General features: G+C 68.6%; 76 protein-coding genes and 1 pseudogene (2 of these 77 only partly in view). 36 read left to right on the top strand and 41 right to left on the bottom strand.

Translation table 11 applies throughout. The features are described from left to right. The 4 genes from QHF89_RS11270 to QHF89_RS11285 all read right to left on the bottom strand — a co-directional run. Positions 1–1,769 carry the 5' portion of a hsp70 family protein gene (locus QHF89_RS11270; RefSeq protein ID WP_136966947.1) on the bottom strand. 991 nt of this gene lie to the left of the window's left edge, so the window shows 1,769 of its 2,760 coding nt (coding positions 1–1,769); it begins with the start codon at positions 1,767–1,769; its stop codon lies off the left edge, out of view. A gap of 10 nt (positions 1,770–1,779) precedes the next feature. Next, positions 1,780–3,627 carry an Hsp70 family protein gene (locus tag QHF89_RS11275; RefSeq protein ID WP_136966946.1) on the bottom strand — a complete coding sequence of 616 codons (1,848 nt, stop codon included), beginning with the start codon at positions 3,625–3,627 and terminating at the stop codon, positions 1,780–1,782. Then, on the bottom strand, positions 3,624–4,199 hold the full coding sequence (locus tag QHF89_RS11280; protein ID WP_136966945.1) for a DUF2760 domain-containing protein: 576 nt from the start codon (positions 4,197–4,199) through the stop codon (positions 3,624–3,626). The genes QHF89_RS11275 and QHF89_RS11280 overlap by 4 nt, the downstream gene beginning before the upstream one ends. Before the next feature lie 89 nt (positions 4,200–4,288). Further along, entirely contained in the window at positions 4,289–4,735 is a 447-nt protein-coding gene (locus tag QHF89_RS11285; RefSeq protein ID WP_136931206.1) for a Fur family transcriptional regulator, read from the bottom strand. A 235-nt stretch (positions 4,736–4,970) separates the two neighbouring features. Here QHF89_RS11285 and QHF89_RS11290 point away from each other — a divergent pair, with 235 nt between their 5' ends. From QHF89_RS11290 to QHF89_RS11355, 14 genes are all read left to right on the top strand, one after another. Beyond that, positions 4,971–7,241 carry a DUF4139 domain-containing protein gene (locus tag QHF89_RS11290; protein WP_284720359.1) on the top strand — a complete coding sequence of 757 codons (2,271 nt, stop codon included), beginning with the start codon at positions 4,971–4,973 and terminating at the stop codon, positions 7,239–7,241. Positions 7,242–7,326: 85 nt separating this feature from the next. Further along, the gene (locus QHF89_RS11295; RefSeq protein ID WP_284720360.1) at positions 7,327–8,352 is read left to right on the top strand and encodes a DUF898 family protein; all 1,026 of its coding nucleotides are present in this window, start codon (positions 7,327–7,329) and stop codon (positions 8,350–8,352) included. Between the two features lie 13 nt (positions 8,353–8,365). Next, the gene (locus QHF89_RS11300; protein WP_136966942.1) at positions 8,366–8,731 is read left to right on the top strand and encodes a DUF2752 domain-containing protein; all 366 of its coding nucleotides are present in this window, start codon (positions 8,366–8,368) and stop codon (positions 8,729–8,731) included. Positions 8,732–8,852: 121 nt separating this feature from the next. After that, the gene (locus QHF89_RS11305; RefSeq protein ID WP_136931210.1) at positions 8,853–11,075 is read left to right on the top strand and encodes a type VI secretion system Vgr family protein; all 2,223 of its coding nucleotides are present in this window, start codon (positions 8,853–8,855) and stop codon (positions 11,073–11,075) included. Positions 11,076–11,090: 15 nt separating this feature from the next. Further along, positions 11,091–11,477 carry a PAAR domain-containing protein gene (locus QHF89_RS11310; protein ID WP_136966941.1) on the top strand — a complete coding sequence of 129 codons (387 nt, stop codon included), beginning with the start codon at positions 11,091–11,093 and terminating at the stop codon, positions 11,475–11,477. 3 nt (positions 11,478–11,480) lie between these two features. After that, complete coding sequence (locus QHF89_RS11315; RefSeq protein WP_136966940.1) at positions 11,481–12,398, top strand: DUF4123 domain-containing protein; 918 nt, start codon at positions 11,481–11,483, stop codon at positions 12,396–12,398. Then, positions 12,398–12,802 carry a hypothetical protein gene (locus QHF89_RS11320; RefSeq protein ID WP_136966939.1) on the top strand — a complete coding sequence of 135 codons (405 nt, stop codon included), beginning with the start codon at positions 12,398–12,400 and terminating at the stop codon, positions 12,800–12,802. The genes QHF89_RS11315 and QHF89_RS11320 overlap by 1 nt, the downstream gene beginning before the upstream one ends. A 3-nt stretch (positions 12,803–12,805) precedes the next feature. Continuing rightward, the gene (locus QHF89_RS11325) at positions 12,806–14,431 is read left to right on the top strand and encodes a T6SS phospholipase effector Tle1-like catalytic domain-containing protein (protein WP_136966938.1); all 1,626 of its coding nucleotides are present in this window, start codon (positions 12,806–12,808) and stop codon (positions 14,429–14,431) included. 3 nt (positions 14,432–14,434) lie between these two features. After that, complete coding sequence (locus QHF89_RS11330) at positions 14,435–17,206, top strand: type VI secretion system Vgr family protein (RefSeq protein WP_136966937.1); 2,772 nt, start codon at positions 14,435–14,437, stop codon at positions 17,204–17,206. After that, positions 17,203–17,829 (top strand): HEAT repeat domain-containing protein, encoded by a 627-nt coding sequence (locus QHF89_RS11335; protein WP_136966936.1) that lies wholly within the window; start codon positions 17,203–17,205, stop codon positions 17,827–17,829. Before QHF89_RS11330 ends, QHF89_RS11335 begins: the two co-directional genes overlap by 4 nt. Positions 17,830–17,850: 21 nt before the next feature. Next, positions 17,851–18,537: a penicillin-insensitive murein endopeptidase gene (locus QHF89_RS11340; RefSeq protein ID WP_136931217.1), complete on the top strand. Its 687-nt coding sequence runs from the start codon at positions 17,851–17,853 to the stop codon at positions 18,535–18,537. Between the two features lie 87 nt (positions 18,538–18,624). Continuing rightward, positions 18,625–19,938 carry a magnesium transporter gene (mgtE, locus tag QHF89_RS11345; RefSeq protein WP_136966935.1) on the top strand — a complete coding sequence of 438 codons (1,314 nt, stop codon included), beginning with the start codon at positions 18,625–18,627 and terminating at the stop codon, positions 19,936–19,938. Between the two features lie 296 nt (positions 19,939–20,234). Further along, complete coding sequence (locus tag QHF89_RS11350) at positions 20,235–21,740, top strand: DUF2127 domain-containing protein (protein WP_284720361.1); 1,506 nt, start codon at positions 20,235–20,237, stop codon at positions 21,738–21,740. After that, on the top strand, positions 21,715–22,089 hold the full coding sequence (locus QHF89_RS11355) for an META domain-containing protein (protein WP_284720362.1): 375 nt from the start codon (positions 21,715–21,717) through the stop codon (positions 22,087–22,089). Before QHF89_RS11350 ends, QHF89_RS11355 begins: the two co-directional genes overlap by 26 nt. A gap of 18 nt (positions 22,090–22,107) precedes the next feature. Here QHF89_RS11355 and QHF89_RS11360 read toward each other — a convergent pair whose 3' ends face one another. Continuing rightward, on the bottom strand, positions 22,108–23,217 hold the full coding sequence (locus QHF89_RS11360) for a hypothetical protein (protein ID WP_284720363.1): 1,110 nt from the start codon (positions 23,215–23,217) through the stop codon (positions 22,108–22,110). On the opposite strand from QHF89_RS11360, the gene QHF89_RS50155 reads away from it, so the two are divergent. From QHF89_RS50155 to QHF89_RS11370, 3 genes are all read left to right on the top strand, one after another. Then, positions 23,099–23,518 (top strand): MYXO-CTERM sorting domain-containing protein, encoded by a 420-nt coding sequence (locus tag QHF89_RS50155; protein WP_425440839.1) that lies wholly within the window; start codon positions 23,099–23,101, stop codon positions 23,516–23,518. The two genes, QHF89_RS11360 and QHF89_RS50155, sit on opposite strands and share 119 nt — an antisense overlap. A gap of 275 nt (positions 23,519–23,793) precedes the next feature. Then, positions 23,794–24,426: a hypothetical protein gene (locus tag QHF89_RS11365; RefSeq protein WP_136969359.1), complete on the top strand. Its 633-nt coding sequence runs from the start codon at positions 23,794–23,796 to the stop codon at positions 24,424–24,426. Between the two features lie 56 nt (positions 24,427–24,482). Further along, complete coding sequence (locus QHF89_RS11370; protein WP_136969360.1) at positions 24,483–25,127, top strand: TetR/AcrR family transcriptional regulator; 645 nt, start codon at positions 24,483–24,485, stop codon at positions 25,125–25,127. 203 nt (positions 25,128–25,330) lie between these two features. Here QHF89_RS11370 and QHF89_RS11375 read toward each other — a convergent pair whose 3' ends face one another. The 6 genes and pseudogenes from QHF89_RS11375 to QHF89_RS11395 form a co-directional block, all read right to left on the bottom strand. Continuing rightward, on the bottom strand, positions 25,331–28,057 hold the full coding sequence (locus tag QHF89_RS11375) for an ATP-binding protein (protein WP_136969361.1): 2,727 nt from the start codon (positions 28,055–28,057) through the stop codon (positions 25,331–25,333). A gap of 118 nt (positions 28,058–28,175) precedes the next feature. Further along, positions 28,176–28,991, bottom strand: coding sequence for a hypothetical protein (locus QHF89_RS11380; protein ID WP_136969362.1), 816 nt, complete (start codon positions 28,989–28,991; stop codon positions 28,176–28,178). A gap of 174 nt (positions 28,992–29,165) precedes the next feature. Further along, the gene (locus QHF89_RS11385; protein WP_284720364.1) at positions 29,166–31,427 is read right to left on the bottom strand and encodes an RCC1 domain-containing protein; all 2,262 of its coding nucleotides are present in this window, start codon (positions 31,425–31,427) and stop codon (positions 29,166–29,168) included. Between the two features lie 14 nt (positions 31,428–31,441). Then, entirely contained in the window at positions 31,442–33,091 is a 1,650-nt protein-coding gene (locus tag QHF89_RS11390) for a fimbrial protein (protein ID WP_284720365.1), read from the bottom strand. Between the two features lie 210 nt (positions 33,092–33,301). Next, positions 33,302–34,147: pseudogene (locus tag QHF89_RS49950) on the bottom strand (eCIS core domain-containing protein); the annotation flags it as partial. A gap of 236 nt (positions 34,148–34,383) precedes the next feature. Then, the gene (locus QHF89_RS11395) at positions 34,384–35,283 is read right to left on the bottom strand and encodes a sigma-70 family RNA polymerase sigma factor (RefSeq protein WP_284720366.1); all 900 of its coding nucleotides are present in this window, start codon (positions 35,281–35,283) and stop codon (positions 34,384–34,386) included. Between the two features lie 104 nt (positions 35,284–35,387). Here QHF89_RS11395 and QHF89_RS11400 point away from each other — a divergent pair, with 104 nt between their 5' ends. The 4 genes from QHF89_RS11400 (at position 35,388) to QHF89_RS11415 (ending at position 46,741) form a co-directional block, all read left to right on the top strand. Beyond that, on the top strand, positions 35,388–38,534 hold the full coding sequence (locus tag QHF89_RS11400) for a serine/threonine-protein kinase (protein WP_136969364.1): 3,147 nt from the start codon (positions 35,388–35,390) through the stop codon (positions 38,532–38,534). 951 nt (positions 38,535–39,485) lie between these two features. Further along, positions 39,486–44,516, top strand: a complete 5,031-nt coding sequence (locus QHF89_RS11405; RefSeq protein WP_284720367.1) for an AAA family ATPase — start codon at positions 39,486–39,488, stop codon at positions 44,514–44,516. Between the two features lie 88 nt (positions 44,517–44,604). After that, the gene (locus tag QHF89_RS11410; RefSeq protein WP_136969366.1) at positions 44,605–45,300 is read left to right on the top strand and encodes a glycoside hydrolase family 75 protein; all 696 of its coding nucleotides are present in this window, start codon (positions 44,605–44,607) and stop codon (positions 45,298–45,300) included. Positions 45,301–45,337: 37 nt separating this feature from the next. After that, a complete protein-coding gene (locus QHF89_RS11415; protein ID WP_136969367.1) occupies positions 45,338–46,741 on the top strand; it encodes an FAD-binding oxidoreductase in 1,404 nt (467 codons plus the stop codon). 41 nt (positions 46,742–46,782) lie between these two features. On the opposite strand, the gene QHF89_RS11420 is transcribed toward QHF89_RS11415, so the two are convergent. The 6 genes from QHF89_RS11420 to QHF89_RS11445 all read right to left on the bottom strand — a co-directional run bounded on the left by QHF89_RS11420 (position 46,783) and on the right by QHF89_RS11445 (position 52,695). After that, positions 46,783–47,037 (bottom strand): hypothetical protein, encoded by a 255-nt coding sequence (locus QHF89_RS11420; RefSeq protein ID WP_136969368.1) that lies wholly within the window; start codon positions 47,035–47,037, stop codon positions 46,783–46,785. Between the two features lie 69 nt (positions 47,038–47,106). After that, entirely contained in the window at positions 47,107–47,493 is a 387-nt protein-coding gene (locus QHF89_RS11425; protein WP_284720368.1) for a VOC family protein, read from the bottom strand. 34 nt (positions 47,494–47,527) lie between these two features. Next, the gene (locus tag QHF89_RS11430; RefSeq protein ID WP_136969369.1) at positions 47,528–48,223 is read right to left on the bottom strand and encodes a helix-turn-helix transcriptional regulator; all 696 of its coding nucleotides are present in this window, start codon (positions 48,221–48,223) and stop codon (positions 47,528–47,530) included. A 54-nt stretch (positions 48,224–48,277) separates the two neighbouring features. Further along, complete coding sequence (locus QHF89_RS11435) at positions 48,278–48,790, bottom strand: DUF1993 domain-containing protein (protein WP_136969370.1); 513 nt, start codon at positions 48,788–48,790, stop codon at positions 48,278–48,280. 85 nt (positions 48,791–48,875) lie between these two features. Beyond that, entirely contained in the window at positions 48,876–50,252 is a 1,377-nt protein-coding gene (locus QHF89_RS11440) for an MFS transporter (protein ID WP_136969371.1), read from the bottom strand. Next, positions 50,245–52,695, bottom strand: a complete 2,451-nt coding sequence (locus QHF89_RS11445; RefSeq protein ID WP_136969372.1) for a PEP/pyruvate-binding domain-containing protein — start codon at positions 52,693–52,695, stop codon at positions 50,245–50,247. The genes QHF89_RS11440 and QHF89_RS11445 overlap by 8 nt, the downstream gene beginning before the upstream one ends. A 99-nt stretch (positions 52,696–52,794) precedes the next feature. Here QHF89_RS11445 and QHF89_RS11450 point away from each other — a divergent pair, with 99 nt between their 5' ends. After that, positions 52,795–53,397 (top strand): TetR/AcrR family transcriptional regulator, encoded by a 603-nt coding sequence (locus tag QHF89_RS11450; RefSeq protein WP_136969373.1) that lies wholly within the window; start codon positions 52,795–52,797, stop codon positions 53,395–53,397. 3 nt (positions 53,398–53,400) lie between these two features. Here the strand turns inward: QHF89_RS11450 and QHF89_RS11455 are convergent, their stop codons facing one another. Both QHF89_RS11455 and QHF89_RS11460 read right to left on the bottom strand, forming a co-directional pair. Then, positions 53,401–53,967 (bottom strand): hypothetical protein, encoded by a 567-nt coding sequence (locus tag QHF89_RS11455; protein ID WP_136969374.1) that lies wholly within the window; start codon positions 53,965–53,967, stop codon positions 53,401–53,403. A gap of 56 nt (positions 53,968–54,023) precedes the next feature. Beyond that, entirely contained in the window at positions 54,024–59,663 is a 5,640-nt protein-coding gene (locus QHF89_RS11460) for a sensor histidine kinase (protein WP_136969375.1), read from the bottom strand. 1,204 nt (positions 59,664–60,867) lie between these two features. On the opposite strand from QHF89_RS11460, the gene QHF89_RS11465 reads away from it, so the two are divergent. Next, complete coding sequence (locus QHF89_RS11465; protein WP_136935372.1) at positions 60,868–61,608, top strand: sterol desaturase family protein; 741 nt, start codon at positions 60,868–60,870, stop codon at positions 61,606–61,608. A gap of 530 nt (positions 61,609–62,138) precedes the next feature. After that, the gene (locus QHF89_RS11470) at positions 62,139–62,612 is read left to right on the top strand and encodes a hypothetical protein (RefSeq protein WP_136969376.1); all 474 of its coding nucleotides are present in this window, start codon (positions 62,139–62,141) and stop codon (positions 62,610–62,612) included. A 31-nt stretch (positions 62,613–62,643) separates the two neighbouring features. Here the strand turns inward: QHF89_RS11470 and QHF89_RS11475 are convergent, their stop codons facing one another. Next, positions 62,644–63,432: an ATP-grasp domain-containing protein gene (locus QHF89_RS11475; RefSeq protein ID WP_284720369.1), complete on the bottom strand. Its 789-nt coding sequence runs from the start codon at positions 63,430–63,432 to the stop codon at positions 62,644–62,646. An 81-nt stretch (positions 63,433–63,513) separates the two neighbouring features. Here QHF89_RS11475 and QHF89_RS11480 point away from each other — a divergent pair, with 81 nt between their 5' ends. Next, positions 63,514–64,020: a hypothetical protein gene (locus QHF89_RS11480; RefSeq protein ID WP_284720370.1), complete on the top strand. Its 507-nt coding sequence runs from the start codon at positions 63,514–63,516 to the stop codon at positions 64,018–64,020. 32 nt (positions 64,021–64,052) lie between these two features. Here QHF89_RS11480 and QHF89_RS11485 read toward each other — a convergent pair whose 3' ends face one another. Further along, a complete protein-coding gene (locus QHF89_RS11485; protein WP_136969379.1) occupies positions 64,053–64,508 on the bottom strand; it encodes a carboxymuconolactone decarboxylase family protein in 456 nt (151 codons plus the stop codon). 145 nt (positions 64,509–64,653) lie between these two features. On the opposite strand from QHF89_RS11485, the gene QHF89_RS11490 reads away from it, so the two are divergent. Beyond that, positions 64,654–65,712 carry a hypothetical protein gene (locus QHF89_RS11490; RefSeq protein ID WP_136969380.1) on the top strand — a complete coding sequence of 353 codons (1,059 nt, stop codon included), beginning with the start codon at positions 64,654–64,656 and terminating at the stop codon, positions 65,710–65,712. Between the two features lie 4 nt (positions 65,713–65,716). On the opposite strand, the gene QHF89_RS11495 is transcribed toward QHF89_RS11490, so the two are convergent. From QHF89_RS11495 to QHF89_RS11510, 4 genes are all read right to left on the bottom strand, one after another. Then, positions 65,717–66,931 carry a hypothetical protein gene (locus QHF89_RS11495; protein ID WP_136969381.1) on the bottom strand — a complete coding sequence of 405 codons (1,215 nt, stop codon included), beginning with the start codon at positions 66,929–66,931 and terminating at the stop codon, positions 65,717–65,719. Between the two features lie 196 nt (positions 66,932–67,127). Continuing rightward, positions 67,128–67,871, bottom strand: a complete 744-nt coding sequence (locus tag QHF89_RS11500; protein ID WP_136969382.1) for a hypothetical protein — start codon at positions 67,869–67,871, stop codon at positions 67,128–67,130. A 4-nt stretch (positions 67,872–67,875) separates the two neighbouring features. Next, the gene (locus QHF89_RS11505; protein WP_136969383.1) at positions 67,876–68,607 is read right to left on the bottom strand and encodes a LysM peptidoglycan-binding domain-containing protein; all 732 of its coding nucleotides are present in this window, start codon (positions 68,605–68,607) and stop codon (positions 67,876–67,878) included. Positions 68,608–68,641: 34 nt separating this feature from the next. Further along, the gene (locus QHF89_RS11510; protein WP_284720371.1) at positions 68,642–71,137 is read right to left on the bottom strand and encodes a protein kinase domain-containing protein; all 2,496 of its coding nucleotides are present in this window, start codon (positions 71,135–71,137) and stop codon (positions 68,642–68,644) included. Between the two features lie 373 nt (positions 71,138–71,510). Between QHF89_RS11510 and QHF89_RS11515 the strand changes: the two genes are divergently transcribed. From QHF89_RS11515 to QHF89_RS11525, 3 genes are read left to right on the top strand one after another with little or no spacing between them, the layout of a single operon-like run. Continuing rightward, complete coding sequence (locus QHF89_RS11515) at positions 71,511–74,039, top strand: serine/threonine-protein kinase (protein WP_136969385.1); 2,529 nt, start codon at positions 71,511–71,513, stop codon at positions 74,037–74,039. A 22-nt stretch (positions 74,040–74,061) separates the two neighbouring features. Next, entirely contained in the window at positions 74,062–75,168 is a 1,107-nt protein-coding gene (locus QHF89_RS11520; protein WP_284720372.1) for a helix-turn-helix transcriptional regulator, read from the top strand. Continuing rightward, complete coding sequence (locus QHF89_RS11525) at positions 75,165–76,511, top strand: sigma 54-interacting transcriptional regulator (protein WP_136969387.1); 1,347 nt, start codon at positions 75,165–75,167, stop codon at positions 76,509–76,511. The genes QHF89_RS11520 and QHF89_RS11525 overlap by 4 nt, the downstream gene beginning before the upstream one ends. Positions 76,512–76,522: 11 nt before the next feature. Here the strand turns inward: QHF89_RS11525 and QHF89_RS11530 are convergent, their stop codons facing one another. Further along, positions 76,523–82,534 carry an AAA family ATPase gene (locus QHF89_RS11530; protein WP_284720373.1) on the bottom strand — a complete coding sequence of 2,004 codons (6,012 nt, stop codon included), beginning with the start codon at positions 82,532–82,534 and terminating at the stop codon, positions 76,523–76,525. A gap of 256 nt (positions 82,535–82,790) precedes the next feature. Between QHF89_RS11530 and QHF89_RS11535 the strand changes: the two genes are divergently transcribed. Further along, the gene (locus QHF89_RS11535; RefSeq protein ID WP_136935359.1) at positions 82,791–83,780 is read left to right on the top strand and encodes a response regulator; all 990 of its coding nucleotides are present in this window, start codon (positions 82,791–82,793) and stop codon (positions 83,778–83,780) included. 27 nt (positions 83,781–83,807) lie between these two features. Here the strand turns inward: QHF89_RS11535 and QHF89_RS11540 are convergent, their stop codons facing one another. The 4 genes from QHF89_RS11540 to QHF89_RS11555 form a co-directional block, all read right to left on the bottom strand. After that, complete coding sequence (locus tag QHF89_RS11540; protein WP_136969388.1) at positions 83,808–84,995, bottom strand: cytochrome P450; 1,188 nt, start codon at positions 84,993–84,995, stop codon at positions 83,808–83,810. A gap of 35 nt (positions 84,996–85,030) precedes the next feature. Next, positions 85,031–85,723, bottom strand: coding sequence for a TetR/AcrR family transcriptional regulator (locus tag QHF89_RS11545; RefSeq protein ID WP_136969389.1), 693 nt, complete (start codon positions 85,721–85,723; stop codon positions 85,031–85,033). A 138-nt stretch (positions 85,724–85,861) separates the two neighbouring features. Then, the gene (locus QHF89_RS11550; RefSeq protein WP_136969390.1) at positions 85,862–87,283 is read right to left on the bottom strand and encodes a hypothetical protein; all 1,422 of its coding nucleotides are present in this window, start codon (positions 87,281–87,283) and stop codon (positions 85,862–85,864) included. A 169-nt stretch (positions 87,284–87,452) separates the two neighbouring features. Next, entirely contained in the window at positions 87,453–88,355 is a 903-nt protein-coding gene (locus QHF89_RS11555; RefSeq protein ID WP_136969391.1) for a sigma-70 family RNA polymerase sigma factor, read from the bottom strand. Between the two features lie 98 nt (positions 88,356–88,453). On the opposite strand from QHF89_RS11555, the gene QHF89_RS11560 reads away from it, so the two are divergent. The 4 genes from QHF89_RS11560 to QHF89_RS11575 all read left to right on the top strand — a co-directional run bounded on the left by QHF89_RS11560 (position 88,454) and on the right by QHF89_RS11575 (position 96,727). After that, entirely contained in the window at positions 88,454–91,513 is a 3,060-nt protein-coding gene (locus QHF89_RS11560; RefSeq protein WP_284720374.1) for a tetratricopeptide repeat protein, read from the top strand. 94 nt (positions 91,514–91,607) lie between these two features. Next, positions 91,608–93,224 (top strand): protein kinase domain-containing protein, encoded by a 1,617-nt coding sequence (locus QHF89_RS11565; RefSeq protein ID WP_136969393.1) that lies wholly within the window; start codon positions 91,608–91,610, stop codon positions 93,222–93,224. Positions 93,225–93,421: 197 nt separating this feature from the next. Next, positions 93,422–95,614, top strand: a complete 2,193-nt coding sequence (locus QHF89_RS11570) for a TOMM precursor leader peptide-binding protein (RefSeq protein WP_284720375.1) — start codon at positions 93,422–93,424, stop codon at positions 95,612–95,614. Positions 95,615–95,623: 9 nt separating this feature from the next. Continuing rightward, positions 95,624–96,727 (top strand): amidohydrolase family protein, encoded by a 1,104-nt coding sequence (locus QHF89_RS11575; RefSeq protein WP_136969395.1) that lies wholly within the window; start codon positions 95,624–95,626, stop codon positions 96,725–96,727. On the opposite strand, the gene QHF89_RS11580 is transcribed toward QHF89_RS11575, so the two are convergent. The 4 genes from QHF89_RS11580 to QHF89_RS11595 form a co-directional block, all read right to left on the bottom strand. Then, positions 96,724–97,095 carry a BMA_0021/BMA_0022 family TOMM bacteriocin gene (locus tag QHF89_RS11580; RefSeq protein WP_136969396.1) on the bottom strand — a complete coding sequence of 124 codons (372 nt, stop codon included), beginning with the start codon at positions 97,093–97,095 and terminating at the stop codon, positions 96,724–96,726. The genes QHF89_RS11575 and QHF89_RS11580 overlap by 4 nt on opposite strands. A gap of 310 nt (positions 97,096–97,405) precedes the next feature. Next, the gene (locus tag QHF89_RS11585; protein ID WP_136969397.1) at positions 97,406–101,482 is read right to left on the bottom strand and encodes a TOMM system kinase/cyclase fusion protein; all 4,077 of its coding nucleotides are present in this window, start codon (positions 101,480–101,482) and stop codon (positions 97,406–97,408) included. 214 nt (positions 101,483–101,696) lie between these two features. Next, a complete protein-coding gene (locus QHF89_RS11590) occupies positions 101,697–103,409 on the bottom strand; it encodes an MYXO-CTERM sorting domain-containing protein (RefSeq protein WP_136969398.1) in 1,713 nt (570 codons plus the stop codon). A gap of 530 nt (positions 103,410–103,939) precedes the next feature. Then, on the bottom strand, positions 103,940–105,493 hold the full coding sequence (locus QHF89_RS11595) for a D-arabinono-1,4-lactone oxidase (protein ID WP_136969399.1): 1,554 nt from the start codon (positions 105,491–105,493) through the stop codon (positions 103,940–103,942). 238 nt (positions 105,494–105,731) lie between these two features. On the opposite strand from QHF89_RS11595, the gene QHF89_RS11600 reads away from it, so the two are divergent. Continuing rightward, positions 105,732–106,097 (top strand): hypothetical protein, encoded by a 366-nt coding sequence (locus QHF89_RS11600; RefSeq protein WP_136969400.1) that lies wholly within the window; start codon positions 105,732–105,734, stop codon positions 106,095–106,097. Between the two features lie 57 nt (positions 106,098–106,154). Here the strand turns inward: QHF89_RS11600 and guaD are convergent, their stop codons facing one another. Together guaD and QHF89_RS11610 are read right to left on the bottom strand one after the other, a co-directional pair. Further along, a complete protein-coding gene (gene guaD, locus QHF89_RS11605) occupies positions 106,155–107,522 on the bottom strand; it encodes a guanine deaminase (protein ID WP_136969401.1) in 1,368 nt (455 codons plus the stop codon). Between the two features lie 234 nt (positions 107,523–107,756). Further along, positions 107,757–109,376, bottom strand: a complete 1,620-nt coding sequence (locus QHF89_RS11610) for a DEAD/DEAH box helicase (RefSeq protein WP_136969402.1) — start codon at positions 109,374–109,376, stop codon at positions 107,757–107,759. Between the two features lie 536 nt (positions 109,377–109,912). Here QHF89_RS11610 and QHF89_RS11615 point away from each other — a divergent pair. After that, on the top strand, positions 109,913–112,270 hold the full coding sequence (locus QHF89_RS11615; protein ID WP_136969403.1) for a DUF2169 family type VI secretion system accessory protein: 2,358 nt from the start codon (positions 109,913–109,915) through the stop codon (positions 112,268–112,270). A gap of 25 nt (positions 112,271–112,295) precedes the next feature. On the opposite strand, the gene QHF89_RS11620 is transcribed toward QHF89_RS11615, so the two are convergent. From QHF89_RS11620 to QHF89_RS11640, 5 genes are all read right to left on the bottom strand, one after another. Continuing rightward, positions 112,296–112,934, bottom strand: coding sequence for an N-acetylmuramoyl-L-alanine amidase (locus QHF89_RS11620; protein WP_136969404.1), 639 nt, complete (start codon positions 112,932–112,934; stop codon positions 112,296–112,298). 16 nt (positions 112,935–112,950) lie between these two features. Beyond that, on the bottom strand, positions 112,951–113,091 hold the full coding sequence (locus tag QHF89_RS11625; protein ID WP_284720376.1) for a hypothetical protein: 141 nt from the start codon (positions 113,089–113,091) through the stop codon (positions 112,951–112,953). Positions 113,092–113,162: 71 nt separating this feature from the next. After that, positions 113,163–113,483: a hypothetical protein gene (locus QHF89_RS11630; protein WP_136969405.1), complete on the bottom strand. Its 321-nt coding sequence runs from the start codon at positions 113,481–113,483 to the stop codon at positions 113,163–113,165. 9 nt (positions 113,484–113,492) lie between these two features. After that, positions 113,493–114,782 (bottom strand): DUF4150 domain-containing protein, encoded by a 1,290-nt coding sequence (locus tag QHF89_RS11635; RefSeq protein ID WP_136969406.1) that lies wholly within the window; start codon positions 114,780–114,782, stop codon positions 113,493–113,495. Then, positions 114,775–115,343 carry the 3' portion of a DUF2169 family type VI secretion system accessory protein gene (locus tag QHF89_RS11640; RefSeq protein ID WP_136969407.1) on the bottom strand. The gene runs 454 nt beyond the window's last position, so 569 of the gene's 1,023 nt are visible here — the last part of the coding sequence; the start codon falls outside the window, past its right edge — the gene reads right to left on this strand; it ends in the stop codon at positions 114,775–114,777. The genes QHF89_RS11635 and QHF89_RS11640 overlap by 8 nt, the downstream gene beginning before the upstream one ends.

Raw genomic sequence — 115,343 nt, forward strand, 5'->3', positions numbered from 1 at the left:
TCGGTCTCGACCGCGGTGTCGGGGCTCGTCTCGCGCAGATCCCAGGTCAATCGAAAGCGACGGCCGACCTCGGCGGCGACCTCGACACACGCGAGTTCCAGCGTGCCGATCGCGCTGAGCTCGCCCACGAGCGAGACGGTCACCTCGCCGGGACGCGCGCCCGGCTCGAAGGCCGAGGAGACAGGTGGCAACGCGGAAAACCGCTCGATGTCCGGCGTGACCACCGTGCCCGGCAGGTCGAGCGCCTCGTCCGAGGCGTACAGGGGAAATCGGACCGGACGGCCCACGGTGAGCGAAAAAGTTCGTCCGGGCACATCGTATCGGATCCCCTCGCGCGCGCCGCGCGGCACCACGCAGACGGCCTGCCGCTGGCCGGAGGCCCCCGCCGACAATCCCAGGTAATACCCGCGTGCCGAGCCGCCTCCGATTCGCACGCCCCGGCCGATGAGGGACAAACCATACACGACGGCGCCGCGCGCCACCGCGAGATCGGGATCCGGGTGCGGCAGGATCTCCGGCCGAACGGCGCTCCACGCCCCGATCGCTTCGGCGAGCCGATCGACGATCCGTTTGGCGCGAAACACGCCGCCGTTCAGGAGCAACGCGTGGGGCGCGGGCGCGCCGGGCGCGTGGCGGGCGAAGAAATGGGCGACGTGCCGTGTGATGGCGACGTCGCGCTCGTAGGGCAAACCAAACGCGACGAGCGCGCTGCCGCCGCGGCGCGGGCGATCGGCGAGGGTAGCGGGCGGCAAGAAGCCGTCGAGCACGACACGCTCGGCCTCCTCGCGGGAGAGGCGCGTGGAGAGCGCGGAGCCGATGAGGCGCGCGCCCTTGCCGAGCACCGTGACCGCGACGTCATTCGGCGGATCGTCGCCGAGGAGCCGCTCCTTGGCGGCGCGGCAGGCGAGCACGAGCTGGCCAAAGCGCGCCGGGGGCAATCGATCCGGCGCTTCGATGAGGCGGCTCTCGCAGAGGTGCGCGAGCGCGAGATCCATGTTGTCGCCGCCGAGCAGGAGGTGTCTTCCCACGGCGACACGCTCGACCTCCGTGGATCCGCGTTGTTCGCCGGGACGAACCCTTATCAAGGACAGATCCGTCGTCCCGCCGCCGACATCACAAACGAGGACGAGCGCCTCGCCGCCGCTCCGCCGGCAGAGCGCCGCGAGCTCGCCCTCCCCCGCACGGGCCATGTAATCGTAAAAGGCCGCTTGTGGCTCTTCGAGCAGCCGCACGTCGAATCCGGCGCGCCGCGCGGCCTCGACCGTGAGCTCGCGCGCGTCCTCGTCGAACGACGCGGGCACGGTCAAAACAACGTCTTGCTCTTCGAGCGGATACGCGAGGAACGTTTCATTCCACGCGCGCTTGATGTGCAAGAGCAATCGCGCGGCCGCGTCGACGGGCGAGAGGCGCGGCAGATCCTCGGCGTCCTCGCCCGCGCCCCACGGCAAAATGGGCGCGGTTCGATCAACGGCCGCGTGCGCGAGCCAGCTCTTCGACGAGGCGACGAGCCTGCCCGCGACCTCACCCCCGCGCCGCCGCGCATGCACGCCGAGCACCCAGGGCGCATCACCGAACGGATCGGGCAGCGCCTCGCCCGCAAGGGGCGCATAAAGAAACGACGGCAAGAGCGGCTGGGGCTCGATCTCGCCGGCGCTCACGAGCTGGGGAATCGGAAACACCTCGGGCGGCCGGCGGCTCGCCGGGTCGGCCCAGGCGACCACGGTATGCGTCGTGCCGAGATCAATCCCGACAATGCGGCGCGCGCTCATGAAAAAACTCCTAGCCTTCCACGGCGACCTCGCCGCCGTGCGCGCGTACGCCGAGCTCCACCTTCCACTTTTCGCCTGGCTTTTGCGGCTCGATCGGCACGGCCTCGACGAGCAAGGTCCCGACCTCGGTGATGCTCGATCGCAGCCGCACGGGCACGACGTCGCCCTCGCGCCGCCCGTCCGCCGGCAAGGTCACTTCCATCGGCGCGAGCTCGTCGAGCTCGCCCTCGCCCCACGATTCGAGCTCGACCCCGGCCGGGTCGTCTCGACGAACCGACGAACCGAAGAACCGGAATCGCACGGGCTCGCCGACCACGACGCCGAGCTCCTGCGGCGGCAAGGCGGCCTCCGTGCCCTCCTCCATCCCGAACGGCGCCACGCAGAGCGCGCTGATCGGCGGTTCGACGCCGGGCACGGCCGGCACCGCGCTCTCGATGCCCACGTAATACGCCCGCGCCGTGCCGCCACGAATGCGCAGGCCCCGGCCCTTGCGCACGAGCCCGTACGTCGCCGCGCCCCGCGCGACCGCGAGGTCGAGATCGGCCGCGGGCAAGACACGCACCGGCGCGCCGCCGTCCGCCTGGAGCCATGCATCGAGGGTCGAGACGATACGATCGGCGAGCACCTTGCCCTTCATGACGCCGCCATTGAAGAGCAGGACCGTCGGGTGCAGGAGCGTGCGGCCCTCGCGCTTCGGAAATCCTTCGATCCGATCGAGCGCACGCGCATGACGGCCAAGGAACGCCGCGAGGTGGCGCGTGACGCCCGCGTCCTGCGCATACGGCAAGCCGAGCTGCGTGAGGCCACCGCGCGCGCGCTGCGCAGGGCGGGCGTTTGCCCCGACGACCGGGAAAAACCCGTCGACGAGGATTTTTCCGACTTCGGATTGCAAAAGCTCGGTTCGCAACGACGATCCGAGGAGCTTCGCCCCGCGGCTCGGGACGACGATCGGCATGCTCTCGATCGAGGCGTCCGAGAGCAGCCGCTCCTTGGCCACGCGCGCCGCATGCGTAAGCGCGATCATTTGCCATCGATCGAGCTCTTTGCCCTCCGCGACGAACTTCTGCCGCGCCACGTGCGCGAGCGCGAGATCCATGTTGTCGCCGCCGAGCAGGATGTGATCCCCCACGGCCACGCGCTCGAGCACGAGCGAGCCATTCACCTCGGTCGCGGCGATGGCCGAAAAATCGGTCGTGCCGCCGCCGACGTCGACCACGAGGATCACGTCGCCCGGGTGAATGTATTTGCGCCAATCTTCACCCGCGGCGTCGATCCAGGCATACAGCGCGGCCTGCGGCTCTTCGAGCAACGTGAGATCCTCGAACCCGGCGAGCCCCGCCGCCTCGACCGTGAGGTCCCGCGCCGCCGCGTCGAACGAGGCCGGCACCGTGAGCACGATCTCCTGCGCCGAGAGCGATTGCTCCTTTCCTTGCCGATGCACCCACGCCTCGGCGAGGTGCTCCAGGTATCGCCACGAAGCCTCGACGGGCGAGATTTTCTCCACGTCCTCGGGCGCGCCGAGCGGCAACAGCGCCGAGCGCCGATCCACGCCCGCATGCGAGAGCCAGCTCTTCGCGCTCGACACGAGCCGGATCGGCGCGTCGATGCCGCGCGTCCTGGCATATTCACCCACGACGAACGTGCGCTCGGCGTCCCAGGGCAAACCCTGCGCGCCCTCGCTCTCGTGCGCGGCGTAATAGAAGGACGGCAAGAGGGTCCGCTCCTCCAGCGTGCCGCGCGCGACGAGCTGAAGAATGGGCAGGACCTCGGTGCGAGGCTTTTCCGCGGCGCTCTCGGCGAATGCGAGGGCCGAATGGGTGGTGCCGAGATCGATACCAACGACGAAACGAGCGGTCACAGCTCCACCTCCGCGGGCGCGAGGATCTTCGGATCGTGTCCGGCCGTGGGTGTGGGCAAGCGCAGCTCCGTCACCCTCCAGCCCCGATGCTGGATCGTCCCTCGATAAGGAGGTTTGCCCTGCACGTTGCCCGTGAGCTTCACCTCGGCCGGAGAGAAGCCGGCTTCCAGCGTCACCTTGTGCCCCTCCTCCTCGCTCCTCACAGGGACGATCGTCAGGTGATCGTGCAACGCCTTGCGGCATCCCTCGTGGACGACGCGCACGGCGGCGCCGATCTCGGCGTCCGGGAAGGTGGCGATGTCCTGCTCCAAGAAGTCGACGAGCCTGCCCTCCCGCTGGAGGAGCGCGAGGAGCGACAGGGCCGGGGAGAGGTCTGGCTCCGCGGGCTTTTCGGGCGCAGGTTTCTTGGCCTTTTCAGGCAGCTTGGCAGGCTCGGGCTCGGGGGGCGGGAGGGCCGGGACGGCGGCCTTGAACACGCGAGCAGCGAATTGGCCGTCGAACAGGATCCGCACCAGGCAGGCCCAGGCAAACCAGAGCCGTGTGGCGAGAGGGAGCGGGGTTTCTTCGGACACGCGGGAAGGGTAACGCGTGCCGCGCGAAGGTGGGAGTTTCCGGCGACCGGATTATTGCGGGTATGAACGACCCGAGGGCCGAGCCGCCGTCACGCGCACCGATCACACGTGCCGCGGAACTGGATCTCCAGCCCCTTCTTGCGCAGCGCCCGCGGGATGCCGCGCGCGGGCTTCACCTCGACGATCTCGTCGGGCAGGCACGCCACCTCGCCGCAACTGTTGCAGACGAAGTGCGGGTGCGTCCCGCTGTCATGCTCGCCCCCTTCCCGCACCAGCTCGAAACGCCAGACGTGATCCCCCACGTCGGTGCGTCGCACGAGCCCGACCTCCGTGAGGTCGATCAGGTTGCGGTAGATCGTCGCGCGGTCCCAGCCCTCGGGCGCGAGCTCGGCGCACAGGTCGCCGTGGCTCACCGGCGTCTTCTGCGCGAGCAGCCGGCGGAGCACGGCCAGGCGGGGCGCCGTCGCGCGCAGGCCCTTGTTCCGGACGAGCGACCGTAGCTCGTCGATGCTGGGAGGGTCCGTCGAGCGCGCCATGCCTGTTCCCTACCCCGACCACGGGCAGGTCGCAATGGGGACCAAGGAGGAGCCGCAACGCGGATGCTGTTGCAGATGTCCACCCTGTGTAAGGAGATGGCCCCGCCCCCCGTTCTTTCTGTCTCGAAGCAGAGGGACAAGGTTTACCATCTTCAGATCGTTGGGGCGGGTCGTTCGTCGAAGGGGCCTTCGGCGCACCGCGCCTTCTGCTGGTTCGCACGTAGAGGTCTTCCCGATGAGAAAGATTCTGGCTCCGATCGCGCTCCTCTGGCTCGCTGGGTGTGCCAAGACGACGACCTTCGTCAAGAGCGACACCACGCTCGGCCGCGTCGTCGTCTACCGCAACGGCATCGCCTACTTCGAGCGCTACGCCGAGATCGACGGTGACTCGCTCCGGCTCAGCGTGCCGGGGGACAAGATCGACGACTTCTTGAAGTCGCTCACGGTCATCGACGCGACCACGGGCAAACCCGCGCCCGTCGCGTACCCGACGTCCGGCTCGGCGTTCGTCGGCCAGGAGAACAACCAGCAGAACAACCAGAACCAGCAGTACAACGGCTCGCCCCTCGTCAACATGGAGATCCAGCTCCAGGGGCCGAAGCCGCACAAGCTCCTGCTCTCGTACGTGACCGAGGCCCCGTCGTGGAAGCCGAGCTACCGCGTCTCCGTCGGCAAGGACGGCAAGATGAAGGTCGAGGCGTGGGCCATCGTGGACAACACCTCGGGCGAGGACTGGAACAAGGTGAAGCTCGGCGTCGGGTCGAGCTCGGCGCTCTCGTTCCGCTTCGATCTGCGCTCGGTCCGCATGGTCCAGCGAGAAACTTTGCAGTCGAACGATCTCTTCGCGCAGGCGCCGCCCATGGGCGGATCGACGTACGAAGGGGTGCCCGTGCTCCCGGGCCAAAAGCCGGGCGGGGGCAAACGTGTGGTCGCGGAGCTCGACGACACGCGGCTCGCGAACGCAACGACCTTTGCGCGTGAAGAGCAGGAGCGCCCGCCCGTGGGCAAGGCCTCCGCGGCCGACAAGAAGGGCAACGCCGGCCCGACGACAGGCGCGCTCGGGGGCTTCGGTGGTGGAGGCGGCGGCGGCATGCGCGCGCAGAGCGTCCCGAAGCAAGAGCCGGCGCGCCGACCGGCCGAGCCGTGGCCCGACGCCAACAACAAACCGAGGGACGACTCCGGCCTCGATCGGCTGGCCTCGCAGTACAAGAACTCGCGGCGGCAGGTGGTCGTCGAGGGCTATGCCGACGGGCGCGACGGCGACAAGTACGGCGCTTCGCTCGAACGGGCGAACCGCGCCCGCGAGCAGCTCATCCGCTCCGGGCTCGATCCCTCGCAGGTCGTCGCCGTGGGCAACGGCATGCAAGCCGGCCGCGCGGGCGGCGTCCGGATCGTCGAGGCGCCGGAGGAGGCGCAACAAGGGCAGATGCAGAACACCGCGACGCTCGATCCGAACGCGCCGGCGCCCGCGAGCGCCGAGCCGATCGGGACGTCGCATTTCGAGTCGCCCACACCGATGACCGTGCCGCGCCTGACGAGCGCGATGGTGTCGATCCTGAGCACGGAGACCGAGGGCGGCTTCGTGTATTTCTACGATCCGGAGAGCGCGCGCGGGAACACGTCGTTCCCGTTCCGCGCGGTGCGCCTCAAGAACCCCACCGAATCGGTGCTGGAGAGCGGACCCGTGACCGTGTTCGGCGAGGGTCGGTTCATCGGCGAGGGCATGAGTGATCCGATCCCGGCGCGCTCGTTCGCGTTCGTGCCGTTCGCGCTCGATCGGCAGATCGTGGTGGAGCGCAAGGACGATACACGCGACGCGATCGCCCGCATCCTCAGCGTGCAGCGCGGCGTGTTCTCCACGGAGGTCCGCCACACGAAGAAGAAGACGCTCGTCATGACGAACCGCCTCCAGGACAAGGCGACGGTGTACGTGCGGCACACGGTCTCGCCCGGGTTCAAGCTGGCGAAGGCGCCGCCTTCGCAGGAGCGCTTCGGTGAGTCGTACCTCTTCAAGATCGAGATCCCGGCGGGCGCGAAGGTCGAGGTCGACATCGAAGAGGAGACGCCGCTCTTCAAGAGCACCGACATCCGCAGCACGGTGGGGATGGAGATGGTGCGCGTGCACCTCTCCAGCGCGGCGGCGTCGGGCCCGCTGAAGGAGTCGGTCACGAAGCTGCTCGATCTCCAGAAGGAGATGGCGAACCTCGAACAGCGGATCACCACGTCACGCGAACAGATGGCCGAATACCGGCAGCGCCTCGATGAGCTGCACGCGCAGATCGTGACGCTGAAAGTCGTCAAGAGCGGCGGGCCGCTGATGCAGAGCCTCGAAAAGAAGATGCAGGAGGTGAGCGATCGGATCTCGAAGGCCACGATCGATCTCGTCGCGCTTCAGGAGAAGCTGATGCTCGCGCGCATCCGCTTCCAGGACGGCGTCTCCGAGCTCTCGCTGGAGAAGGAGACGACGGGTACGGACACGAAAGACGGTTCGACCACCAAGATCTAGCGCCGGCAGGCGCGAAGCCATCTTTACACCCTCTCCCGGAGGGCTGTACGCTCCGCCCTGACTTGCAACCAGGGACGGTGCACGGATGAACCCAGGCGGTTACGGTGGCGGCGGCGGGGGATACCCGCCCGGCGGTGGTTATCCTCCCGGCGGTGGTTATCCTCCCGGCGGTGGTTATCCTCCCGGCGGTGGTGGGATGCCGCCCGCTGGTGGTGGAGGGGGCTGGGGGCCGCCTCCGGGCGGCGCGCCGCCTCCGGGCGGTGGCGGTGGCTGGGGACAACCTCCGGCCGGCGCCCCGGGCATGGGGGCGTACGCGCCGCCGCAGGCTGGGTATGGACCGCCGCCCGGCCCGCCGATGGGCATGATGGGCGCGGGCGTGCCCGGCATCGGGCAGCGCGTCGTGTTCAATGGCGACGGCGGCAAGCTCTTCGGCACGTACCTGCTCTTCGCGGTGGTGCCGATGATCGTCGCTTACTTCATCATGGGCATCTTCTACGGCATCGGAATGGCCATCGAGAGCGCGGCGCGCACCGGTGGCGTCATCATGTTGCTGTTCTCGCTCGTCGGCGGGCTCATCATGTTCGCGGGCATCCTCGCGGCGTCCGTGATGTTCGCGAACAAGTTCTACGGCTTCTATTTCGAGGCCCTCCAGCTCGACGGTCAGCCCTGCCAGTACACGGGCACGCCGCAGGAGCTGGCGAAAGTGATGGTCATCAACGCGCTCCTCACGACGGTGACCTGCGGCATCTACACGCCGTGGGCGATCGTGAAGACGAAGGAGTTCGTCGACAGCAAGGTCCTCGTCGCCGGGCAGCCGGGGCGGCTCACGTTCCACGGCGACCCGGCGTCGCTGCTCGGCACGTACATCCTCGGCATGATCCTCGTGTATTGCACGCTCGGGATCTACGGCCCCTGGTTCGCGAACAACATCTTCGCGTTCATGTGGGAGAACACGAAGCTCGACGGCCGGGCCTACCAGTTCCGCAAGGATCCGGGCGGGTTCTTCGGGACGTACCTGCTCACGCTCATCCTGTCGGCGGTCACCTGCAACATCTATTACCCCTGGGGCATCTGCACCATCCTCAAGTGGGAAGCGGAGCGCGTCGCCTGACGCGTCCGAGCGCATGCGTGAGAGCGCCGCAAAGCGGCTCCGCTTCGCCCTGCCGGCGCTCTCGATAGCCTCCCTCCTCGCCCTCCTCCCGCAATCCACCTGCATCCTCCACCTCACGCTCGGGCTCCCCTGCCCCGCGTGTGGCCTCACGCGCGCGGCGCTCGCGCTCCTGCGCCTCGATCTCGCGGCCGCGACCACCTTCCATCCGCTCGCGCTGCCGCTCGCGCTCGTCGCGATCGCCACGGTCTTCGCCGCGCTTTTCCTCGACGACGCGCGATGGGAAAGGTTTGGCAGGGACGTCGCCGGCGGCAGCGGGGTCGCGCTCGTCGTCGTCTGGGCGCTTCGGTTCCTCGGCCTGTTCGGGGGGCCCGTGCCCTGAGATCACGCGGCGCGGCAACGGATTCCACAGAAAAATCCGCTCGGGCGCCTCACGCGTAGATGCAGGAACCAGGGAAAAGCCCCTTGTTTTTGGCTCTGGCACGCGTGGTAGAATTACATTTATGCCCATCCTCGAGCTCAAGGTAGCTTCAGGCGCGGATCTCTCCGTTCGACGCTTCACGGTGGAGGAGAGCGTCTCGACCCTCTCCACGATCGCCGTGTGGGCCCGCTGCGAAGATCCGGACGTCGATCTCGAGGGCATCATCGGCAAAGACGCCTCGCTCAAGATCGTGCACGGCGTGCGCTTCGTCGCCGGGCTCGGATCGCGGACGTGGAAGGGCGTCGTGACGCACGTCGAGCAGGTCCACGGCGTCGCGCCGATCCCGGGGCAGAAGGCCGAGTCGACCTACTTCCTCCGCATCGCGCCGAAGGCCTGGCTGCTCACGCAGCGCCGTGGTCACCGCATCTACCAGCACCTCTCGATCCCGGACATCATCGACAAACTCCTCGGTGAGTGGAGCATCACGCCCGTCTGGAAGATCGATCGCGGCACGTATCCGAAGCTCGAATACAAGGTCCAGTACGGCGAGAGCGACTACGCGTTCATGAGCCGCCTCGTCGAGGAGGCGGGCATCGCGTTCACGTTCCCCGACGAGGTGGGCACGAACATCACGTTCCACGACAAACTGGAGAAGGGGCCGAAGCGCGGGGGTTTGCCCGTCCCGTACATCGAGGAGCCCAACCAGGAGTCGGAGAAGGAGTTCGTCACGAATGTCCGGCTCTCGCACGAGGTGCGGCCGGGCCTCGTGACGATGCAGGACTACAACTTCCGCAAACCCTCGTACACCCTTCGCACGCAGAGCCCGCGCGCCGCGGCGCCGGAGGATCGCTACGAGCAATACCACTACCAGCCGGGCGCGTTCCTCGTCGAGACGGGCAAGGCCGACGACAACACGCCGGTCGCGGACGACAAGGGCATCGCGCGGCACGACGAGCCCTTCGGCAAGGGGCGCGCCGAACGAGCGCTCCTCGCGCGCCGGATGGGCCGCGGGCAGGTCGCGTTCGACACGAACTGCCCCGACGTCGCGCCCGGCGCGATCTTCAACATCGGTCATCACCCGCATCCCGACATCACGGACGGGACGAACCTGCTCGTGATCGATCTGCGGATCGAGGGTTCGCCGCAGGACGAGTGGAACATCTCGGGGCGGGCGGTGTTCGCCGACGTCGTGTACCGCCCGCCGCTGCGGACGCCGAAGCCGAAGCTCAACAACGTGCAGAGCGCGACCGTGGTGGGCCCCGCGGGGCAGGAGATCCACGTCGACGAGTTCGGCCGCGTGCGCGTGCAGTTTCCCTGGGATCGCGAGGGCAAATTCGACGACGGGAGCTCCTGCTGGATCCGCGTGAGCCAGGGCTGGGCCGGCACGGGTTACGGCATGATCGTGATCCCGCGCATCGGCCAGGAGGTGCTCGTCGGCTTCCTCGACGGCGATCCGGACATGCCGATCATCACGGGCCGCGTCTTCAACGCGACGCAGATCGTGCCGTACGAGCTGCCCAAGTACAAGACGCGCAGCGCGTGGAAGAGCAACTCGTCGCTCGGCGGCAATGGCTTCAACGAGATCATGTTCGAGGATCTCAAGACGAAAGAGCTCGTGTGGATGCAGGCCGAGAAGAACCTGCGCAAGCTCGTGAAGAACGACGAGATCATCACGATCGGGCACGACCGGCAGAAGTACGTCGTGCGCACCGAGCTGGAGACGACGAGCGGCACGCGCATCGAGGTGACGGGCGTGAACCGCACGGAGATCACCGACCAGGATCGCAGCCTGTTCGTCGGGGATAACAGCCTCAAGATGGTGAAGGGCGACGAGCACGAGAAGACGGAAGGGAACATGAAGCTCCTGATCGAGAAGGATCAGGACATCGTCGTCCGGCAGATGAAGCGCGAGCGCGTCGAGAAGGACATGAGCCTCTACGTCGTCGGCAACCGCAACGAGCGCGTGGACGGCACGCTCTCGGTGACCGTCGACAAGAACCACTACGAGAAGATCGCGAAGAACGCGGCGCTCGAAGTGGCGAAGGAGCTGCACCTCAAGGCGGGCACGTCGATCGTGATCGAGGCGGCCAAGGACCTCACGATCAAGGGGCCGGGTGGTTTCATTCGTATCGATTCGAGCGGCGTGACGATCCGCGGCACGCTCGTGCGCATCAACAGCGGCGGCAGCGCGGGCTCGGGCGCGGGGGCGAGTCCCATCCTGCCCGACGAGGCGCTGCTCGCGGTGGTGGAGGAGCCGGATCGCCCGAAGCCGATCGACCTGCGCGTCGACGGGATCGGCCAGTAACGAGAGGAGCGGGACATGCCTGCAGCAGCACGCGTGACGGACATGCATACCTGCCCCATGTGCGAGGGACCGAAGCCCCACGTGGGGGGCCCGATCATCTCGGGGGAAATGACCGTGCTCATCGGGTTCATGCCGGCGGCGCGGATCAGCGACAAGGCGATTTGCATCGGGCCGATCGACTCGATCTCGCAAGGCGAGTCGACCGTGCTCATCGGCAACCAGCCGGCGTCGCGCATGGGCGACTCGACGGTGCACGGCGGCAAGATCGTGATCGGATGCCCGACGGTGAACATCGGCTCGTCGGCGCAGGCGGAGACGCTGCGCACGGACGAACCCTTCTGCGAGGAGTGCGAGCGCGCGAAGCAGAAGCGGGAGGCGGCCCGAAAGAACCGGGAGGCGTAGGCCATGCAGCGGGCGATCGTCGAGCTGCGCTGGGGTGCGGAGGCGGGCACGAAGCGGATCCTGTCGGCGGGGGATCGGCTGCGGGTCGGTCGCAAGCCGAAGGCGCAATGGGTCGTGCCGGACGGCGCGATGTCCGGGGTCCATTTCGAGGTCACGTACGACGGGTCGCGTTGCAAGGTGCGGGACCTGAAGAGCGCGGCCGGGACGCTCGTCGGGGGCCAGAAGATCGACGCGCCGCGGGAGGTCGATCACGGCGGCTGGATCCGGGCGGGCGGCAGCGATTTCATGGTCTATTACGAGGCCAGGACGCCGCCCGAGGACGACCGGACCGACCTTCTGCTCGACGCGGAGGACGGGGATCTCGAGCCGCTCGAAGCGTGCTGGGTCGAGGAGAACCGGCCGCGGCTCGAACGCGAGCGGGCGGGGCGGCAGGCGCGCAAGCAGGCCGCGCTCGAAGTGCTCCGGCAGGTCGACGGGCCGCTCTTCGCGGTGCTCGACGCGGCGCGGAGTGAGCGCATCCTCACGTTGCTGCGCGAATCCGTCGAGGGATATCGCTCGCTTTACGAGGGGCTCGAAGGCGAGACGCTCGCGCACGTCGCGCCATACCTCGTGGAGCTGCCGCGCGGCTCGGGGCTGCTCGACAGGCTCGTGCGGGAGGGGTTCCAGAAGCGGTGGGGGATTTTCATCGAGTATCCGCGGAGCTTCAAGGAGCTCCGGTCGCACCTGCGCCGCTTCTTGATGGTGGCGGACGCGGATACGCGGAAGAAGTTTTATTTCCGCTTCTATGACCCCGGGGTCTTGCGGGTCTTCTTGCCGACGACGACGACCAAGCAGCGGGCGGAGCTCTTCGGCGAGATCACCGCGTTCCGCGTCGAGGACGAGCACGGCCACCTCGCGCGGCACGTGCCGGTGGAGGCCTGATGCTGCTCATCACCCGCGAGCAACGCGAACGAGCCGGCGATCCCGCGTTCGTGACGCGCGTCGTGCGTCACCTCAAGCTTTATTATTTCGAGGAGCTTTGCCTCCTCGAAGACGAGGTCCTGCAGAACCGCGTGGTTCATTGCATCGCGCGGGCGCGGAAGCACGGGCTCACGTACGAGATGTGCCTGACGCTGTTCACGGCGAACATGCTCCGCATCAACCCGGCCTACGACGAGCATCCGGTGCTCGCGGCGATCCTCGCCGATACGTCGCGGCCGGAGGAGAAGCGCATGGAGGCCCTCGTGTTCGAGGCGACCCCGGAGGACTGGGACGAGGCCGAGCGGCAATGTGATGCCGAGGCGTACTGGAAAGACGTGGATGCTGTCGTGATGGAGGAGGACTGAGCCATGGCTTCGGCGATCCAACGAGCGCTCGAAAACCTCGCGAATGCGCAATCCATGCCGCTCGCGCCGCCGAGCGGGACGAAAGAGTGCCCCGACGGCCGCTGCCGCATCGGCGTTTTCTTCGACGGCACGGGCAACAACAAGTGGCGCGACTGGGGCAACGGCGCGAGCAACCGGAAGCTCGACTTCGAGGCCACGGATTTCCTGAACGACACCGAGCGCCAGAAGCCGAACGGCAAGGGCAAGCGGGTCGGGATGAACGGGCCGACCAACGTCGCGAAGCTCTTCGAATGTTACAAGCCGTCGGACATCCCGAAGCTGCACAAGGTCTATCACCACGGCGTCGGCTCGGATTTCGATTACGACGATAAGACGGCCAAAGACACGCCGGGCGGGGTCACGAAGCGGTATGGCAACGGCATGGCGGGCGGCGGCCTCGGCTTCGGCGGCAAGGAGCGCATCCGCTGGGGGCTGAACCAGCTCGCCGAATTCTATACCCGGCACGGCAACCTGATCGTCCCGCACAAGCTCTTCGACGTCTTCGGCTTCAGCCGCGGCGCGGCGCTCGCGCGTGATTTCGTGAACGAGGTCAAGACCACGGGCGTGCGCAACCTGGAGGTCCCGGTGAAGACCGAATACATCCGGGTCCCCTCCCCCCGCGGCGGGACGCTGCTCGTGCCGCGCGAGGTCTTCGAGCGCATTCCGGACATCCAGATCACGCCCAAGTTCATGGGGGTCTTCGACACCGTGAACATGTTCAACACGGGCGATAGCTTCCTGCTCCAGGTCGATCACGCGTACGTCGAGTATTGCGTGCACCTCGTGGCGGAGGACGAGTTCCGCATGCTCTTCCCGCTCACGTCGATCTTCATGGATCCGAACGACCAGGATAGCTGGTTCAAATCGACGCGGAACAAGTACCAGAAGCCCATCCGCTACAAGAAATGGATGCTCGAGCTCTGGTACCCCGGCTGCCACAGCGACGTCGGGGGGTCGTACCTCGACCGCGCCGACAAACCCCCCGTGGCTGCGCAGACGATCCGGCAGGTCGACGAATTCGGCGTCCCGTTCGAATACACGATACCGGCCAAGGCTGCCGTGCCTGGGAAAAAGAAGGAGCTCGCGCACATCCCGCTGCTCGACATGCACACCGCCTGCAAGAAGGCGCTCGTCCCGATGGACCCGCTGAGCAAACTTCCCGCCCACATGTACGTGATCCCGGATCGGCTCGGCCAGATCTACGCGCAATACGTCGCGTACCGCAAGGGCACCGATTACGCGCAGATCACGGAGAAACCCGACGCGCGGTACATCCACGCGTACGAGGACAGCGAGTTCCGCCGGCGGTTCTACACGGAGACACGGTACAAGGATTTCCTCCAGCCGTGGAACTGGCACCGCGACGACCCCAAGGCGCGAGAATCCCAGCCCTTCATGCAGGAGCTTCAGCGCGATTACATTCACGATTCGTCGGCGGAGTTCGCGCTCACCGGCTGGGCCGAGAAGAACATCGTGCAAACGCGCCTCCAGCGGTCGATCGTGTATGCCGACGCGCAGCCCTCCGTGGGCGCCCCGGGGAAGATCGGCAATGAAGCAGGCGTGCGCGACTACAACCTGCCGAAAGATTGAGCCATGGCGACCCTCGAATTGAGCTTCGAATGCGGTGAGTCCTCGCTCTCGGTGCGCCGGTTCTCGATCCACGAGGCGGTCTCGACGCCGTTCACGGTCTCGATCTGGGCCCGCTCGGAGAGCCCCACGGTCGACGTCGCGGCCATCGCGGGCTACCCGGCGATCTTCAAGGTGCGCACGGGCTACAAGAACCTCACGAGCGCCGACCTCCGCGTCTGGAGCGGCTACGTGAGCTTCATGGAGCAGACGCACGCCGAGCGCCGGCAGACGAAGGTGCACTCGACGTACCATTTCCGGATCGTGCCGCACCTCTGGCTCACCGATCAGCGGCGCAATTGCCGGATCTTCCAGCACCTCTCGATCCCCGACATCGTGGACAAGATCCTCGACGAGTGGGGCATCAAGCGCGCGTGGAAGATCGACCGCGGCAAATACCCGAAGCACGAATTCAGGGTCCAGTACGGGGAGACCGAATTCACGTTCATCAGCCGTCTCCTCGAAGAGGCCGGCATCGCCTACACGTTCCCCGACGTGGACGATTCAGGCTCGCTGCTCACGCTCAGCGACGCCTTGCACACGAATGCGCCGCGCCCGGGGGCGCCCGTGCCCTACGAGCACAACCCGACGATGGAGGCCGAGCGGGAGTTCATCTCGCGCATCTCGCTCGTGCGCGAGGTGCGCCCCGGCGCGCTCGTGATCCGCGATTACGACTTCCGGCGGCCCGATTACAAGCTCATCGGCGAGGCGCCGAAGGCCGGCGACGAGGCGCGGTTCGAGCAGTACCATTACATCGCGGGCGGCATGTTCGTCGAGGCAGGGCGGGGCGGAGGCACGCCCATCGCCGACGACAAGGGCGTCGCGCGGCACGACGACGCGACGGGCACGGCGCGCGCGACGCGGGCGCTCGAAGCGGCGCGCGCGGATCGCGGCGGGATTGCCTTCGAGAGCAACCTGGACGACCTCACGCCGGGCGTCGTGTTCCGCATCGACAACCACCCGCACCCCGACGTCGCGCGGCCCATGCTGACGACGGACACGATCTTCGAGGGGACGGCGGAGGGGGAATGGCAGGTCGTCGGGCACGCCGTCTTCGCGGACGTCGCCTACAGGCCGCCGCTCGCCACGCCGCGGCCGGACGTGCTCGGCGTGCAATCCGTGCGGGTCGTGGGGCCTCAAACGGGCGACGACGTCGACCAGGCGATCCACGTCGACGAATTCGGCCGCATTCGCGTGCAATTCCCCTGGGACCGGCATGGCCAGAGCGACGACGACAGCTCGTGCTGGATCCGCGTCGAGGAGGGCTGGGGCGGCACGGGTTATGGCTGGCTCAACCTGCCGCGCGTGGGGCAGGAGGTCCTCGTGACGTTCATCGAGGGCGACCCGGACCGGCCCGTCATCGCGGGCAGGCTCTACAACCCGGAGAAACCCGTCCCCTACGCGCTGCCCGAGCACAAGACGGTCAGCACGTGGAAGAGCCAGTCGATCCCGAGCGAGAATGGCTTCAACGAGATCAAATTCGAGGACCAGAAGAGCGAGGAGCTCTTCTTCATGCAGGCGGAGAAGAACCTGCGCAAGCTCGTCAAGAACGACGAGATCGACACCGTCGGCAATGTCCGCGACAAACACGTGACGGGCATGTTGCTGGAGACCGTGGGCAAGGACCGGGTGCAGGTGACGAACGAGAAGCGCCTCGAAATGACGGGGCGCCTGCACCACATCCGGATCGGGCGCCACCGCTTCCAGCGCATCCGCAAGGACGAGACCGAATACAACTTCAGCCACCGCCGCCTGCTCGTCTTCAAGAACAAGGACGTCGTCGTCCGCGGGCACAAGCGCGAGCGCAACGAGTGGGACCTGCACGTCCGCGTGAACAAGGACCGCAAGGACCGGACGGGCAAGGACCACTCGCTCATGGTCTACCAGGAGCGGCACGAGAAGGTCGGCAGCGATTACGCGCGCGAGACGGGCAAGGAGATCCATTTCAAGGTCGGCGAGGAGCTCGTCGGCGAGACGAAGGACGCCACCCTGAAGGGCCCGGGCGGATTCGTGCGGATCGACATGACCGGGGTCGTGATCTCGGGGACGAAGGTCGATATCAACGTGAGCGGCCGGGCCGGGCATGGGCATGGCTCGCACCCGAAAGAGATCGCGAAGGCCAAGGAGGCGAAGACGGAGACCGGCTTCACCCACGTGCCCGAGAAATCGCCGGCGTTCGCGACGGTCGCGGCGCTCGCGGAGGCGCTCAAGCCCAAGGTTCGGCGCAAGGGGCCCGCGGCCGTTCGTTATGCGGCGCTCATGAGCATCGCGCTCGAAGGCAACGTGACCACGCCGCCGAGCGGCTCCGTGTTCTGGTCGGGCGGCGGCGACAAAGCAGGGTTCGTGGCCGAGCAGCTCGCGATGGAACGCTCGGCGGGCGGCACGCCGAGCGCGCGCCTCGAAATGACCCCGGGCGGCGACGCGCTCGCGAAGGCCGCGTACGGCGACGAATGGGAGGTCCAGGACAAGGCCTGGCGCACGATCTCGGGCAGGCTCGCGGACAAGGCGAGCGGCGAGATCAACGTGGTCGTCTCGTACATGCCGCTCGGCATGTCGGCGATCTTCCGCGAGGAGGTGCAAATCCTCCTCGATAACGAGAAATACACGTCGATCAACGTCCTCTTGATGCAAGAGAGCGCCACGGGCAAATACAAGGACCAGGCCGGAAAAACCTACGACCTCGTCCCCGTGCCGCTCGAGGACGTGCTGGCGGTGCCCCCGCCGAAGAAGGCCTCATGAGCACCGAAGAGCGACCCCAGGCATTCAAGCGTTTCGTCGACAGCGTCGAGAAACCCGGCGAGAATTTCCGGGAGTCGGTCGACGTGGAGACGCTCCTCTCCCTCGAAAAGGAGGAGCGGCGCGCGGCCGAGGAGCTGCTCATGGAGCGGCTCTTGGTCGACGATTGGCGCGCGCCGCCCGCGCTCGCCGCCGCGGAGACACGCGGCGCCGTCATGCCCATGCAAAGGGCCTTGCCCGAAGCGAGCGGGCGCATGAAGGTGGCCATTGCGCGCGCGCTCGAAGACCTCGACGCGATTCCCAAGGCCGACCCGATCGTCGCCGAGGTGATTCGCGAGGGCGACGAGGACAGTGGTCCGCCGGCGGTCGTCGCGGCCGGCCAGATGAAATCACCGGAGATTCGCGACGCGCTCGCCTGGGCCTGCATTCACCACCCGACGCGCGTGGTCCGCGTCAGCGCGGGCGCGACGCTTCTTTTCATGGCAGGCCTCACGAAGAGCCCGCTCGCGCTCGAGTTCCGCCCCCTGATTCGGGGCCTGCGCGACGACGACGAGGCGACGCGGCGGGCCACGTTCGCGCAGATTTGCCATCTCGTCGGCATGCCGCCCGAGCTCGCCGATACCTGATCTCACGCGGAGGAGCGCACCATGTATCGTCTCACGGGTTCGGTCGGCCAGGGCGGGCGCAACGCGCACGACGACGTGCTGCTCGTCCAAAAGCAGCTCAACAAGAACGCGCACATCACGTCCGCCATCGGCACATTGCCCGAGACCGGAATCATGGACGAGGCGACGCTGCGCGCGATCCTCTCGTTCCAGCGCGCTGTCGTGCGGCTCGGCTCGCCCGACGGGCGCGTCGATCCCCACGGGCGAACCTGGCGCATGTTGCTCGGCGATCAGCCCCAGGCGACGAACGTGGCGTTCGTGCAGCTCTCGGGGGAAAACGGCAATTTTTATCTGTACGAGTCGCAGGACCGGGTCTGGGGCACGGCGTCGACCATTCAATCGATCCGGAACGTCGCCGCGGTGCTGAAGCCGCACGGGTTCGAGATCGCGATCGGGGACATCAGCTTCCAGCAAGGCGGCCGGATGGCGCCGCACGGCTCGCACCGGCGCGGCACGGACGTCGACATTCGGCCGGTGCGCGCGGACGGGCGCAGGGCGCCGGTGACGATCTCGGATCCGAATTACAGCCACGCGCGGACGAAGCTGCTCGTGGAGGCGCTGCACGCGGAGCCGAACCTGAAGCTCATCCTGTTCAACGATTCGAAGATGGCCGGCGTGCGCTTCTGGGAAGGGCACCACAACCACCTGCACGTGCGCTTCGAGGAGTGACGTCACGGACGCAGCGCCGAGCGTGGTAGCATCGTCGAAACGCGACCCGCGGCGCGATGGGACGATCCCTGCTAAATCACGGGGGCCATGTCTGGGGTGCGCCTCACCGCCGAGGAGGTGCGTGACGTTTGGGCCATCCTCGGCCCGCAAGAGCGGGTAGCGGCGTTCCAGCAGATGGAGCGCAGCGAGGCGGACGATTTCTTCCTCGGGCTCTCCGCCTCGGAGCAAGCCACCCTCCTCGTGGCCCTGTCGAACGGGGAGCGACGTCTCTGGCTTCGGCTCCTCGCCCCCGACGACGCCGCGGACGTGATCCAGCAGGTGCCCGAGCCGCAACGGCACGAATTTCTCGACATGCTCGACGAGCCCACGCGTCGCGAGGTTTCCGCCCTCATGGCTTACGCGGAAGACGCGGCCGGCGGCCTGATGAGCCCACGATTCGCGCGCCTCCGCCCCGAGATGAGCGTGAACGAGGCCATCCGGTACCTCGAGCGTCAGGCCCAAGAGAGGCTGGAAACCCTTTATTACGCGTACGTCCTCGATAGAGACCAGAAGCTTCGTGGCGTCGTGTCGTTCCGTGACCTCTTCGCTGCGCTGGGAGCGAAGCCCATCGGCGAAGTCATGCACAAGAACGTCGTCTCCGTGCCCGAGACGATGGACCAGGAAGCCGTCGCGCGCGTCATCGCGCAGCACGATCTCCATGCGATTCCCGTCGTGGATGAGGAAGGCCGCATGAAGGGAATCGTTACGGTCGACGACATCGTCGACGTCGTCGAGCGCGAGGCGACCGAGGACATCCAGAAGCTCGGCGGGATGGAGGCGCTCGACACGCCGTACATGCAGACGAGCATGCGCGCCATGGTGAAAAAGAGGGCTGGCTGGCTCTCGGCCCTCTTCCTCGGCGAGATGCTCACGGCGAGCGCGATGAGCCATTACGAGGACGAGATCGCGAGAGCCGTCGTGCTGGCGCTCTTCGTGCCCCTCATCATTTCGAGCGGCGGCAACTCGGGCTCGCAGGCAACGACCCTGATCATTCGCGCGATGGCGCTGGGTGAGGTCACCGTGAAAGACTGGTGGCGCATCGTTCGTCGCGAGCTCACGGCCGGCGTGTCGCTCGGTATCATCCTCGCGGCCCTCGGGCTCGTCCGAATCCTCGTGTGGCAAGCGCTCTTCCACACGTACGGAGAGCACTACGTGAAGGTCGCGGTGACGGTCGCGGTGAGCCTCGTCGGCGTCGTGACGTGGGGGACGATCGCGGGCTCGATGCTGCCCTTCGCCATCCGGCGCCTCGGCTTCGATCCCGCCAGCGCGTCTGCGCCTTTCGTGGCGACGCTCGTCGATGTGTCGGGCCTCGTCATCTACTTCAACGTTGCCCACGTCCTCTTGCGGGGAAGTCTCCTGTGAACGCGTGGACCCGTGCCACGTCGCGCTCGCAGCCTGCTCGGAGGGTGAGCGACGGGTGGAGCGTAGGACGCGCCTGACAAGCGGCGCGCGAATGGGCACAAGGACAAGAACGCAACAGCAATGGCAGCACCGTCGCCGATGTTGTGAGCCGTCGGCTGGTCCCAGGACGGTCTCGAGGAAGGCATGCAACGTGATGAGGCTGTTGTTACCTCACGTCTCCATCTCGTGGTGGTGAACGCGAGGGGGAGGCAAGCGTCGTGGCGAGAGCGTTTTCGCACGGGCGACGGCGAGCATCATTGCCGGGCCGGCCAGAGGACGGGCATGACCACATCCTCAGGCTCATCGCGCTCTTCAAGTTTTTCAAGGCCGCGTTCCTCGTCGTGGCTGGCCTCGGCGCGCTCGAGCTGCTCCGGCCCGGGATCGCCGAGTGGGCTCAGCGCTGGCTGACGCTCCTGTCCGCGAACGTCGACCGCCGCGTCGTGCAGCAGGTCCTCGCCCACATGAGCGGGCTCAGCCCCAGCCGCCTGGAGGCGCTCGGTGCCGGCGCATTCCTGTACGCCGCCCTGTTCACGGCCGAAGGGGTCGGCCTGTGGCGCGAGAGGCGCTGGGCCGAGTTCTTGACGGTCATCGCGACGGCGTCGTTCCTGCCTTTCGAGTTCTACGAACTCTTCCGACAGGTGACCTTGCCCCGACTTCTGGCGCTCCTCGTGAACCTCGCGGTGGTGGTATACCTGGTCCACCGTCTGCGACGCCGGCGGCACGGGCACCCCGCCATCGCATCGAACGACGGGCCTGCGCCCAACGCGCCCACCGGGCGCGCAATCCGCGCTCGGGCCACGCGCCGCTGGGCGCTCCGCATCCCTCCTTACCTGGTATTGCTCAGCGCACCCACGATCGTCTCCATCGAGCTCGACGACACGCGCGCGAGCCAGTACGTGATTCGCCCCATGCTCGCGGCCCACGCGATGCATGCCACGTTCTTCGTGAACAGCGGGTTCATTGGGCGTCCGGGGAACCTCTCCGCCGCCGAACTCGAGGGCCTCGCGCGGGATGGCAATGAAATCGGCGGCCATACGATCGACCATCCCCACCTCCTCACCCAGGATGCCGAGGCGCAGCGCCTCGAAATCTGCGGCGACCGCGCCGCCCTGCGCGCGCTCGGCTTCGAGGCCGAGAGCTTCGCATACCCCTTCGGCGAGCACGACCGTGCGCTCGAGGCGATCGTCGAGCAATGCGGCTATGTGAGCGGTCGCGGCGCCGGAGGCCTCCACATGCGTGGCCTCTTCTCCCCGATCGCCGAGACGATCCCCCCGCGCGACCCTTATGCCACGCGCACCCCGGGATCCCTCCGCCGCGAGCATCGATTCGAGGACGTCGAACGCTGGCTCAGGCGCGTCGAGCGGGACGGAGGCGGCTGGGCGCAGATCGTGCTCCATGACATCTGCGACGGCTGCGATGAATACAGCACGCCCCCAGCGACGGTGGAGCACCTGCTCGATTGGCTCGACAGCGAGCGCGCTGCCGGTCGGCTCGACGTACGCACGGTCGCGGAGGTGATCCGCGGCAATGCCCCGAGGCGCGAAGAAAGGGACGATCGAGAAGCGGAGGGGGCACACGCGCTCCTCCGCCGGCTCGCCCGTTCGTGCGAGGGCAGGGATTGCACATCTCCAGAGGCGCGCTCGGGGCGCAAGCATTGCTTTGCCATCGAGCACGCCTGGGAGGTACACCATGGGTTACGTTCTGCGATCCCTGTCCGCGATGCTGCCCGTCCTGTCGATGGTCGCCCCAGCGGTGGCGGATGAGCCGAACAGACTGGCCAATACGCGATGGGAGCTCGAATCCCTGATCGAGGGAAGGACGATATGGGAGCCCTCCGGGAGGACCGAGGTCACACTCGTGTTCCAGGCGGACGGGACCGCGAATGGCAAAGCCCCCTGCAACTACTACTTCGCCTCCTACACGGTCGAGGGGAACACGCTCTCGATGTCCTCCGCGGGAAGCACGAGAATGTTCTGCGAGGGCGTGATGGAACAGGAGGGCCGGTACCTCCGCGCGCTGGAGCAGGCCGGCCGCTTCGAGCTCTCGGGGGATGAACTGAGGATCGAGTACGGCAATGGGCAAGGCACGCTCATCTTCGAGCGAGACGACTGAGGGAGAGACCTGCCGGCGTCAGCGTCGATCGATCGAAGATTGCACCCGGCTGATGGAAAGCGCCTTGAGCGCGGCCGGGTGCGGCTCGTACTGGTCTTCCTGGAAGTAGAGCTCGACGAGCAAACGCGCGCGGAACTTCTGGAAGAGCGGGAGCTTTTTCGCGATGTCGTCGGGGAGGTACACGGGCGCGGGGCGCGCGCCGGTGCCCGTGCTCGTGTGGAGGTGCGCGCGGATCGCGCTCATGCCGAGGACCTGGCGCTTCTGGTAATGGCGCCCCTCGATGAGCGCGCGCTCCATTTGTAGATCCAGCGCGTCGGGGCCGAGGGCGCGGCGGCCGCGCTGGTAGGCCTCGCGAATACGCGCCGTGTATCCCTCGACGATCGGCGCGGGGCAGAGCTGCTCGGGCGAGGTCAAAAACTCGCGGGCCTCGCGCAGCGCCGTCTTGAGCCCCTCGTCGGCGCCCGCGATCGGCGTCGCCACGGCGATCGCGGCTTCGAGGGTCTTGCGCTCGTCGAAGGGGAAAGAAAGCTCGCCGGCGAGCAGGAGGAGCGACGGGACGAACTTGTTGCCCGGGCGAACGGCCGCGCCGAGCTCGGCTTCGAGCTGGTCGACGTCCTGGGAGGCGCCGCGCGAGAGGATCTCGAAGATGTCGCGCGTGTCCTCCACGATGATCGGGTCCTTCGTCGGGGCCGGATCGTTCAGCGACTCGTCGGCGGCCTCGTCCTCCATTTCGTCGAGAATGGCGCGCCAGACGGGGACGCGGCAGATGCGCGCGACGCTCTCGGGGTTGTACCAGATCAAATGCACGACGTCGCGCACGTCGAGCCGGCCCGAGGGGCGGACGCCCACGCCGAAGGCCGTGGCCGGGAGGCGGCCGTCCTCGCGTTTGCCCGCGGCCGCCGTCGCATTCGAGGGGCCCGCGGCGGCATTGCTGGCGCCGAGGACACCGGCGGTCGCGTCGTCGCGCGTCGCTTGCGCGGCGGCGGTGGCCGCGACGACGACCTGCCCAATGGAGGGCCCGGCCGGGGTCTCGCCGCGGCTGAGGCCCGCGCCCCACACGCTGTCGTCGGCGGGACGGGTCGCGCCGCCCGGCTGCGAACCGCGCGGGACGGGCGGCGGCGGCTGCACGGGCGCGGGCGGAAGCGGCGGCGCGGGCGGAAGCGGAAGCGGTGGCGCTGGCGGAAGCGGTGGCGCGGGCGGAAGCGGTGGCGCGGGCGGGGCCGGCGGAAGCGGCGGCGCTGGCGGGGCCGGCGGAAGCGGCGGCGCTGGCGGGGCCGGCGGGAGCGGCGGCGAACCGACCGACATTCATATCGATCGCGGCTGCGGTTGCCGCGCGTCCGGACCTTCCCCCGGGCCGCGGCCCCTGCTGCTTCTCGCCGCGCTCGGCATCGGCGGCCTCATCCGGCGCAGGACCTCGGCTCGACAATGAAGTTGCGTCGGTGCAAGGACGACCTCGCAGCCGCTCGCGCGCTATGCAACCGACCGATCCTGGAGTGCGTCGACCTCGCGGAGGGTGCACGGTCGGGGCAGGGGAGCGGATCCTCCGAGCGCCGGCCCAGGCTGGCACATTCCCGGCTCCTTTTGACTTGGAGACCGGCGCCGGAGCGCGCGGATCCTCGGGGTCTCATGCTGGCGCCGACATTGCCATGCAGGCGGCCGGAAGGGCGGGCCCGTGCTCGGCCCGTCCATCCAAGGAGGCGTAGCGTGAACGCGTGGTGGATGCGTGGTGCAATGGCGGCGACGCTCGTGCTGGCGGCGGCCTGCGGGAGCGAGGTGAACCAGGATGGATCCGGCGGCGCAGGTGGGACCGGCGGCGCAGGCGGCGCAGGCGGCGAGGGCGGCGTGCTCCCACCACAATGTGTGGTCGAAACGTCGGAGACCGGGCCGTACGAGGTGACGTTCCAGTTCGAGAACGACGGGGCCTCCCCGGCCTTTTTGCGGAAGGATTGCTCCCTCGAATACACGGTCTCATCATGCGAGGACGGCTATTCCGCGTCGCTCGCCATCCGCGCCTCGTGCAGCCAGGCGTGCGACAGCGCGGACGGCGGCTGCCTCGCCTGCGGAGCCTGTCCGCCGGTGGGCGGCGTGCCGGTCGAAATCGGCGCGCCGACCACGGATGCCTGGAAGGGAATGCGATATACGTTCGGAATGACCGACGAGGGGTGCACCTGCCACGAATCGCACGTGGCGCGGGCGGGGCGCTATCAGATCCGGGTGCCGGTGTATACCTCCGACATGGACGCGCAGACGGGAGCCCCCTCGTATGAGGTGACGGTGAATTTCGAGCTACCGGCGCCGAACGGCGTGGTGGTGGTGCCCATCGGGCAGTCGCCTTGAGTTCAATGCACGAACTTGACGCGCTCTACCGTGCGCGTTAGCGTTTTCGCCGCCCAATGCCGAATCGATCGACCGTCTCGCCGAGGAAGGTGCCGCAGCAGCGCCGCTCGCAGGCGCTCGTGCATGCGGTGATCGAGGCAGCGGTCCGCATCCTGAAGCACGGCCGCGAAGAGGCATTGACGACCCGCCGCGTCGCTGAAATCGCAGGGGCGAGCGTCGGATCGCTTTACCAGTATTTTCCCAATCGCGACGCCATCGTGCGGGCGCTCATCGACTCCCACGTGCGGGCGATGCTCGCGCGCCTCGACGACCAGATGCGGGATGCGTCCTGCGAGAGCTGCCCTGAAGAAGCGGTGCGTCGCTTCGCAGAGGGCCTCGTCGCCGCGCATACCGCCGATCTCGCGCGGTGGCAGGTGATCGCCTTGCAAGTGCTGCGCATCGGCGATCTCGACCCGAGCGACGAGGCTTGGCAGCTCCTCATCGAGCGTGCCCGCGCGCTCGTCCATCGCGTCGCGCCAGATCTCCCCGCAGCAGAAGCCTCCCGCGCTGCCGAACGCCTCGTCCTCCTCGTCCGCGCTCTGCTCGTGGACGCCTTGACCCAGCGGCCGGACGAGCTGCGGGATCTCCGCCTCACCACAGACATCACCGACCTCATTCTCGGATACCTGGGACGCCTGCGCGAACGGCACGCTGCCGGTTGAACCTGCGGCGTCGCCGTGTTGGCTGGCAGGGTCGCCTGTGGTCTTGACCCCGGCTGTTCGATGAACTGCGCACCGCGCAGTTCATCGACCCAAGGTCCAGGGCTGGCCCTGGTCCGGGTCCCGGGGCGGACAGCCCCGGGTGGGGCCTGGGGCAAAGCCCCAGCTCCGCGCCTTCGCGATGCGACCCCTCTCCAAATGCCGCCCTACGACGCAATGTAGACGGCCGTCGCCGGATCGAGGAGATATCCGCCCTGGCCCGTCCTCAACACCCCGCGGAGCCCGAGCTTGCGGAGCGTCGCGAGTGCCACGCGGACGCGGTTTGCCGCGGCTTCTGCGCCGATGCGCTCCCCGGGCCAGCCGGCGCGGATGATCTCGTCGAGGGGCAGCGTTTGTCCTGGCGCGGAGGCCCGTAGCTTTGCGAGGGCGAGCAGGATGCGGCGCAGCGGCGCGCGGCTCGACAGATCCACCGATGTGCGGGCTCCTGGCAGCCGCAGCCTTGCCCCCTCGTCGGAGACGACCAGCGCCTCCGCCGGCGCGGAGAGCCCTTGCCGGCCGGCTGCGAGCAGGATCCTCCGCGCGAACCGCACGTCGTCGTTCGAGCGCCCGAGAGCGAGCGCGCGCGCCTTCTCCAGGAGCTGCGCTCGATTGGGCTCGCTCGCGTTTGCCAGCGCGACGTGGGCTTCGTGAATCGCGACCGTCGCCTGCAATGCTGGCTCGCTCTCGCACGCGGCGGCGGCGCGTTGTGCCTTCACGAGCCACTGCGCGGAGGCCTCGGGATCCCCTTCGTCGGACCATACCGACGCGAGGCATCCGGCGATCAGCGCCTCGTAGCGGTGAAATCCCGCCGCGCCCATCAGGTCGAACGAGCGCACCAGCATCTTCGTCGCTTCGGCCGGCGAGCCTCGTTCGAGGAACGTGGTGCCGAGGTAGTAGAGCGCGCTGCCCTCGCGGTGACGGCTCCCGATCTCGTGGAACAAACGCACGGCGCGCGCGTGACACGAAAGCGCCGCGTCGAGCTTCCCCCGCTCCTGAAACAGGATGCCCTGCGCGCTCAGCAGCGCGCCCTCGGCGTGTTTGTCGCCGCTCTGCCGCACGATCCCGAGCGCCTCGTCGAGGTCCGCGCCCGCCTCGGTGTAGCTCTCGCGAAAGAGGGCGATCACCGCTGTCTCGTAAAGCACCCGCGGCAGCCGATCCTCGCAGTCGGCATCACGATACAGCGCGAGCGCGCGCTTCGCCTCGCGTTCTGCCGCGGCGAGATCCCCCTCGCGGCGGTGGGCGTGCCCGAGGCACGCCCGGATCTCGGCTTCCCGCACGCGCCGTGACCGGCCCCCCGCCGCGCTTCTGAGGCACGCGAGCCCTCGCGCGAAATGCGCGCGCGCCTCGACCGTGCGGCCGAGCGTCTCGACGCTCTCCCCGAGGTGCGTGCACGCGAGCGCCTCCAGCGCCGCATCTTCCCGCGCGCGGGCGAGCGCGAGGCCGGCTTCGAGATCGAAGGCCGCTGCCTTCGGATCGCCGAGCTCGCGCCGCGCGACGCCTCGCGCGACGAGGGCGGCCGCGAAATCCGGGAGACGCGTCCCGGCTGTCGTCGCCTGCGCCGCCTTGATCGCTCGGTCGAGCAGGACGAGCCGCAGTTCGAATAACCCGCGCGGCACGACGACCGGTTCGAGCGCGAGCGCGAGCCCGAGCGCGAGCGCGGCGCCGTCCCCTTCGGGCGCACGCTCCGCATCGTCGAGTGCGCGCGCGTGCGCCGCCACCATGTTGTCCATCTCGCGGCCGAGCTTCTCCCGCGCGGCGCCGCCGAAGGCCGCCTCCTCGGCGAGCGCGCGGCCGAACCACGCGAACCAGCGCGTGTGCCTGGCTGCCGCGCGTTCGAGCTCTCCCGGCCGCTTTTGCAGCTCCTCCGCGGCGAGCTCGCGGATCGCCTCGAAGAGCGAGAAGCGCGCCTCCTCGCCCTCCGCGCGCATTCGCACGAGCGAACGCGCGACGAGCCCCTCCAGCACCCCGAGCACGTCCGCGCCCGGCCGGGCGAGCACGCTCTCCGCCGCCTCCAGCGTAAACCCTCCGCGAAACACCGACGACGCCGCGAAACACGCGCGCTCGGCCTCGTCGAGCTGCACGAGCGAATCCAGAATCGTGCGCCGCATCGACGAATGCCGCCCGTGGTCTTCCCGCCGAACCAGGAAATCGAGCGGCTCGGCGAGGCGGCTCCGGATCTGCCCGAGGCCGAGCAGCCGCACGCGCGCCGCGCAGAGCTCAATCGCGAGCGGGATACCGTCCGTCGCGCGCACCACGTCCCCGAGCGCCGCGAGCTCCGCCGGTCCGACGTCGAAGCCCGGCCGCACCTCCCGCGCGCGGCTCAGGAACAGCGCCACCCCTTCGGTCGCGAGCAGCTCCTCGCGGCTCGCGCCGGGCTCCGGCACCCCGAGCGGCTCCAGCGGCACGAGGTGCTCGCCTGCGATGCCGAGCACGGCCCGCGACGTCACCAGGATGCGCGCGTGCGGCGCGACCTTCATCCACGCGGCCACCACCCCGGCGGCCGCGGCCGCGATGTGCTCCACGTTGTCGAGGAGCAGGAGCACCCGGTTCTTCCGGGCGAGGGCCTGCCCCAGCGCCGCCACCACGGCGCTCTCCTCCGTCGTCCGTTCGAGCGCCACGCCTAGCACCGACGCCACGGCGCGGCACATCGCCGCCACGTCGCCGGCGTCCGTCAGATCGCAAAACCACACCCCGCCGCCGTGGGCCGCGTACGCCGCGCCGTGCAATGCCGCGAATCGCGTCGCCACGCGCGTCTTGCCCATGCCCCCGGGCGCGACGACCGTCACGAGCCGCGCGCCCTCGTCGAACCGGGCGACGAGGGTCGCCATGTCCAAGGCGCGCCCCACGAACGACGACGGGCTCTCGTACACGTTCGTACGCGCCTTCGATTTCATGGCGTGGAAGGATGCGAGAGAAGCGGCGCGACCGCCATCCTCGGCGTGCAGGCTCGAAGACGCGCGAGGGATCGGGGACGCCGGCCTCGTCGTCAGTCGCGGCCGGCCTTCCTCGGGCTCACCTGCACTCGCCGTCTTTGTCCGAGCGGCGCTCGCAAGCGGAGGGATCCGGCGGGTGCTCCTTCATGCAACGCTCCCCGCAGCTCATGTCGCTGCTCGACATGCAGCGCGAGAGGCACGCGGCGGATTCGCCCGCGCATTTGTTCACCGCCGACGCCGACGGGCACTGGTAATAGGAGCCGTTCACGCAGCAATGGGCCGAGGCATTGCTCTGCCCGGACCCCGCGCCCCCGCCATTGCCCTGCCCGGGCCCCGTGGTGACCTTGACACTCCCGAGGACGTCCGCGGCCGCGCCGAGGAAACCACCAAGCCCGCCGCCGCTCGAACTGCCGTTCCCGGACGCCTTGGCCTCGGCGGCCTTGCGCTCCTCTTCTTCTTTTTCCTTCCGCTCCGCCTCCGCGCGCGCCACGGCCTCGGCCTTCTCCTTCTCCGCCTCGACCCTCTCGCGTTGCAGCGCGTCCTCGCTCGCCTCGCGCCAGATCGCCTCTCCGACGGCCGACGCCTCGTCCGTCAGCGCCTTTCGCTTGTCCGCGGCCATCTTCTTGCCATTGACCACGTCGACGGCCATCACGACCCTGTCCGAGCTGGTCTTGTAATGGACCCAGACCTCGGGGTTGTACTGGAACTTGCAGTACTCCCGCTTGGAGCAGATCGGCTTGTAGCCTCGCTTTTGAATGGAGGCCTCGATGGACGACACCGTGGAGCGCCCGTCGTTACCGGCGTACACGAGGGGCGTCGTCTCTCGCACCGTGCTGCACGCAGCCAGCGACGAGAGGGAAACAGCAAGCAGAAGGGGGAAGACCTTTGTGTTCATGTTCACGACTCCGGATCCGTCAGGCGCAGGCCTCGCATCCGGGGGATGCTCGTCCCGGCCCTAGGTCGCATTTTTTCTTCGAAAAGTCTCGATACCCGTCCGCCGCGGAAGGCCCCGACCCCGACGGGGCTCGGATCGTCGGGGAACTCCACAAGCTTTTCGTGACGGCCCCGCCTACGGCAATCCCGTCACGCGCAGCGGTCTGTGCGAGCGCCCGTGCGCGCCGGCCCCGAGCTGCCCCGCGCCGTCGTCGCCCCAGCACACGACCTCTCCCGAGCGACGCACAGCGCACGCGTGCGCGACGCCCCGCGCGGCGGTCACGGCATCGTCGAGGCCCGGGGCGACGCGCTCGTAGACCCACCTCGCGCCCTGCGTCGAGGCCTGGATCGTCCCGACCTCGCCGCTGCGCCGCACCACCATGTCCCGCGAGATATCGACCGCGTCCTCCAGCCCGCTGACCTCGTCTCCTCTGGTGAGCGCAACCTGCGGCACCAAGGCCCGTGTTTCGGTATCCCAGCACGCCACGCGACCTCCCTTTCGGGCAACACACGCGAGCAAGCTGTCGAGCCCCACCCCTGCTGCGTCGCGCACCGAGCTCACGGCCGCGGGCTTCACGATGTTCGCTTCCTGCACGGGCTTATCGTCGCCGCTGCGGGGCGCCCATGCGGTGATTGCGCCCGCCCCCCAGCACCACAGCGCGCCAGCCGAGGTCGTGGCGCATGCGCCGAAGGCGCCCATGGCCACAGTTTCTACCCCGGTAAGCCCCGCGATGGGCGTGAGCCGGCCGCGCCGCGCGATCGTCGGGAGCCCGAGCGCGCCCAGCGCGTCCTCCCCCCAGCACGCGACCCGTCCCGACGTGAGGAGAGCGCACGCGCGCTCGCGCCCAAGGGCGAGCCTCTTGACGTCGCGCACGTGCGGCACCTCCGTGGGCGCCCGCCAGGGCGCCGCGGGATCCGGGGCCTCGCCGAGTTGCGGGATGCGAGCGCCCCAGCACGCGACGGTGCCCGCCCGCCGCACCGCGCACGTGTGCTCGGCGTCGGCCGCCAGCGCGATCGCATCGTCGACCCCCGCGACGAGTGCCGGCGCTCCGCGGCTCTGCAGCGTGCCGTCGCCGAGCTGGCCGCGGCGGCCGTCGCCCCAACACCAGACCGCGCCGCCCGAGGTGAGCGCGCAGGTGTGCGCATCGCCGGCTGCGACGCGCGTCGCGTCCTTGAACTCGGTCACGGCGACGAGCCCCCCGGCGCTCCCCGCGACCCCGGTGCCCAGCTGGCCGTCGAGGTTCTCGCCCCAACACCAGACCGCGCCGCCTCCGGTGAGCGCGCACGCGTGCGCCTCGCCGACCGCGATCGAAGCGGCGTCGCGCAGCTCCGGGACGCGCACCGGCGACAGCGCCCGTACCCGCGCTTCCGACGGATCGGGCGCCGGGCCGTCCGTCCCGGCCGCGAGCGTGCCGAGCACACCGCCGCCCCAGCACGCCACCTCGCCGGACGCGAGCGCCGCGCACGTCGTCGAGCCCGCGGCCGCGATCGCGCGCGCGCCTTCCACCCCCGGCACCTTCGACGGCGCGAGATGGTGCGCGGCCGTCGTGCCGTCGCCCGCCTGCCCCTTGTCCGCGCGCCCCCAGCACACCACCTCGCCCGAGCCGCGCAGCGCGCATACGTGATCACTCCCGGCCGCGATCGCCGTGAGGTCGTCGAGGCCGGGCACGCGCACCGGCACCGTTCGCGGCTCACGCGTGCCGTCCCCGGCCTCGCCGTTGCGATTGCTGCCCCAACAGCGCGCCGAGCCATCACGCGAGAGCACGCAACCGCCGGCGATCGCCGCCACGTCGTGCATGCCTGCGACCTCCGCGAGCACCGCAGGACCGCGGTGCTCCTGCGCGCCGTCGCCGAGCCATCGCGTCCCCAGGCAGAAAGCCGTACCCGAACGCAGCACGACGCAGAGGCGGGATGCCTCGACCGAGATCGCGGACACGCCCGCGAGGCCCTCGATCACGGCCGGACGCAGCACGTCGCGCCCGTCCTCCTCCCCCCAGCACGCCACCTTGCCGTCGGCGGTGAGCGCGCACGTGCGGTTCGCGGCCGCGGCCACGCCCTTCACGCCGTCGAGCGACGCCACCGTGACCGGCGTCGCGCTCGCGCGCCGCGTCCCGTCGCCGAGCTGCCCGTGATCGTTCGCGCCCCAGCAGCGCACCCGCCCCGCCGCGTCGACCGCGCACGAGTGCCTGGCGCCCACCGCCACGCGGCCGGCCGCCGGGCGCAGCTCTGCCGTCGCCGCGTCAGGCCCCATGGCGACCTGCGCGACCGACACGGCCGGTGAAGGGGCCGGCGCGTGACCGGCCGAGCACGCGCTGGAGGCCCCCCCGCACGCGGCCACGAGGATGTACACGCAGCCCGCGGAACAGAGCGCCGCGCCGCCGCCGCCGCGCGACGCCATCGACCCGGCGCGCCTCATTCGAACAACTCGTGCGCGATCTCGGTCACGAAGAAGTGGTGCGCGGCGATGAATTGATTGAACCGGAAGGGCTCAAATGTCGCCAGATCGTTGTCGTTCACAAACTTGAGAAGGCGCTGCACCGCGAACGTCTTTGCCTCGCAGAAGGCGTTCAGGCTCTCCTTGCCTTTTGGTGCCGGATCCATCGAGCTGAACGTGCCGCGGGGCATGCTCGCGGGCAGCTTGTCCAGCTCCTTCTTGATATCCTTGTTTGCCGGATCGTTCACGATCGCCTGGAAACCGGGCCGGTTGACGAGCGCGTCCTGGATGAGCCGGATGCAGCCCAGCGCGGCGAGACAGCTCTGCGGCAGGAGATTTTTCACCTGCGCGCCCGCCTTGAGATCGCCCGGCTTCACGTTCACGCCGTCCGTCACGTGGTAGACGACCAGCTTGTCGGCGCTGATCCCACGCTCCGCCGTGCTCGCGTTCCCCGGCACCTTGGGCACCTTTGTCTCGATCGCGAACTGCGTGTCGTTGAAGAACGCGTCCAGCACGGTCACACGATCGACGATGCCCAGATCGATGAGCGGCCCCGGCACGGGCCCGCCCTTGATCCGCTGTTTCGGATCCACGTTGCCCGTCAGCGTGCGCTCCAGCCCGCGGTGCCCGCGGCTGTGCGCCGTGAGGCGCAGCGACTTGATCCCCGGCTTGCGCCCGATGGTCTGGAGCGCACCCTCGATCTCCGCTGTGCTGATGGTCCGGAAGTCCGGCACCACTGGCTTGTCGCCGGGGCTCCCGAGGCCGATGACAATCCACTTCGAGTCCTGCGCGGCCCCGCGCAGCCCATGCACCAGGATGTCGTTGCCAATGCTCCCGACCGCGTTGTTGGCCGTGAAGAACAGGTGGACATGGTTCTCCTCGGACGCCTCCGCCGCCGGAGGCACGTAGATCGACATGCTCTCGAAGTCGGGCTGTTTGCGGATCTCGAACGTGTTCCCCTTGAGTGATGCCTCGTCGCCGCGCACCGGCTCGAGGATCACGGGAGTCCGCAGGCGGAATGCTTTCAGTACGGCCCGGTCGAGACCGCTGAGGACCTGGAGTTCCTTGCTCCATCTCGACTCGAAGTCGTCGGGGGACGGGCGGATCGCCGTCGCGCCCGCGTCCAGGCCGAGCTTCACACGATCCGTCGGCCCCTTGCCCGGTCCGGCTGCCGGCGCGCTCGCTTGCTGCACGAGCGGACCCAATAGGCCGAGGCCCTGGAGCCTCTGGATCTGCACCAGCATCGCGTCCATCTCCATGGCGTCCAGCAGCGGGAACACCTCGTCGGCGACGACCGCGGGCTGGCTCAGCTCGTAACGCACCCTCAGCCCGGTGTCACCGAGCCAGCCCAGGATCTTGCGTGCGTCGTCCGCGGGCATTGCCAGCAGCGCGTCCATGTGGCTTTCGAGCCGCCGCTCCAGCGGCGGCTTCGCCTTCTCCGCGACCGCGATGATGGCGAACGTCAACCGGCCCTTGTCGAACCCGGTGATTTTGATCTGTTCGAGGTTGTTGCCGGGCCCCTTTTTCTCGTAGTCGGCCGATGCCTTGTCCAGGTTCTTCACAAGCCCGTCCAGCCGCCCCTTCGCCTGGACATCCACGAGCGTCTGGAGGAGCGCGTCCGTGTCCAACCCCGCGAGGACGATGTACGCTTTTTCGTACGCGGGACCGCCCGGCTCGTCGAGCGCCCTCAGCACTCTGTTGAGGGACGGAGCGCTCCCTGACTGCATGTCTCCGAGCATGCCCTTGCGCTGGACGGCCCCCCAGGGTGCCGGGCCGCGGCCCCCCGATTGCTGAACGACGTGCGCCAGCTCGTGCGCGAGGAGCTGTTTCCCTGCGAATGTGCCCGGCGCGTACTCGTGGCTCCCGAACACGACATGGTTCCCTACCGTGTACGCGCGCGCTCGCACCGCGGCCGCCGCCTTGGCCGCCTCGCTGTCGGAATGCACCCGCACATTGCTGAAGTCGCGCGCGAAGCGCGGCTCGAAAAAGGAGCGCACCTCCGCCGGCAGCGGCTCTCCGCCGCGCTCGGCCGCGCGAACGGCGGCTCCAGGATCCAGCCCAGCGTCGGCGTTCGGCGAAGGCGCGCGCTTGGTCTGGATCCGCTTGTTCTCCTCGTCCTCGCACGCCGCGCACTTTCGCTGGATCGTGGCCGAGGCCGAGCCGATGGGCGCCGGTTCAGCCATTCGCATGACCTCATCGGCCACATTGTCTGCCTCACGCTCGAACGGGTCGCTCGGAGAAGGGATCGTCGCCTTGCGCTGGACGGGAGGTATGAGGGGGATACGTGCGAAATCGAACGGGAGACGAGGGGCCACGGGCGGAGACGCCTCGGCCTCCACCTCTGAAGCTGCGCGCCCGACGCGTGACCAGGAAGCGCTCGTGGGCGCGGTCATCTCGGGCGAAGCCGCCGCTCTGGTGTTGCTCGACGTCGCCAACCGAAACCAGAGCGGGTTCACCGGCGGCGCCTTCCCCGGTCGCTGCGATGTGGCCTTCGGAGCATCAGGATGTGCCGAAGACGGACGCGGCTTCCGATCGAAAGTGAACATTGCGAGTTCTCCTCGTCGTGTTGACCGGAGCGTACCAGATCGTGACGTACGTGCCCACGGCAATGCGCCTTTTGCGAGCGCTGGCTGTCGCTGTGGAGCGGTCAGCCCGAACGCCGCACGAGCAGCTCGCGAGCACATTCGAGGCGCAGCTTCGCCCAACGAAGGCGGCGCCGAGCGCGATCGACCTGGAGATCCGCCGGATGATGGTCGAGGCGAAGGGCCGCATCGGCAGCATGCGCGAGGTGCTCGCGAGCGCGCCGCCCGAGGCTGCGCGGGACGTCCTGCTCGAGCTCTTCCTGGACGGGATCACAGCCGAACAAGGCGTCCCGAGGGGACGCTCTGCGAGCTCGCAAAGCGCCGAACCATTCGACGCTCTAGCCCTGCGACCGCAACGTGATCTCCAGCCGGCTCTGGATGAGGCGGAGAATGTCGTCCAGCTCGCCGCGCTCGACCTGCAGCCGCTCGCGCATGCGCTGCCGCGTGCCGGAGGCGAGGTTCTCGCGGGCGCGGGCGAGCCAGCGGGCCGCCGTCGCGCGGTGGATGTCGTAGAGCGCGCTGAGCTGATCGATGCCGAGGCCCTGCTGGTAGTGCTGCCGGAGGAGGTTGCGCTCGCGCGGTGAGAGCGCGGCCAGCGCTTCGCGGAAGGCGGTCTGGAACTCCTCGCGGTAGAGCTGCTCGATCCGGGCGAGCTCGGGATCGCCCGACGCGGGGTCGAGGTGGGCAAGTTCGAGGTGGGCGCGCTCCTCGCGCTTCTGCTTGCGCAAGAGGCCGAGCGCCTCGCGGACGGCGACGACACGCAGCCACCCGCGCAGATCCCCCCGGCCCGTGAATTCGGCGATCCGAGGGGGCGCGCCGCCCTCGCCGATGAGGATCCGGTGCCGGATCCGGTCGCGCAGGTCCTCCAGCGTGGTGCTCCCGAGGTCGATACGCGAAAGCGCCGCCGTGACGTCGCGCAGCAAGATCTTGTCGAACGTCGTGAGGGCCGCCTTGTCGCCGTGGGCGCACGCGCAGGCGAGGTACAGATCGGTGCACGCGCGGGGCGAAAGCGCGCGCATCCATGGCACGTCCGCGCCGATCCGCGCCGCGAGGTAGGGAATGAATACATCGGGCTCGATTTTCACCGGCGCCCAGGCCGCGCGGGCCTCGGCGAGCAGGGAGGCGAGCGCCGCTTCGAGCGAGTCCAGGTCGCCCTCGATCCCCTCCGCCGGGGCCTCCGGCCGCGCAGCTCTCCACGCAGACAAGAAGCAGCGCGCCAGGGCCGAACCGTCTCCCATGTGCGCGCATGGTAGCATCACGGGAGCCGGTCCTGCCAAGCGCAGGCGCGGTCGGCGCGCTTGCCCGCAGGAGACACGCACGATAACGTGGCCCTGACGTCTGCATGGCTTGCCCGGGTGAAAACACGCTGAACGCGCTCCTCGGCGGCCAGCTCCCGCCCGAGATGGCCACGCGCACCGAGCACCACGTGGGCGAATGCCCCGCGTGCCAGGAGCTGCTCGCCGTCGTGGGGCAGCCCCTCGACACGTCACAGCCGTACGACGCGACGCCGGAGCTCGGCGCGCGCCCCGAGGACACCGCCCCGACGGCCCGGGACGCGCGACCGCCGCGCGCCGACGCCCCGCTGCAGCCGGGCAGCGCCGTTCGCCGCTACGTCGTGCTCTCCAAGGTGGGCGCCGGCGGAATGGGCGTGGTGTATGCCGCCTACGACCCGGAGCTGAACCGGCGGGTGGCATTGAAGGTCCTCCGCGCCGAGGACCACGGGGAAGGGAGCGAGCAGGCCCACGCGCGCCTGCTCTCCGAGGCGCAGACGCTCGCCCGGCTCGCCCATCCGAACGTGGTCGCGATCCACGACGTGGGGGTGACGCACGGAGACGTCTTCCTCGTGATGGAGTTCGTCGAGGGGCCAACGCTCGGCGCGTGGCTCGCGGAGAGGCGCCGCCCGCTCCAGGAGGTCCTGCCCATCTTCCTTCAGGCGGGCCGCGGGCTCGCCGCCGCGCACGCCGTGGGGATCGTGCACCGGGACTTCAAGCCCGCGAACGTCGTGGTGGGGCGCGACGACCGGGTGCGCGTGCTCGATTTTGGCCTCGCGCGGGAAGGGCTCCCGCCCCGCGGCGCCGCCTCCCTCGGCGCGGGCGCGGCGGGGGAGACGATGCAAAGCGTCGTCGCGGGCACCCCCGCGTACATGGCGCCCGAGCAACACCTCGGCCGACGCGCCGACGCGCGCGCGGATCAATTCAGCTTTTGCGTCGCCCTCCACGAGGCCCTCCACGGCGTACGCCCCTTCCGCGGCGACACGCCGCGCGAGATCCTCGACTCCATCCAGCGCGGCGACGTCCACGCCCCGCACGCGGCCGAGCTCCCGGCCTGGTTCTCCGAGGCCCTCCGCCGTGGGCTCTCCGCGAAACCCGAGGCCCGGCATCCCTCGCTCGTGGCGCTGCTCGCGATCCTCGAACGGGATCGGCGCGCGCTTCGCCGGCGGATCGCGATGGTCGTCGTCCCGCTGCTCGCGGCGGCCGTCGCGGGCGTGGCCGTCCGGGCTTCGATGGGGCCGGCTACGGAGCCGCCTTGCCAGGGGGCGTCGCGGCGGCTCGAAGGCGTGTGGGACACGTCCGGGCGCGCCGCCGTCCGCGCGTCCTTCCTGGCGACCGGGCTGCCTTATGCGGCGGGGGCCTTCGACCAGGTCGCGGCGGACCTCGACCGGCGCGCGACGGAATGGACGAGCGCGTTTACGCAGGCCTGCGAGGCGACCCGGGTGCGGGGCGAGCAGACGGAAGAGCAGCTCGGCCGGCGTATGGTCTGCCTGGAGCGGCGGCTCACCGATCTCGGCGCGCTCACGCAGGCGCTCGTGCAGGCCGACGTCGCCGTGGTCGACGGCAGCACGCGCGCCGTCTCCGAGCTCGCGCCCGTCAGCGATTGCGAGAACCTGGCGTCGCTCTCCTCGATGGATCCGCGGCCGGAGGATGCGGCCGCGCAGGAGGAGATCACGCGCATCTCGGGTGATCTCTCCCGGGCGCGTGCGCAGCTCGCCGTCGGGCATTACGAGGACGGTCTCTCGCGGATGGATCCGCTGATCCAGCGCGCCGAAGGCACACGGTACGGGCCGCTCTCGGCGGAGGCGCTTTACCTGCGCGCGCGCCTTCGGGATCTCCTCGGCCGGGATCACGAAGCCGAGGTGGATTATCACGCCGCGGCCCACGCGGCGATTTCGAGCCACCACGACGAGATCGTGGCGAGCGCCTGGGTGGATCTGTTCGGCATTCTGTCCTTCGACACGCGCCGGGCGGAGGAGGCCGCGCGTACCCTCGACTATGCACGCGCGACGATTCGCAGGCGCGGGGCCAATCCGGAGCTCACGGCGCGGCTCTCCGTGCGGATCTGCACGCGCGGCAATGCGCTCACCGATGCGCCGCAGATCGAGGCCGATTGCCAGCGCGCCATCGAAGAGGTCGAGCGATTCGCGCCGCACGACCCGGAGCTGCTCGCGGCCTCGCTGCAAGCGCTCGGGGGCGCGCTGCGCAACCAGGGCAAGCTCGCCGATGCCCGCGCGGCCGTCGATCGCGCGATCACCACGTTGTCGAAGACGCTGGGCAAGGACCATCCGTCGGCGCTGCGCGCGCGCCGGGCGCTCGCCCTCGTCCACCAGGAGAGCGGCGCGCTGGCCGAGGCCGAGGCCGAGAGCCGCGCCATCGTCGAGAGCAGCGAACGCAATCTGCCAGCCGACCACCCCATGCGGCGCGCGGCGCTCTTCGATCTGGCCAGGGTCCTCACGATCCGGGGCGACCACGCCGGGGCGCTGCCCCTCTTTCAGCAGGCCTACGAGGCGGAGCGCCGCGCGCGCGGCGAGGACTCCGAGCAAGCAGCCACCTGCCTCGAAGCCATGGGGCGCGCCCAGCACAGCTTGGGGCGCCCAAAGGAAGCCATCGACCATTACCAGCGCTCGCTGGCCATCCGAGAAAAGACGCTCGGCGTCGATCACGTCTCCGTCGCCAGCACGTTGGTGCTCCTTGCGGTCGTGCGGGACGACGACGGCGCCCACGAGGACGCGATCTCGCTCGTGCGCCGCGCGCTCGACATTCGCGAAAAGGCGCTCGGGCCGGAGCATCCCCTCGTCGCGAAGACGCTCGATATGCTGGGCCGATTCTACACCGTGCTCGGCAGCCTGGACGCCGCCGAGCCGCTCCTCGAGCGCTCCCTCGCCATCAACGAGGCGCGGCTCGGCAAAGAGCACCCCTCGCTCGCCGACACGCTCGTCCCCCTCGCGGACATCCACCTCGAACGTCACGCGCCCAAACGAGCCATCCCGCTGCTCGAACGCGCCATTGCCCTGTACGTGCGCTCCCCGGGGGATCCGCTCACACTGGCAGAAGCGCGTTATTCGCTCGCGCAAGCACTCGTGGCCGTCGGAGAGGACCGTCGGCGCGCCGTTACGCTCGCCGACGAGGCCCGAGCCGCGTACGTCGCCGCCGGGCCAAGGGCGGAAGCCGTCGTCGCCGAGGTCGACGCGTGGCTCCGTCAAAACAGGCGGTGATCGAGAAGGAGCAGGCTGCGCCCGCAGGGCTCTTCGCAGTGCCGCAGGATGGGGGCGCAGAGCGCGCTCGGGGACCTGCGGGGCCGTAGAACGGGAGGCGGCCTCGCGGAGGGAGACTCGCAGCGCCGCAAGTCGGCATCTCAGAGGAGTGTCTTCAAGCTGCAGCGCCGTCGATCAGGTGCAGGTGAGCGCGGAGGGCCGTCTGCCGCGCCGCAGGGCAGAGGACGCGCCCGGGGAGCAGCGGTTCACGACGCCCGAGGTCAGCAGGCGCTCGGACGGGGGCCAGGTTGCGGCACGGCAGGCGGCAATCCGCGGGGAGCGCTCACGATCTTGCAGGGATGCAAGGCCCTCCGCGCCCGGTGCTGACCCCATGAGGGGCCTGGAGCTGAGGATGGGTCTCAGGTTGGGGGCGCGGAGCTGGGGCTTTGCCCCAGACCCCACCGGGGCTATCCGCCCCTGGACCCGGACCAGCCAGGGGCTGGACCCAAGCTCGATGAACTGCGCATCGCGCAGTTCATCGAACAGCCAGGGTCAAGACCAGCGACGATCCTGCCAGCCAAGATCGCAGCGCTGACGTTTCCACCGGCAACGTGCCGCTGCGTGCGACGACCTTCACGGTCTTGCCACGGGCCCGTGGGAAGAACTGCGCATCGCGCAGTTCTTCCCCCTTCGGTCCAGGCCGTGCCTGGTCCGGGGTCGAGGGGGCGGACAGCCCCCCGCGGGGTCCGGGGCAGCGCCCCGGCGCGTGACGTCGACCTCGACGAATGCATCCACTGCGGCGGGAATCCCCCTGCAATATGTGCCTGAAATGCGACAAAGCGGTATGGGGTGATGTGAACCACTGCTCCGCCGACGCCGGAGGCCTGAACAGGGCGCAGAAGCACCTTCTTTTCTTGACGACGAAGCGGCGGCACGCTTCTCATGGCGCCCGTCGCCGCGGGCGGAGGAGCCATGGGAAGCACGTCGGGTATACTCGGGCTCGATTCGACCTTCGAGGGAATCGAAGAGATTGCGCCGGGCAAGGAGCATGTCTGGGTCCGCGCCCGGCGCAAGGATGACGGGACGTCGTGGATCCTTGAATTGACGGGCCTCGAACTCCCGAGTTCCCGTGAGATTGCGCTGCTTCGTCACGAGCATGAGATCCTCGAAGAGCTCGCGGCCATCCCCGGCGTCTTGCACAGCACGGGCCTCGTGCGGGTCGGGCGGCGCTGGGCGCTCGTGTTCCCCGGTGTTGCTGGTCGTCCGCTGCGCGACGCCCTCCGCCACGGCCGATTGCCGCAAAAAACGGCGCTCCGGGTGGTCGTGTCGGTGTGCGAGGTGCTCGCGGCCGTCCACGAAAAAGGCATCGTCCACAAGGACATCAATCCCGATCACATCTTCTACGATCCGGCGACGGGCGCGGTCCATCTCTCCCATTTCGGGCTCGCGGGTCGCATCGGGGCGAAGCTCGCCGGCGCGGTCGCGGCGCAGTCCCTCGAAGGGACGCTCGCTTATGTCTCGCCCGAGCAAACGGGGCGCACGGGGCGTCCCCTCGGCCGCACGAGTGATCTGTATTCGCTCGGCGTCACGCTTTATGAGCTCCTGACAGGCGCGCTGCCGTTCACGAGCACGGATCCCCTCCACCTCGTGCATAGCCATATCGCGCGGACCCCGACGCCGCCGCACGAGCTCGACGCCGACATCCCCGAGGTGGTCTCGGCCATTGTCTCGAAGCTGCTCGCGAAAGAGGCGGACGCCCGGTACCAGAGCGCCTCCGGGCTCGCGGCCGACCTCGTCGAGTGCCTGCTCCAGCTCGACGAGCGCGGCGAGCTCCAGCCCTTCCCGCTCGGCCAGCACGACCGGCGGCGCACCTTCACCGGTGCGTCGCGGCTCTACGGGCGCGCGCGGGAGGTCGAGGCCTTGCGCGAGGCGTTCGGGCGGGCGAGCCGCAAAGGCGCCGAGCTCGTGCTCGTGGCGGGGTATGCGGGCATCGGCAAATCGGCGCTCGTGCAGGAGCTTTATCCGGACGTCGCCCTCGCGCACGGCTATTTCGTCGCCGGAAAGTGCGACCAGTACAACCGCAACCAACCGTTCAGCGCGGTCTCGCAGGCGCTCCGGGATCTGCTGCGCCAGGTGATGGCCGAGCGGCCCGCGGAGGTCGAGACGCTCCGGCATTCACTCGCGGCCGTGCTCGGCGCGAACGCGGCCCTCGTCGTCCCGCTCTTGCCCGAAATCGAGGGCATCCTCGGGCCGCAGCCGGAGGTCCTCGCGCTCGGGCCGTCCGAATCGCAGAACCGCTTCGATCAGGTGCTCCAGGCGCTCCTCTCCGTCTTCTGCCGGCCCGAGCACCCGCTCTCCCTTTTCCTCGACGACCTGCAATGGGCCGACGCGGCCTCCATCCGGTTGCTCCGGCTCTGGCTCACGGATCCGGGGCGGAGCCATCTGCTGCTCCTCGGCGCGTATCGGGAGCAAGAGGTCGACGCGGCGCATCCGCTCCGGCAAACCCTCGACGCGCTCCGGCGCGACGGCGCGCGCGTGACCGAGATCCACCTCGAGCCGCTCTCCTGTGACGACGTGACGTCGCTGCTCGCCGACGGGCTCGAGCTCCCGCCCGACGCGGTCGCGAAGCTCGCGGAGCACGTCGCGCAAAAGACGCTCGGAAACCCGTTTTTCGTGAACCAGCTCGTGCTCGCCATGATCCACGACGGTGACCTCGCCTGGAGCGAGGCCGCGGGGGCGTGGCAATGGGATCTCGAGGCCATCGCCGCGCGCAGCGTCAGCGACGACGTGGCCGAGCTCGTGGCGGCCGAGCTCGGGCGTTTGCCCGCCGACACGTTGCGCGTGCTGCGGCTCGCGGCCTGCATCGGGCACCAGTTCGACCTCGGCGCGCTCTCGCTCGTCGCCGCGCTGCCGCCGGCCGAGCTCGCCGTCGCGCTCCGGAGCGCCGTGCACGCGGGGTTCGTCCAGACGCTCGACGCCAGGGAAGGGGGCGCTCACGAGGCGTCGCGGTATCGTTTCCTGCACGACCGCATCCAGCAGGGCGCGTACCTGATGATCCCCGAGCCGGAGCGGCCGCGCGTGCACCTCGACATCGGCCGCGCGCTCCGGGCGCGCGGGGGGCTCGACGCAAAAGGGGCGCTCTTTTCGGTCGTCGGCCACCTCAACCGCGCCGTGAAGCTGCTCGCATCGGCCGAGGAAAAGCTCGACCTCGCGCGGCTCGACCTCGCGGCCGGGCGGAATGCCAAGACGTCGACCGCTTATGCCTACGCGGTCGAGCTTTTGCGCGTGGGGCTCGGCCTCTTGCCGGAGGACGCGTGGACGACGGAATACACGCTCACCCGTGATTTGCATGCGGCGTGCGCCGAGAGCGAATACCTCGCGGGGCATTTCGACGAGGCCGAGGCGCTCTTCGAAGAAGGCCTGCGCCATGCGCAAGACGAGGTCGAGCGCGCGGCGCTGGAGAGCGTCCGCCTTCGGCTGTACCAGGTCGCGGGGCGCTACGCGGAGGGCATGGTGCTCGCGACGGCGGCGCTGCGCAGGCTCGGCGTCGAGCTGCCCGAGACGGCCGAAGAGGCGAACGCGCAGATCGCGGCGGAGATCGAGCAGATCCCCGCGGGAATGGCGGGGCGCAGCATCGAGGAGCTCCTCACGGCGCCGCGCATGACGGACCCGCGGGATCGGGCGGTGATCACGTTGCTGGTCGATTCCGCGCCTTGCGCGTACATCGGCCGCCCGGCGTTCTTCCCGCTCGTCGCGCTGCGCATGCTGAACTTCTCGCTCCGGCACGGCAACGCGGAGGCGTCCTGCTACGCCTACAGCATCTACGGCTTCATGCGCATCGTGATGTTCGGCGACGTCGCGTCCGGCGTCCGCTTCTCGGAGATGTCGCTGCGGCTGAACGAGCAGTTGGGCGACAAGCGGCTCCGCGGGACGCTCTTGCATCTGCACGGCGATCACATCCAGTTCTGGCAGCGGCACATGCGCGACGATCTGCCGGTGCTGGAGAGCGCATTTACGGCATGCCAGGAGGTCGGCGACGCGGTGTATGCGGGGTATCTCGCATTCGAGACGCCCTGGCAACATTACGAGATCGGCACGCCGCTGCCGGATCTGCTCCGCATGTGCGAGGGGTTCGTCACGTTCGCGCGGCGGACCCACAACCGGCCCGTCGAGCTGACGATCCAGATCGAACGAGAATACTTCCGCGCGCTCACCGGGGCCGCCGTGGGCGAGACGTCGCTCGCGGGCCCCGTGTTCGACGAGGCGGACGCCCTCGCGCAGATCCACGCGGCGAGCTTCGGCTGCGGCATCGCCTTCCACCACATTCTCAGGCTCCTGCAGGCCTACACGTTCGGAAAACCAGCCGAGGCCCTCGCCGAGCTCGCGCACATCCAGCCCGTGCTCGGCGCGGTCATGGCCATGCCCATCGAGGCGACGCTCGCGCTTTACGTGGCGCTCGCGCACCTCGCCTTGGGCGGGGAGGAGCACCTCGAAGCCGCGCGCAAGGAGGAGGAGCGGCTCGCCGCGTGGGCCACGCACGGCCGCGACAACTTCCGGCACAAATGGCTGCTCGTCCGCGCCGAGCGCGCGCGCGTGGAGGGGCGCCTCGGCGACGCGGTCGCCCTCTTCGACGAGGCCATCGACGAGGCGCAGCGCGGCGCGTTCCTGCAATACGAGGCGCTCGGGCACGAGCTCGCGGCGGGTTGCCTGCGGCAGCTCGGCTCGGGCCGCGCGGCGTCCGTGTACGTGGCCGAGGCCATCGACGCCTACGAGCGATGGGGAGCGAGCGCCAAGGTCGAGGAGCTGCGGGGGCGGTTCGGCGACGTCGCGCGGTGGCAACGCATCTCGCAGCCCGCCGGGCGCCTGCGTTTCCCGAGCGACGCGGGCGGGCTCGACATCCAGGCGCTCTTGCGCGCGTCGAGCGCCATTTCGAGCGAGCTATTGCTCGAACATGCCCTCGATCGGGTGATGCGCACGATCCTCGCCTGCGCAGGCGCGCAACGCGGGGCGCTGGTGCTCGAACGCGAGGGGGCGCTTCGCCTGGAAGCCCTGGCGTCGCTCGAACCGGACGAGGTCCGCGTGAAGCTCGACGCCCCGCTCGAAGCGCGGGACGACCTCGCGCAGTCCGTCATTCGCTACACATCGCGCCTCGGCGAGCCTTTGTTGCTCACGGATCCGGCGATCGATCCACGGTTTTGCGACGATCCTTATCTCCGCCGCCGCGCGCCTCGTTCGCTCCTTTGCCTCGTGCTCAAGCAACGCGGCCGCCGGTTCGGCGTGCTCTTGCTGGAGCATTTCGAGGCGCGCGACGCGTTCCCGGCGGAGCGCGCGGAGCTCGTCCAGATCTTGAGCGTGCAGGCGGCCGGCGCCATCGAGAATGCGTTGCTCTATGCGTCGCTGGAGGACAAGACGCGCGAGCTCGCCGCGCACGGAAAGCTGCTCGCGCGTGAGGTCGAGGAGCGCACGGCGGAGCTCCGCGCGGCGAGCGCGCGCACGGAGGAGCAGGCCGAGGTCTTGCGGGCGCAAAGCGAGCGGCTCGAACGAGAGCTCGCGGAGCGCTGCCAGGCCGAGCGGGAGCGCGAGGCGCTGCACCGGGAGGTCCTGCGCGCCCAGGAAGACCGGCTCGCGGAGCTGTCGACGCCGCTCATCCCGCTGACGAAAGGGGTGCTCGTCATGCCGATCATCGGGAGCGTGGATACGGCGCGCGCCCGGCAGATCCTGGAAGCCGCGCTCGCCGGCGCGCACGCGGCGTCCGCGCGCCTCGTGCTGCTCGATCTGACGGGGCTGCGCAGCGTCGATACGGCCGTGGTGAGCACGTTCGTGGAGACGGCGCGCGCGCTCGCGTTGCTCGGCACGGAGACGGTGCTGACGGGGATCCGCGGCGAGGTCGCCCAGGTGCTCGTCGGGCTCGACGCCGATTTCCGCGGCATCACGACACGCTCGTCGCTCGAGAGTGGCATCGAGCACGCCCTCCGGCGCACGGGCGCGGCGTTCCGACGCTGAAGCCCTGCTCCGCGCGCGCCTCGTATCACGCACGATCCGGAAACTGTCGAGGCGACGGCCTTCGTGCCATGATGCCCGCCTCCCTTCGATGCGATACGCCGCCGTCTCCGCCCTCGTCGCCGCCTCGTTCGTCGCGCTCGCCGGTTGTCAGAAAGAGCGCACGAGCGTCGCCCCTGCGTCCGCGCCGCCCGCGGCGCCGGGGGACGTGGCCGCCCGCCTCGGAGCATTGCTCTCGCGTTGTGAGAAGCTCGAGGGAACGACCGAATTTGCGACCGACAAGGGCGGCGCGGCGACGGTTCCGATCTGCAAGCTCGAAGGTGCCTTGTGGTGGACCGCCGACATGGACATCGATTGCGACGGCGGCCAGGGCGCCGCATGCAAGGCGGATCCGTATTACCAGTCGGAGACGGCCGCGGTGGACGCGCGCGGCAAGCCCCTCGACGCGTCGACGTTGCCCTTCGTCGTCGTGCCGAAGTCGAGCCACGGGTTCGATTACAGAGCCCAGGGGCTCAAGATGGGCAGCGTCGTCGCGGTCCTCTACAAAGGGAACGTCGAATATGGCATTCTCGGCGACGTCGGCCCCACGGGCATCCTCGGCGAGGCGTCCTATGCGATGGCCGAGAAGCTCGGCATCCCTTCGAGCCCGATCTCGGGCGGCGTCGACAGCGGCGTGACGTACGTCGTGTTCACTGGCGACGGGTCCGTCGTGACGAAAAAGGAAGATTCGGCGGAGGCCGCGCGTATCGGGCAGGCGCGCGCGCTTTTGTTGATCGGCGCAAATTGATACGGGCCATCTCCACGGCATCCGGAGGCACTTCACGATGCATCAAGACCGCGTTCGCTTCAGCCAGGCCGCGCTCGACGCGCTTCGAACGAACTTCCGCGGCGAGCTCATCGACCCCGATCACGGCCGATACGATGCGGCCCGCGTCGTCTGGAATGCCCGGATCGACCGGCGCCCAGCGCTCCTCGCGCGCTGCACCGGGGTCGCGGACGTCCTCGCCGCCGTGCGGTTCGCGCGGGAGCAAGGCGCGATCGTCGCGGTGCGGGGCGGCGGGCATGACGTCGCCGGGAACGGCGTGTGTGAGGGCGGGATCGTGATCGACCTGTCTCCCATGAAGGGCGTCCGCGTCGATCCCACGCGGCGCACCGTGCGCGCGCAGGCGGGGCTGACCTGGCGGGAGCTCGACCATGAGACGCAGGCCTTTGGGCTGGCGACGACCGGGGGCCAGTGCTCGGCCACCGGGGTCGCCGGGGTCACGCTCGGCGGGGGGATCGGCTGGCTCATGCGCCAGCACGGCCTCAGCATCGACAACTTGCTTTCCGTGGATCTCGTGACCGCCGACGGCCGGCTCGTCACCGCGAGCGCCGACGAGAACGCGGAGCTCTTCTGGGGATTGCGCGGCGGCGGCGGCAACTTCGGGATCGTCACCGAAATGGAGCTGCGCCTGCACCCCGTCGAGCAGGTGAACGTCGCGATGGTGTTCCACCCGTCAACGCGATTCGCGGACGCGCTGCGGTTTTACCAGTCGTTCGTCGCGACGGAGCCGGAGCCCATGACAAGCACGCTGATCCACATCGAGCTCCCGGCCATGCCGCAGATCCCCGCGCACATGCACGGCACGCCCGGGGTGATCATCGCGGCCTGTTACAATGGGCCGAACGACGCGGCGGAGGCGGCCTTCGCGCCGCTACGCGCGTTTGGCCCGCCGGTCGGGGAGCTCGTCAGCCCGATGCCGTATACCGCCCTTCAGAGCATGTTCGATACGGCGCCGGCGGGCGCCTACGGGTATGGCCAATGCATCCGCGCGCGGTATGTCTCCACGCTCGGGGACGAGGGCATCGAGGCCCTCGCGGCGCAACTTCGCGCGGCGCCGTCTGCCTTGTGCCTCTTCGAGATCCTGCACCTCGGGGGCGCGATCGCGCGGGTGGACGAGGACGCGACCGCGTTCCCGCGACGGAACGCCCCTTTTTTTGCGATGTTTCAATCGAGCTGGAAGGACCCGGCCGACGCCGAGCGCCACATCCGCTGGACGCAGGACGCCTGGGAGGCGACGCAGCCGTTCGCCTCCGGCGGCGTGTACGTGAACTTCCTCGACGACGGCGAGCCCGCCGGGCGGGTGCAAGAGGCCTACGGCGAGGCGAAGATGAAGCGCCTCGCCGCCCTGAAGCGCGCCTACGATCCGACGAACTTCTTCCGGTTGAACAAGAACATCACGCCGTAGCGCGAGAGCGCCTTCGGGGCGGACGAGGTCCCTGTGTCCGCTCAGGCGCGGCGCCGGGGCGGCTCCGTGGGGGTGATGTGCACGCCGTGCGTGGGCTCGGCGTGCTCGGCGCCCGGGGGGTGGGGATGCGGCGGCGTGGGCTCGGCTTCCTGCTCCGCCTCGCGGAGCGAGGGCCCCTCGACCGGGAAGCCGCGCGCGTCGAATCCGCGCTCGCGCACTTCGGTCTCGTCGGCCGAGAGCTCGTGATAATGCTCGTGACTAAAGACGGTCGCTCGGTTGGGTTTCTCGGCAGCCATGACGCTGCCCCTGGAGCCCCGAGGACGCCGCGTCGAGCCCCACCCACGCCTCGGGCCGGCGGAGCCTCTCTACCGCGGATTCATGGCGAGGACGAACGGGCGGAGGCGGTGCCCGTCCGGGTCCTCGACCACGAAGGTGAAGCCGAAGTCCATGTCGGTCGGCTCCTGCACCACCTTCAGGCCGAGCTGGGTCCACGCGGCATAGGTCGCGCGGACGGCTTCCTTGCTCGGTTCGCTGAACGAGATCTCGACGCCGCCCGCCGGCTTTGGCGCCGGCTCGACGTCATCAGCGCGCCAGAGACCGATTTTCAAGCCGGTCGGCAGCACATAAAGAACGAAGGTTTTCCCTTGTTCGACCGGCTCGCAGCCGAGGAGCTTCGAATACAGCTCGGCGCTCTGGAGGGGTTCACGGACGGAAAGCAGCAGATAGTTGAGGGTACGCATGGGCATCTCCATCGGGTGGACGGGGAGCGTATGCGCCCTGCGACTGTCAGATTCTGGCAGCAGCGGGAAGGTTCTGCTTGGCGCGCCATTCCTTGATGAGCACGGCGCGGCGGCGCGGGTAACGCTCGTCCTTCCGCTCGACCGACTGGATACGATCGACGCGGAAAGCGCGATAATCCTGCCGGAGCTCGCACCAGGCGGCGAGCACCTGCACCTTGTCGAAGAAGCCGATCAGGAAAGGCCAGACCGTGCGGGTCGTGCCTTCGCCCTCCTGGTCGCGGTAGGTGAGGACGAGCCTTTGCTCCTTGCGGATCGCGACGCGAATCACGGAGGCATCAATCACGACCGGCTCGCCCTGGGCCATCGGCACGGTGAGCGTGGCCGCGTCGACGCTCTGGCGGAGGTCGTCGGGCAGCACGGCGCGGATCTTCGCCACCGCGTCCTCCGCGGCCGAGGCGAGCCGCGCATCGCCCCGCACCACGACCCAGCGCGAGCCGAGCACGAGGGCCTCGATTTCATCGACCGAGAACATCAGCGGCGGCAAGGTGAAGCCGGGCCGCAGCACATAGCCGAGGCCCGGCTCGCCCTGGATGTCGGCGCCCTGCGCCTTCAGCGTCGCGATGTCGCGATAAAGCGTGCGGATGGAAATGCCGAGCTCCTCGGCCAGCGCCGGGCCGGTGATCGGCGCGCGGCGGCGGCGCAAGAGCTGGAGGAGGTCGAGCAGGCGGGAGGCGCGAGACATGGCCAAATCGTATCGGTCACACGCGCGCGTGCTGCCGAGACGCGCCGCGCGGGGTCAGACCTCGAAGAACGGCAGCGAGCCGATGAAGTCGAGCTTGCCCACGTCCACGCCGTTGTGGCGGAGGATCGCGTAGGCCGTGGTGGCGTGGAAATAGAAGTTCGGCAGGGCCATCTTGACCAGGAAGTCGAGGCCCTTGAGCCCCTTGCCCGGCGCGAACGGCAGGACGACGGTGCGGGCCTCGGCGCCCTCGAACTGCGCGGGCTCGAGGGTCTTCAGCCAGGCGATCGTCTTGTCGAGGCGGGCGCGCACTTCCTCGACGGTCTTCTCGTTGTCCTCGAAGACGGGCGGCGTCACCCCGGCGAGGCGCGCGGCCGTGAACTTGGCGCCGTCGCTGATGGCCTGGAATTGCCGCACGAGGGGGTACTGATCCGGCGCGAGGCGCGCGCCGAGGAGCACGTTGACGTCGAACTTCTTTTGCTCGGCGAGGGCCTGCGCCTTGTCGAGCCATGTACACGCCTGGCCCACGATTTGAATGAGCTGCGGAACGAAGGGATCGTAGAGGTTCATGATCGTCTCCTTGGTAGACCGGGACGGGTGTAGCACGCGCCGCCGCGACGTAAACCCCGGCGACGACACGAGCGAAGGGTGGGTTTCAGCGTGCGCTGGCGGCAGGCGCGGGCGTGGCCGCGCGGCCGGGAAGGAGGAAGGTGCAGCCGAGCGTCAGGAGCAGCGCCGCGCCATAGATGGACATGGCCGTGGTGTGCTCGTGCATGATCACGTCCGGCGCCGGGCGATCCGTGAGGACGAGGCCGAGCACCGTGAGGCCGGCGACGCCTCCGATATAACGCATCGTCGAGGTGAGACCGGCGGCCATTCCGCTTTTCTCTCGCGGGATGTCGCTCATCGCCGCAGATTGCGAAGGCGCCGACGAGAGGCCGAGGCCCGCGCCGAGCATCACGAGCGCCGGAATCGCGTCGGAGAGCGCATGCAAGGGACGCAACGCGAGCAAGGCCGTGCCGGCGAGGGCGAGCGAGCAGCCGACGAGCGCCACCGCGCGCGCCCCGAATCGATCGGTCCCGCGCCCCGCGAAGGGCGAGGTCACCACCATCGTGCCCATCATCGAGAGGAGCACCGCGCCGACGTCGCGGGGACCGACGTGGAAGAGCCTGCCGGCCACCTGCGGGAGCTCGAAGATCGTCGAATACATCGCGAAGTTCTGGAGCGCGATGATCAGGCTGCCCCCCACGAACGCGCGCTGCTTGAACAGAGAGAAGTCGACGACGGGATCCGCGACGCGCCGCTCCCATAACACGAAGGGCACGAAGCCGAGCGCGCCGACCACCGCCGCCCAGCGGAGGTGCGTCCGCTCGAGGCCGAGGACGAGCGCCGCGAGCGCAGCGCCGAGCAGGATCGACCCGAGGAGGTCGAAGCGCGCGCGGGGCGCGGCGGGCGCCTGTGAAGCCGTCGGCGCCCCGAGGTGCGCGAGCGCGGCGGCGAGGAGCAAGACCGGCACGTTCACGAGGAAAATCGACGTCCAGCCGAAGTGCCCGACGAGCTGCGCGCCGATCGTCGGCCCGGTGCCCGCCGCGATACCCATGACCGCGCCAAACGCGCCAAACGCACGCCCGCGCAGCTCGGGCGGCAATTCGGTGCGGAGCAGGGCCGTCGCGCTCGGGGCCAGGATCGCGCCGCCCGCCGCCATCACGATGCGCGCCACCGAGAGGGCAGGGAGCACGGGCCAGAGGTAGGCGAGCGCGGCGCCGGCCGCCAAGAGAAGCTGCCCGATGGCGAGCGCGCGCCGGTGGCCGAGGCGATCGCCGAGTTTTCCGCCGGGGCTTTGCAGGACGATGTTCGTGAGGAGATAACTCGTCACGAGCGCCTGCCGCAGCGCGCCGGAGTCGGCCGGGAGCGTGCGCGACATCTCGGGCAGCGCCACGGCGACCATCGTGGAGTTGAGCGGCCCGAGCGCCGCCGACAGCGCGAGGGCCACGAGGAGCCGCACCGGCAGGCGCGACGAGGGCTCAGGCATAGGCGACCTCGCCCGTGACGCCCAGGCGCAGCAGGAGCACGCGGCCCTCCGTGCCGTCGACGAGGATCTCCTGGCCCTCCGTGATGCGCGTCGTGGCGCCGGCGGCCCCGAGCACGGCGGGGATGCCATATTCGCGCGCGACGATGGCCGCGTGCGAGGCCGCGCCGCCGGTGTCCGTCACGACGCCCGCGGCGAGGGTGAAGAGCGGCGTCCACGCGGGGTTCGTGTACCGGCAGACCAGGATCTCCCCCGGCTTCAGGCGCCCGAACTCGCGCTCGTCGCGGATGATACGCGCCCGGCCGCGGACGACGCCGGACGAGGCCCCGGTGCCGCGCAGCTCGCTGTCCGAGGCGCCCTCCGCGCCCACCTCGAACGCCCGCTTCTGCCATTTCCCGTTGACCACGCCGTACGTCGCGCGCCTGCGCTGCACGAGCCGCTTCACCTCGGAGAACGGCGGCGGCCCCTCGCGGAGCCACGCCCGGATCTCCGCCTCCGTCAGGTAGAAAATATCGTCGGGGCTCGGCAGGTGGCCACGCTCGTGGAGGCGACGCGCGATTTCGGCCACGATCGCCTGCATCGCCGAGAACACACGGGCCAGATCGAAATGCGAGCGCTCCCGGAAGACGATCGTCTTCCGCAGCCGCTCCAGCGTGCCGCGGAACGAGCCCGCGAGCCCCGGCACGAAACGAATCCCGCGGGTGACCTCCTCGACCGCCGCTTCGTAGCGCTTGTACCCGGCCTCCTCGGAGGGCGGCTCGGTCGCGTCGAGCAGGCCGCGCAAAAGCCCCCACATGGGCGCGGGATCCTGCCGCCAGGTCGGCGCCGAGAGATACAAGCCCGTGCTCTCCCGGTGCCCATGCTCCTCCAGGAAGGCCTCGACCTCGGCGAGGAAGGCGCGGCCCGCCTCCGACGCGCGCAGATCCTCGGGGTGCCCCTCGCGAATCGCGAGAAACACCTCCGGCCCCGCGTTCGCGGCTTTGCGCGCGAGGTGGTAGAGCGCGAGGTTGACCTCGGACGTCCGGGTGTGCAGGCCCGAGACGAGGTCGCCCATGAGGGCCTCGGCCCGCTTCCTTCCCACGGCGACGGTGACCGGGAGCCGCAGGGCGACCGCGGCGAGCTGGGTGAGGATCCCCTCGAACCGCTTCACCAGGATCTCGCGCGTGGTCACCTCGATGTGATCGGCGCGGCGGAGGAGCGCGGCGTCGTCGAGCGCGCGGAGATCCACCGGCGCGCAGGCCTCGCGGATTCGCCCGAACGCCTCGGTCTCCCACCACCCGAGCCAGTCCTGGCGCAGGCCCGCCGCGACCCGCTGGGGCAACCCCAAGATCCGGAAGGTGGGTCGCGGCGAGGGCAGGACGAAAAACTCCCGCCACACCTCGGCCATCACCGCGCGCTCGTCGGCCTCGTCGATGTCGAGCCCGAGGACGCGCACGGCGTTGACGAGCGCGGGGATCACCATACGGAAGCCCCATTGGTCGATCGGCTTCGGGGCGATGGGGAACCGGTCGTTGTCGTTCGCTTCGAGCATCCTCTGCTGCATGCGGGTGAGCTTCGGGGGCGGCGGGAGCGGCTCGATCTCGGCCGCGCCGAGGGTCGTGATGGGCCGCGACTGGAGGAGGTAGACGGCGTCCCCCTCGAAGGCGAACTCCACGTCCTGCGGGCAGCCGAAATGGGCCTCCAGGTCGAGCCCGAGGCGGCTCAGGCGGAGCACGAGGCTATCGCTCGGCGCGGGGCGCCCTGGCATGCGGCGCTCGCGCTCGTCGATCCTGAGGGGCTCGCGCCGCAGGCGGTACACGTCGCCGGTCGTGTGTCCCGAGACCACCGCTTCGCCGAGCCCCGGCGCGACCTCCAGGAGCATCCGGTCGGCGCGCTGGGCCACCGGGTCGACCGTGAACAGGACGCCGGCGAAATCAGCCGCCACCATACGCTGCACGACGACCGCGATGTCGACCCCCAGGTGATCCACGCCGCGCGCCGCCCGGTAGCCGAGGGCGCGCGGGCTCCAGAGCGACGCCCAGCACCGCCGCAGCGCGGAGACGAGCTCGTCTTCGCCTGCGATGTCGAGGAAGGTCTCGTGCTGGCCCGCGAACGAGGCGTCGGCGAGGTCTTCCGCCGTGGCCGAGGATCGAACCGCGACCCGGGGCGCGCCGAGCGCACGATACGCCTCGCGCACCGCGTGCTCGAGTCCGGGCAAGAGCGCGCCCTTCTCGAAGAGCTCGGCCGCCGCAGCGGCCGCCGCCTCCCAGTTCTGCGTCGCGAGGTGCGGCGTGAGGCGCTCGGCGAGCTCCCACGCGCGCGCGTGCTCGGCGTACGCCTCGGCGCTCACGACGAACCCGTCCGGCACGGAGAGCCCGAGGCGCATCAGCTCGCCGAGGTTCGCGCCTTTGCCGCCCGCCGTGGAGAGATGTGCGCGGGACAGCTCGTTCAAGCGATGGATCATCATGGATGCGGCTCCTCGTCCTCTCGCCAGAAGGACGCTGGCGGGGCGGTGGGGCGCAGCGAACTTGCCCCCCGGGGTTAATAAGTGACAGGCTACTCAGAAATGCCACGCCCGCGCAACACAACTGACACACAGATCCTCGACGAGGCGCGTGCGTGTTTTCTGGAACACGGCGCCGCGGTCTCGACGACGCTCATCGCGGAGCGGCTCGGCATCTCGCACGGGGTGCTGTTCCAGCGCTTCGGCACGAAGGAGCAGCTCCTGCGCGCCGCGCTCATGCCTTCGCCCGAGCAGCCGTGGATGGCCCGGGCGCGCGCGGGCCCCGACGATCGCGACGCGCGCACCCAGCTCCACGAGCTCGCCGAGGAGATCTTCGAGTTCCTCGAACACATCGTCCCGTGCCTCGCGGTGCTGCGCTCGGCCGGCATGCACGCCGAGTCCGCGGCCGAACGGCGGGAGGATCTGCCCCCCGTCCGCGCGCGCCGCGAGATCGCGGCGTGGTTCTCCCGTGCGATCGCGCGAGGCCTCTTGCGCCCGGTCCCGCCGGAGCACGCGGCCGACCTCTTCCTCGGCTCGCTCCAGTTTCGGCCCTTCCACCAGCACCTCTCGAACCAGGGCTTCGACCGGTCCGAGAACCGCGCCTACGTCGCGTTCGTCGTCGACATCATCTGCCGAACGCTCGCGCCGACGACCGAACCCCCCTGACGGTCATGCCTTGCCGAGCGTTCGGGTGGGCATCGAGATGCCGAGCGCGATCACGAAAAAGGGCACGACGAGGCCGCTCTTGAACGCGTGTATCGCGTCGGAGTGCCCGTGCTGGGGGACGACCTGCGCGACGATCGTCGCGAGCGGCCAGGCGGCCACGAAGAGCGCCTGGCCGAGGACCCAGCGTCGCGACTCGACGGGCACGCGAAACGCCCGGAGGACACCAACGACCAGGGAAGGGGCGAAAAGCCACCAGAAAAGCACGGGCCAGGGGAGGGGATGCGCGACGAAGAACCGGCTGAACACGGTCCGGAGAGAAACCTCGGTGAGAGGCACTGCCATCGCCGCGACGAACGCGAGCACAGAGACGATCGCGGCTCGCCTCCGGGGCGACGGTACGTCGAGGAAGATCCAGGTCCACACGAGGAACGACGCGACCCCGATCGGCACCGCGAGGTGAAAATATCCCGCCCAGCGCAGCCCCTCCCAGCCGCGCCACTCGACCTCCAGGCGCCAGAGCGCGCCGGCCAGGAGCGCGAGGATCCCGAGGGCGACGTGGGGGGCGGTCATCGAGGGCACCGTACCACGCGCGCCGCGCCGCCGGAGCTGGCTCGCGTGATTCGCGCCTACACCCCGCAGGGAAGTTCGAGCACGAACGTCGATCCGACGCCCTCGCCGCTCTCGACGCGGATCGAGCCGCCGTGGGCCTCGGCGATCCTGCGGCAGATGTACAGGCCGAGCCCGAGCCCCCCATAATGGCGCACCGGGACGGCGCGCCCGAAGCGCTCGAAAATACGGGCCTGCTGCTCCGGCGCGATCCCGATCCCCTGGTCCGCGACCACGAGCCTCGCGCTGCCGGCCTCCTTGCGGACGCCGATGGTGATGGGTTTGCCGGCGCCGAACTTGATCGCATTGGCGAGGAGGTTCGTGAGGACCTGCTCGAGGCGGGCGCGATCCCACACCCCCACGACGGCCGCGTCGCCCTGGATCCGGACCGGACATCGCGACCGCTTCAGATCGAGGTCGAAGTGCGCGACCACCTCCCGGACGAGGGCGGTGAGATCGAACTCCGTGGTCTCCAGCGTGATCTGCCCGCCATCGAACCGCGAGACGTCCAGGAGCTCCTCGATGAGCCGGTTCATCCGATCGCTCTGGCGACAGGCCCGCACGATCAGATCCTCGGTCGCCTTGCGATTCACGGGCATCTCGGCGCGGGACGCCCGCAGGAGGGATTGAAGCGAGAGCCCGAGCGACGTCATGGGGGTGCGCAGCTCGTGGGAGGCGACCGCGAGGAACTCGTCGCGCATCCGGACGGCCTCCTGCGTCGCGCGGTAGTTCTGCGCGTTCTCCATGGCGATCGCGGCGCGGTGCGCGAGCTCCTCGGCCATGCCGAGATCCACGGCCCTGTAGGGGCGATCCCGCTCGGCGGAGGCGAGGCTCACCGCGCCGAGGATCTGCCCCCGCGCGAGCAGCGGCACGTACATGGCCATCTGGGTCCCGAGCTCACGCAGGATCCTGCCATGCTCCGCGTCCACGCTGTTTGCGCGTAACGTCGCCTCGTCGATGTCCGACATGAGGAGCGGCTCCCCGCTCCGTATCACCCGCGCCGCGGGGTGGGGCGAGCCCGGCGAGGGCGGATACCGCCGCTGAAGCTCTTCGAGCAGCGGCGTCTTCTCCGGGTTCTTGTGGACCCCCGAGACCCGCCGGATGCGCCCGTGGTCGACGATGTCGATCACGCACCAATCGGCGAGGCCACGGACACAGAGATCGGCGAGGGAGCGGAGGACCTGCTCGTGTTCGAGCGACGCGCCGAGGACCTCGCTGGCTTCCGCGAAGAAGGCCGCGCGGCGCTCGTCCTGCTCGGCCGCCTGTCGCGCAGCTTGCTCGCTGGCGAGGAGCCGGGCGTTTTCCATGGAGATCGCGGCCTGCGAAGCCACGAGCTCGAGGGCGCTGAGCCGCTCGGCCGTGAAGGCCCCGGGGACGAGGTTGTTTTCGAGGTAGAGCAGGCCGAACACCTCGGCCTTCCGGAGGATCGGCAAACAAAGCACCGAGCGCGGCTTGACCCGCACGATGTATTCGTCCGAGAAAAACCTGCCTGCTTCGGCGCTGGCGTCGTCGAGGATCTGGCGCTCCTTCGTACGGCGCACGTACTGCACGATGGACGCAGGCACGAGCGCCGGAGGTTCGACGGGCAGGAACGGGAGCATCCTCGCGCGCGCCCCCTCGGCGTCGAGCGTGGCCTCCGCTTCGATGCCCAACGCGCCGCCGCGGACGAGGAGCAGGTAGGCCTTCTGCGCCCCCCCTTGTTCGAGCACGACCCGGAGCAGCGTGTGGACGAGCTTCTCCTGCACGATCTCGCCCGAGATGATCTGCGACGCCTTGACCACCGCATGGAGGTCGAGCTGCTCGACCCGCACGGCCAGGGTGGCCATCGGCGCGCCGGGCCTTTGTTCGAGCAGGTGCGGATGCATTCGGTCGAGGCTCCGCACCTTCCCGTCGGCGCCCCAGCGCGCATAACAGGCGCGGGCCTCCCGGAAATAGGTGTCGGCGATGAACACGAACCCCCGATCCCGATAAAACCGGGCGGCGAGCTCCCACGAGATCCCTTCGTTCTGCACGAAGTCGTTCTCCCGCGCCGAGCGGATGGCCTGCTCGTAGAGCCGCATCGCTTCTTGATCACTCCCCTCGATGCGGGCGATCTCGGCCGAGACGAGGGCATATTTGTTGAAAAAGCTCTCGGGGCAGTTGTCCGCCCAACCACGGAACGCCTGCTGATCGGCGCGCAGGGTCGCCATGGCGTCCGCCTGCTCCTCGGGCGGCGCCTTGTGATACCGGGCCGCGAGCGCGAGCGCACCATAATAATGACACTCCGAGACCTCGTCGAACGACGGGCAGGACCAGAGGAGCGAGCGGGCCTTCGTCGCCGCCTCCACCGCCTCCTCGGAATCCCCCGCCAGGAAGCGCGCCTGCGCCTTCCAGACGTAGTACCAGCAGACGGCGCTCGCCATGCCCCCCTCGCGCTCGGCCAGGAAGGCTTCGTACGCCGCCTCGTCGAACCCCGCGCCGTCGAACGACCCGAAATGCGCCGTGAGGCCACGCAGGTCCTGGAGGAGGCGCTGCTGCACGACGATGATGCTCTCCCAGATGCCGATCTTCGCCTTGCGCACGAACGAGAGCACCCGCTCGGACTCGCGAAACACCTCCTCCAATCGCTCGCCCTTGACGATGAGGGAGGTAATGAGGTCCTTGCCGGCGTACGCCGCGTACATCGCATCGCCGACCTCCTGCGCCGCGGCGAAGGCGCTGTCCACCACGGCCCTTCGCGTGGAGATGGGTCGCGTCCAGTACGAGAGGAGGAAAAACGCGAGGAGCACCTTGGCCTTGTCGCCGGTCAAGCCACGCGTCTCGACCAGGTCATAACCGAGCTTCCCGAAGCGAAACCCCAGGCGATACTGGCCAAACTCGGGCCCGAGGAGCATGCCGAAGAACACGTACGCGAAGCTCGACCCCGCGGCATTCCCGTACGTCAGGCTCAGGTTCACGCTATGGCACGTCGCCAGGCAGAGGAGGTTGTTGTCGGTGTAGAGCGCAGGCGCCGTGAGGGCCACGAGGAGGTCGAGGGCCGCCTTGCCGTCGGGATCGGTGAGGAGCGGGAGATCGATGAGATCCTCGATCCGCCGCTCGCCGAGCGTCTGCCAGATCCTGCCGTACTCCTGTTCGACCTCCGCGCGGCTCGGCCGCGGTGAGAGCACGATCCCGAAGGGACGAAGGCCCGTGATCGCCGCCGCGACGGCCTCGTCGTATTGGTCCTGGATCGTGTGCAGATAGACTTTCACGCTCGTCGCCCGCGCGTGATCGACGTACGTCCTCGCGTGGCGGAGGACCACCGAAAGCAAGCCCTCGGCCGCGGGGAACCCGCCGCTCGCGACCTCGCTCTCGGCGCGCTCCAGGTGGAGGCCAAACGTGAGATCGTATTGATGCTCCCAGCCATCGGAGGCGAGCAGCGCCATGCCCGCCGAGAAGTACTTGATGGCCGAGAGGTAGGCCGTGGAGGCCTTGGCCTTCCGCCCAGCCATCAGGTTGAGCTCCGCGACGTGATCTTTTTCGTCGCGGGACGCGAGCAAGGACGCGCCGAGGTTGTGCTGGTTGGCGATGTCGAAGATCCTCTCGTCGAGCTCCTCCCGCGACGCGCGGGCGACGAGCAGCCGGCCGATCCGGAGGTGCAAGAGCGCCCGCTCGTCCTCCGGGAGGAGCGAATACGCCGCCTCCTGCACCCGATCGTGGAGGAACTTGTACGTGTCGTCGAGGCGCAGGACGAGCCCCTCCCGGACCGCCTCCCACAACGCGGCGTGGGTCTCGCCCTCCGATCGGCCGTCGATCCTCGAAAGGACACGCGTCTCCGCGATGTTCCCGACGCAGGCGGCGACCTTCATGACGTCCTGCGTGGTCGCCGCGAGGCGCCGCAATTTCGCCACCATCAGGTCGACGACGTTGTCGGCGTAGTTCTTCGCCTGGATCTTGACCACGTCCCACGTCCAGGCCCCCGATCGCGGCTCGAACGTGATCAAATGCTCCTGGTGCAACGTCGTGAGGAACTGGATCGCGAAAAAGGGATTGCCGGCGGTCTTCTGGTGCACGAGCTCGGCGAGCGGCGTGACCTCGTCGACGCGGCGGTGGACGGTGTCCGCGACGAGCTCGGCCACGTGCGCGGGCGAGAGCGGCGCGAGGACGATGTCGCGCACGGCGACGCCGCTCCGCTTCACCTCGTCGAGCATGTGCACGACCGGATCCGAGGGGCTGACCTCGTTGTCGCGGTAGGCGCCGATCAGGAAGAGATACCTCGTGTCGGGGTGCGTGAGGAGGTGCTCGAGCAATTCGAGGCTCGCGGCGTCCACCCATTGCAGATCGTCGAGGAAGACGGCGACGGGGTGCTCCTCGCGGGCGAACACGGAGACGAGCTGCCGGAAGACCATGTGGAAGCGGCTCTGCGCCTCGGCGAGAGGCAGCACCGGGACAGGCGGCTGGCGGCCGATGACGAGCTCAATCTGGGGAATCACATCGACGATGAGCTGACCGTTCCCCCCGAGCGCGGCCCGCAGCCGCTGCCGAAAGGCCTCGATGCGCTCGTCGGTCTGGGCGAGCAGCTCGCCCACGAGGTCCCGGAAGGCCTGGGCGATCGTGGCGTAGGGAATGTCGCGCTTGTATTGATCGAACTTCCCCGAGACGAGGAGGCCCTGCGCCCGGAAGACCGGCTTGTAGAGCTCGTGCACGAGGGACGACTTGCCGACGCCGGAGTAGCCGGAGACGAGCACGAATTCGGGGGCGCCCGTGGCGACGACCCGTCCGAACGCCCCGAGGAGCACGGCAAGCTCCTCGTCGCGGCCATAAAGCTTCTGGGGGACCTGAAAATGGTCCGCGACATCGCGCTCGCCCAGGGGAAACGGCTCGATCCGGCCCGCCTTTCGCCACGCGTCGAGGCAATCCGCGAGGTCGTGCCGGAGCCCGGAGGCGCTCTGGTAGCGCTCCTCGGCGACCTTGGCGAGCAGCTTCAGGACGATCCGCGCGAGCGCCTCCGGCACGGCCGGCGCGAGCTCCGCGGGGGAGGCGGGCGAGCGTGCAATATGGCAGTGCACCCACTCGAGGGCGTCCGTCGCCTGGAAAGGCAGCCGGCCCGTCAACATCTCGTAGAACGTGACGCCAAGGGAATAGAGATCGGAGCGAGGGTCGATCGCCCGGTTCATCCGTCCGGTCTGCTCCGGCGACAGGTAGGGCCAGGAGCCTTCGATCAGGCGCAGCGGCTGCGCGGCCTGCGGCTCGCGAGGGAGGCGCGAAGCGATCCCGAAGTCGGCGATCTGGACGGCGCGGGTGGCGGGATGGACGAGGATGCTCGCCGGCTTGAGATCTTTGTGGATGACGTTCTCCGCGTGGATCTCCGCGACGGCCTGCGCGATGGCCACCGCGAGCGGGAGAAACCCGTCCACGTCCATCGGCGCCCCGAGGAGGTCCGAGAGCGGCACGCTGCCCGCGTCTTCCGTGATGAGGGCCGGCGAACCTTCGAGGGATTCGAACGCGAGCGTCTTCGCGACCGCGGGGAGGTCGAGCGTCCTGCCCATCTCGTACTCATTTCGCAGGCGCTCGAGATCCCTGGGCCGGCATCGCCGCGGATCGAGCCTCTTGACGAGCACGGGACGTTGATCGGCATCCCGACGTCCCCGCGACACGGCGACGCCGTCATGGTCGGAGAGCGTCTCGGTCAGCGTGTACATGAAAGGCACCGACTCCCGGTCCTCGGTGCCCCTCTCTTCATCCCTCTCTGTCACCACAGACGCACCCGGTCGGCAAGACCAGGGCACGGGCCACCGCGGGCGAAACCATAAGCCTCCGCCACCGTTTCCGCTAGCGCCGCAGCTTCCGCGTCCCGCGGCCGGGCATGGTCGGTCGCCGCGCCCGGGGCGCTGCCCCGGACCCCGCGGGGGGCTGTCCGCCCCCTCGACCCCGGACCAGGCACAGCCTGGACCGAGGGTTGAAAAACTGCGCCACGCGCAGTTTTTCAAACGGGCCGACGAAGAACCCAGGTTGCCAGCAGAACCCGCCGCGCGGCCGTTTCGGTTGGCAACGCCGCTGCTGGTCTTGACCGGGCCTGTTCGATGAACTGCGCATCGCGCAGTTCATCGAGCTTGGGTCCAGCCCCTGGCTGGTCCGGGTCCAGGGGCGGACAGCCCCTGGTGGGGCCTGGGGCAACGCCCCAGCGGCCAGAGAAGACCCATGCTCCGTTCTCCCCCTTGCCGATCGGGATCGCTGCGCTGCCACCACGGCCAGCGACGTTGTTGGTGCGGGAGACGGACCTCGGCGGTCGGGTGGAAGAGCTGCGCGTCGGCTCGGCGAACACGTGCCCTCGGGCGTCGACGATGCGTGTTTGGCGGCGCGACAAACACCTCCACAGGGTGACGGACCGAGGGACGCGGCGTGTTTCCTGCCGTTGGCCTGCGCGCGTTCGGGTTGTCCTCCGCGACAAGCTCCCTCGACGGCCGACCGCGCGTGTGCGGCAGCTCGACAAGGACCCTCGGCCGCGTCCGGTGCTTGTCTTTGGGCTCGACCTTCCCCCGGGAACACGCTCCGCCGCTTGTCTGGCGGCGAGACGCTTGCCCTTCCGCGCCGACACACCTTGTTCGGGCGTCGTGACGGAGGTCCCACGGCGTCGATGTGCCTTGTCGCGGCGCGGAACAGACGAGGACGAGACCCGATGTCGCCTGTCGAGGATGCGCAGAGGCAACGGCGCGGGGAGAACCGATCGAGGCCGAGCCCCGCGCAGCGCTCGTGGTCTCCCCCCGGGGCTCGTCAGCGCTGCGGACTTCGTTGGCAGGGTTGTCGCCGGTCTTGTCCGCGGGGGGATCGCCGATTGAGCGCCGGCCCTGGGGCTGCTACCGTCGCCGACGGCCACGCCGACGATCCTTGCGACGCGAGCTTTTCATGCCCCACCTCACGCTTCCCACGATCTTCACCATGGCTTCGACGCTCGTGTTCCTTGTCCTCGAGCGCGTGCGGCCTGGGCGCGTCTTGCCGCACGTGCCTGGCTGGCATGCGCGTGCGCTCCTCCTGAACCTCGCGCAGCTCGGGATCACGCTCGCGTTGAACCGCGTGTGGGTGCACGTGTTCCAGGGAGCGTCGCTCTTCACGGTTTCTGCGCTCGAACGACCGTGGCTCGAAGGGCTCATCGCTTGGTTCGTGGGCACCTTTTTCTATTACTGGTGGCACCGCCTGCGCCATGCGAACGGCTTCTGGCGTATCTTCCACCAGATCCACCACTCACCCGCGCGTATCGAGATTCTCACGTCGTTCTACAAGCACCCTGTCGAGATGGCCTCGGATGCGCTGCTCAGCGCGACGATTGCGTACCTCCTGCTCGGCATCTCGCTCGAAGGCGCGTTCTGGTTCAACTTCTTCGCCGCGACGGGGGAGTATTTTTACCACGGCAATTTCAAGAGCCCGCGCTGGCTGAAGTGGTTCATCCAGACGCCCGAGCTGCATTCCGTGCACCACGAGCTCGACGTCCATCGCTACAACTTCTCCGATTTGCCCCTGTGGGATCGGCTCTTCGGCACGTACCGGGACGCGGACGCGTTCGCCCCGCAGTGCGGGTTCCCCGGCACGAACGAGCGCAAGCTCGGCGCGATGCTCGTCTTCCGGGACGTCTATCACGATCCCTCCTGAGGGCGCTCCGGGCGCGGCGCACGGCTGAGCATGGGTCTCATCGTAAGCCGCCGCGCCGGGGCGCTGCCCCGGACCCTGCGGGGGGCTGTCCGCCCCCTCGACCCCGGACCAGGCACAGCCTGGACCGAGGGTTAAAAAACTGCGCCACGCGCAGTTTTTCAAACGGGCCGACGAAGAACCCAGGTTGCCAGCAGAACCCGCAGCGCGGCTGTCTCGGTGGGCAACGTCGCTGCGGGTCTTGACCGGGCCTGTTCGATGAGCTGCGCACCGCGCAGTTCATCGAGCTTGGGTCCAGCCCCTGGCTGGTCCAGGTCCAGGGGCGGACAGCCCCGGTGGGGTCTGGGGCAAAGCCCCAGCTCCGCGCCTCCCCAGAGGAGACCCATGCTCAGCCGCGGCGCAGCGCAAACGTCCCTTTTTTCGCCACGTTGGAGCGCCTTCGAAAAAAAGTCGACGGCCGTGTCGATCTCGCGCCTCCTCGTTCGACGTGAAGACAGCGCCAGGGCGAAACGCCCGGTCGAGGGAGAAGAGACATGAACTGCAAGCGCATCTCGATGGCCGTGTGTCTGTTCGTCGCCGCGTGTGGGGGAGAAGACCCGGAGCCCGCCGCGGAGCCGACCGCCTACGAGGACATGAGCTTCGCGGAGCGCGTCGTCTTCATGAACGACGTCGTCATGCCGGAGATGAAGGAGGTCTTCGTCGCGTTCGACGCCAAGTTCGAGGCGATGGACTGCACGACCTGCCACGGCCAGGGCGTGACGGATGGCACCTATGCGATGCCGAGCGCGCACATCACCCCGCTCCCCGGCACGGAGGAGGCGTTCCTCGAATACGTCAAGGATCCGGAGGCGGCGCGGTGGAGCCAGTTCATGTTCGACGAGGTCATGACGCGCATGGCCGCCTTGCTCCAGGTCCCCACGTACAACCCCGAAACCCACGCGGAGGGGTTCTCGTGCAGCAACTGCCATACCCATACGGTGGAGGTTCCGCCGGGGGGGACGCCTTGAGGCGGGGATAGGCGTCGCGCGGGCGGACGTCTCAGCCGACGCGGCGCACCCAGCGCGTTTCGGCCTCCGACAACATGCCCCGCGCCACGCTCGCGCGCCGCAGCACGGAAAGTACACTCGCCGGGTCGGATCCGCAAAGCCCGGAGGCCCACGCGGGGTTCGCCTCGACCACGCCCCAGCCACGCCCGGCCATGCGCCCGACGTCCACGACGACCGCGGGAGGCATCTCCACGTCAGGGTCGTCGAGCACTGCGCGGATCGAGGCCGACGCCGCCTCGATCTCCGCGGGGTCCGCCTCCCAATCGCCCGCGGCATTCCGTGCGATCTCCCCACCACGAATGTAGGGCGAGAAGGCCGCCACCTCGCGCTCGCGCACGAAAAACCGGAACTCCACCTCGAAGACGACCGGCTCGCTCACCAGCACGGGCAGGTCCGGCGGCAACACCGGGTCCGGATCGAGCGCGGCGCCGTTGGCGTAGACGCGGGCGGGGAAGCACTTTTCGTCGGTCGGCTTGATGAACACGCGCTCCTGGATCGACAGGGCTTCCGAAAGCGTCGTGAGGCGCACGTCACGGAGGCGGTGGCGCTGCGGGAGCCGGGGCAGCCAGTCGCTCGTCGGTTCGAGGAGCACGAGGCAGAGGTCGTCCATGATCGCGTCGGCGAGGATCGTCTCGCCGTAGAACACCGGGGCGCGCGCGGCGAGGCCGTCCGGGCAACGGAAGGCGTGAAGGCGCTCGACGTCCCAGCCGGCCGCGAGCGCAGCGGCGAAAAGCGCGTTCGAGTCGGGGCTGTAGCGATGGGAGAGGACGAGCGTCGGCACGAAGCGAGGGTACACCGAGTCGGCGTCCGCGACCGTGCTTGACCGCCCTTCGGCCCCCCTGGCATAAACGATCCACCTCGCGTGCCCCTCGATGTCCGCCCACGGCTCGCCGCCCTGTTCGTCACCTGTGCCGCTTGCACCGGCGTGCCCCCCGCACCGGCATCCCCGCCGCCCGCGGCTCCGGCGGCGACGGCCCCTGCTGCAGACGATCCGCATGTCCCCTCGGCTGCGGCGCAAGCTTCGAGCGTGCCGCCGCCCGCCCCCGCGGACGTCACGCCCGCCGGGCCTCCGCCCTACCCGGAGGCGTGGATCCACGAAGCCGAGGCCACGAACCACGCGCTGAGCTGTCACGAGCTCATCTACAAGCAGGGCTGCGCGGAGCTGCGGGTCGGCTCGGTGACGGTGGTGGTCACGCTCGCGCCCGACGGAAAGGTCCTCCGCGTCGATCAGGTCGACAACACGGTGGACAACGAGCCGGAGGTCGTCTGGCGTTGCCTGGCGCGGAAGCTGCCGCAGTGGAAGGTGCACGCGCCGGAGGGCACGTCGCCGACGTTCCGGCTGACGCTGCACTTTCGGGACAAGTGCTGAAGGCGCGCGACGCGCGCCCCGGCATCACGCGACTACCAGACCGTGCCAGCGACCTGCTTGGTGGTGGCCATGAGGCGGTTGAACAGGTTGGTCAGGCCAATCATCAGGGTCAAGGCCGCCAGCCCTTGCTCGTCGTAATGCTTGACGGCCTCGTTCCAGATCTCGTCCGGGACCGGATCCGACCGATCGCTGAGCCGCGTGGCGGCCTCGGCGAGCGCCAGCGCGGCGCGCTCGGCCTCGGTGAAGTAGGGCGTTTCCCGCCAGGCCGCCACGGCCAACAGCCGCTCGTCGCTCTCGCCGGCCTTCTTGGCGCTGCGCGCGCCCGAGTCGACGCAATAACCGCATCCATTGATCTGGCTCGCGCGCAGATGGACGAGCTCGAGTGTCCTTTCCGGCACGCCGCCTTTCTTCGCGGCCTTGATCACATTGAGAAGGGCGGGCATCGCCTCGGGAAGGATCACCGCCGGGTTTTTCATCCGTGCCTGCATGGTTGCTCTCCTAGGTCAGATCGACTGGGAATCGTTCAGCACTGCGATGACGGACCACGACGAGGGAATGTGACCGATGGACGAGAAATATTTTCTGGCCGAGCGCTTCGAGGCCAGCTCGTGGGGGGGTGGTAGGCTTGGCGCCATGGCGCGCAAGGCGGAGGGGCAGGGGCAGCGCGGAAAGCCGTGCGCGCTCCTCGTGGCCACGCTCGTCGGGACGCTCTCGGGGTGTGGTCCGCAGGAGTGTCACAGCACGCTGCTCGAGGTAGAGCACTCGGCGGCGGGTGTTCCGAGCCCTGCGATCGCGCCCGGGGCGACCACCGAGCTGCATTTGCAGGGGCTGCGTCGCCTGGGCTGCGACGGTTCGCTGAGCGCGAGCGCGTACTTCCCGCTGCGCGTGACGAGCGAAGCGCCTGCGACGCTCGAGGTCGTCGAGCAACGCCCCGGTCGGCTCGTCGTGCGCGGCCATGCGGCCGGCCTCGCGACGCTGGTCCTCGACGGCCACGGCGAGCGCGCGCGCATTTCCGTGGTCGTCACGCCCGCGGTCCGCGCAGAGATCCTACAGCCCCTCGCCGGCGCGCCCCCGAATGCGCCCGTCTTGCTCCTGGCCGGCGCCGACGTACGGCTGCCGGTTCGCGCCCGCGACGCGCAGGGGCGGGACGTGGTCGGCGATCGCGCCATCGAGGCCACGCGCGCCGAAGGTGCGGTGACGTTGCTCCCGGGCACCGGGGCGGAGCTTCACGTCCGCACCGAGCGCGCGGGCGAGGGCCAGATTGCGCTGCTTGGCACGTCGATCCGAACGGAGTCGGTCGAGCCGAGCGCGGTCGCGGCGATCGACCTGGACCTTCAGGCGGACGACACCAGCATCGGATATGGCTGCATCGCCCCGGCGCCGCGCTTCGACCAGCCGGTAAGCCTCCTGCACCGAGGCGAGCGGCGGTTCCTTTTCGTGCGGCTGCGCACGGGCGACGGCCGCGCCATTGCAGGGATGGTGGACGCGCCACGCTCGGCGACGCCGGAGGTCTGCACCCTCGCGCCCGCAGAGAAGCCGGAGCGCGCGCGCGAGGTCCTCGAATTCAACCTCCCGCTCGCGCGAGATTATCAGCGGTCGGCGTGGGAGCTTCGCGCCGTCGCGCGCGGCACGTGTCGTGTCGAGACGCGCGTCGGCGAGGTCGTCGCGCAGGCGCTCGTCGAGGTCGACTGAACGGTCATTGGGGCTCCGTCGCCCGCAGGAGCAGTTTTTGGAGGGTGTCCCCGTCGAGCACCGTGAAGACGGAGGATTGGCCTTCGTGGTGCACGTAGATCCCGGTTTGCATGGCGATCGCGAGGGCGAGCAGCTTGACCGCCGGCATTCCCTCGGGCTTGCTGGTGTCTCCCTCGACGGCGCGGAGGGACGCCTCGTCCGTGTACACGGCGAGGTTGCCCTCGTGGCGGGGCATCTTCCCGCCCGCGTTGTTGTAATAGAGGACCGACCGCAAAAGCTCCCGTTCGAAGACCTCGTGCGCCTTGGCATGGTCGATCCCGTAGGCCTCGGGCGTCCATATCGCGATCAGCGCGGGGCCGAGCTTCTCGTTGTTCGGGATCCCCGTCGTGAGGACGGGATCCAGCGTCTTCGCCATCCGGATCTCGGGCACCGCCGTTCCCTCCGCGGGCGCCGAGGCCCGCGGGCGCTGGCCCTCCACGGCATTTCGCACGTGCTCCTCGGTCGCGAAGCGCTGGAACTTGTTCTCCATGCGCACCCCGGCGAGGCGCTCGGCCTGCCTCATGGCAGCGTCCTGCTCGCGCGAACCTTGCCCTCGCACGTAAAATCCACCAACCCCCACGGCCATGAAGCCCAGGGAGACAGCCCCCGCCGCGGCCGACGGGACGGGCGGCGAGGGGTCGTTCTTCGTGGCCGCGAACAAGACGCCCGCGCCGATCATCCCGACGATCCCGACGATCCCCAGGCCGAGCCCGAGGTTCTTCTTGCTTTGCGCGCGGAGCACGTCCGTTTCGTAAAGCTCGAGGGCGCGGGCGTGGCTCTGGCGGACGCGCTCGCGCTCCTGGTCGTACGCCGTGACGAACGCCGCATCCCGGGCGATGCGCAGGGCGCTGAGCGCGTCGATCTCCGTATCGCCCTGGTAGACGTGCCATTCGTGGAAGGGGACCTCGGTCGGCTCCGTCGTGTAGACGACCTCCTTGCCCACGTACCTGCCGCTCGCGCTGTAGACCTGGCGCTCGCCGACACGGACCTTCTTGTCGACCGTGCGCACGGAGTCCTTGGCCTCGAAGCGGAGCGGTTTCCCATTCGACAGGTGCGAGACCTGGTACTCGTACATCGCGGGCGCCTGCGGCGGCGCCGGCGGCGCGCACCCTCCGAGCGCGGCGCCGAGCAAGAGCCCTCCCCAAAGATTCCTCGTCGATTCCGTAGATCCAGGATGCATGCGCATGACCTCGGTTGCCCTTACGACAAAAGCCGTGCCAGCATCCGAGAGACGCGCGCAGCCGCAGAATCGAGGGGGCTGTCGCCGGGCACAGTCACGCCGTCATGACACTTCGGTGTCATGCGCGCGTACCACTGTAGCGTCCGCGTACCACACGCAACCAGGTCGAGGGCCCCCCGAGGGTATTCGGCGGCGGCTAATCCTCGTTCCAGGTCGGGGCCACATGAAACCCTTTCCCCCGGAGGATCTTGTGGTTCTCCTGGAGGAGCGCGGCGCGGAGCGGCCCCGTCTGCGTATCGATGCTCTCCTGGATGTTGTCCAGGCGCGGCTCGATGAAATCCTTGATGGCCGGCTCCTTCGTTCCCTGGAGAACGGCGAACGACTTGTTGTATTCGGCTTCCTCGTCCGCGAGGCCACGAATCAACGAGCCTATCTGGGCGACCCTCGCCGCGTCCATCCGGACGGTCGGAACGACGCGGGTGCCGTTCGGCAGCGACATCCCAGCCCCTCCGCATACGGCCCATATCACGCGGCGTTGACCCGGCGGAATCACGATCCTGGAGAGCGAGTAATAGGCCTGATGCTCGCTGAGCTTGCCGTTCTGCTGGTCCTCATACCCTACGAGGGTCGTGCCGTAATCGACCTGAAGACGCGCGTTCTTCGGCGCGTGCACGCAGAACGCGCCATGAAAGAGGATCCGGGTCAGCCAGTAGGGGGTCGGCGTCGTCCCGCCGTTGCAATCCGGGACCATGTCTCCAGCCATCACGGCCTGGCTTGGCTTGGATTCTGCCGCTCCCGGTTGGGAGGCCTTGGCGTTCGCCGAGGCCAGAGGCAACGTGTCCGCTTCGGCTGCGGGCGCGGGGACGGCCGAAAGCGTCCCGAGGACCACGGCGAGCCCAAAGCATCGTCGAAGTATCGAACCCCTCGTCTCGTTCTTCATGGCTCTACTCCAGCATGGCGCTGCAATCACGCGCAGAGGCCTCCGGCTGGTCGTACGGCAAGGTCGCAGGGAGATGGCTGCACGACGCGCCGCCGTCGAGGAACCTCTTCGCGACCCCGAGGCACTCATAATAACAAAGCGACTGGAACTTGCCGCATACGGCGACGGCACAACGATGCAATTCGTTCTCCGGCTGCCCGAACCACTTCGGTGGCGTCTCCCTCGCGACGGCGCTGCTCGCGGCGGACACCTGGGCGTAGCCCGGGAGCGCTGGGGTTGGCTGGGGAGGCCTGATCCCGAGAGGGCGCATTTCGGTCGCGATCTGCCCGAGGTCGTCCAGGTCCACCCGCTTCTTGCGCGCGATCATCTCCGCGATCTCGCGCTTGAGGGGCAAACTCCGCCGCTCGTAAAGGACGCCTGCCGGCGTCGCGAGCTCCTGGGGCAACACGATCCTGGTCTTCGGCCAGATCGTCCCGGTCCCGAACGGCTTGGGCGGGACGCCACGCTTGCTGGCGTCGAGCATATATTTGTCGTGCGCTTCTCGCAGGACGGCCTCGTTTTTCTTGAAGATCAGCTTGAAAGCCGCTGGGTCGCCGTAATAGCGCGTCGCCACCAGGTAGAGGGTGTCGGAATCGGTGATCTCGTACACGAGCTCGTTCGGCTGGCCGGCGCTCGCCACGGTGCATGTGCCGGCGACGAGCATGGCGACCATCAAGGTGCGCCGAAACATCTTCATTCGAATCATTGGTCTCCAAGTCCTCCCATGTCGCTCATTTGGCGACCGATACGACTTCGCCCGAGGCTTCGTTCACCCAGTACACGCGGGTCGCGTCGACCGCGATGCCCTTCGGGCGCTGCTGCGCGGACGCGAGCAGCACGGGCTCCTGCTTTCCGTCGAGCCGTGCTTTCTTGACCATTCCGCCTTCGTTTGTCCAGTATACCCACGTGTCGTCGACGGCGACTCCGCGTGGCCCGGGCTCGTTCGCCGCGAGGACCTCGACCGGGCCGCCGCGTCGCGCGACCGAGAGGGTCCCCGATCCATTGCCTTCACGCGACCAGGCCACGACCTCTTCGCGGGGGTCGACGGCCACGGCAAACGGCTTGTCCTGGTTCTCGGCGACGAGCCAGGGCTCGCCCCGCTCTTTGAAGGACCAGCCCCAGATGCTGCCGCCTTGCGTTGTTCGCACGAAATAGACGCCGCGGCGCCCGGCGGCGAAGCCAAAAGGGTTCGGATCGGCGCCGTCGTACTCGAGCAGCGGCTTCTTCCCGAGCTCTCTCCGCGCGCCGAAGATCGTTCCCTTCTTGGTGTTCGTGTTCTGGAAGAAGAAGAAGGCACCACCTTCCGAGGACGCGAGCCCGGCAATCTGCTGCTCGGGATGGAGCCATTGGACCAGGGATTTTCGCGCGCCCGTGACGGCGTCTATCGTGAGCAAGCTCTTGGACGACGTGTCCGTCCAGTACCAGCGACCGGTGTCGAACGCGATGCGGGTCGGCGCGCCCCCGACCGACATCGGCGCCGGGGTGCCTCCGCCTTTGCGCATGCGGAAGGCCTTGCCCTGCCTGGGAACGGTCCAGGCCACGATACCCTCCACGTCGTCGTCCACGGCGACGCTGAGCGCACCAGGCTCGTACGTCCCGAGGACGATCGGCTTGCACCGCCCGCCTTCCAATGCCTCCGGCGTCGCCTGCGCATCGACCTCGCACCCATCGGCGGGGTCGCCGTTGCAATCGTGGAGCCCGGATCCGCAGGTCGCCTTGCAGATCCCCTCCTGGCACGTCGCGCCGTCGCCGACGATTCCTTTGCACGCGCGTCCGCAGAGGCCGCAATGTTCGGCGCTGGACACGACGTCCGTCTCGCAACCATTGGCGGGGTTTCCGTCACAATCCATGAACCCCGGCTGGCACGTGGACGCGCACTGGCCAGCCGCGCACGCGGCGCCGCCGTGCTGGTTCGTGCATGCGTTGCTGCATTTCCCGCAGTTCGCGGGGGCCCCGAGATCGGCCTCGCAGCCGTTCGCCGAATCCCCATCACAATCGGCGAAGCCTGCCGCGCAGACGGGCGCACAGGAGCCGCTCATGCAGTTCGTCGAGCCGTGCTCGTTGAGGCATCGCACGCCACAAGCGCCGCAGCTCTCGACGCGCGTGAGATCCGTCTCGCATCCATTGAGCAAGGAGGCATCGCAGTTGCCCTTGTGCGGGTCGCACGTCGACGAGAGGACGTCCGGGCGCGCGCTGGCGGTGACGAACATTCCCGCGACGACGAGGGACGCCATCGCTCCGCCGAGCCAAATACGCCGCGGCTTGGAGACGGGCCGCGCAGGCGCCGGCGCCTCGACCTTCGATCCATCCGGGAGGACGTCGAACGCTGCGGAAAACTCGGCCGCCGACTGGAACCGCATCTGCGGGTCTCTCTGAAACGCGATGCGGAAGAATGCGTTCACCTCGCCCGGAAGATGAGAGATGGGCGGCGGGCCATCGGAGGAGAGCAGAACGAGCCGCGCGACGTCGACGTGCGCCGCTCCCGTGAACGGCAACTTGCCCGTGAGGAGGCGGTAAAGCACGGCCGCGAGGGACCAGAGATCACTCCTGAAATCGACGCGGTTGGAATGGCGCCATTGCTCCGGGCTCATGTAGCTGACCGTGCCCATCGCCATGTTCTCTTGGGTCAGCTCGTCGTGCTCGCTCGTGATGATCTCCGTCCCGGGATCCACCATCGGCTCGACGAGCTTCATCAAGCCGAAATCGACGATCTTGACCTTGCTTTCGATGCAGTAGATGTTCCCCGGCTTCAGATCACGGTGAATGACGCCCGCGGCGTGGGTCGCCTGCAGCCCTTTGCATAGCTGTCTGCAGATCGACTTCACCGTCGGCATCGACATGGGCCCCTCGCGCTCGAGCCGCTTCGCGAGGCTCTCCCCCGTCAGGAGCTCCATCACCAGGAAGGGCGCCGGCGCGTCGCCATACTCGAAGCACCGGAGGACGTACTCGCTGTCGATCAGGCAAAGCGCCTGCGCTTCCCGGCGGAATCGCTCGAGGTCGTCCGGCGCGTGCGTCCGCGGAATCTTGAGCGCGACCTTCAGATGAAGCTTCGTGTTGATCGCCTTCCAAACCTGCCCGAAGGCCCCTTCGCCGAGCTTCGAGATCAGTTCGAATCGACCGGCGAAGGTCCTGCCGGGACGAAGGTCGACCGGCTGGATGCCACCGACTTCGTCCGGCTGGAGCTTCAGGGTGGGCACGCTGAGGTCATCGCCAGTGGCCGTGTTCATGCTCGCGCCACCAGATTGCAGCAATGCGACGGGCTGGCCAAAATTTCGAGTCGTTCTCAACGTGTCTCCGAGAAACGACACGGCTACGTATTTCTGCGTATGGACAGCCGTTCGATATCGTGCATGCAGGCGCCGGGAATCCCGACCACACACGGACGGGACCACGATGGCATCGAGGGACCGCCGCCGACGGGATGCACCTGACCATCCGAAAAGCCTCGAACTGCGCTCTGCCGGATGCACCCATCCCCCGAGATGCCCGGAAAAACGGGCCCTGACCGCAGGCATGACGCGTGCAATGCCCGAGGACATCCCTGCCGCTCGATCTTCATTGGATCGGCAGCGCGAACCCCTGCGAGCAAGGAGCTTTCCCATGCAATCTCGGCGTTGGTTCGAGGTCAAAGTTCAATCGCCTTGGCGGACCGCGAGGAAACAGGCGCGGCGTATCATCCTGCTGCCGGACGGAAACCATCGCAAAGGCGAGTCCAGTCGCGACTACGCCGCCGGTGCCGCCAACGTCGTCGGCTGCGCCGAGCACGTCGCCCTGCGCGGCGACGTGGAGACGCTGCTCGTCTGCATCGCTTCACGTCAAAACGTCGACAAGAGGCCGGAGGCATTCTTCGACGTCGTCGCCGCGCAATTCGCGTGGCTGCGCACGGAGGTCCGGGAAGGCCGCGCGCTCGTTCCCTGCGGGATTCGTTGCAGCGTGCGCGGGGACCTCGCACGAATGCGCGCAGCGGGCGGCGCACGGGCCCGGCTCGTCGCCAGCATCGAGGCAGCCTGCGAGGCGACCCGGTCTCTGCCGGAGCCGCGGATGAACCTCGAATTCTGGATCGACTATCCGGACGAGCTCGCCTGGGAGCGGGATGTCGATCTCGTCCTCCGCACCGGCGCCGAAGAGCCGGACGTCGTGCGTCCCGGCTTCTGCCTTCCTCCTTTCGTGCCGTGCGCCGCGACGACGACGTTGTGGCCCGACGTCCATCCCGAGGAGATAGGAGCTCTCATCGATCGAGGCCTGCGGGACGCGCCGTCCCATTTCGCCACCGGATACGATCTCGAGCTGGCGCTCGAGCTCGCCCGGGCGCTGCCGCGCGCGCGCATCCCTGCGCCGATGCGGCTCACGCTTCCCGTCTGCGCCTCGGCAGAGGAGATCGACACGAGGCTCGGCGCCTTCCACGCCGATCCGACGGGGGAGCCCGCCGTGGAGGTGAGCTGCCTGGGTCCGCGCGGATGGGGTGGTCACGAGCGCGCGCTCGACGACGATACCTGGTATGCGATTCGAATCGTCCCGGCGGCCCGCTCGGCCGAGGGCATTGCCGAGGACTACGACGCGGTCATCGCCCCGGGCCAGGCTGCGCCAAACGTCCTCCTCGCCGCGCCTTCCACAGCCGCGGCGCCGGTCCATCCGTGCGCCCCCACGGCACAGGGCATTCTTCATGCGCTCCGACGCGCGGTTCGTTTCCCTGTCGCGCACGTCCTCTTGCAGGGCGCGGACCGGAGTCGAGGGCCCTCGATTTCGATCGATCCACCCTGGCCCGCCGAGATCCTCGACCTCATCGAGGTGACAGCAGCAAAGCCCGAGCGCTCGATCGAGCAGATCGTGCGCGCGCGCTTGCCGAGCGCCGCCGGCGCGGACGCCGAGCGCGACCTGCTCGTCGAGGCCATGTCGGCGCGGGTGCTCGGGCAGGCCCTGTCGGAGGGGCTCCTGCTCCCGGATCGATCGTTGCGCCAGGGAGATCGCAACTATGCGTATACGGGCGCCTACATGATGCTCCGCGTGCCGGACGAGGCGGATCCGACAGGGGAGGGGTGGGAGCGATCGGCGGAGCTCGCCATTCGTTGCATGCTCGCGATTTCCGCGGGCGACAATGGTGTCTTCGACCGGGTCCTGCCAGGCGAGATGCCGGACGCATGGCGCGCGCGGCTGCAATCTGCGGCGCATCACCTGGAGGCGATCGCCCGCGGCGAGCGACCTGCCGCGCCCCCCGTCGGGCCGGGCATGCGGATCGTCGACGCCATCGGAAAGCAATGGGAGAGCCTCTTCTCACGCCACGCGAGCGCCAGCGGCGCGCTCTCGCAGGCCTGCCGTGACGCGCTCGTACGCCATTATCGGGCGAACGCGCTCGAACGCGCGCCGGACGTCGTCGACAATCCGCTCGTGCGCCGGCTCGGGCTCGGCGGACCTCCGCGGCAGGAGGCGATCGCGCACATCGAGGCGAGGTATGCATCCAGGGCGCCTGGCCCCGTCGGCGAACGAATTCGGCGGCTCCTGCACGAGCACGCGGTCGATCCAGCGCGCTTCGCGGATCTCCAGCGCGAGCTTCGACTCCTGCTGCACATCGTGGATACGGCGCCGACCATCGCCGTGGAGGTCTTGTTTCTCTTCTGCGGGCTCGCGACGCCCGCGGAGCACGTCCACGAAATGCGTCTGCGAGCCTTGATCGAGGTCGGGCAGCTCGCCGACCATACGTTCCGATTGGCAAACGACCTCGCCAGCCTGAGCAGGAACGGGGGCGATCGAGATACCGGCAAGGAGAGCTGCCTGTCGATTCTGATCCCCAAGGGCGTTTCGCCCTCGACGGGCGCTGCGGCCCTGGAGCGTGCGCGGGCGCTCGGGGAGACGTACCTCGCGTGGCTCGAGGAGCATCTGGGGCACGCGATGGCGAGGCTCGCGCCCGCGTGGCCCTCCATGGCGGAGAAGGTGATGAGAGCCGTGCACGTGGGCCGAGGCGTGTACCGATGCGCGCACTACACGACCCTGTCGTCGGAGGAGATGCTCGCGCTCATCGGCGAGGTGAGCCGGGCGCGGCCCCGACGCGACCCTCCAGCAAATGCGCTCGCTGCGCCGGGTTCGTCCGCGTCGCCTGTGAAACCTTTGCTTCCCCTCACGGGAACCGGGTAGAATGGGCGTGACGAGGTGCATCATGGACGAGCGTCAGGTTTTGCATCGCGCTGCGCAGATGTTATCGAAGGTCGCCGCGGGAAACGATCCCGCGGTGATCCTCGACGCCCTCGCGCAGTGCGTCCCCACCGTGGCGGGCCTGATCTCGGTGGTGCGCCCTGACGCGCCGCAGATCCTCATCAGTCACGCGATGCGTTTGCCCACGGAGCTCCTCGAGGGGTGGATGCGCACGCGCTCCGAGCACCTCGAACCCGCGCTCCGCCTCGTCTTCGAGGCGAGACCCGGCGGCTTCTGGCGGGACGCGGATACCATCGCAGGGCCGCTGCGTGACGGCCTGGAGGTGCTCCACGCCCTCGACGATTTCGGGCTGGGGGAGGGGGCCGGATACAAATTGCATCAGCGGGTGGTCCCCGGCCGCGGAACGGAGCACGTCATGCTGGCGCTGCTCACGGAGAGAGGGAAGCAATTCCCGAGGACCGCGCCCGCGATGATGGAAGCATTGGCCGCCGACGTGCGAGCCGCCGTTCATCGAGCCAGTTTGCCGCTGGTGGCGTCGCGCTCGATCCTGTCTCAGATCACGGAAGAGCAGGCGATGGGGTACATCTGCATCAACCGACGAAATGGCGCGGTCCTGGAGGTGAACCAGCGTGCGTTCGACTTGATCGCCAAATACCACGCCCGCGAAATCTCCAGGAGCCGCAGCGCCCTGCTCGATTTCGCGGACTCCGCACGGAGCTTCACGGCCACACGAGCCTCCTGGCAGATCGTTCATCCCACCGGTTTTTCCGTGCTCGAGGTGCACGTGCACGCGCTCGCCAAAGAAACGCACGAGCTTCACGAGGATGTACATCTCCTGGCGATGCGGGAGTGGATCCTGCCGAGCGTCCTGCGCCCGCCCCGCGCCGCGAGCTCACCCATTCTGGAGATGCTCCCGCCGCGCAAGCGCGAAATTGCCCTCCTCCTGGTGGGCTCCAGCCTTTCATACAAGGAGATCGCCCACCGTCTGGGCATCAGCCCAGGGACGGTCCGTGCACACGTGCAGAACATCTACCGCATCGCCGGCGTGGATTCCCGCCCGGGGCTCACGACGCTCCTGAATGCTGGGTCGCATGACGAGGAGGATCGATGAATCGAAACGACGACGACTCGACGAACACGATGGTGCCGTCGCCGAACGGCTTGACGTTGCGATCCAACAAGATCCGCATCGAGGTGGGTGAGGGGCCGCAGGCCGGGGAGATGCGCGAGCTGCCGGGCCCCGAAATAAGGATAGGCAGCGGCGCTGACTGTGATTTCAAGGTCAAGGACCCGACCGTGAGCCGGCACCATTTGACCTTGCGGATCGAGCGAAACAAGATCCGGATCCTGGACGCCGGGAGCCTCAATGGGACCAACGTGGACGGCGTTCAGGTGCGGGATGGTTATGCACGCCCGGATTCGCGTATCACGATTGGCAAGACCGTATTCCGACTTTTGATGCTGAACACGATCATCGAGCTACCCCTCTTCCCCGGTGAATGCTTCGGGCAGATGCTCGGAAGGAGCACCGCGATGCGGGCCGTCTTTTCCGTGCTGGCGCGCGCGGCGGAGACCGACGCCACGGTGCTGATCGAGGGAGAAACGGGGACGGGGAAGGAGGTGGCCGCGCGGGCGATTCATGACGCCAGCCCGCGGTCCGAGGGGCCCTTCGTCGTGCTCGACTGCTCGGCCATCTCTCCGGAGCTCGCGGAGAGCGAGCTCTTCGGGCACGTCAAGGGCTCGTTCACCGGCGCGACGATGGATAGGCCTGGAATCTTCGAAGAGGCCGACGGCGGCACGGTCTTCCTGGACGAGATTGGGGAGCTCCCGCATGGCCTGCAACCGAAGCTCTTGCGGGCGCTCGAGAGGATGGAGGTGCGTCGCGTGGGAGCAAATCGGCCGAAGCAGTTCGACGTGCGCGTGGTCGCCGCCACGAACCGGCCGCTGCCCCGCGCCGTCGATCTCGGTGTGTTCCGCGAGGACCTGTATTATCGGCTCGCCGTGGTTCCGGTGCGCCTTCCGCCGCTCTCGGAGCGCTCCGAGGACATCCCCATGCTCGTTCGCCATTTCGAGAAGGAGCTCTCGAAGCGCATGCGGTCGACGCAGCCGCTCTCGCAGGAGGTCGTCGACAGGTTTTCGGGTTTGACGTGGAACGGCAACGTGCGAGAGCTTCGCAACGCCGTGGCGCGTGTCCTCGCGTTCGGGGCCGGGGAAGGGCCGAAGACCCCTGAAACGTGGGAGCCGGATGTACAGTCTCTCGGCATTCGCCTGGACGACCCGCTGCTCCACGGCCGCGACCGCGTGGCCCAGGCCTACGAAAAGCACTACCTGCGGCTGATGCTCCAGAAGACGGACGGCAATGTCTCACGCGCAGCGGAGCTCGCCGGCGTCGGGCGGAAATTCGTGCAGATGGCGATGAAGAGGTACGGCCTGCGCGGCGACCTCGAACCATGATTCCCGTCCGACTACGGGCTCTCGCTGGCCGCGGCCGCGCCCGCGGCATACCCATCGACGAACTCTTGTAGCTTCCGCATCTGGTAGGTCCGCACGAGCCCCCGGAGCTGCTCGAGCCACGGTCCGAGGCGCGGGTCGTCCTGCTCCATGCGCGCCGCTTCCGCCACCACGTTCCGGACCCGCCCCGACATCACCAGCCGCGAGAGAACGGCGAGCTCTTTCGCGGAAGGCGGCACGAGCGGCCCCCGCTCCTGCGCCGCCGGGACCGGGGCCTTCTCCTCGGCATGAATCCACTCCACGCCGAGGAAGCGCTGGATCTTCTCGAAGAGCGCGCTCGCTTGCACGGGCTTGTGCAAGGCGTCGTTCCAACCGGCGCGGGCACCGTCCTGCTTTTCGACGCCGGAGACATTCGCCGACGAGATCAGAATCACGACCTCCCCGAGCTCGGGCATCTGCCGCAGGCGGCGCGTGGCTTCACGACCGTCCATACCCGGCATGGCCAGGTCCATCAAAATGAGGCCAGGCCTGCGCTCCATCGCCAGCCGCAGCGCGGCCTCGCCGTCTTCGGCCTCGACGACCTCGAATCCGATCGGGGCCAGCAGATCGCTCACCAGGGCACGGTTGTGCGGGTTGTCGTCCACGACGAGGATCGTGCGGCGCTCGCCTCGATAGCCCGTGATGGTATCCCACCCGAGGACCTTGTCGGCGCTCGTGGCCGTGGCCCCGTCCGCGAGCGGGAGCGTCACCGTGAAGGCGCTGCCTCGGCCGAGCTCGCTCTCGACCTCGATCGTGCCGCCCATCTGATCGACGATCCGCTTCGTGATGGCGAGGCCGAGCCCAGTGCCGTCGCCCTTCGCCTTGGAATCGCCGACCTGCTCGAAGGGATCGAAAATTCGTGAAAGGTGCTCCGGGGCAATGCCGGGGCCCGTGTCCTCGACCCGGAGCCGGAGCTTGCTCCCCTCCTCGGGACCACGTTTCAGCTCATCGATGACGAGGCGGACGTCTCCTCGCTCCGTGAACTTGATGGCATTGCTCAAGAGGTTCAAGAGCACCTGCGTCAGGCGTTTTTCGTCGCCGTAGATCGCCGACGTCGTGCCGCTGCGTATCTCTCGGGTGAAGGCAATGCTCTTCTGGTCGGCGCGCACGCGGCACAGATCCACCATCGTGCCCACCCAGGCGTTGAGGTCGAATTTCTTCGGGACGAGCTCCATCTTGCCGGCCTCGATTTTCGCGAGGTCCAGCAAGTCTTCCAGCAAGGAAAGGAGGTGCTCGCCCGATTTCTTGATCGTTTGCACGCCATCCCGACTCTTCGCGGAGAGCTCGGGCGCGCGCGAGAGGACCTGGGCATACCCGAGGATTCCGTTGAGCGGCGTGCGCAGCTCGTGGCTCATGCTCGAGAGGAAATCGCTCTTTGCGCGGTTCGCCCGGTCGGCCGCCTCCTTGGCGATCCGAAGCTCGGCCGTGCGCTCCTTGATCTTGGCCTCCAGGTCCCGGTACAACATGGCATTCTCGACGGCGATGGCCGCCTGCGAGGCCAGCACCGACAAGAGCTCCACGCGCGCGGGCGGGAACGCCGACGGCACGTCGCGGTGCTCGAGGTACAAGACGCCCACGAGATGGCCCCTGTGGGTCAAGGGCAGGGCGAGCAGCGCGAGCACCACGCGCGACGCGAGGTAGGTGTCGCTGGCGAAGCGCGCCTCGTTCCTCGCATCACCCGTCACCACCGGATCGCCCGTGCGGGCCGCATACTGCACCACGGTCGCCGGCACGTCGTGGCATTGCCCGAGCGGCTCCGACAGCCCCGTCTCGATACGAGCCCCCTCCACCGACAGCCGCGCCACGACGGAGAGCGCTTCCCCTTCGCTGAGCACGAGGGCGCCGCGCTGCGCCCCCGCATTCTCCAGCAAAAGCCCCATCAGCCGCCCCACCACGCGCTCCGGGTCGAGCTCGCTCGAGAGCGCCTGCGCCGCGCGCACCGCCGTGTTCACGTCGAAATTCGCGCCCGCCGTGGAGGTCGTCGTGGTCGCCGTCGCCATGCTCGTGCGCTCGGAAGCCGACGCGAGCGTGGACGCCTTGAGCAAGGCGGGATATTTCGCGCTCAAATGGGCGACCACGTTGACGGCGCCCCAGCGCGCATAAGCGTCGCGCGCCTCGCGCAGGTACAGGGCACCGATGTGGCTCTTGCCCGTTTGCAGGCGGAACTCGGCGGCGAGGTGGGTCGAGAGGGCCTCGATGTGCAGGAAACGGTGCTCGCGCGAGAGCTCGATGGCCTCGTCGTACTTGACGATCGCCTCTTCGGTCTTGCCGAGAATGCGGGCGTATTCGGCCTCGACGAGGCGCAGCTTGTGGAGGAAGTTCGGCGCGCAGCCTTCCGCGAGATAACGCAGCCGCTCGAGGCCGTGCTCGATGTGCTCCCGCAGCCGCGCCTGCTCCTCGGCGCCCGCGGCGGTATGCCAGAGTTTCGTCGCTGAGATCGCGAGGAAGAGCGGGACATCCGTCACCGGCGGCATGCCGAGGATGTCGGCTCGATATTGGTCGGCCTCCCGCGCCCGCGAAAGCGCTTGCTCCCACCTGCCGGTGGCGCAGAACAGATAAGCTTCCAGGGTACGAGCGAGGCCGCCCGTGAACCCGTCCCCGTCGGCCAGGAGGGAACGCGAACCGCGCGACAACGGTTCGTCCTGCAGGAGCTTCGGGGCGCCGTCGGCGGTCATCAGCACCTCGCAAAAGGACGCGACCGCCTCGTAGTGGTGCCTTCCGACGGCATCTCCCGAGCGCTGCACGAGATCCCAACGAGCCTTGACCTGCGCGTCGACCTGAACGAGCGGCTGGCCACGCCAAACGCGGTGATAAAATAGCTCGGCCAGGAGCCCCCAGCTCGTGCCCGTGAACGAACCGATCTTCAAGCCGGCCGTGATGGCTCGTTCGTAGAGGGGAGCCGTCTCGTCGACCGGCCGCGAATAGACCATGTAGATCCCATGGAGCACCAGGCATTCGGGGAGCATCGGGGATCCCACGCGCTCCGCGGCACGCACCCCAGGCTCGACCCAGCGCAACACGCGGCGATACATGCCCGTGGCCACCGACCACACATTGGCGAAGCTGCAGATCATGAGGGTGGCCGCCGGCGTGAGGGACGCACGTCGCACCGCCTCGGAGACCAGGCGAACGATGATGAGCGTGTAAAGCATCGGCCGGCCGCCATAAATCGAGCAGAGCTGCGTCTGCGTCATCAGGGCATCGATGAGCCGGTGCTCCAGGGACCACTCGGGCGGCATTGGATCAAACGCGCCGAGATCCTTCTCCAGCCATCGATCGAGCGCGGCCGACTCCTCGACGAGCGCCGGCTGACACGCAGCGTCCGTGTCGGGGAAGGTCAACCCCCGCTCCGCGAGCGCCGCGAGACCAAGCCCGATTCCCCGCGTATACTGGCCCGTCGCCAGGCAGCAGCGGACGCGGATCTCCTGCGCCGACAGCCAAGGCACCACCGCAAGAGGCCGCACGAGCAAGGCGAGGGCGCGCGCTTCGACGTCGTCGAAATCGCGCAAGAGATAGGCCGCCTCCAGCCGCTCCAGGGCAATCTCCACCGACAACGCTTGCTCTTCCGGGGCGGCTCGCTCGCCGAGGAGCGCCTGCGCGGTCTCCAGCAGGGTGGCCATCAATCGGTAGGAGCTCGCCGCCTTCGCGACGCGCGCGGCCTCCAGGTTCATCCGCGAGACGTCCTTGCGCTCCTCCGCGTCCGTGATCCGCGCCGACCCCTGGTTCATGTGCCGCGCGAGCTCGAGGAGCTGCTGCGCCGTGCCCCCTTCGGCCCGATACCGCGCCCAGAGCCGCCGGCCAATCTCGAGATGCGCGAGGACGCGCTGCTCCGGCGAGATCCGCTCGTAGCTCGCTTGCTGCACGCGGTCGTGCAAAAATCGGTAGGAAGCATCCAGCGTTCCTGCGCCCACCTCTCCGAGCGCCTGCGCCGGGCGATACGCCCCATCCACCGGCACGACCAGCTCCTCCTGCAGCGCCGGCCACAACGCCGCCGTCACCCGGGCGCGCTCCCACCCGCTCAATCGCTCCAGATCCTGGAGATGGAACGTATGCCCTGCGCACGCCGCGAGCCCCAAGAGCTGCTGCGTCGCCTCCGGCATGTCGCGCACTTTGTCCGTCAAGAGCGCGACGACGTTGTCGGTGACCTGCGCTCGCTCCAGGTCCGTTTGATTCCAGCGCCATTCCCCGGTCTCCACGTCCCGCACGACGTGCTTCTGCCGGTGCAGGGAGAGGAGCAGTTGCTCCAGGAAAAACGGGTTTCCACGCGTCTTTTGCCATTGCACGCGCGCGAGCGGCGCCACGCGGCTCGGCTCGCTCTCGAGCGTGCGCGAAAGCCACTTTTGCACCTGCTCTTCCGACAGGGGGCCCACCGTCAGCCTCGATACCTTGGCCTCGCTCGCCTCCGTGGCCTCGACGAGCTTCCACAACGGATGCTCGGGGGGCGTCTCGTTGTCCCGGTAGGCTGCAATCACCAGCAGCGACTTTCGCTCCACGTCCGTCAGCAGCGTCTGCAGGATGATCAGCGTGGCGCTGTCGGCCCACTGCATGTCGTCCAGAAACATGACAAGCGGCGGGTTCGGCGTCGTGACCGCTCGAACGAAATTCAGCCACGTAAGCTTCTGCCGGTTGAGGACCTGCTCGCCCTCCACGGGCGGCACCGGCGGCAATTTGCCCATGACGAGGTCGAGCTCCGGTACGACATCCGCAATCAGCCGCGCGTTGTCCCCGACCTCGTTCCGGATCCGCGTCTGCCAGGTCTCGAGGACCGACTTCGGGCTCGAGAGCCATTGACGCATCAGCCCCCCGAAGGCTTGCGCGATCGCCGCGTACGGCGTCGACCGCGCGAGCTGGTCGTGTTTGCCTGCAATCAGGAGGCCACGCCCGGCCTTCGCGATGTCGTGGTAGACCGTGCGCACCAGCGCCGTTTTGCCAATGCCCGACGGCCCGCCGACGAGCAAAAGCTCCGCCGTGCCCCGCGCGACGCGGGCAAACGACTCGCCGACCCGCTCGACGTCCTTCTCCCGCCCCACGAGCACCTGCGGCAGCCGCAGCTTCCGTGAGAAGTCCTTTTTGCCAAGCGAGAGGGGCTCCACCGTGCCCCGCTCGTGGAGCATGCGGAGCGCCTCCTCCAGATCCTCCGCCACGCCCCTGGCGGTCTGGTACCGCCGCTCGGGATCCTTCGCGAGGAGCTTCGAGACGATCGCCGACACGGCGCTCGGCACCTCCGGCGCAATCGTATCGAGCGGAGGCGGGGTCTTGGCCAGGTGCGCGTGCACCAGCGAAAGCGGATCGCGATCCGTGAAGGGCCGCCGCCCCGAGAGCACCTCGAAGAGCGTCACGCCCAGCGAATAGAGATCGGTACGTGTATCGAGGGCGCGCGCCGTGCGCCCCGTTTGCTCCGGCGAGATGTACGCCAGGGTCCCGTCCAGCGCTTCGGGAATGCTCGCCTCCGTCGCTTCCTGCGACAGGAGCGAGGCGATACCGAAGTCGAGCAGCGTGACCTGCTCGTACGTTTCATCCACGAGCACGTTCTGCGGTTTGACGTCCTTGTGCATCACCCCGGCGGCGTGCACGCCCTCGAGCACCCGGGCCAGGCGTCGCCCGAACCGGAGCGCGGCCGCCACCGGCAAACGGCCCTGCTTGGCGAGCACCTGATCGACCGAACGGAATCCGGGGTTCTCGAGGACGAGCGCCACCGTGCCGTTCCGCTGCTCGAAGGCCTGCACGCGCGCCACGCCGGGCACGGACGCGAGCTGCCGGAGCACCTGATGCTCGTGGACCAGCCGCCCCATCACGCGCGGGGTCGGCACCTCGGCGACGGGGACCTTGATCACCACCTGCGCGCCCGAGGGACGATGCACCGCCCGATGGACGCGTGTCTCGCTTCCCTCATAGACGATGTCCCCCTGTTCGTACCCCGTGAGTTCCATCCTCGAACCCCTCCCGTGCGTCTCGTCGAGCGGCACGATATCCGAATCGTGCACCATACTAACCTCGGCAGGGCTGCAAACGTCAATGCAATTTTGAAAGATATTTCACGATGTCGTGGTGCGCCAAACCGTGTATGCACACGATGGGAAACCACCCCTCATGAACGGCGTGTCAGGCGCGTGACGCATAACCCGTGCATCCAGGTTTTTGCAGAACCGCCGGCTCCCGTTCCATGGCGCGACGTCGCATGCTTGGCCCTTTACTGCCGTGGTACTTCTTGATAGGGTCCACGCTCATCTTCTCGGGCGCGGGATGGACGATCTGACGCAATTCAATGGTCTCGTGGTCGCGGTCGATGACAACCCCATCAACCTCGACACGCTTCTCGAAGCCTTATCGGGCGAGCGCCTGGACCTCGCCGTCGCCACGGACGGCGTCATGGCGATGAGCCTGATCGAGCGCGAGCAGCCCGATCTCGTCCTCCTCGACGTCATGTTGCCGGATATCGACGGTTTCGAGGTGTGCCGGCGCCTGAAGGCCAACCCGCAGACCGCCGATACGCAAATCGTCTTCATGACGTCCTTGAGCAATCGGGAGCACCGGCTGCAGGGGCTGCATGCGGGCGCCGTGGATTACATCAGCAAGCCCTTCGATACCGAGGAGCTCCTCGCGCGCATCCGCCCGCACATCGCCGTCCGGCGCATGACACGGGCGCTGCAGGAAAAGAATACCAGCCTGGAGGCGGAGATCCGGCAGCGCGTCGCCGTCGAGGCCGCGCGCGAGGCGCTCCTCGTCGAGCTCATGTCCCGCACCGACGAGCTGCACGAGGCCAAGGAGCGGCTCGAACGCGAGCTCGTCGAGAAGGGCCGCGCCAATGCGGAGCGGACCGCGCTCCACGAGCAGATCATCGCCGCCCAGCACACCCGGCTCCTCGAGCTCTCCACGCCGCTCATTCCGATCACGGATCGCATCCTCGTGATGCCGCTCATCGGAACGATGGATACCGCGCGGGTCCAGCAGGCCATCGAGACGATGCTTCAAGGCGCCAGCAGCCGCTCCGCCGACTTCATCATCCTCGACATCACGGGCTTGAAGCGCGTGGACGAGAACGTCGCCAGCATGCTCCTCACGGCGGCCAGCGGCCTGCGGCTCCTGGGGACGCGCACGGTGATCACCGGGATCCGTTCGGAGGTGGCCCGAACGCTCGTCCATAGCGACGCATCGCTGCAAGGGATCGTCACGAAGGCCACGCTGCAGGACGGCATTGCCGTGGCCATGCAGGCGGCCCGTCATCGAGGGTAGGGCGCCTCGCGCTGCCGGAGCGCGATTTCAGTGCCGCAGCAGCGACAGCTTGCGCACGCCGGTCATGTTCGGGCTGGGGAGGAACTCCGGCGGCGCGTCAGGATCCAGGCGCAGGCCCGGGAATCGATCCATCAGGATGTTCAACGCGACCCGGCCTTCCAGCCGGGCGAGGGGAGCGCCGATGCAGAAATGGATGCCTCGCCCGAAGGCGACGTGCGGGTTCGGGTCGCGGGACGGATCGAACACGTTCGGATTCGTGAACTGCCGGGGATCCCGGTTCGCCGCCGCGATCCACACCATGAGGAGCTGATCGGCGGGAATCGTCTTGCCGCCGAGCTCGACCGCGCGCATCGTGACCCGACCGAGGACCGCGAACGGGCTGAAGAAGCGCAGCGATTCCTCGATCGCCGCGGGCACGAGCGACCGGTCCGCGCGCACCCGCGCCTTCTCGGCCGGGTTCGTGTCCAGGCAAAGCACCGTGTTGCCGAGCAGCATGGTCGTGGTGATGTGCCCCGCGATCAAGAGGATGTTCGCGAAGTTGGCGACCTCGGTCTCCGTGAGCCGGTCGCCGTCCACTTCGGCCTCGACGAGCTTGGTGAGCAGGTCCGCGCGAGGCTTTCGCCTGCGCTCTGCGGCGTGCGCGCTGAGGTAATCGGTCAGGTGCTTGGCCTGCTCGAGCGCGACCTCGACCATGCGGTCCTGCTCTTCGGAGCGCTTGACGAGGGAGAACTGCAAGGAGTTCTCGAGCATCTTGTCGACCCATTGCTTGAACATGTCGCGGTCGCTGCTGGGCACCCCCAAGAGCTCGGCGATGACGATGACCGGGAGCGGATACGCGAGATCGGCCACGAGCTCCAGCCGGTCCCGCCCGTCCACCGCGTCGAGCAGCTCGTGCGTCAGGCGCGCGATTCGCGGCTCGAGGTCCGCGACGACCTTCGGCGTGAAGGCGTGGCTGACGAGATTCCGGAGCTTCTTGTGCTCCGGCGGGTCCATCCGCACCAGGTTGCCCTCGTTGGATCGCTTGATCTCCGGGACCAGGCGCATGGTCTCGGACGAGAACAGGCCGGGATCGCCGAGGATCCGCAGCGCCTCCGGGTATCCGTAGACGTTCCACATCCCGAGATCAGGCGCGAACTGGACGGGTTCGTCCGGGATTTGCCCGCGTAGCCAGAACTGCGCCTTGTGAATGCCCCACGTATCAGCCTGCGTCGTCATGGCGTTCCCCTTTCAGCGCGCTTCCGGGCCCGGGATCAGCCGGGCTCGGCGGCGTAGATCCATGTGCGGTAACAAGCGATGAGATCATCGAAGATCGCGCAGAGCTCGGCGGCGGCCGCCGCCAACACCTCCTTCGGTGGCTCGCCGGCAGGCTCGAAGGCGTGCCGGATGACGTGCGCGAGGGCGTCGGCCCTGGCTTCCACGTCGAGGCCGACGCTCGTCGGGTCGACCGTGCCGAGCAGGTAAAACCCGGCCGAGGTGGCCCGCAGCGCATGAACGAGATTCGGGACGTCCGCGCGGAGCAGGCCGTGGCGGGCCAGGATCTCGAAAAACCTGTCGGTCACGAGTAGCTCCTTGCTCCCGACCGTGCCCTCCCGCAGCTTGCCGAGCAATTCGACGTTCCCGACGACCAGGGCCATCGTGAGTGGCCTTTGATGGACCGCCACGAACGAACTCCGCACGAGGCGGTGGGGCTTGATCTCGGCCACGTCGCTCCGCAGCCGGTCCCGCATCCCCTCGACGAGGACGATGGATTCACGCCGGAGCAGCGCCTGGAAGAGCTGCTCCTTGGAGCGCCAGTGCAGGTACACCGTACCCTTGCCGATGTCCGCCTGCTTGGCGATGTCCTCGATGGTCACCTTCCGGTAGCCCATGCGCAGCAGCAGCATGGCCGCGGCGTCGAGGATCCGATCGGCGCGGCTGCTGGCCTGGGGCGGGCGTTGGAACACGGGGCGCTCTCCTCGCTGACCCGTTGACCAATTTTGAACTTCTGGTCAACGGGTCAAACGAAGGTAGCAGCCTCGGATGCGGAGGCAAGGGAGAACCGGCGTACGCTTGTGAAGGCGTGCCTGGCGAGGACCCCCTGGCTAGAAGGATTGCACCACCTTGCCCTCGCGCTTCACCTGCACGAGGTGCTTGCCTTCGAACGCGTAGGCGCGGCTGGTCACGACCTCCGACGGGGTCTGCTTCACCGACTTGTCCTTCTCTTCGCGCGACAGATCGCCGTAGAACGTGATCTCGTCGCCCTTGGCGAGCTGCATCGAGGCAGGGAGGTCTGCGAAGGTGACCTCCGCGATGCGGATGCTCGTCTTCGAGCCCACCTTGCAGTCGCGCTTGTAGACGGGGTTGTTGTTGAGGTCGTACGACTCGATGACGCCCGTCGAGCGGCAATCGTAGTTGAACGGCTCGGTCTTGCGCTGCTCACCGACGACCGTGACCTTGGCCCCCTCGCGCTGGAACGAGGTGAGGGTGTAGGGCCCGGTGTAAAAGAGCTTGGGCGCCTTGGGCTCGCGGTCGAGGGTCCCCGTCTCGAGCCGGGGGACCTTCCATTCCTGCATTGCGAGCGCCGCCGCTGACGCCGATTGCAGGCTCTGGAGCTTCTTGTCGACCTCGGCGTGGCGCGCGGCGGCGACCGGCCAGCGCGCCGGCGCGTCGCGGCCGGGCTCCCAGCCGCCGATGTCGGGCAGCTTCGGCGTGCGCTGCGTGCCGCTCACCTCGGCGTAGGCGCAAAAGACGTCGCGATCGAACGTCTTGTCCTCGGACCAGGGCCGGCCGAAGCGCGAGAACTTTTCGACCTGATCCCCCACGGGCTTCACGAAATCGGCCAGCGCGAACTCGTGGCCGGTCTCGCGGTGCACCTGGAAGAGGGCGACGAGGATGTCGTAGCGCAAGCCCACCCAGGTCATGGGATGCGCGCCGTGCAGCTTCAGGCCCTTTTGCTCGGCCTCCTTCAGGACGTCGGACAGGAGCGTGTTCAGGCCCGAGGCCTGCTCGTAGTAGTTGCCCTGCTTGCGCAGCGCCACGAGCTGCGGGCGGTGCTTCTCCTCAATCGAGGCCCAGCCCTTGCGATAGTCCTCGTAATCGGCAAAGCATTGTTTTTGCCAGGTACGGTTGACGGCGCCTTGGGCCAGCGCGTTCGTGAGCTCGATGGTCGAGAGGTCGTTCGACCAGCCGGGGATCCACTCCGGATCGACGTTCCCGCGCTTGAACAGCCCGGTCGTATCGACGCCGGCTTTCTGGAAAAACGCCCTGCCGCTCGCGCGCGTCTGCGTGCAGCAGGTGTAATCGATGGACTGGTAGAGCTCGAGAAGCTCCTTGTCGGTGGACTTCGGGCCCGAGGCCTGGCCGGAGCCGGAGGCCTGGCCGGAGCCGGAGGCCTGGCCGGAGCCGGAGGCCTCCGACGGCTCGCCGGACGAAGACGAAACGGAGGAGGGCAGGCCCCCCACCTTGATGAAGCCGCATCCGGCGACGAAGGTGGCGAGCAGCGATGCGAGGAGCGTTCGTGTCATGGTCGTGGTCGATGGTCTTCTGGGTGGGAAGGTGCGGGCGCAGCCGCGCACACGTCTCCCGCTGCCCGAGGTGGCCCCCAGCAGCAGGCGCTTGCTCTAGAGGACGGAGAACCCGCGCGCGTTTGCGTGTTTTGTTTGTCCGGTACGCGCGCTTACGTGGGTGCTGCCCCTACGAGCGCCCGTCGAGCATGCTCCGGGAGACCTCGAGCTGGCTCTGGACAAGGAGCAGGATGTTGTCGACTTCGCGCCCGCTCAGCCGCAGCCGCGCCATCAAGGCGTTGCGCACCCGTCCCATGAGGGTCGCGCGTGTCTTCGCGAGGCTCCGGCTCACGGCAGAGGGCGAGACCCGGTAGAGCGCGGCGAGCGCCTCCAGGTTGGCGCCGTCGAGATAATACTGCTGCAGCAGCGTCCGCTCCCGCGCGGAGAGCGCGCCCAGGGCGTCGCGCAGGGCGAGCTTGAGCTCGGCGAGCGAGGTGCGCTTCAGGTGCGACAGCTCCGGATGGTCGGCGGGGACCTCGATGGCGTCGAGCAGCTCGTCCTCGACGGGGATCTCGCGCGCGGCGCGCAGGGCGTCGATGCTGGCGCGCACGGCGACGGCCCGGAGCCACCGGCGCAGCTCCCCGCGGCCCCCGTACTCACGAATCTTCGGCCCGGTCCCTGGCTCTCCGACGAAGAGCTTTTGCCGCAGCACCTGCAGGACGTCGTCCGCGTGGCTGCCGGATCGATCGACCTGCTGGATCGCGGCCGCGAGATCCGGGATGTAGAATCGCTCGAACGCCGCGAGCGCCGCGCGGTCGCCCCGCTCGCACGCACAAGCGAGGTAGAGGTCGCCGAGGCGCAACGTGCCGAGCGCCCGTTCGAGCGTCTCCACGTCCCCCGCGGGGAGCCGCGTCGAGAGCCAGCGCACGAAGGCCTCCGCCGGCACATCGATCTCCGGCCACGGGGTCCGGGCGGACGCGACGGCTCGCTCCAGGAGCCCCTCCAGCGCGTCCTGCCCCTCGTGTCGCGCCGCCCCTTGCCCGCTCTCCTGCGCCAGGAAGACCTCCGTGAGACGGCACGATGGAGCGGTCACGCGCGGACTTTACCGGATTCATGCGACCCCTGTACAGTCACGCGTGGTCCACGGCGCGCTTGCACGAAGCACGGCGTCGTGCACGGCAACGGCATCGGATGAGCTGCCTGAGTGACAACACGGTCGCCGAGTTCGCGGAGGGCCTGCTCGAGACCCGCGCGGCCGAGCGGGTCGAGCAACACGTCGCTTCTTGCGTGACCTGCCGGAAGCTCTTGTCCGAGCTGGCCAAGCAGATCTCCGGGCTCGAATTGCCCGATCATGAGGCGAGCGCCACGGACGAGCTGCGCGCCGGGGAGGAGGGCAGGGCGACCCCGCGAACCAGGGCCTTGGCGGCCGGGGCGGCGCCGGCCGGGGAGCTTTCCCGGGGCGCGTCCCTCGGGCGGTACATGATCCTGGAGACGCTGGGGGCCGGGGGAATGGGCGTGGTGTTCGCCGCCTACGACCCCGAGCTCGACCGGAAGGTCGCGCTCAAGATCCTGCGGCAGGAGATCCTGCAGCGGGCCCCGGGCGCCGAGCTCCGGCTCATGCGCGAGGCGCAAGCCATGGCGCGCATCTCCCACCCGAACGTGCTGGCCATCCACGACGTGGGCACGCTCGGGGAGGGTCTGTTCTTCGCCATGGAGTACGTCGACGGCGCCACGCTCGCCGGGTGGCTCTCGCAGAAGGAGCGCTCGTGGCGCGAGATCCTCGACCTCTTCGAACAGGCGGGCCGAGGGCTCGCGGCAGCACACGCCGCGGGGCTCGTGCACCGCGATTTCAAGCCGGAGAACGTCCTCGTCGCCCGGGACGGGCGCGTCCGCGTCGCCGATTTTGGCCTCGCGCGTGCCCTCGCCGCGCCCCCGCCGCCCCCGGAGGACGTGCCGGAGACACGAGGAGACAACGAGGCCCTCGCGTCGTTGACCCGCTCGGGCGCCGTCCTGGGAACGCCCGCCTACATGGCGCCGGAGCAATTCGAGGGCGTCTCCGTCGACGCGCAGGCCGACCAATTCAGCTTCTGCCTCGCGCTCTTCGAGGCGCTCTACGGCGAGCGGCCCTTCACCGTGAACACGCGCGAGACGGTCCTGACCGAGGCGCCCTCGGGGAAGTTACAGCGGCCGAAAGACGTCCCCGGCGTGCCCGCGCGTGTGCTGCGCGCGCTCGAGCGGGGCCTCCGGCCCTCGCCGGAGGAGCGCTTCCCGTCCATGGACGCGCTCCTCTACGCGCTCACGCAAGACGAACAGCGCACCTTCCGCAACCGCGTCCTCGGCGCCCTCGCCGTGGCGGCGATCGGGGGCGTGGGGGTCTTCGGCGCGCTGCGTGCCGCCGAGCCGAGCGCGCCGCTTTGCAGCGGGGCGCCGGAGATGTTCGCGGGCGTCTGGGGGGAGCCGCAAAAACGAGCGATCCGCGAGCGATTCCTCGCGACGGAGCTCCCGTACGCGAAGGATGCGTGGCTCGGCACCGAGCAGGCGCTCGATGCCTACGGGCGAGGGTGGTCGACGATGCACACCGAGGCGTGTGAGGCGACGCGGCTGCGCGGCGATCAATCCGACGAGGTGCTCTCGCTGCGGATGCTTTGCCTCGATCGGCGACGCGAAGAGGTGCGCGCGCTCGTGGGCGTGCTCGAGACGAGCGGCAAGGACCAGGTCGCGAAGGCCCCCGAGGCCACGAAGTCGCTCGGCGACGTCTCGGTCTGCGCCGACGTCGAGGGGCTCCGGTCTCCGGTGCGCCTGCCCGAGCGGCAGGCGGCGGCGGACGAAGCCCGAGAGATCCGCGCGCAGATCGCTCGCGCCTCGGCGCTCTCCGCCGTCGGCAGATACCAGGAGGGCCTCTCCGTCGCCGAGGCGACGGTCACGCGCGCGCAGACCCTCGCACACACGCCGACCGAGGCCGAGGCGCTCACGACGCTGGCCGATCTGCAGAGCGCCGCCGGGGATCCCAAGGCTGCCGAGGCGTCGCTCCGGCGCGCGTTCTCCGCGGCCCAGGCGGGACACGACGACCGATCGGCGGCGTATGCGGCCATCCAGCTCGTCGACGTCGTGGGCGCGCAGCTCCGCCGCTTCGACGAGGGCCTGCACTGGGCCTGGCTCGCCGAGGCGGTGCTCCGCAGGGGCAAAGAGGACGAGGGGCTCCTGGCCCAGCTCCACGAAAACCGGGGGGATATCTACCTGACGCAGGCCGATCACGCCCGCGCCGGGGAGCAGTACACGCGCTCGCTGGAACTGTGGCAGCGCGTGGTCGGGCCGCAGCACCTGCGGGTGGCCGCGGTCCAGTACAACCTGGGTCAGGTGGCGATGTGGCGGGGCGACATGGCCGAGGCCATGTCGCAGACGCGCCGCGCGAGCGAGCAACTCGAGGCCCTCCTCGGCCCGAATCACCCGAAGATCGCGTTCGTTTTGGGCGGGGTGGCGACGGCACATTTCAACGAGGGGCATCACGTGGAGGCGCTCGCGGTCTACAAGCGGGCGCTCGCGATCCAGCGCGCGGCGCTCGGCCCCGCGCACGTCAATGTCGCGCGCACCTTGCTCGGCATGGGCCACGCGCTCTCGGCGCTACACGAGAACACCCAGGCGCTCGCGGCCTACCAGGAGGCGCTCGTGGTCTTCGAAAAAGACAAGAGCACGCTATCGCTCTCCGCGGAGGTGCTCCTGGGAATCTCATGCACGCAAGTCGACGCGGGCCGCCTGGAGGAGGCGCTCGCCGCAAGCGAGAGGGCGCTTTTGGCCTTCGAGCAGGTCTTTGGGCCCGAGCACGACCAGGTGGGCGCGGCCCTCAACAACATGGGCGATGTCCTCCTGGAGCTCGGGCGATCGGAAGAGGCCGGCGCGCGTTTCACCCGCGCGCAGAAAATCTGGGAGAAGGTCAACGGCCCCGAGGATTTCCAGATCGGCATCGCGCTCACGGGGCGGGGCACGGTGGAGCGGCGGATGGGACGCTCCGCGCAGGCAGTATCCCTGCTCGAGCAGGCAGTGAAGAACCTCGAAAAATACGACGGCAACCCCGTGTTTCTCGCCCTCGCGCGCTTCGAGCTCGCACAGGCGCTCTGGGACGGCACGAAGGCGCGCGACCGCGCCAAGCAGCTCGCGACCCAGGCCGAGAAGGCGTTCGCGAATTTGGACGAAGCCCAGGCGAAGGAGCTCGTGCTTGTCCGGGGGTGGCTGTCGCGCGTGGCAGGCCGCTGATCGACCGAGGCTCAGCCTGCTTGCCTGGACACCCCCCCGACCTCACCTTCACCACGCCCATTTCACCCCGCAGGGCGCTGCCTATACTTTGGAGGTGACTCCTAAGCGGGTGCGCGCGAGCCAGCTTGAGGTCGAGCCCCCGCCTCCGCCGCTCACGTTGATCGAGCGTGTCCCCGGGTCGATCGGGGCGGGTTCGCTCTTCCAGGGTCGTTACGAGATCCTCTCCAAGCTCGGCAAGGGAGGGTTCGGCACCGTCTACCAGGCGCGCCAGGTCGCGACCAACCAGCTCGTCGCGATCAAGGTCATGCGCTCCGGCATGGCAGGCGACCACGACCGCCGTGTCGCGCGCTTCCAGCGCGAGATACGCCTTTGCGCCCGGCTGCACCATCCCAACATCGTCCGGCTCATCGACTCCGGCCGGACGGCGGAGGGGCTGCTCTACACCGTCTTCGAGTTCGTCCCGGGGGAGAACCTCGCGGACCTCCTCGCCAGGGAGGGCCCGCTCGATCCACGCGAGGCCAGGCACCTCATGCTCCAGGTCCTGGATGCGCTCAGTTGCGCCCATGCCCAAGGGGTCGTCCATCGGGACATCAAGCCAGCGAACATCATGGTGGTCCCGACCGGAGCGCGCCGAAACGCCATGGTGCTCGACTTCGGCATCGGCGCGCTCGTCGACGCGATGGCGGGGTCGAGCCCGGGCAGGGCGACCAGCCTTGAAGTCCTGTGCACGCCCGAATATGCCGCGCCGGAGCAAATCGAGGCGACGCGGCCGACCCCTCGCTCCGACCTCTACGCCTGGGGGCTCGTCTTCCTGGAGAGCCTCACGGGCAAGCCGGTCATCACGGGCGGCTCCTTGCAAGAGGTCCTCCTCAAACAGACGAGCCGCATGCCTATCCCCCTTCCCAGGCCGCTCTGGGGCCACCCCCTCGGCGAGATCCTCCAGAAGGCGACCGTGAAGGACGTCCGCAAGCGCAATGTCGACGCCGAGGGGCTCTTCTGGAAGCTCCAGGCCTGCGACGTCCACGCGCTGCGGCGGGAGTCCTTCCTCACGTCCGCCGCCGGGCCCGCGGAGCGGTCGGCGACGATCCCCCTGCGGACCCGGGCCGAGGGCCGCGGCCTTGCGCTCGTCCCGTCGAGGCACGCCCCCGAGGCCGAGCGGCGGCAGGTCACGGCCCTCTGTTATGGCCTGACGGCGCTCGGCCCGGGCCCGGCGTCCATCGATATCGAGGAGGTCGAGGAGCTCATCAGCCGGGAGCAGGCGCGCGGAGCCGACCTCGTCCGCCGCCACCAGGGCCGCTTCGCCGGTGCGCTCGGCGAGGAGGTGTTGAGCTACTTCGGCTGCGATGCGGGCCCGGAGGAAGGCGCCCTCGCCGCGGGTCGCGCCGCGCGGGAGCTCCTTTCGAGGGTGCGCAGCGAGAGCCACCGGCTCGAGGCCGAGCGCGGGATCCGCCTCGAAATTCGGATCGGCCTGCATACCGGTCGCGTGGGGAACCGCGACATGCGCGGCCCGGCGTACGCGCTCGGGACCACGCCCGGGATCGCCGCGCGCCTGAGCGCGCTCGCGGCCCCCGACACCATCGTCCTCAGCAGCACGACTTCCCGGCTCCTCGAAGCCCATTTCGCGCTCGTACGCGGCGGAGCGTTGCCCGTCGAGGGGCTCGACCGCCCCGTCGAGGTCTTCCTCTTGCGAGGCGAGCAGGCTGTCGGGTAGACCGAGAAAAATTGTCGAATACGGTGCCCGTCCGTCCGGAACAGGGCACCCCATTCTCGGCGTGCGAGAGGTGCGCCCCGGCCTCGCGGGGGCCACGATTTCTGTTAAGCTCCCGCACCTTTTGATTTCGGTCGCGGGGCGCCACCGGGCGTCCCCGTCTCCTTTCTTTGGTCAGCCATCTGCGACGGATGTGCGACATGAACAGAGTCTTGCGATTCGCGCCGCACGTACACCCGGCGCTCCTGGGCCCGGATTGCCTCGCGCTCCTCGGGGAGCATGACGAGACCATCCTCCAGGGACGCCTCTATGCGCTGGTCGCGCCCCTCGTGGACGGCATACGCACGAATGCGGAGATCATCGCGGCCCTCCGGGGAAAGGCCACCGCGCCCGAGGTGTACTATACGATCACGCTGCTCGAGCAGGGCGGCTACGTCACCCATGCCTCCCGCGAGCCTCCCGCCGAGGACGCCTTCTGGCGCTCGCTCGGGGTCGCGGGGGACGTCGCGGCCGAGCGCCGCTCCGGAATGCCCGTGACGGTCGAGGCGCGCGCGGGATTGAATGCGGAATCGTTCTGTGAAGCGCTCCGGGCGGCCGGTTTGAGGGTCGAGCCCGGGGCGGGGCTGCGGGTCGTCCTCGTCGAGGATTACCTCGCGCCCGAGCTCGCGGAGATGCATCGGCAGGCCCGCGCGGAGGGCTTTTGCTGGATGCCCGTGAAGCCGTCCGGGGCAGCGCCCTGGATGGGGCCGATGTTCCGCGCAGGGGGTCCTTGCTGGGATTGTCTTGCCTTCCGGATCCGCGCGCATCGCCCGGTCCAGACGTTCCTGCGGCGGAGCGCCGCGCGGGATGCATTCTCCCTCCCGCGCCCAGCGAGCCCCGCGGGGCTCGCCGCGGCCCACGGGCTTGCAGCGCTCGTGCTCGCGAGGTGGATCGCCGGCGGCGCGTGGGCTGAGATCGAACACCACGTCCTCGTCCTCGATTTCGAGCACCTCGCACTCGAAAAACACGCCGTGCAGCGCCGCCCGCAATGCCCGACCTGCGGAGACCCGGACCTCGTGAAGCGGCGCGCCGCGCAGCCACCGAGTCTCGAACGCCGCGCGCGCCTGGCCGCCCAGGAGGGGGGCAGCCGCGTGATCTCCCCGGAGGAGACCTTCGCGCAGTATCGGCACTTGATCAGCCCCGTGACCGGTGTCCTTTCCAGCGTGGAGCCCGTCGCCGGGCGGGAGGGCCCGCCGTGGTTCGTCCAAGGCGCGCGGTATCCCGTGGTGCCGGCCGCCGACGCGCGGCATCGGACGGACTTTCATGCCATGGCGGGCGGCAAGGGGCGCAGCGCCGCGCAGGCGCGGACGAGCGCGCTTTGCGAGGGAATCGAACGGGTGAGCGCCCTCTACCAGGGAGACGAACCCACGCTCCGCGCCCGCCTGGCCGAGCTGGGGGACGAGGGCGTCCACCCGCACGATCTCCAAGGCTTCAGCGAATCCCAGTACCGGACGCGCGACGCCTGGAATGCCTCCGCGCGCAGCCGCAAATGGCATGTACCGCTGCCCTTCGACGAGCGACGCGTGATCGACTGGACGCCCGTCTGGTCCCTCGGGACGCAGCAGCGGCGCTACCTGCCGACGGCCTTTTGTTACGCGCAAGCCCCGGTCGCCCCCGAGGAGCGATTCTGCGTGTACAGCTTCAATGGTCACGCCTCCGGCAATTGCCTCGAAGAAGCCATCCTGCACGGATTCTTCGAGCTCGTCGAGCGCGATGCCGTGGCCCTTTGGTGGTACAACCGGCTGCACCGGCCCGGGGTCGATCTCGCGAGCTTCGACGACCCCTATTTCGACGAGATCGAGGCCGCGTATCGTTCGATGGGCCGGCCGCTCCAGCTCCTCGACATCACGAGTGACCTCGGGATTCCGGTCCTCGTCGCGCTGGCGCAGGGCAAGGAAGAAGGACAACTTCATGCCGGCTTCGGCTGCCACCTCGACATTCGTGTGGCCGCGCAGCGCGCCCTTACCGAGCTGAACCAGGTCCACGACCCCGCGGGCCATTTCCCCCCGCTCCTCGACGTACGAAAGCTCGAAGATCGGAGCTTTTTGCGCCCTGCCGAGGACACGCTCCCCCGGACCTGTTCCCGGGCCCCGCGCCTCCCCGGGGGGAACGACCTCGCCGAGGACGTCCGCGCATGCGTGGCGCTCGCGGCCCGCGCCCACCTCGACATGCTCGTGCTCGACCAGACCCGGCCCGACCTCGGCCTTTGCGTCGTCAAGGTGACGGTGCCGGGGCTCCGGCATTTCTGGCCTCGCTTCGGGCCCGGGCGCCTCTATGACGTGCCCGTACGTATGGGGTGGCGGAATCGCGCGCTCGACGAGACGGAGCTCAATCCCGTGCCTTTCTTGACTTGAGGAGGGAGCATGCTGATCGACGCAGATCGTCACGTCATCGAGCCCATCGACCTGTGGAAGAGGTACCTGGAAGAGCCCTTCCGCGCGCACGCGCCGTCTTACGAGGACGTCGGCCGCAGCGGGCGGACGCCCCGGTTGATGCTGCAGGGGGAGCCGGTCCATCACAAGCTCTCCGAGCGCGCCGTGCGCGAGCTCTCCGCCGTCGGATCCCGGCGAAGCGACGAGTTATGGGCGGGGAGGGACCCCGCCGCGCAGATCCGGGCAATGGATCGAGCCCACGTCGACATGGCCCTCTTCTTTCCGACGACCACGCTTTTCCTGCTGGGAATCGACACGATCGATCCCGCCTTGGCCGGTGCTTTCACCCGCGCCTACAATCGCTGGCTGCACGATTTCTGTGCGCACGATCCAGCGCGGCTCCGAGGCGTCGGGGTGGTGAACGTCCACGACCCGGCCGCGATGGTCGAGGATCTCGCGTGCATCGCGGCGTGGGGGTGGACGGCGGTGGTATTGCGACCGAACCCGGTGAAGGGGCGGCTCTTGAGTGATCCCGCCTATGAACCTTTCTGGGCCGCGTGTGAACGGCTCGACGTGGCGGTCGCTCTCCATGAAGGCGCGCACGCGCGGGTCCCGACCGCCGGAGCGGATCGATTCGAGAGCCGCTTTGCGCTGCACGCGTGCTCGCATCCCATGGAGCAGATGATGGCGTTCCTCGCGCTGGTCGAGGGGGGCGTGCTGGAGCGCCACCCCGGTCTGCGCGTCGCGTTCCTCGAAGCCGGCTGCGGATGGCTGCCGTATTGGTTGTGGAGGCTCGACGAGATTGAATACCGCAACCTTTCGGGCGAGGTCGCGGAGAACGTCCGGAGGAAACCTTCGGAATACTTTCGGCGACAGTGTTTCGTCGCCATCGAGCCCGACGAGCCCTACCTGCCGGAGCTGATTCCATATATCGGCGAGGACAACCTGATCTTCGGGACGGACTTTCCCCACCTGGATCACGACAGCGACATCACGGAAAAACTCGTTCCCTTGGGGCAAAAGCTCCCCGGAAACGTGCTTCAGAAGATTCTGCGGGACAATCCGGCCCGGCTCTACAGGCTGGAGGGGGTTTAGCAACCCTCCGCTCTCACGGAAACCCTGGCCCGCGCAGGCTTCTGCGGGAGCGTCACCGTCAGCTTGTAGGATGGGGTACCATCAGGTTGGCTCTCCACGAATTCGAGACGCACGTCCGGCGGAAGCTTGTAGTTGAAGTGCGCCTCGAGCGCCTGCGCAGGGTCTGCGAGCAGCTCCTGCTTGAACGTCTCGTCGTGCCACGCCTTGGTGATCACGTGGAGCCACAGCTCGGAGGAATCCTCGACGGGATCGGATTCCGTGACCGAGTCCCCCTCAGGGACCTCCTTCCCCTGCGCCTCCGACGTGGACGTCGACGAAAGCGCGAGCGCCACCGCCACGAGCGCCCACAGGTCACCTCTCGTTTTCATGCCTCGTTCTCCTTTCCACGGTCTCCGAACGGCGGCGCCCCACGTCGTCCGCTCGCTCGCCATGGCCGAACATGGGACGACCCCTCCGCCGGTCAAGCGACCGGCGGTTTCGCCGCGAACGCCGCTCCCTTCGGATTTCAGCGGCTCCGCTAGAGCATCGAACGGTTCGATGCTCTGCGAGATCGCGAAGCGAGCTCGCCTCGGGGGGTGAATCGACCGGGCTTTGCCCGGGCGAGAGGGGGACGCGAGGCGTCCCCCTCGGGACGAAAGAAGCCTAGAACATCGAGCGGTTCTTGAACCGATCGATGTTCTAGGAACGACGAAGCTCCGTGAGGAGCACGCGAGCCGCCTTCAGATCCGCGTTCTCGAACCCCTCCGTGAACCACCCATAGACCTCCTCCAACATCCTCCGCGCCTCGTCGTTCTGGCCCTGGGTCCGCAGGATGCGAGAGAGCGCCATCGTGGCGCGCAGCTCCGGCATCCGCGCGCCCTGCCCACAGGCCACGTCCATCGCCTTGCGAAAGTGATGCTCTGCTTCCCCCATCGCCCCGTTGCCCTGCGCGAGCAGGTACGTGCCCAGCAACCGGTGCAGCTCGGCCACGTAGTAGGACTCGCGTAGCTCCGCTGCGAGCACCAGGCCCCATCGGAGGCGCGCGAGCGCGTCGCCGATCCTGCCCACAGCGGCCTCGGACTCCGCGACCAGCGAACTCCAATAGGGCATGGCCGTCTGCCCACTGGAGGCGTGGAGCATCGAGAGGCATCGGGATCCCGCTTCGACGTCGTGTTCGACCCACGCGCCGAGGACGGTGCCGAGGATCTTCCAAGGAGCGAGGCCCATTCGTTCGCCCAAATCGATGAGCTCGGTGGCCAGCTCCCGCACATGCTCCGGCTCACCCCGATAATGCCGAAGGCCGGCGAGGTACACGAGCGCGAGGCCGAGGCTATTGGCGTGCTTGAGTTCACGCGCCCACGCGAGGGCCGCCATGCCCTGCGCGAGCGATCGCTCCGGATACCCCAGCAGCCAGAACACCAGGGAGAGGACCGATTGGGCATGGACCTTGGGATCGATACCGAGCGTCACGGCATACGAGCGGTGCTCCGTGGGGTCGTACAACAAGAGGGCGCGCTCCAGGCTGGCCCGCGCCTCCTCCAATCGGCCGGCAAAAAAGAGGCATTTTCCCAGCGCGATCCATGCGGCCGCCTGCTGCGCTGGCTCCTGCTTGCGCTCCGCAGCGGCGAGCATCTGCTGCGCCATCGGCATCGGCTGATTGTCGTGTCCCAGGTTGTGATAATAAAGAAACAGCGCCCATGCCGTGGCAAACGCGAGCGGATGGTCCCCCACCTGGTCCAGGATCTGCTGCGAGCGCCGCGCGACCGATGCGGGCTCCGGGGCCACGTTGCCGTGCGTGGCCATCAGCGCAGGCAGCAGGAGCCCATTCAGCTCGAGCTCGACGGTCGCCCGGTCCCGCGCGTCCTTGATGGTGGGGAGCCAGTCGAGCGCCTCTCGGGCGTGTTCGATCGCCTCCCGGTTGGCCGACCGCTGCATCGCACGCATCGCCGCCTTCTGCGCATATCCAATGGCCCGCCGTTTCTGATCCGAAGCCGCGAGGTGATAGGCGAAAAGCTCGGGCTGCCCCTCGGGGACGTCGGGAAATCGCTCCTCCAGCACCGCCGCAATCCGCGCGTGCACCTCCCTTCGTGATCGCTTCAGCATCGACTCGTACGCCGCGTCCCGCACCAGCACGTGCTTGAACAGGTAGACCGGGTTCTTCAGCCGCCGCTTGCAATGGACGAGGTCGGAGGCCACGAGCTGGTCGAGGTGCTCGCGCAGCTCGTCGGGCTCGAGCGGATCGACCGCGCTGAGGAGATCGAGCGAAAATTCCCGGCCGATCGCCGAGGCCACCTGGGCCGTCTCCTTGGCCTTGCCGAGCCGGTCGAGCCGCGCCGTGAGCAGATCCCGCAGCGTGCTCGGAATGCTGAGATCCGAGAGCCGGCCCGCGAGGTGATACCGGTCCGCCTGCTCCACGAGCGCGCCGGACTCGATCATCATCCGCACGAGCTCCTCCACGAAGAGCGGCACCCCGTCGGTGCGCGTGGCAATGCAGTCGAGCACCTCCAGCGGGAGCGATCGCCCTGCGGTCACCGCCGCGGCCAGTTGCTCCACCTCGGGACGACCGAGGCGCTCGAGCTTCACGTGGTGCACCGCGGCGGGCGAAAAGCGCGCCACGAGCTCGGGGCGCGCGCAAAAGAGCGCGAACACGCGGGCCGACGCGAGCTCCGCCGTGAGCTGGGTCAGCAGTTCGAGCGTGCTCGGGTCCGCCCAGTGCGCGTCCTCCACCACGAGCACGAGCGGCTCCCGCTCGGCCATCTCGAAGAGCAACGAAAGGACGGCGTTGCGCGTCAGCTCCCGCGACTTCTGCGGCGAGAGGTCGAGCGGCGCCCACCGATCGGGCAGGGGGAGCGAAAGGAAGGACGCGAAGAGCGGCATGGCCTCGGCGAGGTCGAAGCCATGTTTCGTGAGCAGCGCCTCGAGCCCCTCCGCGCGGCCCTCGGCGGCCGCCTCTCGCCCCGGGGAGAGGAGCCGCGTCAAGGTATCGATGATCGGGTAAAAAGGGCTGTTCATCGTGTGCGGCGTGCACCGGCATTCGAGCCACGTGGGCGCCTCGCCACGGATACGCTCCCGCAGCTCGCGCACCAGGCGGGATTTTCCGATGCCTGCCTCGCCGCTCAGGACGACGGCCTGCCCCGCGCCGTCGAGCACCCGGTGAAAGTGCTCCAGCAAAGCCTCGATCTCCCGCGCGCGCCCAATCAGCGGAGCCGCCCGTTCGCCCTCCGGCGGCCCCGGCTGGAGCAGGTACAGCTCCACGGGGGCCGCGGCGCTGTCGAGCCGCAGCTCCCCGCCCTCGTCGAACGCGAAGTGGCCGCGGAGCAGCCGGTAGGTCTCTCCGCTGACCACGATGGCCCCGGGTTGTGCCAGCAAGCTGAGGCGATACGCGAGCTTCGGCGTCGCCCCGAGCAGGCGCCCGGGGTCCGTGCTCGTCGGCTCGCGCAGCTCACGCGCGACGACCATGCCCGTGTGCATGCCGACCCGAAGCTCGGCGCGCACCCCGCGCCCGGCCTCGAGCGTCGCGCTTTGCCGGCAGATCTCCTCCATCGCGGCGAAGGCCGCCTGCGCCGCTCGCTGGGCGTCGTCTTCCCGCGCGGCCGGGTAGCCGAAATGGAAGAGCACCGCCCCGCCGAGCGCCCCCGCGACGTGCCCGCCGCGCGCCCGCGCGATCCGCACGCACGCCTCCTGCTGGTCGCCGAGGATCCGGTCGAGCTCCTCGAGCTCCACGGCGCCGGGCTTCACGCTCACGACCGTGAGCGAACAGCACACGGCCGTGATCTGCCGCCGCTCCCCCTCGATCAGCCGCGCGCGCCCCTCAGCGCTGCCCTCCAGGCCGTCGCTGCCGAGGGGCAGACCCCCGACCGTGCTCGCCTTCGCCTCCGCCCCGACGCTCGGCGCGAGATCGCCGACATCGAGGCCCTCGAGCTCGCGAAGCAGCTCCTCCGCCGTCACGCCACGCGCGGCCGGGTCCTTCTGGGTCACGCGCCGGAGCAAATGCCCGAGCGGGTGGTCCGCGATCCTCGCGGGGATGGAAATGGGCTCCGGCGCGAGCTGCGCGGCCATCACCTCGGCCACCGTCGCGCCCTCGACCGCCCGCCGGCCGGTGAGGCATTCGAGGAACACGAGCCCCCACGCATAAAGATCCGATCGCTGGGTCAGAGGCAGCCCGCGGAGCTGCTCGGGCGCCGCATAAGCGGGCGTCCCGAGCGACTCGTGTGTCATCGTGATCCGGCTCTCGTCGCCGCGGACCTCCCCGAGGAGCGCTCCGACGCCAAAATCGAGCACGAGCACGTTTCGCCGCGCGCCGGTGGTGGTCACGAGGAGGTTCTCGGGCTTGAGATCCCGATGCACCACGCCGCTCGCGTGCGCGCAGGCGAGCGCGTCGAGGACCTGCAGCATGAAGTGCTGCGCCTCGAGCGGGTGCAGGCTGCCCTCCTCGGCGAGCACCTTGGCGAGGTCCTTGCCGGGCACGAACTCGAACACCGAGTACACGAGCCCTCCGTCGGCCCGCCCCGAGTCGAGCAGATGCACGATGTTCGGGTGGTGCATCTGCGCGCAGATGTGCACCTCGCGCTGGAAGCGGGCGAGTCTCTTGTCGTGGAGGGGCGCCCGCGGGTCCTCCGAGAGCCGGAGCACCTTCACGGCGACCGCCTGGTGGGTGGTCCGTTGCCGTGCCTTGTACACGGTGGAGAACGCGCCCTCGTTCAGCGTCTCGAGGAGCTCGTAGCGCCCTGCGAGCGCCGCGCCGACCGCCGTTTTTGTTCCCTGCGTGCCGCCCATCTCGAAAGCTCCCCCTGGGGACGCCCGTTCGGGTTTGCGCCCTCGGGTATGTGGTGTTCCACACTAGAACGGGCGCTGCGAACGACAATGTGTAGCGTCATCGGCGCGCGGGGAGGTGCGAGCGGGCAGGGGGGAGCGCTGCCCCGGGCGCTTGCCGCGGGCGCCCGGGCTGGTGCAGCGTTGAGGACGTCGGTGGGAGAGCGAGGGGAGTCGCTCAGCCGCGCAGGCGCGGTCCGCGCTCGCGGCCGTTCGAGCGCCCGCCCGAGCGACGACGAGCGAACAGCAGGGCCGCGAGCAGCGCGCTCAGGCCGGTGCCGCTTGCGGTGGGGGCCGCCGACTCGATACGGCAGCCGCAGCTCCCGGACTCGCCGCTCCCGGGCGGCGCGCCGCCCGCGGACGTACCGCCGCCCGCCATGACGCCGCCTGCGCCACCTGCGCCTCCCTCGCCGCCCGCGCCGCCGGACCCGACGAAGTTGCCGGTGGACGACGAGCTCGTCGCCGAGGGCACGTCCACGGCGCATTGACCGGCCTGGCAGGCCTCGCCCGGCGGGCACGTCACGCCGTCGCAGAGGTCGACACAGGCCCCGGCCTTGCAATGGGTACCGGCCTCGCACGTCACGCCGAGGCACGCGCTCTCCACGCACTGACCGCTGTCCACGTGGCAACTCTCGCCCGTGGCGCACGTCCGGCAGGCGCACCCGGGGATGCACACGCCGCTCACGCACACCTGGCCTTCTCCGCAGGTCACGCCCGTGCACGGATCCACGCAGTGATCCCCGCTGCAGACCTGGCCCGCGGGGCAAACGACCCCGGCGCAGGGCGCGCGGCACGCGCCGCCGTCACACACCTCGCCCTCCGGGCACACCACGTTCGCGCAGCTCTCCTCGATGCACAAGCTCCCTTTGCACACGAACGAGGGGAGACAGGGGAACTCGCCCGACTCGCACGACGCGACGCAGGTGCCGCCATTGCACACCGTCTCCGGCGGGCACGTCGCGTCATCGTCGATCAGGCCGTCGCAGTCGTTGTCGATGGCGTCACACGCCTCGCCCTGGCTGCCGGGCTGGAGGACGGGCTTGCAGATGAGCGTCCCTTGCGCGTCGCAGTCGGAGATGCCCTTGGCGCACGCCCCTTGCGCGCCGGGGACGTCGCAGGGCTGGCCGGCGCCGGGACACGCGACGCCGGTGAAACGGAAGAGAAAATCCTCGTAGTCGAGGTCGTTGCCGTTCACGCCCGCCGCGCCCGCCGCGTTCATGAAATCGAGATCCTCGAAGCCGAGGTAGAACGTGTTGGCGAGCATCTTCGACTTGTAGATGAGATCCGAGTACCAGGGTCCCGGGTTCGAGCAGAGCGTGCACGTCACGTTGAACCGGTGCTCGGTGTAGTGATACTGCGTCGCGTTCCCGTTGCCGGTGCCGTTCGGGTTGGGGATCAACACGAAGCCGATGTAGCCGCCCTTGTAGGCCGGGTTCTCGCGGATCGAGACGGCGCTCAGGTTGACCTGGTCGGGAGGCGGCAGGGCGCCCGAGAAGGGGAACAGGATCTGGATGTCGCTGTTCGGCGCCGCCATGTTGAGGTTCGCGCCGAGGTCCACGGGGACGTACTTCGGCGGGTTTTCGCTGGGGACGCTGTCGTCGACGTTGTACCAACCGACGGCGAAATTGGCGCCGCCGCCCTTGGCGATGTACTTGCCGCTGAAGTCGCAGAGCGGCGAGAACACCTGGGGCTCCACGGCGGCGTCCTGCACGACGTCGATCCCCTCGTTGATGTTGTCGTTGTTGACCGATCCGTTGATGTAACCGCTGAGGGCAGCGCCTCCATTCACGGGGATGACGGTGCCGTTCGGCTGCGTGACGGCCGCGAACGCCGCGCCGCTCGCGCAGAGGACCGCGGCGCCGAGGAAGGAGGAAACAACAACGGGGAACATGGGAGAGCTCGAACCGAGCATGGGATCCTTTCCGGCGCGGCCACCCGAGCCAAGGTGAAGAAATGCTTCGTGATGTTACCACGGGAGCGGCCCCGGAGGGCCCTCCTCCGGCACCCGAGCGGCGCGAAGCACGGAGACGAGAACCCAGGTCCACGCGCCCCCGGCTCAGGTCCACGCGCCCCCGGCTCAGGTCCACGCGCCCCCGGCTCAGGTCCACGCGCCCCCGGCTCAGGTCCACGCGCCCCCGGCTCAGGTCCACGCGCCCCCGGCTCAGGTCCACGCGCCCCCGGCTCAGGTCCACGCGCCCCCAGCTCAGGTCCACGCGCCCCCGGCTCAGGTCCACGCGCCCCCGGCTCAGGTCCACGCGCCCCCGGCTCAGGTCCACGCGCCCCCGGCTCAGGTCCACGCGCCTCCCGGTCAGGTCCACGCGCCCCTCGGTCAGGTCCACGCGCCTCCCCCTCGACACATGCACGCCCGTACACGACCCTTGCGGCGTATCGGGGGAGGCCTCCCTGGGAAGATATGATGGGCTAGACGCCGGCGGTCGTCACGCGGGCGATGTCCACGAGCGGCCCGTCCGCGTTCGGGATGGCGGCGCTCCCCCTGTCGGCCTGCGCCTGGGCGGAAGGGCGCGGCGAGGCGCCTTCGAGGAGCTGCGCGACGAAATCGTTGATGAACTTGCCCGTCGGATCGAGCGCGCGTTGCAGCTTGCGAAACCGGGTGAGGCGCTCCTGGTACATCGCCTCCATCTGCTTTGCATTCGCCCGCGTCGCTTTGCCGAGGTGGAGCTGCCCGCCGTACTTCCAGAGGATCTTCTCGACGTCGGCGAACACGTCGGACGCGTCGACCGAAAGGCTGGGCGCGAGCTCGATGAAGCAGGTCCTCCGGCCGACGCCCGGGCCGAGCAGGCTCTTTGATTGATCGGGCGTGAAACGGACCTCGACGATCGTCAAGAACCGCCTGTCCGCGAGGTGATCCATCACCTCGGCGAGGCACGCGCGGTGCTTGTCGTAAGGGACGCCGTACTCGAGCTCGTCGTGATTGTAAAAGAGCTTGCGCGGAAAACCGTCGCGCGCCGGATAGACGGTGTGATGCCCGTTCATGGTGAGCTTGAAGAAGAGCAGACCCAGGCTCGCGGTGATGTCCGAGATATCGAGGACCTTGGCGAGGCCGAGCAGGTACCCCGAGACCAGCATGTCGACGAGCTCCAGCCGCATCTTGTGCAGCCGAACGATCGATGACGGGGGCTCCACCGTATGATCCCACGTGTTCATGCGGACGTGCTCGGTCTGGACGCCGGCGATGTAATAAAAGCTGACGTGGTGGTGCTCGGCGAGGATCTCGTCGATGTGCTTCGCGACCCAGTCGCATCGGACGACGGTGACCGACTTCCGCAGGTTGAAGGCATCGACGCACGCGATTTCCGCTTCGATGACGACGCCGCAGGCGCCCATCCCTCCCAGGACCGCGTGGAACGCCTCCTCCCCGGCCTCGAGCGTCCGGGCGCGGCCCTCGCCGTCGACGAGGCGGATCGAGCGGATGTTGGAGGATAAAAAGCCGGCGTCGCGCCCGGTCCCGTGGACATCGGTGGCGATGAGCCCGGCAATGCTCTGCGCGTCGGTCGAGCCCTGCACCGGCAGCGCGAGGCCGTGCTTCAGGAGCTCCGCGGTGAGGTCACGGAGCCGAATCCCTGCCTGCACGCGGACCAGGCGGTTCCTCGCGTCGACCGACAAGATCTTCGCGTATTTGTCGAGGGAGAGCACCGTCCCCCCCGTCAGCGGGGATGCATTGAAGGAATGGCCGCCGCCGACCGCCCGCAGCCGGACGGACTCCTTGACGATGCGGCAGATCTCCTCTTCGCTCTCCGGTGTTTCGAAGCGCTGCGGCTGGATGTTGAAGGCCCGGTTCCAGCTCGACCAGAGGCCGGTCCCCGGTGAAAAGCGCCCCTCGTGGAGCACCCGCTCCCCCCCCGAAAGGATGTAGACGGCCGTATTGACGGTGTTGATCGACCACGTACGCGCGACGCGCCGCACCTTGTCCGCCACGGCGTGCACGCCGCGGCTGACGGAGTCCGAGCTGCTCATTGTACACCTCCCCTGTCGCTAGGGGAACCGAACTCGTGTTCGGTGTCAAGCGTTACTTGACTCCCAAACACGCATCGGGCGGAAACCGCGGGCTTCGGGCGCGGAGGAGACGTGTCGACCGGACGATGCTGGAGACGTACGACGAGGGAGACGCGACGGGACCCGTCGGCGGGTAGAGTACGTGGCCCACGCACCCCGGCGAGCAACCGCGTAACGTGGGTCGTAGGAAGGTCGAGCCATGTCGTTGATCGTCTGTGCTTATCGCCGCGACGCGGGGGGAGCGATCGAATGGATCGAGGAGGAGCCGCCTTTCCCCTGCAACGACCTGGCCGGCCCGGAGTCCTGGCGGCACAAGATATGGGGATCGCCCGAGCTACGTCGCCTCGGCCTGCGGATGTTGCCTTCGCTCGCCGAGGCCGACGTGTACGCGGAGGACGACGAGCTCGACGCGATCGAAGCCGAGCTCGGGATGCTCCGGGAAGCGTTGCCCGCGCTCGCGGCGGTCCTGAAGGTCGACGCGGAGGGCCTCCGGTTTCGCGTGGAGAACATCGCCGCGGCGGTTCGTATTGCGCGCGCCCACGGAGGCGGGGTGTACATGGGCTGAAATGCGGTCGGGCGGGGCAGGGGAGATGCACGGCGCGTGGCGTTCGAAATCGCAGCGTCAGCCCGCCCCGCCGACCCGTCTTCCAGCGACCCATACCTCGGCGAGATTCGCGCGGGAGGCCGTGTAAACAATCTTCGCGAGCACATCCTCGGGCGCATCAAGCTCGTCGAAGAGCCGGATCGTGCCGTTCGGCGCCGTGGTGTCGACCCGGACAGCGTCGAAGTGGCAGCCGGGCTCGAAGCGGCCGACCGGGAGATCCAGCGCGTCGGCGCCCGCCGCGGTCGCGAGATGGAAGGCGTCACGGATGTCGATGCGGGCGGAGGGCCGGCCGCGCGTCTCCGGCGGCAACGCCGGGTCGACGCCGCTCTCCAGCATACGCGAGGCAGCGACGGCCAAACGGCACGCGTCGAGCATGGAGGCGCTCGGGCCGCCGGAAATGTCGGTGCCCAGGCCGACGCGGACGCCCTTGGCGAGCGCTGCACGGAGGGGGAAGACCGCATTCGAGAAATAGGCGTTCGACAGGGGACAGTGCGCAACGCCCGCGCCACGGGCGGCGATGCGGGCCATGTCGGAGGCCGTGATCAGGTTCGCATGGGCGAGGATCGAGCGTCGCGTGAGGAGGCCGAAGCGATCGAGGCATTCGGCGTCCGTCACCCCGTGGCGGGCGAGGACATAGCCGTGCTCCCAGTCGCTCTCGGAGCAATGGGTCTGGACGTGGCAGCCGTGTTCCTTGACGATGGCGCCGAGGCCTTCGAGCATCGCGTCGGTGCAGGAGGGTAGGAATCGCGGCGTCACGACGGGGTGGACGAGGCCGCCTTCATTCGCCGGATGGGCGCGGACGTAGTCGAGGAGCGCTCGGGTGCCTTCAAGGCCGGCCTCGGTCGAGGCGTCGCGGTAGAAGTCCGGGCATTCCTGCGGGTTATCCATCGCGACCTTGCCGACGAGGGCGCGCTGGCCCTGTTCCAGGCAGGTGTCGACGAGGAGGCGGGTCGCTTCCTGGTGGATCGTGGCAAAGTAGAGGGCCGTCGTGGTGCCACTCGCGAGGAGGTCGGCGACGAGGGTTTTGTAGACCTTTTGCGCGAAGGCCACGTCGGCGTAGCGGGCTTCCAGCGGGAAGGTGTGGCGCAGCCAGATTTCCAGCGGCACGTGGAGCGCCTTGCCGAGCTGCGGGTATTGCGGGGCGTGGATGTGGAGGTCGACGAAGCCGGGGAGCACGTACGAGCCCGCGGGAAGTGTCACCAGGGCGCCGGCCCTCGACGCTGCGATCCGGGCGCCCGGGTGGTGGGGGTCGCTCGATCGGGTCACGGTGGTGATCCGGCCCGCCGCGTCGATTTCGACGAGGGCGTCGTCCAGGACCTCGATGCCGCCGAGCACGGGCGCGTGGAAGAAGGTGCCGGCGAGGGTCTTGCCGCGGAGGTCGGTCATTTGGGTTGCTCTTCGTAGCATGCTCTGCACCGAAGCGGCCTCGACCCTCTGCCCCGGGGAGCCCGTGCCGTACCCCCGACGAGCGACCGTCCCGGATGCCTGGTGCCCGTCACGATCCCCAACGACGTCGAGCGCGTTCGTCGTCACAACATCGGATTGGGCCGAGCTCGAAGCCTCCCATCTCCCATGAGCGCGCGATGCCTGCTGAGCCGACCGAGGCCGAATCGGAGCCTGCTAGCCTCGTACGACCCGCAAAAACACCTCGATTCGCAGCGCGTCTGCCCGTGTTTTCGCCCCCGATCCCGCGAGTGCGGGCTCGCTGCGCCAGGCCGCGCTCGCGAGCGCCGAGGCCTCTGCCGCGCGGCCCATCCGCTGTACCTCGTAATCGACCGCCTCCACCGCCTCCTCGATCCGGCTGAAGCGGGCCATGCTCTCGCCGTCGACGAGCACCTCCCAGCGCTTGCCGCGCACGCCGCGGCTCACGACGAGCGCCTCCGCGAGTTGTCCAGGTCGACGCTCAAAATGTAGAACGAGCCCGTATTTGCCGAGAGACGACCACGCATGGCCGGAGAGCGCGCGGACCTCGTCGGAGATCCCGAGCCCCAGCGGATCGAAGCGCGCGGCGCGGTCCTGGATCTCGCCCAGCGTGATCGCGCCCGCCTCAAGCTCGAATCCAGGATGATCGAAGGCGATCCGATCCCAGGTGCGCCTCGCCGCGGAGGCGTCGCGGCCCTCGAGGTCCACATCCCGCGGCATGCCGAAGAGAGACGGGAGCGTGCAGAGATCCAGGGCCGAGAGGTCCACGAAATCGAGGACCAAGCAATCGGTTTTTCCAGGGAATAGACGCGTCCCGCGCCCCACGCATTGCGCGTAGAGCCCCTCGTTCCGCGTGGGACGGGCCATCGCGACGCAGCTCACGCCTGGATCGTCGAAGCCCTCGGTCAAGACGCCGACGTTGGTGAGCACGATCGTGCGGCCTTTTCGAAAATCCTCGAGGGCCCTTGCGCGGTCTTCGGGCGTCATCGTTCCGTGGACAATGCCGGCGGGGACGCCGAGGGCGTTGAGCGCGAAGCAGAGGTTTCGCGCGTGGCGCACGGTCACGCAGAAGGCGATGGTGCGCCTGTCGCGCGCGAGCTCCTGGATCGCGCGCGACACGAGGGCGTTGCGCTCCTCGATGTCCACGGCGAGCGCAAGCTCGTCCTCGGCGAAGTCGAGGCCGTCGCCCGAGAGGCGCGAGAGGTCGGCGGTGGTGGCGATGCGATAGCCGGAGAGCCGAGCGAGATAGCCTTGCTCGATGAGCTCCGGCAAGGTCTTCGCATAGACGATGCGCTCGAAGACCGTGTCGAGGCCCTTTCCGTCGCCGCGGGTGGTGGTGGCCGTGAAGCCGAGCAAGGTGCCATTCCAGCCGAAATCGAAGGCGCCGAGGCGGCGGAGGACGCGGAGGTTGTCGGCGGCGGCGGCGTGGTGGCATTCGTCGTAGATGACAAGCCCGATGTCGCGGCCCGCGAGGAGGTCTTCCAGGCGCGCCTCGTGAAGCGAGCGGATCGAAGCGACGAGGACCTTGGCATCGCGCGAAGCGCGGCGCGCGGCTTGCTCCACGGCGACGATGGCTTCGCCGGCGAGGGCGCGGTGGATCTTGTCGCGGGCTTGCTCGACGAGTTCCTCCCGATGCGCGAGCACGAGGACGCCGCGGCGCGCGAGGCGGGACAACTCGGCGAAGATGACGGTCTTGCCGGCGCCGGTCGGGAGGCAGACGACCATGCGGCGGACGCCTGCACGCCGGGCGGAGAGGACAGCGCTCACGGCTTCGCGCTGGTAGGGGCGGAGCGAGGGCGCAGGCGGGGGAGAAGTCATGCGGGGGGCGGGGAGTGTAGCCGGTCACGCATGAAAGATCTCCCGATCCGCGCCCTCTTCGATTGCCGAGAACGGGTTCAGGGTCGAGCCCGCCGGCCAGGGGCCAGAACGGCTCAGGGGAAGGCCTCCTCCCTCTTCGGCGGCCAAGTGACCGACGCATGACGGTCTTCGCCACGGGAGGGTCGGGGTTCGTCGGGGGGATACCGTGTGCACCTCCCACCTTTCGGGTTGCGATTCCGTCTTGCATTGCGCGGCGTACGTGGAGGAGTGGAGGCGCGGGAGCAATTCTGGAAGGCCAACGTGGATGGCACGACGCAGTGACGGAGGCGTTCAGGCCAGCTACCCGGGTTCTCCAAATGACTCGGCGCCCCGCTTCTACCGCCAGTTCAAGAAGGGCTGCAGTTCTCGAGCCGTGCGTGACATCGGCGGTAGGTCGATAGAATGTCATCCCTATGGGTGAGATGCCTGGGTATGGCATGTACGCGTATCGCTATCGCCTGCCCGTAGGTGGATAGGTATGTGATAGGGTTGCCGGGATGGACGTCCTGTCGCTCTGTCCGCTGCGGGCTCGAGGGTTTATCTGGCAATCGCACGCGGGTACGCACGCGCAGACGATCGTCGTGAAGGCGACCTTCGTACTCGTGCCGGGCGTGTCGTTGCTCGCGCCAGAAGAGGATCAGGAGCCGCCGAATGACGACGATGCTCACTGGGACGACGATCCGGCGCGCAGCGTCGTCGCGCCGAGCGACAGGGTGCCCTACAAGCCGCGAGCCGACGTGATGCTGGTCGGGCACGCGTACGCGCCCGGAGAGCAGCCCGTGCGGTCGCTGGTGGCGCGGCTCCTGGTGGGCGAGCTCGACAAGTCGCTGGAGGTCTGGTGCGACCGGGGTTTCCGGCTCCAGGATGGGCAGCTCCGCGAGGGACCCCGGTTCACGAAAATGCCGCTTCGGTGGGAGCGCGCAGCGGGGGGGCCCGACACGAACAATCCGGTCGGGATCCCCTTCGGCGCGGCCCCCGATCGACACGGATTATCGATACTTCCGAATCTGCAGCCCATGGGAACTTTCGTGTCCGAGCGGTCGGACACCTTCGCGCCGGTGGGGTTCGGTCCGGTCGGGGCGACGTGGCCAGGGCGGTTGATGTGGCTCGGGGGCTCAACGGGACATTTGTCACAGGCGGGATGGGAGGAGAAACCCCTTCCAGAAGGTGTGAATTGCGCCTATTTCCAGGCCGCGCCGCCGGATCAGCAGGTACCGCGAATCCGGGCGAACGAGCGGATCGTGCTGGAACACTTGCACCCCGAGCACGCGCGACTCGTGACGAACCTGCCAGGTCTAAAACCGCGGGTGGTGGCGGAGCGAGCGAGCGGGGAGCGGGAGGAGGTCGCGCTCGTCGCGGATACCCTGTGGATCGACACGGACCGCGCGATATGCGTGGTGACGTGGCGCGGGAGCATCGGGCTTCGACACAAGGGGGAGGCGGGGCGGATCGTGGTGACCCTCGAGGCGGAGGGCGGAGCCGCGAAACAGCGGGAGCAGGAGGGGGACGCGGAAATGACGCTCGCCCCGGGTTTCGGTCCGACCGATATCGCAGGCCCGGTGCTGCCGTTCGTCGGCGGAAACAAAACCCCAGAATGCAGGCAACGTCGGTCCACGGCGACGCCAGAGGACGTGGCCTTGCCGTTTGGTAAGGGCGGGATTTCGGCGCTCAGGGCACGCCCGTCGTCGCCGCTGCCGTCCGGGGATGCGACCTTGTTTCCATCGGGAGATCCCAAAGCGGCTTCGGCGGCGCCTGGCGTCGCGCCGCCGCCCTTTGTTTTCGCGCCGGCGCCGACGGGGGCGCCCATCACGTCGAGCCATGCAAGCCCGTGGGCTGGGGGAGATGGTCCCGACGGCCGCGCTGCACCGTCGTTATCGATCGGTCAAAGGGTCGCCCATGGGAACGTACCGTCGGCGCCTGCGAAGGCCGAGGACGTGAAGCTCGATCGGGTGTCGTCACCTGCGGAGGCCCAGGAGAAGCCGGAGACCTCGATGGCCGATGCTGCGCTGGGCGGCGCCGCGGCCGCGTCCCATGCGGCTGCGCGGGCGGGAGCGGGGCTTCGGCGGCCCGTGCTGGCGCGAGCCTCGGTCGAGCTGATCTGGTTGAACGCGGGCTCGATGCAGCGAATCCGGAAGCAGGTTGCGTGGAAGGAGCTCGTTGCAGGGGTGAAGGTACGTCCCGAAGACGAGGACCTGGAGGACGACGTACCGGCGCCGCGGCGCACGCCTGCAAAGGATCGACGGGAGGTCTTGACGATCCTCTCCAAGGGCGAAGCGCTGGACGTGCCGGGGGTGGAGGGGGCGCTTTACCAGGCCATGGAGGACGAGGGGGGATTCACGCCGCCTCTCGTGCTGGTCGGTGGCCTGCTCGAAATGCAGTTCGACGAGCTGGAGCTCCTGAAGGCGACCTTGGCGGCGTTATCGCCCCATGTGCTGGGGGACAAACGTCTCGAGGACGCGGTGGGTCGGGTGCAGGAGATGATGAAGATGCCGTGGTCCTCGGGGGCGAGCGGCGTGCTGGAGGAGGCGGCCGTCGGGTTACGGGGGCAGTTCCTGGAGGGGAAGAAGGGGGCGGCAGCCGCGGCGCTGGACGTGCAAGTGGAGAGGGCGCTGCTCGAGCAGAGGCATTGGCGGAAGCGGGCGGCGTTCGGGCAGATGCGGGTGGTGGGGCACCTCTTGGAAGCAAGCGGCAAGGGACGGGTGCCGGTGTATTTGCCGGAGAGCTTGGGGAAGGAATTGCCGGCGATCCGGAGGATGGAGGTGCGGGTGATCGGGGAGGTGCGGCCGCGGGTGGAGCAGGGGGAGATGCATCCGGCGGCGGTGCGGGGGGTGGCGGTGGGGAGGGGCGTCGGGTAGGTTGAATTTGCAAACGGGGACAATATCAGGGGGACATGCCATCCACCCCATCGGCGCGCGTCAGTAAATCAGCCAGCGCCAACGCGACATCTTCCTTATGTAAATCATATCGTGCGATATCGAACGGATTCGAGAGGTAGCAGACTTCGACGAGTACGTTGGTTCCTTTGGGCCTCATGATGCCCAGCGTCTTGTGACGCGTCTCCCTTTCCGACCACATGCCAGCGGGCTGGCCGGGCTTCGCACCTGGGACTTTGCGGAGGCCCATGATGGAAGAGAGCGTATCCGCGATGTTCTGGGCCAACTCGAGCTCCTTCTCGGTTGCCTTTTCTGGATGGATGGCCAAGACCCCGCTATCGGTCCTGTTCCCGGAATTGAAGTGCAATTCACACACAACGTCGTCTTGAGTGCTTTTTATCTTCTTTATAACCCTCCTCAGGGAATCATTGTCATCATCGATCGCGACCGTCGCCTTGCGCGCCTGAAATTGCGACAATGCTAGCTTCTGAACGGTCAAATTTCGAAGCTCCTTCGTGAGTGTCGACTCGTTGACGAGTTCCGTATCAACCCGGATATACGGATACTGTGGCAGCCCGACTAGCACATGCCTCTTGCCCGATGCGCCGGGATCGAAATTATGGTGACCGGCAAGTAAGTATATCATGAATCCGAATCCAATATCATGTTATCTGCGCGAGAAGGATCGCCGCAATCAAGAATGCTACCATGTTCGCTTCGTCGATCGTGGCTGTTTCCTGGGCCATCACGACAATGACGGCGCGCGCTCCCTTGGACAGCATCCACCGATGAACCGATTTCACCGTTTATACAAGCCTCGAATCCGAGGTGCCCAGGGCACGGCTCCGTGGGGTGCAAGCTTAGCGCGCTCTACTCAGTCAGCGAATGCGACAATGCCGCAATCTTTGCCAGCAGCCTCGTCGAGCACCCTCATCATCTTCGTCGCAGCGTTCGATTTTTCCACATCAATATCATTGGCAATTTGATGCTTTAGAATATCTAACGCCATTTTTACTTGCCGTGAATCCAAGCGCGAATCCGTGAAGTAGCTCCAGTCCGATCCGAGATCCTTCAGCTTCGTCCATAGGGCTTGAAGGGACACAAACTCCGCCATGGACATGGACTCCATATAGAACTCCTCGTCAGGGTCGCTGGGGATATCGGACGGGTCGTCAATCAGGTAGATGTCCAGCATGTTTGATTCCTAATCGAGCGGATGGAACGTCTGGATCGTGTTGTCGAGGTCCATCGTGGCGCGGTAGTTTTTGTAGCCTGTACCCTTGAGATTCATGCGCCACTCGAATACCCTGCGGCCTTGGTAACTCGACTCCTTGCCGTGCTTGATCGTCTGTGCCAGCCCGTCGAGGATATCATCTTTGCTCAAGCGCGAGTCGAACTTGGACTTGCGTGGGAACCGGACGGGGTCGACATGTCGATCGTAGATGTGTTTCCAGCCGGACGCCGCTGTGCCCGGATCAGTCAACTCGAACGCCTGGCCTCGCCTGGTGAATCTACTCGAGCCTTTCGTTACTACCGTGCCGTCGGCAGTCTTGGCAACATCGACCGCGTCTTCTGCCTTGTCGACGGCCTTTGCGGCATCCGCAGCCTCGTCGACGGCCTTCGCGACATCGCCCATTCTATCCGCCGTTGCGCCGACGTCTGCAATTTCGTAAGCTACTTTACCTGCTTTCCCGAGCTTTTCCAGCCCCTTGGGACCAATGAGCATCGAGAGCGCCTCGAAGGTACCACGACCGATCGCCTCCCCATAATTGCCCTTCGACCATGCCTCTACATAAGGCGCGGTCATCCCATCCCATACCGCGCTTGGGTTTTCTACGATGGTCCCGACGGTGCTGCTGAGGTTGGTCCAGGTCTGGTTGGCCGCATCAGGATCGAAGAGCCACCCACCTGTCAAATTCCAGGCCCCAACGCCCATGTTACCGAGCCCCTCGGCCGTCTCTACGGCGCCATCCCTTAGCCCTCCGAAGAAACCGCCCACCTGGTCGAGGAACCCCTTCTCGGGTTCCGTTTCCGGAGTGACAGGCGGGTTCGTCGCCCCCTCGATCATCCCGAGCGGCCCGACATGGACCGCGCTCACATCCTTGACGAACGCGACGATACCTTGCGTATTCCCCGGCCCATCCGGCCCGTCGCAATTCATCCAGTAAAGCGACGAATGATACGTGATGTGGTGCCCCTTCGCCCGCACCGTCGACGAATGCGTGATCGGCCTGCACCACCCCGTGTTCACGCCACTGAAGATGCCACCCCCGGTGCCGGCCTCGTCCCCGTACACCTTGTCGAGCCGGCTATCCATCGTCATCACGGGGAGCCCGGCCATCCGCACGGTATCCGCATACCGGACCCCGTCGCTGAACCGCCCGATGATCTGATACGGCACCGGTACCATGCCCGGCGGCGTCAGGCACACGTCGGGCGTCATCGATACGACGATCGCCTCTCCCGTCGTCCGGAGCCCTTCGTTGTCAGCCACGCGCCCCTCCACCGGGTATCGTCATCCGCGGCTCGAGCACCCGGATTGTCTTCCCCTTCGGAATCGGCGCTCGCCACACTAGATGTGCCTGCCCCGCCGGCACGTCCACGTGCACCGTGTCCAGAAAAACTGGCGCCGCTGCCATCGATCCATCCTTGTACCGCAGCAAAATTGCCAGCTTGTACCCAGGTAAGAATACCGAAAACGCGCCCTCCGGTGACAACCCTTCCAGCCGCACCTCCTCGTCGCCGCTCAGGAAACCCGGTGCAACGAGATCCGGATGCGACGCATTGTAGAACGAGAACTCGAAATCCAGCGGCAACGCCGGCCACCTCGACCGCTGCCACTCCGCGTCGAACGTCCCCGCCCTCTTCAGCCGCGGCTGCCACGACCTTGCGAGCGGCCCGAAGCCCTCCGGCCGATACGGCTTTCCGAGCTCTACTACCGGCTCCTCCGGCGACTCGATCTGCGGCGCCGGCACCTCGTCCACCCCCCAGGGGACCTCGCCTCCGACAAACCCGACGCCCATCGGGTTCTCCTCGAAGATCTGCTGCTCCCCCC

The sequence above is a fragment of the Polyangium sorediatum genome, assembly GCF_029946465.1.
GTDB classification, from domain to species: Bacteria; Myxococcota_A; Polyangia; order Polyangiales; family Polyangiaceae; genus Polyangium; species Polyangium fumosum.

Coding starts and splice junctions, on each gene's coding strand:
- QHF89_RS11285 (WP_136931206.1), bottom strand. CDS start 4,735: ATGGCGCGCTCGACGGACCCTCCCAGCATCGACGAGCTACGGTCGCTC.
- QHF89_RS11290 (WP_284720359.1), top strand. CDS start 4,971: ATGAGAAAGATTCTGGCTCCGATCGCGCTCCTCTGGCTCGCTGGGTGT.
- QHF89_RS11295 (WP_284720360.1), top strand. CDS start 7,327: ATGAACCCAGGCGGTTACGGTGGCGGCGGCGGGGGATACCCGCCCGGC.
- QHF89_RS11300 (WP_136966942.1), top strand. CDS start 8,366: ATGCGTGAGAGCGCCGCAAAGCGGCTCCGCTTCGCCCTGCCGGCGCTC.
- QHF89_RS11305 (WP_136931210.1), top strand. CDS start 8,853: ATGCCCATCCTCGAGCTCAAGGTAGCTTCAGGCGCGGATCTCTCCGTT.
- QHF89_RS11310 (WP_136966941.1), top strand. CDS start 11,091: ATGCCTGCAGCAGCACGCGTGACGGACATGCATACCTGCCCCATGTGC.
- QHF89_RS11315 (WP_136966940.1), top strand. CDS start 11,481: ATGCAGCGGGCGATCGTCGAGCTGCGCTGGGGTGCGGAGGCGGGCACG.
- QHF89_RS11320 (WP_136966939.1), top strand. CDS start 12,398: ATGCTGCTCATCACCCGCGAGCAACGCGAACGAGCCGGCGATCCCGCG.
- QHF89_RS11325 (WP_136966938.1), top strand. CDS start 12,806: ATGGCTTCGGCGATCCAACGAGCGCTCGAAAACCTCGCGAATGCGCAA.
- QHF89_RS11330 (WP_136966937.1), top strand. CDS start 14,435: ATGGCGACCCTCGAATTGAGCTTCGAATGCGGTGAGTCCTCGCTCTCG.
- QHF89_RS11335 (WP_136966936.1), top strand. CDS start 17,203: ATGAGCACCGAAGAGCGACCCCAGGCATTCAAGCGTTTCGTCGACAGC.
- QHF89_RS11340 (WP_136931217.1), top strand. CDS start 17,851: ATGTATCGTCTCACGGGTTCGGTCGGCCAGGGCGGGCGCAACGCGCAC.
- mgtE (WP_136966935.1), top strand. CDS start 18,625: ATGTCTGGGGTGCGCCTCACCGCCGAGGAGGTGCGTGACGTTTGGGCC.
- QHF89_RS11355 (WP_284720362.1), top strand. CDS start 21,715: ATGGTCGCCCCAGCGGTGGCGGATGAGCCGAACAGACTGGCCAATACG.
- QHF89_RS50155 (WP_425440839.1), top strand. CDS start 23,099: ATGGAGGGCCCGGCCGGGGTCTCGCCGCGGCTGAGGCCCGCGCCCCAC.
- QHF89_RS11370 (WP_136969360.1), top strand. CDS start 24,483: ATGCCGAATCGATCGACCGTCTCGCCGAGGAAGGTGCCGCAGCAGCGC.
- QHF89_RS11375 (WP_136969361.1), bottom strand. CDS start 28,057: ATGAAATCGAAGGCGCGTACGAACGTGTACGAGAGCCCGTCGTCGTTC.
- QHF89_RS11380 (WP_136969362.1), bottom strand. CDS start 28,991: ATGAACACAAAGGTCTTCCCCCTTCTGCTTGCTGTTTCCCTCTCGTCG.
- QHF89_RS11385 (WP_284720364.1), bottom strand. CDS start 31,427: ATGGCGTCGCGCGGCGGCGGCGGCGCGGCGCTCTGTTCCGCGGGCTGC.
- QHF89_RS11395 (WP_284720366.1), bottom strand. CDS start 35,283: ATGGGAGACGGTTCGGCCCTGGCGCGCTGCTTCTTGTCTGCGTGGAGA.
- QHF89_RS11400 (WP_136969364.1), top strand. CDS start 35,388: ATGGCTTGCCCGGGTGAAAACACGCTGAACGCGCTCCTCGGCGGCCAG.
- QHF89_RS11405 (WP_284720367.1), top strand. CDS start 39,486: ATGGGAAGCACGTCGGGTATACTCGGGCTCGATTCGACCTTCGAGGGA.
- QHF89_RS11410 (WP_136969366.1), top strand. CDS start 44,605: ATGCGATACGCCGCCGTCTCCGCCCTCGTCGCCGCCTCGTTCGTCGCG.
- QHF89_RS11415 (WP_136969367.1), top strand. CDS start 45,338: ATGCATCAAGACCGCGTTCGCTTCAGCCAGGCCGCGCTCGACGCGCTT.
- QHF89_RS11420 (WP_136969368.1), bottom strand. CDS start 47,037: ATGGCTGCCGAGAAACCCAACCGAGCGACCGTCTTTAGTCACGAGCAT.
- QHF89_RS11425 (WP_284720368.1), bottom strand. CDS start 47,493: ATGGAGATGCCCATGCGTACCCTCAACTATCTGCTGCTTTCCGTCCGT.
- QHF89_RS11430 (WP_136969369.1), bottom strand. CDS start 48,223: ATGTCTCGCGCCTCCCGCCTGCTCGACCTCCTCCAGCTCTTGCGCCGC.
- QHF89_RS11435 (WP_136969370.1), bottom strand. CDS start 48,790: ATGAACCTCTACGATCCCTTCGTTCCGCAGCTCATTCAAATCGTGGGC.
- QHF89_RS11440 (WP_136969371.1), bottom strand. CDS start 50,252: ATGCCTGAGCCCTCGTCGCGCCTGCCGGTGCGGCTCCTCGTGGCCCTC.
- QHF89_RS11445 (WP_136969372.1), bottom strand. CDS start 52,695: ATGATGATCCATCGCTTGAACGAGCTGTCCCGCGCACATCTCTCCACG.
- QHF89_RS11450 (WP_136969373.1), top strand. CDS start 52,795: ATGCCACGCCCGCGCAACACAACTGACACACAGATCCTCGACGAGGCG.
- QHF89_RS11455 (WP_136969374.1), bottom strand. CDS start 53,967: ATGACCGCCCCCCACGTCGCCCTCGGGATCCTCGCGCTCCTGGCCGGC.
- QHF89_RS11460 (WP_136969375.1), bottom strand. CDS start 59,663: ATGTACACGCTGACCGAGACGCTCTCCGACCATGACGGCGTCGCCGTG.
- QHF89_RS11465 (WP_136935372.1), top strand. CDS start 60,868: ATGCCCCACCTCACGCTTCCCACGATCTTCACCATGGCTTCGACGCTC.
- QHF89_RS11470 (WP_136969376.1), top strand. CDS start 62,139: ATGAACTGCAAGCGCATCTCGATGGCCGTGTGTCTGTTCGTCGCCGCG.
- QHF89_RS11485 (WP_136969379.1), bottom strand. CDS start 64,508: ATGCAGGCACGGATGAAAAACCCGGCGGTGATCCTTCCCGAGGCGATG.
- QHF89_RS11490 (WP_136969380.1), top strand. CDS start 64,654: ATGGCGCGCAAGGCGGAGGGGCAGGGGCAGCGCGGAAAGCCGTGCGCG.
- QHF89_RS11495 (WP_136969381.1), bottom strand. CDS start 66,931: ATGCATCCTGGATCTACGGAATCGACGAGGAATCTTTGGGGAGGGCTC.
- QHF89_RS11500 (WP_136969382.1), bottom strand. CDS start 67,871: ATGAAGAACGAGACGAGGGGTTCGATACTTCGACGATGCTTTGGGCTC.
- QHF89_RS11505 (WP_136969383.1), bottom strand. CDS start 68,607: ATGAAGATGTTTCGGCGCACCTTGATGGTCGCCATGCTCGTCGCCGGC.
- QHF89_RS11510 (WP_284720371.1), bottom strand. CDS start 71,137: ATGAACACGGCCACTGGCGATGACCTCAGCGTGCCCACCCTGAAGCTC.
- QHF89_RS11515 (WP_136969385.1), top strand. CDS start 71,511: ATGCAATCTCGGCGTTGGTTCGAGGTCAAAGTTCAATCGCCTTGGCGG.
- QHF89_RS11520 (WP_284720372.1), top strand. CDS start 74,062: ATGGACGAGCGTCAGGTTTTGCATCGCGCTGCGCAGATGTTATCGAAG.
- QHF89_RS11525 (WP_136969387.1), top strand. CDS start 75,165: ATGAATCGAAACGACGACGACTCGACGAACACGATGGTGCCGTCGCCG.
- QHF89_RS11530 (WP_284720373.1), bottom strand. CDS start 82,534: ATGGTGCACGATTCGGATATCGTGCCGCTCGACGAGACGCACGGGAGG.
- QHF89_RS11535 (WP_136935359.1), top strand. CDS start 82,791: ATGGACGATCTGACGCAATTCAATGGTCTCGTGGTCGCGGTCGATGAC.
- QHF89_RS11540 (WP_136969388.1), bottom strand. CDS start 84,995: ATGACGACGCAGGCTGATACGTGGGGCATTCACAAGGCGCAGTTCTGG.
- QHF89_RS11550 (WP_136969390.1), bottom strand. CDS start 87,283: ATGACACGAACGCTCCTCGCATCGCTGCTCGCCACCTTCGTCGCCGGA.
- QHF89_RS11560 (WP_284720374.1), top strand. CDS start 88,454: ATGAGCTGCCTGAGTGACAACACGGTCGCCGAGTTCGCGGAGGGCCTG.
- QHF89_RS11570 (WP_284720375.1), top strand. CDS start 93,422: ATGAACAGAGTCTTGCGATTCGCGCCGCACGTACACCCGGCGCTCCTG.
- QHF89_RS11575 (WP_136969395.1), top strand. CDS start 95,624: ATGCTGATCGACGCAGATCGTCACGTCATCGAGCCCATCGACCTGTGG.
- QHF89_RS11580 (WP_136969396.1), bottom strand. CDS start 97,095: ATGAAAACGAGAGGTGACCTGTGGGCGCTCGTGGCGGTGGCGCTCGCG.
- QHF89_RS11585 (WP_136969397.1), bottom strand. CDS start 101,482: ATGGGCGGCACGCAGGGAACAAAAACGGCGGTCGGCGCGGCGCTCGCA.
- QHF89_RS11590 (WP_136969398.1), bottom strand. CDS start 103,409: ATGTTCCCCGTTGTTGTTTCCTCCTTCCTCGGCGCCGCGGTCCTCTGC.
- QHF89_RS11595 (WP_136969399.1), bottom strand. CDS start 105,493: ATGAGCAGCTCGGACTCCGTCAGCCGCGGCGTGCACGCCGTGGCGGAC.
- QHF89_RS11600 (WP_136969400.1), top strand. CDS start 105,732: ATGTCGTTGATCGTCTGTGCTTATCGCCGCGACGCGGGGGGAGCGATC.
- guaD (WP_136969401.1), bottom strand. CDS start 107,522: ATGACCGACCTCCGCGGCAAGACCCTCGCCGGCACCTTCTTCCACGCG.
- QHF89_RS11610 (WP_136969402.1), bottom strand. CDS start 109,376: ATGACTTCTCCCCCGCCTGCGCCCTCGCTCCGCCCCTACCAGCGCGAA.
- QHF89_RS11615 (WP_136969403.1), top strand. CDS start 109,913: ATGGACGTCCTGTCGCTCTGTCCGCTGCGGGCTCGAGGGTTTATCTGG.
- QHF89_RS11620 (WP_136969404.1), bottom strand. CDS start 112,934: ATGATATACTTACTTGCCGGTCACCATAATTTCGATCCCGGCGCATCG.
- QHF89_RS11630 (WP_136969405.1), bottom strand. CDS start 113,483: ATGCTGGACATCTACCTGATTGACGACCCGTCCGATATCCCCAGCGAC.